Raw genomic sequence first — 114,401 nt, forward strand, 5'->3', positions numbered from 1 at the left:
CCGCACCGACACCCAGATCAAAATCCGCGGCTTCCGCATCGAACCCACCGAAATCGAAACCGTCCTCACCACCCACCCCCACCTCACCCAAGCCATCCTGACGACCCATCCCGACCACCACCGCACCCCGCAGCTGACGGCGTACGTGGTGTCGACGTCCCCCGAGCTGTCCCCCCAGGACGTCCGCCTATGGCTGCGCACGCTCCTGCCGGACCACATGGTCCCGGCCTTCGTGGTGATGCTGGACCGGCTGCCGCTGACCCCCAACGGGAAGATCGACAAGCGGGCCCTGCCCGCACCGCAGGCGGTGACCACGGTGGGCGGCCGGACCCCGCGGACCCCGCTCGAAGCGTCCGTGTGCGCCTTCTTCACCGAGGCGCTGAACACCCCCGCGCCGCTGTCCATCGACGACAGCTTCTTCGACCACGGCGGCCACTCCCTCCTCGCCGCCCGCCTCACCCACCGCATCACCACCACCCTCGGCGTCACCCTCACCCTCCGCGACGTCTTCCAGCACCCCACCCCCGCCACCCTCGCCCAGCACATCGAGTCCCAGCTGCGGTCCGACCGGCCCGCGCCCCGGCGGGCCAGGCCCGCCCTGCGCCGCCGCACCGACAAGGAACGGAGTTCCTCATGAGCAACGACCAGTACCCGGGGTCCGCCCCCGCCCCCGACGACGTCGTCTGGGACCTGCCGGGCGAAGGCCCGCAGCGCACCTCGCTGCTGGTCCTGCCGCACGCCGGCGGCAACGCCCACGCGTACTCCGACTGGCGCGCCCACCTCCCGGCCGACGTACGGCTCCTCATCGGCCAGTACCCGGGCCGCGGCGCCCGCTTCGCCGAGGACCTGCCCCGGGACATCGCCGACCTGGCCCGACCGGTGGTGGCGGCCCTGCCCGAAGGGAGCACCGACGACCTGGTGGTGCTGGGCCACAGCATGGGCTCGCTCGTCGCCTTCGAGGTGGTACGGGCCCTGGAGGCGGCCGGCCGCGCACCGCGGGCCCTGGTCGCCTCGGCCTGCCGGGCGCCGTTCCTCGCCAACCCGTGCGCCGTGCACCCGGAGCGGCTGAGCGACGACGAACTGGTCGCCGCCATCAAGGAGCGGGGCGGGACCGACGACGGCATCCTCGACGAGCCGGAGCTGCGGGAGATCATCCTCCCGTCCATCCGTGCCGACTTCGCCATCGACGACGTGTACCGCTGCCCGGAGTCCGAGGCCCGGGTGGCGTGCCCGGTGACGGTGATCGGCGGGGACGCCGACCCGGTCGCGCCGGCCGCCTCGCTGGACCGCTGGGCGCGGATCACCGACGCCCCGTTCGCCTCGTACGTCCTGCCGGGCGGGCACTTCTACTTCCAGGGTCAACTGCCCGTGTTCTTCTCGGTGGTGGATTCCGTGCTGGGTTCCGCGGTCGGCAGGCCCACGGCCGCCTCCGTCTGACCGGGCCCCGCCGGTGCTGCGGGCCCCGCGCCGCGGCCCAGCGCCCTGCCGCGCTCCCTTCCCTTCCCACCCCTTCCTTCCTTCCTTCCTGAGGACTGCCATGACCACCTTCGCTGAAGCCCCTGCCGGGACCGGGATCACCCCGCTCCGCGAGTCCGGCAAGCCCGTCGTCGTCCACACCCCGGCCGGAGCCGACCTGGAGACGGCCGTCGCCTGGCTCACCGCCCACCGCGCCGACATCCAGGCAGAGTTGCACCGCAGCGGCGCCGTCCTGCTGCGCGGGCTGCCGGTCGAGGACGCCGCCTCCTTCGCCGCGGCGCGTGACGCCCTGATCCAGCGGCGCGCCGGCTACAAGGAGAAGGCGACGCCCCGTACCGACTTCGGTGAGGGCGTGTTCTCCTCCACCGACCTCCCGGCCGTCCAGCCGATCCGGCTGCACAACGAGAACAGCTACACCCTGGACTTCCCCGGGGTGCTGCTCTTCGGCTGCGTGACCGCTCCCGCCGAGGGAGGCGCCACCACCGTCGGCGACATGCGCGAGGCGCTGCGCCTGCTGCCGCCGGAGCTGGTGGAACGGTTCGCGCGGGCCGGCTGGCTGCTCGTACGGAACTACTCGGAACTGGCCGGGCTGCCCTGGTACAAGACCTTCGCGACCGACGACAAGGCGGTGGCGCAGGCGTACTGCGAGGAGAACACCGTCGGCTACGAGTGGGTCGAGGAGGACGATTCGATGATCACCCGACAGCGCCGGTCCGCGATCGTCACGCACCCGGTGACCGGGGAGAAGACCTGGTTCAACCACTTCGCCTTCTGGAACAGCCGCACCCTGGACCCGGACGTCCGTGAGGTCCTTATCGACACCTACGGGGAGGACGGACTGCCCTTCAACACCTACCTGGGCGACGGCACCCGGCTCACGGACGCCGAGGTCGACGCGATCAACGACGTGTACGACCGGGTCACCGTACGGGAGACCTGGCAGCAGGGCGATCTGATGCTCGTCGACAACATCCTGTGCGCCCACGGCCGCGAGGCCTACAAGGGCGACCGCAAGATCCTCGTCGCCATGGGCGAGCCGGTGGCGCTGGCCGACTGCTCCCCCGCGACCCGGCCGTCCACCACCGTCTTCACCGGGGAGTGACCACCATGACCGCAGTCCTCCCCGAGCGCCCCCGCACCACTTCCGCCCCGGGCGCCGCCACCGACCTGCTGGCGCGACTGGCCCTCGTCCCCGCCTCCCGCACCGCCGTCGTCGCGGCCGACCGCGAGCTGAGCTTCGGCGCGCTGCGCGCCGAGGCGATGCGGATCGCGGAGGGGCTCGCCGCGCGGGGCATCGGTCCCGAGAGCGTGGTCGCGCTGTGCCTGCCGCGCGGTGCGGACCTCGTCGCCGCGCTGATCGGGACCCTCACCGCCGGCGCCGCCTACCTGCCCGTGGACCCGAAGCTGCCCGCCGAGCGGCGCCGGTACCTCGTCGAGGACGCGGCCGCCGACCTGGTCGTGACCACCGCCGCGACGGCTGCACCCCTGGCTCCCGGCGTGGAGCACCTGGCGGTGGCCGAACTGACCGCGCCGGAGCCCGGGTCCCGCTCCGGCCCGGACGCCGGCGAGCGCGCGTACGCCCCGGTTCCCGTGGCGGGCGACGAGCTGGCGTACGTCATCTACACCTCCGGCTCCACCGGCCGCCCCAAGGGCGTGGAGATCGGCCGCGCGGCGGCTTCGGCGCTGCTCGCCGAGCTGGAGGGCGCGGGCATCGCGGTCACCGAGGGCGGGCGGGTCGGCTGGAACGCCTCTCCGTCCTTCGACGCGTCGGTGCAGCAGTGGGTACGGATCTGCCGCGGCGACACCCTGGTGATGATCGGGGAGGAGACCCGCGCGGACCCGGCACTCCTGGCCCGGCTGGTCGACGAGCAGGCCCTGACGGACCTGGACATCACCCCCTCGCACGCGGAGCCGCTCCTGGAGCTGCTCACGGCGGACGGCGGCCCGCGCCCGCTGACCCTGCTGATCGGTGGCGAGGCGATCGGCCCCGCCCTGTGGCGGCGGCTCGGGGAACTCGGTGCGCAGGGCGTCCTGCGCACGGTCAACCTGTACGGGCCGACCGAGTGCACCGTGGACTCCACGGCGGGCTGGGTCTCCCCGGACGAGGCCCCGCACATCGGCGGGGTACTGCCGGGGCTGCGGATGCGGGTCCTGGACGAGAAGCTGAACCCGGTCGAGGCCGGCGGGAGCGGCGAGCTGTATCTGGCGGGCCCGCGCGTGGGCCGCGGCTACCGGCGGCGGCCGGGCCTGACGGCGGAGCGGTTCGTCGCCGACACCGGGCAGGCTCCGGGCGGGTCCGGCACCTGGGCCGGCGCACGGATGTACCGTACGGGCGACCTGGTGCGGCTCCTGCCGAGCGGCCGGCTGGAGTACCTGGGCCGGGCCGACGGGCAGGTCAAGCTGCGCGGGTTCCGCATCGAACTGCCGGAGATCGAAGCCGCGCTGACGGCGCTGCCGGGGGTCGCCGAGGCCGCCGTGGTCCTGCGCGACGAGGTGCACGGGGCGCCGGGGCTGGTGGCCTACCACCGGCCGGCGGAGCCCTCCTCCGCGGAGGCGGTGCCCGCGGCCGTGCTGCGGGACGCGCTCGCCGCCGTCCTGCCCGCCTACATGGTCCCGGCGGCCTTCGTCGCCCTGGACCGCTTCCCGACCACCACGAACGGCAAGCTGGACCATGCGGCCCTGCCGGCCCCGGCCCCGGCCGCCGACGCCGACGCAGGCTCCGGCTCCGGCTCCGCCGGCATGACCCCGTCGCAGCGGCTGATCGCAGGGGTCTGGGCCGCCGTCCTGGGGGCCGAGGGGGTCGGTCCCGAGGACAACTTCTTCAAGCTGGGCGGACATTCACTGCTCGCGATCAAGCTCGTGTCCCGGGTCCGCACCGAACTGGGCGTCGCCCTCCCGGTGAAGGCCGTCTACGCCCACCCGCGCCTGCGCGACCTCGCCGCCCACCTCGACACGCTCGTCGCCGCCGCGGCGAGCCAGGACCGCTAAGGACATGACCGTGACCCCGTTGTCGTTCGCCCAGCGCCGGCTGTGGTTCCTGAGCCGTCTGCAGGGGCCGTCCGCCGCCTACAACGCCCCCGTCGTCCTGCACCTCGACGCGGAGCCCGACGCCGGGGCCCTCGGCGCGGCGCTGGGGGACGTGGTGGGGCGCCACGAGGTGCTGCGCACCGTGCTGAAGGCCGGCGCCGACGGGGAGCCGTACCAGCACGTACTGGACGCGTCGGCCGCCCCGCGCCTCGGTACGGCCCGGTGCGCACCGGGTGAACTCGACGCGGCCGTCGCCGCGTTCGTCCGGCGGGCGATCGACGTCACCACCGAACCGCCGCTGCGCGCCCGGCTGCTGCTGCCCGGCGACGGGACCGCGGTCCTGGTCCTGCTGATCCACCACGCGGCCACCGACGGGTGGTCCACCGGCCCCCTGCTGCGCGATCTGGGGCGGGCGTACGAGGCCCGGCTGGCGGGCGGCGCCCCGCAGTGGGATCCGCTGCCCGTGCAGTACACCGACTACAGCCTGTGGCAGCACGAGCTGCTCGGGGATCCCGCCGATCCGGACAGCCTGGCCCGGGAGCAGCTGGAACACTGGCGGACCACCCTCGCCGGGGCTCCGGCGGTGATCGCCCTGCCCGCCGACCGGCCGCGCCCCGCGGAGCCCTCGGGGCGCGGGGCGACGGTGACCGCCCCGCTGGACGCGGCGGTGCACGGCGGCCTGCTCGCGCTGGCCCGCGCCCACCGGGCGAGCCTGACCATGGTGGCCCGTGCGGCGCTGGCGGTGGCGCTGAAGGCCGTGGGGGCCGGGGAGGACGTGGTGATCGGCGCACCGGTCGCCGGGCGGCCCGACGAGGACCTGTACGACCTCGTCGGCTTCTTCGTCAACTCCCTTGCCCTGCGCACCGATCTGTCGGGGGACCCGGCCGTCGGGGAGCTGCTGCGGCGGGTCCGGGAGGCGGACCTGACGGCCTACGAACACGCGGAGCTCCCCTTCGACCTGCTCGTGGAGCACCTCAGCCCCGAACGGGCACTCGGCCACCATCCGTTCTTCCAGGTGATGCTGACCGTGGACGCGGGGGACGGGGCGGCGGGAACCGTGTCGCCGGGCGGGCGCCTCGGCGGACGGCTCGCCGAAGTGGACCTGGACGCGGCGAAGTTCGACCTGACGTGGTACTGCGCGCAGCGGCACGCGGCGGACGGGCGGCCGGACGGCATGGAGATCGCGCTGCAGTACGCGGTGGACCTCTTCGACGAGGCGACGGCCCGGCTGCTGCTGGACGTCTACGTGCGGGCCCTCACGGCCTTCGCCCGGGACCCCGGCCGGCGGATCGGGGAGCTGGCCCTGCTGACGCCCGAGGACGAGCAGGGCGTGGCCGCGCGGCGGGAGCGGCTCGCCGCCGGGCCCGCGCACGACGCCGCCCCGGCCGGGCCGGTGCGGCGGGACGTGCTGTCGCCGCGGGAGGAGATCCTGTGCGGGCTGTTCGCGGAGGTGCTGGGCCGCGAGGACGTCGCCTCGGACGCCAACTTCTTCCGCAGCGGCGGCCATTCGCTGCTGGCGAGCAGGCTCGTCAACCGGATCCGCGGCGCCCTCGGCCTGGAACTCGGCATCAAGGACCTGTTCCTGGCACCGACCCCGGCCGCCCTGCACCGGCGCCTCACGGAAACCGGCGGCGCGGCCCCGGCCCGGCCCGCACTGGTGGCCGCAGCGCCCGGCGCACGCCCGGAGCGGATCCCGCTGTCCGCCGCGCAGCGGGCCCTGTGGCTGGTGGGCCGGATCGAGGGCCCCTCGGCCGCCTACAACGCGCCGCTGGTGCTGCGCCTGGAGGAGGTCCCCGACCGGGCGGCGCTGGCGGCCGCACTGGCCGACCTGCTGGACCGGCACGAGGTGCTGCGGACGGTGTACGGGGCGGAGGGCGGGGAGCCGTACCAGCGGGTGGTGCCGGTGCCCGCGGACCTGCTGGAGGTGACCGCGTGCGCTCCGGCCGCGCTGGAGGAACTGATCGCGGGCCTCGGGCGGGAGACCTTCGACCTGGCGGCGGCGCCGCCGTTCCGGGCCCGGCTGCTGCTGCCGGGCGACGGCACCTCGGTCCTGGTCCTGCTCGTCCACCACATCGCCACGGACGGCTGGTCGCTGGCTCCGCTGCTGCGGGATCTCGGCGAGGCGTACGCGGCCCGGTGCGCGGGCCGGGCCCCGCGGTGGCGGCCGCTTCCCGTGCAGTACGCCGACTACGCGCTGTGGCAGCGTGAGCTGCTGGCCGACCCCGCCCCGCTGCTGGACCACTGGCGGGCGGCGCTGGAGGGGATGCCCGCCCGGACCGTGCTGCCCGCCGACCGGCCGCGGCCCGCCGAGCCCTCGGGCCGGGCCGCCACGCAGGGCGCGGAGCTCGGGGCGGGGACGCACCGGGCCCTGGTGGCGCTGGCCCGCGAGCGCCGGGCCAGCTTCTTCATGGTGGCCCGTTCGGCGCTGGCGGCGGCTCTGTCGGCAACCGGTTCGGGAACGGACCTGGCGATCGGCACCCCCGTCGCGGGCCGCCCCGACCAGGACCTGCACGAGCTGGTCGGCTGCTTCGTCAACTCGCTGGTCCTGCGCACCGACCTGACCGGGGACCCGGCGGTGGGTGAGCTGGTGGACCGGGTGCGGGACGCGGACCTGGCCGCCTTCGACCACCAGGACCTGCCGTTCGGGCTGCTGGTGGAACGGCTCGCGGAGCCCGGGCGGGCGCTGGGCGAGCACCCCTTCTTCCAGGTGATGCTGACGGTGCAGGAGGCCGGGCAGGACCGGTTCCGCCTCGGTGGCATCGCCGGCCGCGCAGGCAGCACGGACCTGGGCGCCGCCAGGTTCGACCTCGGCTTCCACTGCGTGGAGCGCCGGACCGCGGACGGCTCCCCGGCCGGACTGGACCTGCACCTGCAGTACGCGCGGGACCTGTTCGACGCGGACACCGCGCGGCTGCTGCTGGAGGTGTACGTGCGGGCCCTGGAGGCGTTCGCGGCCTCGGCGGACGCCCGGCTCGGCGAGCTGGCTCTGGTCCGGGCCGAGGAGGCGGACCTCCTGGCGCTCAAGCGGTCCGCGCTCGCCTCGGCGGCCGGACCGGACCGGGCGGCCGCAGGGGACCGGGCGGCGAACTCCGGGGCCGGGCCGGTGCCCCTGTCCCCGCGGGAGGAGATCCTGTGCGGGCTCTTCGCCGAGCTGCTGGGCCGCGAGGACGTCGCCTCGGACGCCAACTTCTTCCGCAACGGCGGCCATTCGCTGCTCGCCAGCAAGCTCGTCAACCGGATCCGGGCCGTCCTGGGCATCGAGGCGGGCATCCGGGACCTGTTCCTGGCGCCGACCCCGGCCGCCCTGCACCGGCGCCTGGCCGCACGCGACGGCGCGGCCGCGGCCGCCGCCCGGCCCGCGCTGGTGACCGTACCGCCGCGGGCCAGACCGGAGCGGATCCCGCTGTCCGCGGCGCAGCGCCGGCTGTGGTTCGTGGACCAGCTGGAGGGCCCGTCGCCGGCCTACAACATCGCGCTGGTGCGGCGGCTGGAGCGGCCGCTGGATCCGGCCGCGCTCACCGCGGCGCTGGCGGACGTCGCCGAGCGGCACGAGGTGCTGCGCACGGTGTACGGGACGGAGGGCGGGGAGCCGTACCAGCGGGTCCTGTCCGGGGCCCGGCCGCAGCTGGAGCTGGCCCGGCCGGCGGACGTGTCGGCCGCCGTGGACGAGGCGGCCGGGCACGTCTTCGACCTGACGCGGGACCTGCCCTTCCGCGCCTGGCTGTTCCTGCCGGAGGACAAGGGCCCGCAGACGCTGGTGGTCCTCCTCCACCACATCGCGTCGGACGGCTGGTCCACGGGCCCGCTGCTCGCCGACCTGGCGACGGCGTACGAGGCGCGGCTCGCCGGCCGGGGACCGGGCTGGTCGCCGCTGCCCGTGCAGTACGCCGACCACACCCTGTGGCAGCGGGAGCTGCTCGCCGGCGCGGAGTCCGAACTGGCCTACTGGCAGGAGGCGCTGGCCGGTCTGGCCCCGCTGACGGACCTGCCGACGGACCGGCACCGGCCCGCGGAGCCCTCGGGGCGGGGCGCGGTCACCGGCTTCTCGGTGGACGCGGCGACCCGCCGGCGGCTGACCCGCATCGCGCACGCGCACGGGGCCACGCTGTTCATGGTCGTCCAGGCCGCCCTCGCCGCCTCCCTGACGCGGCTGGGCGCGGGCACCGACATCGCACTCGGCACCACGGTCGCGGGCCGCTCGGACGACGCGCTGTCCCCGCTGGTCGGCTTCTTCGTCAACACCCTCGTGCTGCGGACGGACACGTCCGGGGACCCGGCCTTCGGGGAGTTGCTGGACCGGGTGCGGGAGGCGGACCTGGCCGCGTACGCGCACCAGGACCTGCCCTTCGACCGGCTCGTGGAACACCTCAACCCGCACCGTTCCTCGGCCCACCACCCCCTGGTCCAGGTGATGCTCCAGGTCGGTGCGGAGCCGACCCCCGCGGACCCGGACGGGCCGCTGGCCGGTACGGAGCTGCCGTACGGGTCGCACAGCGCCAAGTCGGACCTGACCTTCGCGCTGACCGAGGTCCCGGGCGGCGGACTGGACGGGGTGCTGGAGTACGCCACGGACCTGTACGGGCCGGCGGGTGCCGGGCGGCTGGCGGCCCTGCTGGTGGCGGCCCTGGAACTGTTCGCGGCCGACCCCTCGCGCCGCCTCTCGGAGCTGCCCGCGCCGGCCGGCACCCGGGCCGGGCGGCCGCTGGCCGGCGGTTACCCGATCGACCTGGATCACGTCTCCGCGGTGCTGTCCTCCCATCCGGCGGTGGTCCGGGCGCGGGCCCGGGTGTCGGAGGGCCGCCTGACCGCGCACGCGGAGGGCGCGGTCACGGAGGCGGAGCTCCAGGCCTGGGCCGCCGAACGCCTGCCCGAGTACGAGGTGCCCTCGGCGGTGCACTTCCCGCAGGCGGCTCCGGAGGGCCCGGAGGGCCGGGAAGGCAGGGAGGGGCACGAAGGCAGGGAGGACGGGGAAGGCCGCGAGGACGGGCTGGCGGCCACCGTGCTGCGGCTGTTCGCGGAGGTCCTGGAGAGCGGCGGGATCGGCCCCGACGACAACTTCTTCAGGACCGGGGGCCATTCGCTGCTGGCGGTGCGCCTGGTCAACCGGGTCCGGGCGGAGCTGGGCCGCGAGCTGACCCTCCGCGAGGTCTTCCGCCACCCGACCCCGGCGAAGCTGGCGGCCCTGCTCTCGGCCGCCCCGGCCCCCGCCGCCCCGGCCGCGCCCCCGGCCCTGCGCCGCCGCACCCGCGCGGGGGCCCGCGTACGGTCCACGTAGGGAGCGCCCGGCGCGGGGAGTCCGGGGCGGGGTGCTGCACCGGACCGGCCCGGAACTGCCGCCGAGGCGGCGGCCGGCGGCGGCAGTCGGAGGGGGCAGGACGGGGGTGCTGAGCTGCCGGGGGGACTGCCCGCCGGGGGCGGAGGGCGAACTTAGCGTGGAGGCCACGGAGTCCGCTCCGCACCCCGACCCTCGCCTGGAGGCCCCGCGATGCCCTCGACCGCCCCCACCGCCGCCGCCGTCCTGGACGGCGGCCCGGCGATCAGTCCGGCGCCGCGCGTGCTCGACCGGTTCGACGCCCAGGTCGCCGCCGGCGCCGAGCGGATCGCGCTGGTGCACGGGGAGCACCGGATGACGTACGGGCAGCTCGCCCTCGCGGTGGCCCTGCGCGCCGACGAGCTGGCGCGGGAGGGGGCCGGACCCGGGCGGCTGGTCGCGGTCAGCAGGCCGCGCGGCACCGATGCCGTCGTGGGCCTGCTCGCCGCCCTGCGGACCGGGGCGGCCTACCTGCCGCTGGACCCCGCGGCGCCGCCCGCCCGGAACGCCTCGATCCTCGCCGACTGCGCGGGCACCGCCGTCGCACCGGCCGAAGGCGAGTCCGTACTCCCCGGCGACGGCGTCCCCGAGGACGCCGCCTACGTCATCTACACCTCCGGCTCCACCGGCACCCCGAACGGGGTGGTCGTCGGCCAGGAGGCGCTGGCGCAGTTCGCCGCCGGTGCGGGCGCACGGTACGGGATCACGCACACGGACCGGGTCCTGCAGTTCGCGCCCCTGCACTTCGACGCCAGTGTCGAGGAGATCTTCCTGACCCTCGGCGCGGGGGCGCGGCTCGTGCTGCGCGACGAGGAGATGCTGGACGTGCCGGGTCTGCTCGCCGGGTGCGAGGAGCACGGCGTCACCGTGCTCGACCTGCCGACCGCCTACTGGCACGAGCTGGCGCACGCCCTCGCCGCGGGGATCGCCGCGCTGCCGCCGTCGATCCGTACGGTCGTCATCGGCGGGGAGGCCGCACTGCCCGAGCGCGTCGCGCAGTGGTGCCGGGCGGTGGACGGGGAACGGGTGCGCCTGTTCAACACGTACGGGCCGACGGAGGCCACCGTCGTGGCCACGGTGGCCGACCTCTCCCGGTACGAGGGCGGGCCGGTGCCCATCGGTGAACCGCTGCCGGGTGTCCGGGCCGCCGTCGTCGACGGGGAACTGTGGCTGCTGGGCGGGGCGTTGGCGCACGGTTACCTGGGCCGGCCCGAGCTGACCGGGCGCCGCTTCGCCGCGCTGGGCGGGGAGCGCGCGTACCGCACCGGCGACCTGGTCCGCGTACGGCCCGACGGGCAGCTCGGCTTCCGCGGCCGGGCCGACGACGAGGTGAAGATCAACGGGCACCGGGTGGACCCCGCGTCCGTGGAGTCGGTGCTGACCTCGCACCCCGGGGTGCGCGAGGCGGCCGTCGTACCGCAGGAGACCCCGGACGGGGTGAAGCGGCTGGCGGCCTTCGTGGTCGCCGGCGAGGAGGTGTCCGCGGAGGGGCTGCGGGTGCTGCTGCGGGCCGAGCTGCCCGCGGCCGCCGTACCGGGCACGCTGACGCTGCGCACGGACCCGCTGCCCCGGACCTCGTCGGGGAAGATCGACCGGAAGTCCCTGCGGGCCGGGGACGGCCCGGGCGCGCAGGACCCGTACGCCGTCTTCGCCGGGCCGGTGCTGCCCGCCGAGGACCGGGTGCCGCTGTCCTTCGCCCAGCGGCGGCTGTGGTTCCTGGCCGGGCTGGAGGGGCCGTCGGCCACCTACAACCTGCCCGTGGTGGTGCGTCTGGACGGCGTCCCGGACCCGGCCGTCCTGGAGGCCGCGCTCGCCGACGTGGTGGAGCGGCACGAGGTGCTGCGGACGGTGTACCCGGCCGTGGACTCCGAGCCGTACCAGCACGTGCTCGAAGCGCCGCCCGTGCCGCTGGAGGTACGGGAGTGCGCGCCGGAGGAGGTGGCGGGGCTGGTGGCCGCCTTCAACGGGGCCGCCTTCGACCTGGGCACCCACCTCCCCCTCCGGGCCCGGCTGTTCCTGCCCGGCGACGGCTCGGCCACGCTCGCCCTGCTGACCCACCACATCGCCACCGACGGCTGGTCCGTCACCCCGCTGCTGCGCGACCTCGGGGAGGCGTACGCGGCCCGGCTGGGGGGCGGCGCGCCCGGGTGGGAGCCGCTGCCGGTGCAGTACGCCGACTACACGCTGTGGCAGCAGGAGCTCCTCGCGGACCCGGCGGCGCTGCTCGGCCACTGGCGGAGCGCCCTCGACGGGATGCCGACCGTGCTCGACCTGCCGGCGGACCGGCCGCGGCCCGCGGAGCCGACCGGGCAGGGCGCGACCCTCGTCGCCCGTCTCGGCGCGGACGCCCACCGCAGGCTCGGCGCCCTCGGCGAGGAGCGCGGCGCGAGCCTGCTGATGGTGCTCCGGCCCGCGCTGGCGCTGGCCCTGGCCGCCGTCGGCGCGGGTTCCGACGTGGCGGTCGGCACGCCCGTCGCCGGGCGCGGGGACGAGGCCCTGGACGCCCTGGTCGGTTTCTTCGTGAACACCCTGGTCCTGCGCACCGACGTGTCCGGGGACGTACCGTACGCGGAGCTGGTGGACCGGGCCCGGGACGCGGACCTGGCCGCCTACGCCCACCAGGAACTCCCCTTCGACCTGCTGGTGGAGCACCTGGGCCCGGAACGCGCCCTGGCCGTCAACCCGTTCTTCCAGGTGATGCTGACGGCGCAGGAGCAGGGCGACCCCGCGTTCTCGCTGGGCGGCGGTGCGCTGACCGGCCGGTTCGCCGAACCGGGCCTGGAGGCAGCCAAGTTCGACCTCAGCGTCTCCTGCGTGGAGCTCCCCGGCGGCGGCCTGGAGGTGTGGTGGCAGTACGCGGTGGACCTGTTCGACGCGGGGACGGCGCAGCTGCTGCTGGACCTGTTCGTCCGGGCACTGGCCCGGGCGGCGGCGGACCCGTACGCGTCCGCCGGTGAACTGCCCCTGCTGACCCCGCAGGAGGGGCGGGAGGTCGCCCGGCTGCGGGCCGGACTGTCGGCCGCCCGGGAGGCGCAGGACGCGGCGGCGCGCGCCGCGGCCCGGGCGGGGGGTGCCGGCTGCTCCCCCGCCGCCCAGGAGGTCCTGTGCGGGCTGTTCGCCGAGGTCATCGGGCTGGACCGGGTGGAGCCGCACGAGAACTTCTTCTCGGTCGGCGGCCACTCGATGATGGGTGTGCGGCTGGTCAACCGGATCCGGGCGGTGCTCGGCGTCGAGGCTCGGATCCGGGACCTGTTCCTGGCTCCGACCCCCGCCGAACTGGCCCTGCGGCTGGTCCGGGACAGCGCCCCGGACGGCCGGCCCGCGCTGGTCCGCGTGGCGCCGCAGGCCCGGCCGGAGCGGATCCCGCTGTCGTACGCGCAGCGCAGGCTGTGGTTCGTGGACCAGCTGGAGGGGCCGAGCCGTTCCTACACCATCCCCTTCGCCCTGCGGCTGGAGCGGCCGCTGGACCCCGCCGTGCTGGCCGAGGCCCTCGCGGACGTGGCCGAGCGGCACGAGGTGCTGCGGACGGTGTACCCGACGGTGGACGGGCAGCCGTACCAGCAGGTCGTGGAAGGGGCCCGGCCGGTGCTGGAGCGGATCGGCGCGGCGCCGGGCGGGCTGGAGGCGGCGGTCGACGCGGCCGCCGGGCACGTCTTCGACCTGGCGGGCGAACTGCCGCTGCGGGCCTCGCTGATCGACACCGCCGGGGACGGCGGGCAGGTCCTGGTCCTGCTCGTGCACCACATCGCCGCCGACGGCTGGTCCGCCGGACCGCTGGTCCGCGACCTGGCGGCCGCCTACGAGGCCCGCCTGGCGGGATCGGCGCCCGGCTGGCAGCCGCTGCTGGTGCAGTACACCGACTACACGCTGTGGGAGCGCGAGGTCCTGGAGGGGGAGGCGGCCGCCGCGCACATCGCATACTGGAAGGACGCCCTGGCGGACGCGCCGCCCGCGCTGGAGCTGACCGGTGCCCGTACCCGGCCCGCCGAGGCCTCGCACCGGGGCGCCGCGGTGCCGCTGGAGCTGGATGCCGGCACGCACGCCCGGCTGGAGGCACTGGCACTGGAGCACGGGGCCACGCTGTTCATGGTGGTCCAGGCCGCGTTCGCGGCGATCCTCACCCGGCACGGCGCGGGCACGGACCTCCCGCTCGGCACGGTGACCGCGGGCCGGGACGACGAGGCCCTCGACGACCTGGTCGGGTTCTTCGTCAACACCCTCGTGCTGCGCTGCGACACCTCCGGCGACCCGTGCTTCACGGAGCTGCTCGCCCGCGTCCGGGCGACCGACCTCGCGGCCTACGCCCATCAGGACCTGCCCTTCGACCTGGTCGTCGAGCAGCTGAACCCGGTGCGTTCCACCGCCCACCACCCGCTGGTCCAGGCGATGGTCCAGGTCCAGCCGGCCGAACCGCAGGTGCCGGCGGGAACGGCCCTGGCCGGGACGCCGCTCGGGGCGGCCTCCGGGTACACCAAGTTCGACCTGACCGTGTCCCTGACGGAGACGCGGGCCGCGGACGGGACGCCGGGCGGGCTGGCCGGCGTACTCGAATACGCGACGGACCTGTACGACGGGCCGACGGCGGCGGTGCTCGCCGGGCATCTGGCGCGCGTCCTGCGGGCGGTGGCCGCGGATCCGCGGCAGCGGATCGGCGACCTGCCGCTCCTGTCGCCCGAGGAGGAGTTCCGGCTCGTCACGCAGTACAACGACACGGCGGTGCCGCGGACCTCCTGCGGACCGGTGCACGAGCGGTTCGCGGCGCAGGCCCGCCGGACGCCGCTGCGCACCGCGCTGTCGTACGGGGAGGAGACCCTCGGCTACGCCGCGCTGGACGCCCGCGCCAACGTCCTGGCGCACCGGCTGATCGAGGCGGGGGTGGGCCGGGGCGGTGCGGTGGGGGTGCTGCTGGACCGCAGCCCGCACCTGCCCGTGGCCGCGCTGGCGGTGCTCAAGTGCGGGGCGGCGTACGTACCGCTGGACCCGCGGCTGCCGGACGCCCGGGTGGCCATGATCATGGAGGACGTGGGTGCGCGGGTCCTCCTGACGCAGGAGGCGCACGCCGGCTCCGCGGCCGTGCGGCGCCAGCTCGACGCGGGAGCCCGCGTGCTGTCCGTCGACACGCCGGTGACGGGCTTCCCGGAGAGCGATCCGGGGGTGGCCGTCGGCGAGGACGAGCTGATGTACGTCATGTTCACCTCGGGTTCGACCGGCCGCCCCAAGGGCGTCGGCGTCACCCACCGCAACGTGGTGGAGCTGATCACCGACCGCTGCTGGGACCTGGCCAACCACCGCCGGATGCTGGTCCATTCGGCGATCGGCTTCGACGCCTCGACGTACGAGCTGTGGGTGCCGCTGCTGAACGGCGGGCAGCTGGTCATCGCCCCGGGCGACGGCACGGACGTCGCCGGGCTCGACCACACCATCCGCACCTACGACGTCACCGCCGCCTACTTCACCATGGGTCTCTTCCACATCATGGCGGACGAGGGCCTGGACACCCTCAAGCTCCTCGACGAGGTGTGGACCGGCGGTGACGTGGCCTCGCCGAGCGCCCTCCAGCGGGTCCTGGACCACTGCCCCGACACGGTCCTCGTCCACTCGTACGGCCCCACCGAGACGACCTTCGCCTCCCACCAGCAGCGCTTCCCGCTCGACCTGCGGGTCGTCCACGGCGTCCACCTCGGCGCTGCCCTCGACAACATGCGCGTCCACGTCCTGGACGAGCGTCTGCGCCCGGTCCCGGTGGGGGTCGCCGGCGAGATGTACCTCGCCGGTACGCAGGTGGCCCGCGGCTACGTCGGGCGGCCAGGGCTGACGGCGGAGCGGTTCGTCGCCGACCCGTTCGGGGCGGACGGCGGCCGGATGTACCGCACCGGCGACCTGGTCCACTGGACGCCGGCCGGGGAACTGCGGTTCATCGGGCGGGCCGACGGACAGGTCAAGCTGCGCGGCTTCCGCATCGAGCCGGGCGAGATCGAGGAGACCCTCGCCCGCCACCCGGGCGTGGGCCAGGCCGCCGTCGTCGTCCGCGAGGACGGCCCGGGCGGCAAGCGGCTCGTGGCGTACGCCGTCCCGCGCGCCGGCCACGCGCCCGAGGAGGCCGCGCTGCTGCGGTGGCTGGCGGACGAGCTGCCCGAGCACATGGTCCCCTCGGCCCTCGTCCTCCTCGACGGCATCCCGCTGACCGTCAACGGCAAACCGGACCGGGCCGCCCTGCCCGCGCCCGCACCGGCGGCCGGTGCCCCGGGGCGCCGGGCGCGCACCCCGCGCGAGGAGGTCCTGTGCGGGCTGTTCGCCGAGGTGCTCGGGGTGGAGGGGGTCGGCATCGACGACAACTTCTTCGCCCTGGGCGGGCATTCACTGCTCGGGGTGCGCCTGGTGAGCCGGATGCGGACGGTCCTGGGGCTGGAGCGCGGCGTACGGGACCTGTTCCGCACCCCGACGGTGGCGGGGCTCCTCGGCGACGAGCCCAGCGGCTTCGACCCGATGGGGGTGCTCCTCCCCCTCCAGACACGGGGTGCGCGGCAGCCGCTCTTCTGCATCCACCCCGGCACCGGGGTGGGCTGGCCGTACGCCGGGCTGGCCCGTCATCTCGGGCCGGACCAGCCGCTGTACGCGATCCAGGCGCGGGCCCTGAGCGAGCTCGGCCATTCCCCGGAGACGGTCGAGGAGATGGTGGAGGACTACCTGCCGCTGATCCGCGAGGTCCAGCCGCACGGCCCGTACCGCTTCCTCGGCTGGTCCTTCGGCGGCACGGTCGCCCACGCCCTGGCCGTCCGGCTGGCGGAACTGGGGGAACGCACCGACCTGCTGGCCATGATGGACGTCCACCTTCTGCCGACCGAGCCGCAGCGGCGCCGGATGACCCCCGCGCAGAAGCGGGACATGCTGGTCGGGGACGCCTCCGACGAGCCCGAGGACGCGCCCTTCGACGTGGACGCGCTCATCGGACTGGTCCGGCTGAAGGACCCGGTCCTCGGAGCCTTCTCGGACGAGGAGATCCGGTCCGTCATCGGCGCCTCCGTCGACCACGCCGAGATCATGAACCTGTACACCCCGCGCCCCGTCGCCACCGACCTGCTTTTCCTGGCGGCGATCGAGGACGGGGAGACGGAGAACACGCTCGCGCAGCACTGGATTCCCTATGTCGAGGGCAGCGTCGAGAACCACGTCATCGGGGTCCCGCACACAAGAATGGGTGAGCCGGAACCCCTCGCCCTGATCGGCCGTATCCTTTCCGAGAAATTGAGGAGTCTGTCATGACCAATCCTTTCGACGACACCGAGGGCACCTTCCACGTCGTGGTGAACGAGGAGGGACAGCACGCCCTGTGGCCCACGTTCGCTGACGTTCCCGCAGGCTGGGACGTGGTGTGGGGGGCAGGGAGCCGAGCCGGCGCGCTCGCCTACGTGGAGGAGAACTGGACGGACATCCGCCCCAAGAGCCTGATCGCCCAGTACTCCTGAATGCTGCTCCCGGCCTGTGAAGTCGTGTCCCGCACCCGCGGGGCACGACTTCTTTTTTCCCTCCCACAGGCCCCCGGCCGAGGCTGCATGATTCCGCCATACTGCCGCCTCGACTTCCCCTCGGGGGTCCCGCTGCTTTCTATATTCTGGGTATGCGACGACGGAATGTGAACATCCTGCTCACCGGCACGGAATCGGATTCCCACACCTGGAATCTCGTCTACCTCCAGCTCCTGCTGGAGGAACTCGGACACCGGGTCCACAACCTGGGGCCCTGTGTGACGGACGACCTGCTGACCGCCGCCTGCACGGCCGGCGAGCCCGGCCTCGTGGTCATCAGCAGCGTGAACGGGCACGGCTACCGGGACGGCCTGAACGCGGTCCGCGCCCTGCGCCGGGACGGTTTCACCGGTCCCGTCGTCATCGGCGGCCAGCTGGGCGTCGCGGGCACCGCCGACCCGGAGCAGCGCGGCCGCCTCCTCGCCGCGGGCTGCGACGCGGTGTTCGACGACGGCGACGTCAACGCCTTCCTGGAGCACCTGGGTTCGCTCGCCGGGCGGCACGGTACCCGGGCCGTGGCATGACCGCCGCGACGCTCCGCGCCGCACCGGCCGCCGTCGCCGCGGGGGACGGAGCGGCCGCTGCCGCCCCCTCGTTCGGCGGCTTCGTCGCCCGCGCGGCGGCGGCCGGCCGGCTCGTCGTCCAGCCCCGCATGGGCTTCAGCGACCCGCGCCGGATGCGGGAGGGCCTGGAGCGCACCAGGTCCGCGGTCGCCACCACCGTCGGCACCCTCACCATCGACAGCTACACCCGGGTCGGCGCCCTCGCCGCCGCCCGCGCCGCCGTCGACGAGGGCGCCCCGCTCAACGGCTACCCGATCGCCACCCACCCGGCCTCCCGCACCCGGCGCCTGCTCGCCGGGGTCCTGGACGCCGGTTTCCCGGTCCAGGTCCGGCACGGCTCCTCCCGCCCCGAGGCCATCGTCCGGGCGCTCACCGCGGCCGGGCTCGACGCCACCGAGGGCGGACCCGTCTCGTACTGCCTCCCCTACGGCCGCACCCCGCTCGCCGAGTCGGTCGACAACTGGGCCCGCTGCTGCGAACTGCTGGCCGAGCTGGCGCCGCCGCCCCGCACACCCCACCTGGAGAGCTTCGGCGGCTGCATGCTCGGCCAGCTCTGCCCGCCCGGGCTGCTGGTCGCGCTCAGCCTGCTGGAGGGGATGTTCTTCGCCCGGCACGGCATCCGCAGCGTCTCCCTCAGCTACGCCCAGCAGACCGACGCGGCCCAGGACACGGAGGCGGTGCGGGCCCTGCGCCGGCTCGCCGGGGAGTTCCTGCCGGCCTCCGTGGACCGGCACGTCGTCCTCTACACGTACATGGGGGTCTTCCCGTCCACCGCGCGCGGGGCGACCCGGCTGCTGGAGGCCTCCGCACGGCTGGCGGTGCGGGCCGGGGCGCAGCGGCTGATCGTGAAGACCTCCGCCGAGGCGCACCGGATCCCGACCGTACGGGAGAACGTACGGGCCCTGGAGACGGCGGCGGCCACGGCTGCGCTGACCGAGCGGCTGCCCGAACCCCGCGAGCCGGCCGACAGCGAGGTGTACCGGGAGGCGCGGGCCTTCGTGGAGGCCGTGCTGGACCTCGGGGACGACCTCGGCCGGGCCCTGCGCACCGCCTTCGCCCGGGGCGTCCTGGACGTCCCGTACTGCCTGCACCCGGACAACGCCGGCCGCTCACGGAGCTTCGTGGACGGGTCCGGACGGCTGCGCTGGTCGGAGGTCGGCGCGATGCCGGTGACCGCGCACCTCGCCCGGGGCGCGCGCGCGCCGATGACCGCCGACGGGCTGCTCGCGGCCGTGCACGGGGTGGCCCGGCGCTACGACGCCCCGGGACCCGACGACTGAACGGGCGCGCACGCGCCCGGAGCCCGCACCGCACCGCACCGCACCGCACACCGATACGAACAGGCCGATACGAACAGGAGCCGACATGGAGACGCAGAACGACACCGGGACCGGGGTGGCGGGCCCGCCCCCGCTGGCCGAGCACCTGCGCTCGCCGCAGCTGCGGTCCGCGATGCTGGTCCAGCAGGAAGTCCTGCACGCCGCACGGGAGTTCCTGCGCGGCCAGGGATGCGTGGAACTGCTGCCGCCGCTGGTCGGGCCGGTCACCGACCCCGGCGGGCGCGGCGCGAAGGCGCTGGACGTCGACTACTACGGGCAGCCGTACAAGCTGATGACGAGCGCGATCCTCTACAAGCAGGCCTCGCTGAAGGGCTTCCCGCGGCTCTTCTACATCGCGCCGAACGTGCGGGTCGAGCCGCCGGAGACGGCGTCCACGGGACGGCACCTGGTGGAGTTCCACCAGATCGACGTGGAGCTGGCGGGCGGGACCCGGCAGGACGCCCAGGAGACGGCCGCCGGGCTGCTGACGCACGTGGTGGAACACGTGTGGACGGCGGTACCGGAGGTCCTGCGCGGACTGGGCCGCGACGAGATGGACTTCGCCGAGCTGCGGTCCGGGAAGTTCGACGCCTGCACCCACGAGGAGGCCGTGGCGCGCCTGCTGGGGCGGGGCCACCCGCAGAGCCCGGACGCCGAGATCGACTGGGCGGGCGAGAAGGTCCTCTCCCTGGAGTCCGACCGGCCGTTCTTCATCAACGACTATCCCAAGGGCTCGCGCGGCTTCTACGACCGCGAGGACCCCGAACGTCCCGGTGTGCTGCGCAACTTCGACCTGATCGCGCACGGCGGGTACGGGGAGCTGGTCAGCGGCAGCGAGCGGGAGTCCGACTACGCGACGCTCGTCACCCGGATGCGGGAGAGCGGCGAGAACCCCGCCAAGTACGCCTGGTACCTGGATCTGGCCCGCGAGGGCATCGAGGCCAGCGCCGGCTTCGGCATGGGCCTCCAGCGCCTCGTCCGGTTCCTGACCGGGCTGGACGCACTGTGGCAGGTCAGCGCCTACCCGAAGCTGCCGGGGGTGGTCGCGCCGTGAGCGGGATGCGGGCGGCGGGCTTCCCGGAGGAGGCCGTACGGGCCCGGGCGCGGGCGGGAACGGCCGAGGTGTTCCCGGCGCCGGACGGCTACGGGACCGAGCTGTACGGGGCCGGGCGGGCGGGGGCCGGCCCGTCGGGGGCGGACCGGCTGGACGGGCTGCGCATCGCGCCGCCGGTGTTCATGCCGCGCCGCCTGGAGAAGCTGATCGAGCTGGGCCGGGAGCCCTCGTACGAGGACGTGGACCTGCGCACCACGGTCGGCGGATTCCCGGCCGAACTCCCCGTCTACCTCTCCGCGTTCGGCTCCACCCGGGCGGGCAGCGGCGACCTCGGCACGGCCGCCGCCCGGCAGGCGGCACGGCTGGGCATCCCGATGGTGATCGGCGAGAACATGGTGCCGGTGCACGGCTACCGGCGCGCCGACGACGGCACCCGGCCGGCACTCCTGGCGCGGGTGGCCGCGTACGCGGAGGCCGTCGCGGACGGGGTCGGCGGCGTGGTGGTGCAGCAGTCCACCGAGGACGCCGACTCCGAGGTGTGGAACCTGCTCTACAGCGACCCGGGCACCCGCCCCCTGCGGGACTCCGGGCGGCTCGGCTTCGAGCTGAAGGTGGGGCAGGGCGCGAAGCCCGGGCTCGGCGGGATGACGGTGGTGGGCGCGGCCGAAGCAGAACGGCTCGCCGGACAGTTCACCGTACGGGACCTGCTGGACGACCCCGGCCTGAGGCTGCGGTGCGCGACGCCCGGAACCTTCACCGAGGAGATCGTGCGGCAGCAGCTGCGGTTCATGCGGAACAACTTCCCGCTGGCGCGCACCTGGGTGAAGTTCCACCCCGGCCGGGACATCGCGCGGGCCGCCGCGACGGCCTGGGCCGCGGGCGCCGACGCCGTCACCGTGGACGGCGCGGAGGGCGGCACCGGCTGGGCCCCGCGGGTGTTCCTGGACCAGGTGGGGCTCCCGCTCGGGGAGTGCCTGCGCCGGATCGGCCGGCCGGGCGGGGACCTGCTCGCCGCGGGCCGGATCTGGGAGGGCGGGCGGGCCGTCCGGGCCCTGGCCCTGGGCGCCACGGCGGTGGGCCTGGGGAGGGCCGCCCTGCTCGCCGTCGACGAGGACCCGCGGGCCGGGCTGGTCCGGCTGGTGGAGGCCCTGGCGCTGGAGACCCGGCTGCTGGTCAGCGCGGTGGGCAAGTACCGCGCGGCGGACCTGGATCCCGAGGACGTGTGGTCCCCGGACGAACCGGTGGCCCCGCCTGCCGTCGCGGTCGGAGGCCGCCCGTGACCGCCCGCGGGCCGCGCGCCGCGGCCCGGCCCCGGCGGGCGGGCCGGCCAGGCGGCCGCGCCCGGCCCGGAACGGGGCCTGGCCCGGTCCCGGCGGGGCGGGGCGGGCGGAGCCGCGGGCCCGGCCGGCGGCCCGGGCCGGGCCCCGGCACGGTGCGGGCGCGGTTCCGGCTCGCCGGGACCCCGGGGGTCACCGCGACCCCGGTGCGCGGCGCGGGACCCGCCCCGGCCGCCGCGCACCGGGTCCTCGTCCAGGCCGGGCTCGGCCACCTCGGCGGGCACCTCCGCCTGTACGCGTACGGCCCGGCACCCCGGGGCCGGGACCTCGCGCGGGCCGCCCGGCGAGCGGTGACTGCCGCGCTGGCGGCCCGGCCCCGCCCGGGCGACCCGTACGGGGGCTGAGACGGGAGCAGCGCCCCGGCCCGCCCTCCCTCGCCGTCCCCTTCCGCTCGCTCCCTCCCCACCACTCCCCTTCCTTCCGCTCCCTTCCCTCCGCTCCCTTCCTTCCGCTCCCCTTCCTTCCGCTCCCCTTCCTTCCGCTCCCCTTCCTTCCTCGACTCACAGAGAACAGGTGCCCCATGGACACCCCCCAGCCATCCGCCGCCGGCGACGCCGGGACTCCGTCACCGGAACAGGTCCCGTGGGGCCGCGTCAGTTCCCTCGTCGGAGGCCAGGCCGCCGTCCAGCTCGGCAGCTTCGCGCTGCTCATCGCCATGAACTGGACGGCCGTGCAGATCGGCGGCACCCGTGCGGTGACCCTGCTGATGCTCGCCGCCACCGTCCCGCGCGCCCTGATGCTGATCTTCGGCGGGGCGGTGGCCGACACCCTCGGGCCGCGCTTCGTCCTGCTGCGCACCACCGCCGCGCGGGTCGTCCTGCTCGCCGGTGGAGCCCTCGTCACCGCCACCACCCGGGAACTCTGGCCGCTGGTGGTGATCGCGCTGGTCGAGGGGATCCTGCTCGGCCTGGCCGGACCCGCCTCCGGGGTCCTGCTCCCGATGTTCGCCCGGGGCGACCAGCTGGCCCGCGCCAACTCCCTGTACGCGATGGTGCTCCGCGTCGCACCCATCCTCGGAGCGCCCGCCGGAGCCTTCCTGATCACCGTCGGCGAGCTGTGGCTGGCCATGCTGGCCGGCGCGGTCACCGGCGCGATCTGGCTCGGCTGCCTGCTGCACGTCACCCACGGGTTCGTCCGGCCGGAGCCGGAGCCCGGGGTCTCGCTGGTCAAACGGTCCGGCGACGGATTCAAGCTGCTGGCCCGGCACCCGCGCCTGCGCTGGATGTTCGTCGCCGCCCTGTGCCTGGACATGGCGTTCAGCTGGCCCGCGGAGGTCGCGCTGCCGCTGCTGGTCTCCGAGCGCGGCTGGGGGGTCGGCGCGGTGGGTGTGGTGCTGGCCGCGTTCAGCGTGGGGGCGCTCGGCTCCAGTGCGGTCGGGGCGGCGCTCGCCCACCGGATCCCCATGTTCGTACGGCTCGTGGTCACCGGGGCGGGCCTCGCGGCCGGAATCCTGGTCATGGCGCTGATGCCGTCCGTGGTCTCCCTCACCGCCGTCGCCGCCGGGGTCGGCCTGCTCTCCGGTCTCAACGGCCCGGCCATCGTGACCCTCTACCAGCAGTCGGCCCCCGAGGACCGGATGGGGGCGGCCATGTCGACCCTCTCCCTCGCGGGCATCGGCACCGCACCGATCTCGATCGCCGTCTTCAGCTCCCTGTCGCTGGTCCTCGGTGTCCAGACGACCTGGCTGCTGTGCGGGGCCATCGCGTTCGTCTCCCCGGTGGCGGCCGTCATGGCGCTGCGCCACCCCGCGAAGGCGGAGGAGCAGGCGCCCGTGGACCTGCCGGTTCCGGCCGGCGTGTGAGGAGGCCCCGATGACGCTCGCCACCACGACGGCCACCGTCCCCGCCCCGGCCGTCTCCCCGGCCGCCCGCCCGCTCCTGGTCCCCGAACGGCTGTCGGACGACGGGCCCGGCGGTGCGGTGCTGGTGGCCGCGAGCCCGCAGCTGTGGCTCGTGGACACCACCGGCTACCGGGCCCACGCGGCACGGCACGCCCCGGGCACCCTGGACGCCCAGGAGCTGGCCCGTGCCGCCGAGTTCGTCCGCGCGGCCGACCGTGACGCGTACGTCTGCGCGCACGTGGCGCTGCGCCGGCTGCTCGGGGCGTACCTGGGCACTCCCCCGCGCGAGGTGACCGTGGAACGGGCCCCCTGCGCGCACTGCGACGAGCCGCACGGGCGGCCCGTCCTGCCGGGCGGCGCCCTGCACTTCTCCCTCTCGCACTGCACCGGGATCAGCCTGCTGGCCTTCGCGACCGCGCCGGTCGGGGTGGACGTGGAGGAGATCGTGCAGCCGCGGACCATCGCGGAGACCGCCGACGTGCTGCACCCGCGGGAGGCGGCCGAGCTGGCGCTGCTGCCGGCCGCGGAACGGCCGGTGGCCTTCACCCGGGTGTGGACGCGCAAGGAGGCGTACCTGAAGGGCCTCGGGGTCGGGCTCTCGGCGGATCCCGCGTCCGACTACGTGGGGGCGGGATCGGCTCCGGCGCGGGTGCCGGGCTGGAGCCTGACGGACGTCCTGGTCCCCGAGGGCCATTGCGGGGCGGTCGCGCTCCGGGGGCGGTGACCCCGCCCGCCGCCCGTCCCGGGGTCACGCCCGCCGCCCGCGGGGTGGGCGAGGCGTGCTCCAGCGGCGCCGACGGGTCGGTCGTCACGTCCAGGGGCGCCGGCTGGGCGCCCGCGCGGACCAGCAGGTCGCCGAGGGCCGCGATCATCGCGGCGTTGTCGGTGCACAGGGTCATCGGCGGCACCCGCAGCTCGAGCCCGGCCGAGGCGCACCGCCGCTCGGCCGGCGTCCGCACCCGGGAGTCGGCCGCCACCCCGCCGGCCACCACCGGCGTCCGCACCCCGTGGGCGGTGCAGGCCGCGACCGCCTTGCGGGTGCGGACGCCGGCCACCGTCTCCCGGAGCGCGGCCGCGCCGTCGGCGACCGGCGGCTCCTCGCCGCGCAGCCGGTACCCCTCGGCCTCCGAATGACCGGCAGCGGTAGGCGACATGACACAGGAGCGGCTGTGAGAACGGACACGTGCCCCGTTCGGAACCCCGGCCGCCGCTCCCCCATCGAACGAGGAGCCGGGTGCGTCAGCGGGGTGGGAGTCACACAATGTCCAGCAAGGTTCGCGGGGGGTCCGCAGGGGTCGCCCTGTTCGTCGGCGTCCTCGGCGCGCTGCTCGTCGGGGGCCTGTGGTTCGCCTGGGAGCTGCGCGGGATCACCGCCCACCTCGAGGACGGGGACCCCGCGCAGGGCACCTACCAGCAGGACCCCCAGCGCGCCGACCGGACGGCGGCCGCCGTGCTCGACGGCATAGCCAAGGAGGCCCCGGAACAGCCCACCGACGCCCAGGCCTTCGGCGGGGACGCCCCGGTGGACTGGCGGAAGACCGGATGGCAGCCCTCCGAGCCGCTGGTGGCCCGCACGGCGGCCGCCGAGCCCGCGATCGGCGCCCTGTTCTCCCCCGGCACCGACGGCGACGGCGACCACCACTGCTCGGCGGGTGTGGTCCACTCCCCCGCCGGTGACCTCGTCGTCACCGCCGCCCACTGCGTGTACCAGGGTGGCTTCCGCAGCAACCTCGCCTTCGCCCCCGGATACCGCGACGGAGTCGCGCCGTACGGGGTCTGGGTGCCCACCCGGATCGACGTGGACCCCCGCTGGGCCGAGGACGAGGACCCGGACCACGACGTGGCCTTCCTGCGGCTGCGCCGCCCCGGGCATCCCGGCCAGCGGCTGGAGGACGTCACCGGCTCCCTGACGATCCGCTTCCAGGCCGAACTGCCCGCACCCGCCCGGCTCGTGGGCTACCCGAACGGCGACGAGCTGCCGCTGGACTGCCGGACCACCGCACGCGCGGCCGGGCCGACGCAGCTGCGCCTGGACTGCGCGGACGTCCCCAACGGCACCAGCGGCGGCCCGGTGCTGACGGACGGGCACCTCCTGATCGGGGTGATCGGCGGCCGTGACGGGGGCGGCGACGACGAGACCTCGTACAGCGTCCACTTCGGCGACGCCGTCCGGGCCCTGTACGAACGGTCCTCCGCCCCCTAGGGATCGGGGGACGGGTCCGCGGGCCGGTGGTGGGGCGGGTAGGGGGTCGTCTCCGGTGCGCTCGGCAGGCGCCATCCGGACAGGACGCGGATCACCGTGGCCGGGCCGAGCAGGGCGCTCGGCGGGGTGGAGAGGGACAGCACCCCGAAGAACCGCCCCGAGACGGCGGGATCCCTGTTGGCGCCCACCATCACCCGTGACATGTACCGCTGGAGGATCCGGGTGGCCCGGTCCGGCGGCGGCCCCTGCGTGCCCGGGTACCGCATGTCCTCGCTGGTGGCGATCTGCCAGGCCGTCCGGGCGGCGGCCACCGTCCGGCGCTGGATCCGGCGGGCGGCCCCCGGGACGCTCCCCGAGTCCAGGCCGCGGATCTCCCGGCGCAGGGCGTCGGCCGCCAGCGCGGCCACGGTCATCCCGTGCCCGTACACCGGGTTGAACCGGCAGGCCGCGTCACCGAGCACGACGAAGCCCGCCGGCCAGCGGTCCAGGCGCTCGTAGTGCAGCCATTCGTTCGCCGTCGCGCGGAACCCGGTGGCCGCGGACAGCGGCTTCGCCTCCCGCAGGGCCTCGTAGAGCGCCGGGCTGCGCAGGCTGCGGGTGAAGCCGAGGAACTCCTCGTCCCCGGTGGGCGGGGCGTGCTCGCCGTTGCCGATGAGCGTCACCAGCCAGCGGGTGCGGTCCAGCGGGACGAGCACGGCCCCGCGCGGGCTGTCCGGGCGGCCCTGCACGTACATGCCGTGCCAGCGCCGCGCGGGATCCGGCGGTATCTCGAAGTAGCGGCTGGAATAGGCGAGTCCGGAGTCGTACCGGGTGACTTCGGCCGCCGGGAAGCCGCGGGCGGCGAGCCAGGCCGGGGCCTTGGAGGTGCGCCCCGTCGCGTCGACCACGAACCCGGCGGCGAGCGGCTCACCGTGGCGGAACTCCACCCCGGTCACCGAGCGCCCGTCCGCCGAGCCGACGAGCCCGGTGGCCCGGCTGCCGGCCCGCAGCCGGATCCGGTCGTGCCGCAGGACCTCCCGGCGGACCGTCCAGTCGATCAGCTCCCGGTCCGCCAGCAGGACTTCGGTTCCGGGGACCGGCCGGAACCAGTCGGCCGGGCTCAGCCAGAGGAAGTCCCCCGGGGACTCCAGCAGGGAGGCTCCCCCGCCCAGCAGCCGGTCCGTGACCCCCGGCAGCAGTTCTTCGATCAGCTCCACGCCCCGCGACCACAGCACGTGCACGTGCCGGGACTGCGGGACGCCCGGCCGGAACGCCGGGCCGTCCTCGGGCAGCTCGTCCCGCTCGACCAGGGTCACCCGCGCGAACCGGTCCGCGAGCACCCGCGCCGCCAGCATCCCGGCCAGGCCCGCCCCGAGGACCACCGCATGGTCGCGGGCTGGTGGGTGGTTGTCCGTATCGTCGTCGTCCATGCCCCGAGTGTCCGGCCCGCGGGCCCGCACGGGTCAGGTCCCGGCCGGGGCGGACGGAGGCACCCGGGGGCGGACGGGCTCACACCGGGGCGCCCGGCCGGGGCGTCTCCGCGGACGTCGGGGCTCTTCCCGGAGCGGCGGCTCCACGACCTCGAGCGCCGGTGGGCAGCACGCCGGCCCCCCGCAGAGCGGCGCGGCAGGAATGCCTACGGGACTCCGGTCCGCTTCTGCGGGACCGCCCAGAGCAGTTCGCCCCCGTGTCGTCGAGGGGGCCGCCGGCGTCCGCCGGAGTGTGACCAGGGGCGGGAGGGGGCGCCGGTCGCACCGGCCAGTAGGCTGCGGGTCCGCCTTCCTTCCGCTTCCGCTCCCCCGAGGTACCGCGCCGTGAGCTCCGCACCGCCCCCCATGCCCGTGACGGTCGTCGGCCTCGGCGCCGACGGCTGGGCCGGGCTCACCGCTGCAGCGCGGTCCGCGCTGACGTCCGCCGAGGTGCTGATCGGCGGGCCGCGCCAGCTCGCCCTGCTGCCGCCCGCCGAATGCGCGGGCGAGCGGGTGGCGTGGCCGAGCCCGCTGCGTCCCGCCGTCGCCGGGCTGACCGCCCGGCACGCCGGCCGGCGCATCGCGGTGCTCGCCAGTGGCGACCCCATGTTCTACGGGATCGGCCGCGCCCTCGCCGAGGAGCTGGGGCCCGGAGCGCTGCGGGTCCACCCGCACCCCTCCTCGGTGTCGTACGCCTGCGCCCGCCTGGGCTGGCCGGTGGAGGACACCGAGGTCGTCACCGTGGTCGGCCGCCCGGTGGCCCGGCTGGCCGCCGCCCTGTACGAGGGACGGCGGGTCCTGGTGCTGAGCGCGGGCGCGGGTTCCCCGGCGGAGATCGCGGCCCTGCTCCGGGAGCGCGGCTTCGGCCCGAGCCGGATGCGGGTGCTGGAGCAGTTGGGGTCGGAGCGCGAGGACGCGTACGAGGGCCGGGCGGACGCCTGGGACCACGCGCCGGGCGATCCGCTGAACGTGGTGGCCGTGGACTGCCGCCGGGACCCGGCGGCGGCCACCCCCCGCCTCGGAGCCACCCCCGGGTTGCCGGACACCGCCTACGAGCACGACGGGCAGCTCACCAAGCGCCGCGTCCGGGCCGCGACCCTGTGCGCGCTGGCGCCCGCACCCGGTGAGCTGCTGTGGGACATCGGCGGCGGCTCGGGGTCGATCGGCATCGAGTGGATGCGCACGCACCCGTCCTGCCGGGCGGTGGCCGTGGAGCGCGTCCCGGAACGGGCCGCGCGGATCACCCGTAACGCGGCGGCGCTCGGCGTGCCCGGCCTGCGCGTGGTGACCGGCGCCGCCCCGGACGCCCTCGCCGGTCTTCCCGCCCCCGACGCGGTGTTCGTCGGCGGCGGGCTCACCGCCCCGGGCCTGCTGGACGCGGTGTGGGACGTGCTGGCCCCGGGCGGCCGGCTCGTGGTCAACGCCGTCACCCTGGAGTCGGAGGCGGTCCTCACCGACCGCTACCGGCGCCACGGCGGCGAACTGGTGAAGCTGTCCGTGGCGCAGGCCGTGCCGGTCGGGGGTTTCACGGGCTGGCGGCAGGCGATGCCGGTCACGCAGTGGTCAGTGACAAAGGAGATGGATCGGACATGACCGTGTACTTCATCGGTGCGGGCCCCGGCGCCGCCGACCTGATCACGGTGCGCGGCGCGCGGACCCTGGCCGCCGCCCCCGTCTGCCTGTACGCGGGCAGCCTCGTGCCGCGCGAACTGCTCGCCGAGTGCCCGCCCGACGCGCGCCTGGTCGACACCTCGCAGCTGAACCTGGACCAGATCGTCGCCGAGCTCGTACGCGCCCACGCGGCGGGCCAGGACGTGGCGCGGCTGCACTCGGGCGACCCGTCGGTCTTCAGCGCCGTCGCCGAGCAGATGCGGCGGCTCGACGCCGAAGGCATCCCCTACGAGGTCGTCCCGGGCGTGCCAGCCTTCGCCGCGGCGGCCGCCGCGCTGAAGCGGGAGCTGACGGTGCCGACGGTCGGCCAGACCGTGATCCTGACCCGGATCGCCCAGCAGGCCACCCCGATGCCGCCCGGCGAGGACCTGGCCACGCTGGGCCGCAGCGGCGCCCTGCTGGTGCTGCACCTGGCCACCCGGTACGTCGACCGGGTCGTCGACGAGCTGCTGCCGCACTACGGGGCCCAGTGCCCGGCGGCGGTGGTGGCGATGGCCAGCCGTCCCGACGAGCTGATCCTGCGCGGCACCCTGGCCGACATCGCCGGCCAGGTGAAGGCGGCGGGCCTGGTCCGCACGGCCGTCATCCTCGTGGGCCGCACCCTGGGGGCCGAGCAGTTCCGCGACAGCCACCTCTACTCCGCCGAGCGGGACCGGCATGTCTGTTGAACCGGCCCGCCACGTACTGGTCCTGGGGGGTACGACGGAGGCCCGGCAGCTCGCGGAGGCACTGGCCCGGGAGTCCTCGTACCGGGTGACGACCTCGCTCGCGGGCCGGGTCGCCCGGCCCGTGCTGCCGCCCGGCGAGGTCCGGATCGGGGGCTTCGGCGGGATCACGGGGCTCGCGGGCTGGATCGTCGGCCACGACGTCACGCACGTCGTCGACGCCACCCACCCCTTCGCGGAGCAGATGAGCCGCCACGCCCGCGAGGCGGAGGCGCTCACGGGCGTGCCGCTGCTGGCCCTGCGCCGCTCCGGCTGGGCGGCCGGGCCCGGTGACGCCTGGACCTTCACGGACTCCCTCGCCGGGGCGGCGGCGTTGCTGCCCCCGCTCGGCAGCCGGGCCTTCCTGACCACGGGCCGGATGGGGCTGCACTCCTTCGCCCACCTCACCGACACCTGGTTCCTGGTGCGCTCGGTGGACCCTCCGGCGCAGCCTGCGCCGCCACGTCTCGAAGTCCTCCTGGACCGGGGCCCGTTCACCCTCGAAGGCGAGCGGGAACTGCTGGCCCGCCACAGGATCGACGTCCTGGTGACCAAGGACAGCGGAGGCTCCGCCACCGCGCCGAAGCTCACCGCGGCCCGCGAGGCCGGCATCCCGGTCCTCGTCGTACGCCGGCCCCCGGCCCCCGGGGACGTCCGGGAGGCGTCCTCGGTGGCCGCGGCCCTGGACTGGCTGGGCTGCGCCCACCCGCGCTGATCGTCCCCGCGTACCTGCTGGCGGCCGGGTGTTCGGGCGGCGGCCGGGGCGGCGCACCAGGAGTGGACGCCGACCCCGTTCGACCCGAAGGACCCGTCGATCCCGAAGTACACGGTGCCGCCCCCGAGGCAGGGGCGCGCCCCTCACCCGTAGCGGCGCGGCGTCCAGGTGAGGCGCGACCCGTCGGCCCGTTCGGTGACCTGGGTCTGTGAGGAGCCGACGAGCAGGATCGTGCGCATGTCCACCTCGGACGGCTCCAGCTCGGCGAGCGGGACGATCCGCACCGACTGCTCCGGGCCGCCGACGTCGCGCGCGACGACCACCGGGGTCTGCGGCGAGCGCAGCTCCAGCAGCAGTTCCCGGGCCTGGGCCACCTGCCAGGTACGGCTGCGGGAGCCGGGGTTGTACAGGGCGAGGACCAGATCGGCGGCGGCTGCCGTGCGCAGCCGCTCCGCGATGACCTCCCACGGCTTGAGCCGGTCGGACAGGGAGATCGTGGCGTAGTCGTGGCCGAGGGGGGCGCCCGCCGCGGCGGCCGCCGCGTTGGCGGCCGTCACCCCCGGCAGGACCCGTACGGGCACGTCCTTGTACTCGGCCTGCCCGGCGACCTCCAGGACGGCCGTGGCCATGGCGAAGACGCCGGGGTCGCCACCGGAGACCACCGCGACCCGCCGGCCGCGGCGGGCCAGGTCGAGGGCGAACTCGGCCCGCTCCGACTCCACCTTGTTGTCGGAGCCGTGCCGGATCTGGCCCGGCTTCACGGGGACCCGGTCCAGGTACGTGGTGTAGCCGACCAGCACCTCGGCGTCGGCCAGGGCCCGCCGGGTCTGCGGGGTGAGCCACAGCGGGCCGGCCGGACCCGTGCCGACGACCACGACCTCGCCGGGGCCCGACGGCACCTGTCCCGGGTTCCCGATCCGGCTGGGGACGACGGCGACGGCGAAGTACGGGACGCTCTCCGGGTCGGTGTCGGCGAGACGGCCGGTCCGCTCGCCCTCCATGGTGGCGCGCTCGACGTAACGGGCTTCGGCGAGCCGGCCGCTGTTCTCCATCGCGCCGCGCACGGCGGGGAAGGTGCGGCCGAGCTTCATCACGACCGCCGAGTCGGTGGCGGCGAGGCGGGCGGTGAGTTCCTCCTCGGGCAGGGTGCCGGGCAGGATGGTCAGGACCTCCTCGCCCTCCACGAGCGGGGTGCCCAGGCGGGCGGCGGCGGCGCTGACGGAGGTGACGCCGGGGACGACCTCGGTCTCGTACCGGTCCGCGAGCCGCTTGTGCATGTGCATGTACGAGCTGTAGAAGAGCGGGTCGCCCTCCGCCAGCACGGCCACGGTCCGGCCGGCGTCCAGGTGGACGGCCAGACGGGCCGCGGCGGACTCGTAGAACTCCTCCATCGCGCCCTGGTAGCCGCCCGGATGGTCGGTGGTCTCGGTGGTGACCGGGTAGACCAGCGGCTCCTCGATGTGGTCCGCGCGCAGATGGCCGGCGGCGATCGAGCGGGCGATGGACCGGCCGTGGCGGGCGCTGTGATAGGCGACGACGTCGGCCTCCGCGATCACCTGCACGGCGCGCAGGGTCATCAGGTTCGGGTCGCCGGGCCCCAGCCCGACCCCGTACAGCCGTCCGGCGCTCATTCGGCCACGCTCGCGATGGCGTTGACGGCGGCGGCCGCGATGGCGCTGCCGCCGCGCCGGCCGCGCACGACCAGGTGGTCGAGGCCCGACGGGTGCGCGGCGAGGGCGTCCTTGGACTCGGCGGCGCCGATGAAGCCGACGGGGACGCCGATGACGGCGGCCGGGCGCGGGGCGCCCTCCTCGATCATCTCCAGCAGCCGGAACAGGGCGGTCGGCGCGTTGCCGACGGCGATCACGGAACCCTCCAACAGGCCCCGGTCCCGCCACACCTCGAGGGCGGCGGCACTGCGGGTGGTGCCCATCTTCGCCGCGAGTTCCGGGACGGCGGGGTCGGAGAGCGTGCAGATCACGTCGTTGTCCGCGGGCAGCCGCTTGCGGGTGACGCCGCTCGCGACCATCTGCACGTCGCACAGGATCGGCGCGCCGGCCTCCAGGGCCGCGCGGGCCCGCAGCACCACCTCCGGGGTGTACCCCAGGTCCTGCGGGAGGTCGGTCATGCCGCAGGCGTGAATCATGCGCACCGCGACCTGGGCGACCGAGGCGGGCAGCCCCGAGAGGTCCGCCTCGGCGCGGATCGTGGCAAAGGACTGCCGGTAGATCGCGGCGCCGTCCTTCTCGTACTCGAACACGGTGTACTCGCTCATCTCTTCACTGCGTTGCGGACGGTGCTTCTGCTTCTTCGGAAGGTGTGCTGCGCGCGGCCGCGAGGGCGGCCGTCAGGTCGGGGTGGTCCGGTACGGGTCGGCCGTGGACGGAGAGCGCGTAGCCGGGCCCGGTGGCCACGACGTCCACCCAGGCCCTTCCCTGCGGGTGCCCGCAGCGGCGTTCGCAGCCGGACCAGTGCACGGGCAGCGGCCCGCGCGCCCGCTCCGCCGCGGCCGCCGCGTCGGCGCGTACGTCGGCCAGCGCCTTGGCGCAACCGGGGCGCCCGGTACAGGCGGTGACGTTCTCCCAGCGGCTGCCGGGGGTCACGGCCAGTCCGGCGGCCGCGAGGCGGGCCGGGCCGTCGGACGGCGCTCCGGGGACGACGACGGTGCGCCACGGGGTGATCCGCATCCCGGAACCCCCCCGTGCGGCGACCTCCGACAGCGCCCGCCACTGGCCGGCGTCCAGCCGGCCCAGCGGGGGCAGCACGCACAGGGCGCCGCCGGTCCATCCGGGCGACGGCGGCGCGGAGTACGGCCGGTGCGCCGCGGCGACCGGTGCGGCCGCGATCCCGGCCGCGGCCAGCCGTACGGCGAACTCGGCCTCGTCCAGGGCGTGTCCGGCGGGCAGCTCGCGCACCCGCCAGGCCCGGGTGCCGGCCGCATCGGCGGCGTCGAGGAAGTACTCGGCGGCGGCCAGCGCCGCCCTCGGGGCGTCGTCCCCGGCCACGGCCACGGCGCCGTCGGCGGGGCCGAGCCGCAGGAGCGCCCGGCCGTCCGGCCGTCCGAGCACGGTGACGTCCGGGCCCAGCGCGGCCACGTCGCCGCGCCCGTCGTCGAAGGCGAAGAGGAAGCGGCCGGACAGGGCGGTGACCCGTGCGTTCGCGCAGAGCAGCCGGTCCAGCTCCCGGACCCAGGGCAGCACGTCGGGCCGCCCCGGCTGTCCCTGGCCCGACAACGGCGTGGCCACGACGTTGCGCACCCGCTCGTGTCCCGGCGCGGGCAACAGCCCGGCGGAGTCCAGCAGCTGGGCCAGCCCGGCACCGCACCCTTCGCTCAGGCCGCGCACCTGCACGTTGCCGCGGGAGGTGAGCTCCAGGTGCCCGTCCCCGAACCGTTCGGCGGCGAGCCCGAGGGCGGAGGCCTGCGGGGCGGTGAGCAGCCCGCCGGGGATCCGGACCCGCGCGAGGAACCCGTCGTCCGCCGCGTGCAGGCGCAGCGCGCCGGGGCAGGCGTCACCACGGTCCCGTATGACGGGTTCGTCCCGCGTTACGGCGGAGGGCGGCTGGGGCATGGCGGCGAGCATACCCACGATTCCCACCCCTCGACCTGTGTCCACCACCACCCCGACCAGCCACCCCGCCCCGATCCCCCTCCACCGCCAGGCCCCGCCCATCCGGCCTCCGCCACCGGGCCGCGCCGAATACAGCCCTCGAACTCCGGCCCCAGCCAGATCCAGCCCACCGACACCGGCCCCGCCGAATCCAGCCCCGCCGGCATCCGAAGCGCGGGTTCCGCCGACGCCGCCCCCACCCGTCCAGCCCTCGAACGCCCGGCCCGCCGAACAGCCCGGTCGGCGCCGACCCCACCGCATCCAGCCCCGTCGGCATCCCAAGCGCGGGTTCCGCCGACGCCGCCCCCACCCGTCCAGCCCTCGAACGCCCGGCCCAGCCAAGTCCAGCCCACCGCCGCCGCCCCCGCCACATCCAGCCCCGCCGGCGTTTGAGGCGCGGGGTCCGGGGCAGAGCCCCGGCAACGGCGCCGCACCTACCGAGCACGGGCAACGGCCCGCCACGGCCAGGAACCGCCCGAGCCGGCGCAGCCCACCCGCACACCCGGCCTGGGAAAAGGCCACCTAAGATGACCTCCCGACGGACCACACGGCCCGTCGTCGCCGAGGACGGCGACAAGGGAGGAAGCCCGGTGAGATTCCGGCGCGGTCCCGCCACTGTGAACCCCGCGGAGCGATCCGCGGGGTGAGTCAGGAACTCCCGCTGTCCTCACTGCCCGGGGCGCGGAAACCCCGAGGAAGGCCGCCGCATGATCCTGCTGCTGTCGACGTCCGACACCGATCTGCTCAGCGCCCGCGCCGCGAACACGGCGGACGGCCCCGTGCCGTACCGGTTCGCGAACCCCTCCCGCCTTCCCCTGGACGACCTGCCCGGCCTCCTCGACGGCGTCGGCCTGGTCGTCGTACGCCTCCTCGGCGGCCTGCGCGCCTGGCAGGACGGCCTCGACCTGCTCCTCGCCCCCGGGCAGACCCGCCCGGTCGTGGTCCTGACCGGCGAACAGGCCCCGGACGCCCAGCTGATGGAGGCCTCGACGGTCCCGATCGGCATCGCGGCCGAAGCCCACGGCTACCTCGCGCACGGCGGCCCCGCCAACCTGGACCAGCTGGCCCGGTTCCTCTCCGACACGGTGCTCCTCACGGGCCACGGCTTCGAGCCGCCCGCCGCCTCCCCCACCTGGGGCCCGCTGGAGCGCACCCCGCAGCGGACCGAGGGCCCCCGGGTCGCCGTGCTGTACTACCGCGCCCACCAGATGAGCGGCAACACCGCCTTCGTGCACACCCTGTGCGAGGCCGTCGAGGCGAAGGGCGCGCAGGCGCTCCCCCTCTACGTCTCCTCGCTGCGCACCCCGGAGCCGGAACTGCTGACCGCGCTGGAGGGTGTCGACGCGGTCGTCACCACCGTGCTCGCGGCCGGCGGCACCCGCCCCGCCACCGCCTCGGCGGGCGGGGACGACGAGTCCTGGGACGCGGGCGCGCTCGCCTCCCTCGGCGTGCCGATCCTGCAGGCGCTGTGCCTGACGGGCTCGCGCAGCAACTGGGAGGAGAACGACGAGGGGCTGTCCCCCCTCGACGCCGCCACCCAGGTGGCCGTGCCCGAGTTCGACGGCCGCCTGATCACCGTCCCGTTCTCCTTCAAGGAGCTCGACGAGGACGGCCTGCCCGCGTACGTGGCCGACCCCGAGCGGGCCGCCCGGGTCGCGGGGATCGCCGTACGCCACGCCCGGCTGCGGCACATCGACCGCCGCGACAAGAAGGTCGCGCTGGTCCTCTCCGCCTACCCCACCAAGCACTCCCGCATCGGCAACGCCGTGGGTCTCGACACCCCGGCGAGCGCCGTCGAGCTGCTGCGGACGCTGATCTCCGGCGGCTACGACTTCGGTCCCGTCGAGGACGTCCCCGGCCTCGTCTCCGGTGACGGCGACGAGCTGATCCGCGCCCTGATCGAGGCCGGCGGCCACGACCAGGAGTGGCTCACGCAGGAGCAGCTGGCCCGCAACCCGGTCCGTATCCCGGCCGCCGACTACCGGCGCTGGTTCGCCGAGCTCCCGGCCGACCTGCGCGAGAGCGTCGAGGAGCACTGGGGGGAGGCCCCCGGTTCCATGTTCGTGGACCACTCGGCCAACCCGGAGGGCGACATCGTCCTGGCGGCCCTGCGCCGCGGGAACCTGCTGGTCCTGATCCAGCCGCCGCGCGGCTTCGGCGAGAACCCGATCGCGATCTACCACGACCCGGACCTGCCGCCCTCGCACCACTACCTGGCCGCGTACCGGTGGATCCAGGCGCGTGCGGAGGACGGCGGCTTCGGCGCCGACGCGATGATCCACCTGGGCAAGCACGGCAACCTGGAGTGGCTGCCCGGCAAGAACGCGGGGCTGTCCGCTTCCTGCGCCCCGGACGCCGCCCTCGGTGACCTGCCCCTCATCTACCCGTTCCTGGTCAACGACCCGGGCGAGGGCACCCAGGCCAAGCGGCGCGTGCACGCCACCCTGGTCGACCACCTCGTTCCCCCCATGGCCCGGGCCGAGTCGTACGGCGACATCGCCCGCCTGGAGCAGCACCTGGACGAGTACGCGCAGATCTCCGCGATGGACCCGGCGAAGCTCCCCGCGATCCGGGCGCAGATCTGGACCCTGATCCAGGCCGCGAAGCTGGACCACGACCTGGGGCTGGAGGAGCGCCCGGACGACGAGGGCTTCGACGACTTCCTGCTGCACGTCGACGGCTGGCTGTGCGAGGTCAAGGACGCCCAGATCCGCGACGGGCTGCACGTCCTGGGCGGCGCCCCGACCGGCCCCGCCCGCGTCAACCTGGTGCTCGCCATCCTGCGCGCCCGCCAGATCTGGGGCGGTACGACGGCCCTGCCCGGCCTGCGCGAGGCCCTCGGACTGGACGAGTCCGCGGCCACCCGTACCTCGGCGGACGCCGTCGAGGAGGCGGCCCGTGCGCTGGTGCAGGCGATGGAGGACGCGGACTGGTCGCCGGACGCGGTGCCCTCGGTCGCGGCGGGCCACCCGGCCCCGGTCGCGGACGTCCTGTCCTTCGCGGCCCGCGAGGTGGTCCCGCGGCTGGCGGGCACGGTGGACGAGATCGCCCACGTGGTCGCCGCCCTGGACGGCGGGTTCGTCCCGGCGGGCCCCTCGGGCTCCCCGCTGCGCGGTCTCGTCAACGTGCTCCCCACCGGCCGGAACTTCTACTCGGTGGACCCGAAAGCCGTCCCCTCCCGCCTCGCGTGGGAGACCGGCCAGGCGCTCGCCGAGTCCCTGCTGACCCGCTACCGCACGGACAACGGCGAGTGGCCGGCCTCCGTCGGCCTGTCCCTGTGGGGCACCAGCGCGATGCGCACCTCGGGCGACGACGTGGCGGAGGCCCTGTCGCTGCTGGGGATCCGTCCCGTCTGGGACGAGGCCTCGCGCCGTGTGACCGGCCTGGAGCCGGTCCCGCTGGAGGAGCTGGGCCGGCCGCGCATCGACGTCACCCTGCGCATCTCGGGGTTCTTCCGCGACGCGTTCCCGCACGTGATCGGCCTGCTGGACGACGCGGTACGGCTCGCGGCCTCCCTGGACGAGCCCGCGGAGCAGAACTTCGTCCGGGCCCACGCCCAGGCGGACCTGGCCGAGCACGGTGACGAGCGGCGCGCGACGACCCGTATCTTCGGCTCGCGGCCGGGTACGTACGGTGCGGGCATCCTGCAGCTGATCGACTCCCGGGACTGGCGCACGGACGCGGACCTCGCGGAGGTCTACACGGTGTGGGGCGGGTACGCGTACGGCCGCGGTCTCGAAGGGCGCCCCGCCCGGGAGGAGATGGAGACGGCCTACCGGCGCATCACGGTCGCGGCGAAGAACACCGACACCCGCGAGCACGACATCGCGGACTCGGACGACTACTTCCAGTACCACGGCGGCATGGTGGCCACCGTCCGCGCGCTGCGCGGCACGGCTCCGGAGGCGTACATCGGAGACTCCACCCGCCCGGAGACGGTCAAGACCCGCACCCTGGTCGAGGAGACCAGCCGGGTCTTCCGCGCCCGCGTCGTGAACCCGAAGTGGATCGAGGCGATGCGCCGCCACGGCTACAAGGGCGCCTTCGAGCTCGCGGCGACCGTGGACTACCTGTTCGGCTACGACGCCACGACGGGCGTGGTCGCGGACTGGATGTACGACAAGCTCACCGAGACGTACGTGCTCGACCCGGAGAACCGCGCCTTCCTGGAGGAGGCGAACCCCTGGGCCCTGCACGGGATCGCGGAGCGCCTGCTGGAGGCCGAGTCCCGCGGCATGTGGGAGAAGCCCGACGCCCAGGTCCTCGAAGCCCTGCGCCAGGTCTACCTGGACACCGAGGGCAACCTGGAGGGCGAAGCGGAGTGACGGGGACCCGTCCCGTGGCAGCTGCCGCTCCCGCGGCTGCCGCCGGACGGGTCGTCCCGGCCCCGGCCGGGTGCACGGCGGAGCCGCCGCCGTGTCGGCCGGGCCGCCGTCGCCGATGAGGACGCGGCCGGCCGGCTCCGTCCCGGGGAGCGCGGGGCCGGCCGGTCCCGGTGGCAGGTCGGCCCGCGGGGCGGAGGGGTGCCGTCGGCGCGACTGCTGCGGTCGTCCGGGGCGGTGTGCCCGTACCTCCAGTCGGTGAGCGGGCGGGTCTCGGCCGGTTCCCCGGCCGTCGCCTGCTACACCCGTGCAGGGCGTGGCGGGATCGCACCGGGTACCGACGACCGGGACGGGGCCCGAGGCGGGTCCGTTCCACGGGCCGCCACGTGGTCGGCGGCACGGCCGGTGCGTCCGTTCGCGGCGGAGCACCCGGCGGCCGCGCAGGCCCCTCCTATCCCGTGCGGGACCCCCACGGCGCGGAACGGTCCTGGCGTCACCTGAAGCAGTGAACTCCCCCTTATCCCAGGGGCGCCAGGGGTAGGGCACTGCTGATCTCGTGCGGGGGGCCGGGCCACCGGACTCCCGCACCCATGGACGAAAGGCCCACCCAGCCGTGACGCAGCCGTTTCAACTGCCGGATTTCTATGTGCCTTATCCGGCGCGCCTGAACCCCCACCTGGAGGACGCGCGGGTCCACACCAAGCAATGGGCGCGCGCCCTGGGGATGCTGGAGGGCTCCGGTGTGTGGGAGGAGAGCGACCTCGACTCGCACGACTACGCGCTGCTCTGCGCCTACACCCATCCGGACTGCGACAGCGAGGCGTTGTCGCTCGTCACCGACTGGTACGTGTGGGTCTTCTTCTTCGACGACCACTTCCTGGAGATGTACAAGCGCTCCCAGGACCGCGAGGGCGCCCGCGACTACCTCGACAAGCTCGCCGCCTTCATGCCGATGGACCTGGCCGACGGCTTCCCGCAGGCCACCAACCCGGTGGAGGCCGGTCTCGCCGACCTGTGGGAACGCACCGTACCGGCGATGTCCATGGACTGGAGGGAACGGTTCTCCGAGAGCACGAAGAACCTGCTCAACGAGTCCATGTGGGAGCTCGCCAACATCAACATCGGGCGCGTGGCGAACCCGCTCGAATACATCGAGATGCGCCGCAAGGTCGGCGGGGCCCCCTGGTCGGCCGGCCTGATCGAGTACGTCTCCGCCGAGGTCCCGGCCCGGATCGCGCACGCCCGCCCGCTGGCCGTGCTGCGCGACGCCTTCTCCGACGCCGTGCACATCAGGAACGACATCTTCTCCTACCAGCGCGAGGTCGCGGACGAGGGCGAACTCTCCAACGCCGTCCTGGTCCTGGAGACCTTCCTCGACTGCACCACCCAGGAGGCCGCCGACGCCTCCAACGACCTGCTGACCTCCCGGCTCCAGCAGTTCGAGCACACCGCGCTCTCCGAGATCCCGCAGCTGATCGCCGACCACGGGCTGGATCCGGCCGAGACCGCCGCGATCCTGGCCTACGCCAAGGGGCTCCAGGACTGGCAGTCCGGCGGCCACGAATGGCACATGGTCTCCAGCCGCTACATGAACAAGGAGGCCCGGTCCACCACGGCGGTCACGCTGCCCTTCCTGCCGGCCGGCCCGGGCACCGCGGCGCTGGACCTCCGCTCGGTGTTCGCGGCCCGCGCGATGGAGCTGCGCCGCCGCTCCTTCACGCACGTCCCGTTCGAGAAGACCGGTCCGTCCGTGATCCCGGACATCTACATGCCGTTCCCCCTGACCCTCAGCCCGCACCACGGCCACGCCCTGGAGGAATCGGTCGCCTGGGCCCGGCGGATGGGCCTGCTGGACGCCCAGCCCGGCGACCCGGCCTCCGCGATCTGGGACGAACAGCGGGTGCGCGGCTTCGACTTCGCGCTGTGCTCAGCCGGTCTCGACCCGGACGCCACCCCGGAGCAGCTGGCCCTGAACGCGTGCTGGCTGACCTGGGGCACGTACGGGGACGACTACTACCCGGTGGCGTTCGCCCAGAGGAAGGACCTCCCCGCGGCCAAGGCGGCCACCGCCCGGCTGATCACCATGATCCCGGTGGACCATTCCGAGCAGCCGGAGCCGCTCACCGCGATGGAACGGGCGCTCGCCGACCTGTGGGTGCGCACGACCACGGCGATGGCCGCCGAGCACCGGGAGGAGTTCCGCACCTGTCTGGTCACCATGCTGCAGAGCTGGGTGTGGGAGGTGGACAACTCGATCGCCAACCGGATCCCGGACCCGGTGGACTACGCGGAGATGCGGCGCCACACCTTCGGCAGCGAACTCACCATGTACCTGTGCCGGCTGGGCCTGTCCGGCCGGGGCATCCCGGAGGAGATCTACGCCTCGGGGGTGATCCGCTCCCTGGAGAACGCGGCGATGGACACCGCCTGCCTGATCAACGACGTCTTCTCCTACCAGAAGGAGATCGAGGTGGAGGGCGAGGTGCACAACCACGTGCTCGTCACCCGGAACTTCTTCGACATCGGCTACCCCGAGGCGCTGCGCATCTGCCATGCCCTGATGACCCAGCGCACCGAGGAGTTCGAGCACATCGTGGCCACCCAGCTGCCGGTGCTGTACGACGACTGGCAGCTGGACCGGGAGGCCCGGGCCGGGCTCGACGCCTATGTGCGGGAACTCCAGGACTGGCTGGCCGGGATCCTCAACTGGCATCAGAAGTGCCGCCGTTACCGCGAGGAGGACCTGCACCGCCTGCCCACGGGCCCGGCACTGGCCGGCCGGTCCCCGGGGTTCGGGATGGCGGCGGCGAGGATCTCCTACGCCGGCCGGGGCCTTTAGCCGGGCCGGACGGGCCGCACCGGGGCCGGACGGGCCCCGGTGCGTCCGGCCCCCGGCGCCCTACTTCCCCGGCCAGGCGGCGGGGACGTGGCCGAGCCGGATGCGCTGCGGGTGGTCGCCGACGGGGACGGACACGCGGGCGGTGCCCGTGGCGAAGTCGATGGCGGTGACGCGGTCGGATCCGCTCTCGGAGATCACGCAGGCGGTTCCGTCGCCGTTCACGGTCGCCCAGTACGGCTTGGCGGCGGGCACGAGGGGTCCCTCGGTGAGCGTGGCGCGGTCCACCACGGTGGCGTAGTCGTCCATGGTGCCCGCCACGCAGAGCTTGGTCCCGTCCGGGCTCATGGACAGGCCGTGGTGGCGGGAGTCGTTGACCCAGGTGGTGCGGTCGGTGCTGGTGGCCGGGTTCGCGGGGAGGTCCTTGATCCGGGTGATCCGGTCGGTGGCGACGTCGTACTCCAGGAAGCCGGTGAAGAACGACACCTGGAAGTAGAGCTTCGACTCGTCGGGGCTGAAGGAGACGGGCCGCACCGCGTCGGACAGGTCGGGGCGGCCGAAGGCGTCGAGCCGTTCCCGCATGTCGATCACCCGGACGGTGCGGAAGGTCCGCGCGTCGACCACGGTGATCTTCCGGTCGCCCTTCGTCCAGTCCAGCCAGGGTGCGTCGAGGGCGGTGTTCACCTCGCCGATCGAGCTGTTCCACAGGAACCTGCCGTCACGGGTGAAGGTGTTCTCGTGGGGCTTGTCGCCGGTCCTGAAGGAACCGAGCTGGCGGCCGTCGGCGATGTCCAGGACGTGCACGGTGTTGGAGGTGGAGGCCGAGACCGCGACGCGCGTGCCGTCCGGGGAGACCGCCATGTGGTCGGAGCGGTATCCGGACACAGGGAAACGCCAGTTGATCCGGCCGGAGGCCACGTCGATCGATACGACGTCGGCGAAGCTGGGGCGGGAGACGACGACCGCGGAGCCGTCCGGGGTGGAGTACATGTCGTCCACGAACTGGTCGTGCCCCTCGCCGGCGGACTCCCGGATGCCCAGGAAGTACGCGAGTTTCACCGGGTTGAGGTGGATCTCCCACAGGCGCTCCGCCTTGTCGGGGACGACATCGATGCGGCCGACCCGGGCGAGGTCGCCGGTCGAGGCGAGGACGTCGGCGGTCCCCTCCCAGTTGTTCCCGACGAACAGCACCTCGCGCAGTCCGCCCCCGGGAGCGGAGGCGGCAGCGGGAGCCGGCGCGGTGGCGGCGGCTGCGGCGGTCAGCAGGGTGGCCGCGACCAGCGCGCCCAGGGTGCGGAGGGTACGTGACATCCGTTCAACTCCGGTGTGAGGGAGGGAGGGAGAGGGTGCCTCCTGTTACCGGCCGGTAAAATAGGCGGAACGCCGAAAGGGCGCAACCCCCAGGGGGGTGGCGCCCTCGCGTGTCACGTCCCGCCGTCAGCGGGTTCCGCTCTTCAAGCGACCGAGCCTATGCGGCTGATCACCCTCTTGTGGGAGACGTCGGGGTGGATCGGTATGTGCGCGCCGGTGAGGGCCGCCCCGGTGCCGCCGCGGCGGTTGGCCACGATCTCCGCGGCGATGGACAGCGCGGTCTCCTCCGGGGAGCGGGCGCCGAGGTCCAGGCCGATCGGGGAGCGCAGCCGGGCCAGTTCCAGCTCGCTCACCCCGACCTCGCGGAGCCGCTTGTTGCGGTCCTCGTGGGTGCGCCGGGAGCCCATGGCGCCCACGTAGGCGACGGGAAGCCTGAGGGCCAGTTCGAGGAGCGGGACGTCGAACTTGGCGTCGTGGGTGAGCACGCACAGGACGGTCCGGCCGTCCACGTCGGTGCGCTCCAGGTAACGGTGCGGCCAGTCGACGACGATCTCGTCCGCCTCGGGGAAACGGTTCTTCGTCGCGAACACGGGCCGCGCGTCGCACACCGTCACCCGGTAGCCGAGGAACTTGCCGATCCGCACGAGGGCGGACGCGAAGTCGATGGCGCCGAAGACGATCATCCGCGGGGGCGGGACGCTGGACTCGACCAGGACCTTCAGCGGCTCTCCGCAGAGCCTGCCGTCGGCGCCGATCTCCAGCAGGCCGGTCCTGCCCGCGTCGAGCATGGCGCGGGCCTCCTCGGCGATGGTGCGGTCCAGCTCGGGGTGTCCGCCGAAACCGCCCTCGGGGGCGCCTTCGGTACGGACGAGCACGGCGCGGCCCATCAGCTCGGCCGGGCCTTCGGCGATCCGGGCGACCGCCGCCGCCTCCCCCCGGGCGGCGGCGGCCAGGCCGGCCGCGAGCACCTCCCGTACGGGAGAACCCACGGGGACCGGGGTCACGAGGATGTCGATGATCCCGCCGCAGGTCAGACCGACGGCGAAGGCGTCGTCGTCGCTGTACCCGAAGCGCTCGGTGACGGTCTCGCCGTCCTCCAGCGCCTGCCGGCACAGCTCGTACACCGCACCCTCCACGCATCCACCGGATACCGAACCGATGGCCGTGCCCTCGCTGTCGACGGCGAGCGCGGCCCCGGGCTGCCTGGGCGCGCTCCCGCCGACCGCCACCACCGTGGCGACGGCGAAGTCACGTCCCTGCTCGACCCACCGGTTCAGTTCTTCGGCGATGTCCAGCATGGGGGCCTCCTCGGAGAGGTTCGGTTTCCAGTATCGGATACGTGGAGGGTGCGTTTTCGTACGGTTCACGACCGGCCGGGTCAGTGGACCCCGAGCCAGCCCTCGATCGGGTTGAGGGCGAAGAAGACCACGAAGATCGCGGTCAGCGCCCACATGAAGGCGCCGATCTCGCGGGCCTTGCCCTGGGCGACCTTGATGGCCACGTAGGAGATGACACCGGCGGCGACACCAGCGGTGATCTGGTAGGTGAACGGCATGATCACGACGGTCAGGAAGACCGGGATCGCGGTCGCGCTGTCGGACCAGTCCACGTGGCGGGCGTTCTGCATCATCATCGCGCCGATGACGACCAGGGCCGCGGAGGCGACCTCACCCGGGACCACCTGGGTGATCGGGGTGAAGAAGAGGCAGGCGGCGAAGAACAGGCCGGTGACGACGGAGGCGAGACCTGTGCGGGCACCCTCACCGACGCCGGTGGCGGACTCGACGAACACGGTCTGGCCGGAGCCGCCCGCGACACCACCGATGGCGCCACCGGCGCCGTCGATGAACAGGGCCTTGGACAGGCCCGGCATGCGGCCCTTGTCGTCGGCCAGCTTGGCCTCGGTGCCGACGCCGATGATGGTGGCCATCGCGTCGAAGAAGCCGGCGAGCACGAGGGTGAAGACGATCATGCCGATCGTCATGGCGCTGACGTCGCCCCAGCCGCCGAAGGAGACGTCACCGAAGAGCGAGAAGTCGGGCATCGAGACCGCGGACCCCGAGAGCTCCGGCGGGCCGTTCCTCCAGGCCTTCGGGTCGATGTCCACGATGACGTTGAGGATGGCGGCGAGGATGGTGCCGCCGACGATGCCGATCAGGATCGCGCCGGGAACCTTGCGGGCCTGCAGCATGAAGATGGCGAGCAGGGTGACGCAGAAGAGCAGGACGGGCCAGCCGGCGAGCTCGCCGCCCGGACCGAGGGTGACGGGGCCGCCCACCTGCGAGGGGTGGACGAAGCCGGCCTTGACGAGGCCGATGAGGGCAACGAACAGACCGATGCCCATGGTGATCGCGTGCTTGAGCGCGAGCGGGATCGCGTTCATGATCATCTCTCGGAGGCCGGTGACGACCAGGAGACAGATCACGACGCCGTACATCACGCACATGCCCATGGCCTGCGGCCAGGTCATCTGGGGGGCGACCTGCGAGGCGAGCACGCCGGAGACGGAGAGCCCGGCGGCCAGGGCCAGGGGCACCTTGCCGACGAATCCCATGAGCAGCGTGGTCAGGGCCGCCGCGAAGGCGGTGGCCGTGATCAGAGCGGCGGGGCTCATGGTGTTTCCGGCGACGTCCTTGCCGGAGAGGATCAGGGGGTTGAGCAGAAGGATGTACGCCATCGCCATGAAGGTCGTGATACCGCCACGAACCTCGTTGCCGACGTTGGATCCTCTGTGGGTGATGTGAAAGTACCGGTCGAGCCAAGAACGTCCGGCGGGGTTGCGAGAGCCGTCGCCGGCCTCTTCCGCGGTGGTCTTGGGCTCCACTGACGATTGGGTCATGGTGCCTAACTCCCAAGGTTCAAAGGGGCACCCGCGTGGGGATTGGAGACTGCGGGATTTGGGATGCTGCGTTTGGCTGCACGACCCGGGGTGACGGCCCGAGGCGACGCGAAATGTGCACTGCGTGTACTGCGGGTACTGCGGGGGTTACCGCTTGGTACTCATGGCGGGGGGGTTTCTGCAGGGGTACTGCCAGGTGAAGGGACCGCGAGCGGTGCGGTGCTTCGTATGTACTCCGGGCGGTGCGCAGTGAAGTGTGACGTTCCCATGTCGCACCGCCCGGAGAGTCTGAGGGGGTCCGGAGGCCTCGCGGCCCCCGGACCACGCCGTCCTAGAGGGTCCCGGTGAGGGCTTCCGGACGGATCGGCGTCTTGTTGAGCTCGAGACCGGTCGCCTGCCGGATCGCCGCGAGGACGGCCGGGGTGGACGAGAGGGTCGGGGCCTCGCCCATACCGCGCAGGCCGTACGGCGCGTTCGGGTCGGCGAGCTCCAGGACGTCGACCGGGATGGTCGGGGTGTCCAGGATGGTCGGGATCAGGTAGTCCGTGAAGGAGGGGTTGCGCACCTTCGCGGTCTTCGGGTCCACGATGATCTCTTCCATGATCGCGACGCCGAGGCCCTGGGTGGTACCACCCTGGATCTGGCCGACCACGGAGAGCATGTTCAGGGCCTTGCCGACGTCCTGGGCGGTCGCCAGCTCGACGACCTTGACCAGGCCCAGCTCGGTGTCCACCTCCACGACCGCGCGGTGCGCGGCGAAGGTGTACTGGACGTGACCGTCGCCCTGGCCGGTCTTCAGGTCGAAGGGGACCGTCGGACGGTGGCGGAACTCGAGTTCGAGGTCGATCGCGTCCTCGCCCTCGAGGACGTCGGCCAGGTCCGCGAGGACCTCGCCGCCGTCGGTGACGACCTTGCCGCCTTCGAGCAGCAGCTCGGCGGTGGCCCACGCGGGGTGGTAGGAGCCGTTCTTGCGGCGCCCGATCTCCAGGACGGCCTCGCGCACGGCCTCACAGGTGTTCTTCACCGCGCCACCGGTCATGTACGTCTGCCGCGAGGCGGACGTGGAACCGGCGGAGCCGACCTGGGTGTCGGCCGGGTGGATGGTCACCTGCGTGACGCCCAGCTCCGTACGGGCGATCTGCGCGTGGACGGTGACACCGCCCTGGCCGACCTCCGCCATGGCCGTGTGGACCATCGCGACGGGCTCGCCGTTGATGACCTCCAGGCGCACGCGGGCGGTGGAGTAGTCGTCGAAGCCCTCGGAGAAGCCGACGTTCTTGATGCCGACCGCGTAGCCGACGCCGCGGACGACGCCCTCGCCGTGGGTGGTGTTGGAGAGGCCACCCGGCAGCGCGCGGACGTCCGCACCCTCGCCGGCGCTCTCCCACTGGCGCTCCGGCGGCAGCGGGCGGGACTTGACCCGGCGCAGCAGCTCGGCGACGGGCGCCGGGGAGTCCACGACCTGGCCGGTGGGCATGATCGTGCCCATCTCCATGGCGTTCAGCTGGCGGAACTCGACCGGGTCCATGCCCAGCTTCGCCGCGAGCTTGTCCATCTGGGCCTCGTACGCGAAGCAGGCCTGGACGGCGCCGAAGCCGCGCATCGCGCCGCAGGGCGGGTTGTTCGTGTAGAGGGCGATCGCCTCGATGTCGACGTCTTCGATGACGTACGGGCCGACCGACAGCGAGGAGGCGTTGCCCACGACCGCCGGGGAAGCGGACGCGTACGCGCCGCCGTCCAGGACGATCTTGCACTTCATGTGCGTGAGCTTGCCGTCCTTGGTGGCGCCGTGCTCGTAGTAGAGCTTCGCCGGGTGGCGGTGCACGTGGCCGAAGAAGGACTCGAACCGGTTGTAGACGATCTTGACCGGCTTGTTCGTGGCCAGGGCGAGGAGGCAGGCGTGGATCTGCATCGAGATGTCCTCGCGACCACCGAAGGCACCGCCGACGCCGGAGAGCGTCATGCGCACCTTCTCCTCGGGGAGACCGAGGACGGGGGCGATCTGCTTGAGGTCCGAGTGCAGCCACTGGGTGGCGACGTAGAGGTCGACACCGCCGTCCTCGGACGGCACGGCCATGCCGGACTCCGGGCCGAGGAAGGCCTGGTCCTGCATGCCGAAGGTGTACTCGCCCTCGACGATCACGTCGGCGCGCTTGCGGGCCTCTTCCACGTTGCCGCGGATGATCGGCTGGCGGTGCACGATGTTCGGGTGCGGGACGTGACCGGAGTGGTGGTCGTCGCGGCCCTCGTGGATCAGCGGCGCGTCGGGGGCCAGGGCGGAGGCCTCGTCCGTGACGAGCGGCAGCTCGCGGTAGTCGATCTTGATCTTGGCGGCCGCGCGGCGGGCGGTCTCCGGGTGGTCGGCGGCCACGAGGGCGACCGGCTCACCGTGGTGGCGTACCCGGCCGTTGGCCAGCACCGGGGTGTCCTGGATCTCCAGGCCGTAGTTCTTCATCTCGGCCGGCAGGTCGTCGTACGTCAGCACCGAGTAGACGCCGGGCATCGCCAGGGCCTCGGAGATGTCGATCGAGGCGATCTCGGCGTGCGCGACGGTGCTGCGCAGGGTCTGGCCCCACAGCATGTCCTCGTGCCACAGGTCCGAGGAGTACGCGAACTCACCGGTGACCTTGAGGGTGCCGTCCGGGCGCAGCGTGGACTCGCCGATGCCGCCCTTGTTGTGCTTCTGCGTGACGTTGGTCGGCGTACCCGCCGGAACGGTGCGCGTGTTCTGAGCCATGGTCAGACCGCCTCTGCCTGACGGGCGGCCGCGAGGCGGACCGCGTCGAGGATCTTCTCGTAGCCGGTGCAGCGGCACAGGTTGCCGGACAGGGCCTCACGGATGTCCTGGTCGGACGGGGAGGAGTTCTCCTCCAGCAGCGCGTCGGCCTGGACCAGGAGGCCCGGGGTGCAGAAACCGCACTGGACGGCGCCGGCGTCGATGAACGCCTGCTGGATGTTGGAGAGCTCGACGCCCTCGCCGGTCTGCGAGTCGCCGGACCCGTGCGCCTGCCACTGCTTGGCCGCGTCCAGGGAGACGCCGCCCTTGCTGCCGCAGCCGCCGCCGGTGCCGCAGGCACCGCCGTGGCCGTGCTCCTCGCGCTGCTTGGCGAACTCCGCGAGGCCCTCGACGGTCACGACGTCGCGACCCTCGACCTGGCCGGCCGCCACCAGGCAGGAACAGACCGGCACGCCGTCGAGACGGACGGTGCAGGAACCGCACTCGCCCTGCTCGCAGGCGTTCTTCGAACCGGGCAGGCCCAGACGCTCACGCAGGACGTAGAGAAGGGACTCGCCCTCCCACACGTCGTCGGCTTCCTGCTGACGACCGTTGACAGTGAAATTGACGCGCATGGTTACGCAGCCCCTTCAAGCGAGCGGCCGTTGCCGGTACCGCGGTACTGCTCCCACGTCCAGACCAGCTGGCGGCGAGCCATGATGCCGACCGCGTGACGGCGGTACTTCGCCGTGCCGCGGACGTCGTCGATCGGGTTGGCCGCGCCGGAGGCGAGGTCACCGAACTGCTTGGCGATCGACGGGGTGATGACCTTGCCGGACTCCCAGAAGCCGCCCTCTTCGAGCGCGGCGTTCAGGAACTCCTCCGCGGCCTTCGCCCGGATCGGGGTCGGCGCGGCCGAACCGATTCCGGTGCGGACCGTACGGGTCTCCGGGTGCAGCGCCAGACCGAAGGCGCAGACCGCGATGACCATCGCGTTGCGGGATCCGACCTTGGAGTACTGCTGCGGACCGTCGGCCTTCTTGATGTGGACGGTCTTGATGAGCTCGTCGGCGGCCAGCGCGTTGCGCTTGACGCCGGTGTAGAACTCGTCGATCGGGATCAGGCGGGAGCCGCGTACGGACTCCACCTCGACCTCGGCGCCCGCTGCGAGCAGCGCCGGGTGGGAGTCACCGGCCGGCGAGGCGCAACCGAGGTTGCCGCCGACGCCGCCGCGGTTACGGATCTGGGGGGACGCGACCGTGTGCGAGGCGAGCGCGAGTCCCGGAAGCTCCGTGCGGAGGTTCTCCATGATCTGGGTGTACGGGACGGAGGCGCCCAGGCGCACCACGTCCTCACCGACCTCCCACTCCCGCAGGAGACCGATGCGGTTCAGGTCCAGGAGGTACTCCGGCCGACGGTGGTCGAAGTTGATCTCGACCATCACATCGGTGCCACCCGCAATCGGCACAGCTGTGGGGAACTCGGCCTTAGCGGCGAGCGCCTCCTCCCAGCTGGCGGGGCGAAGGAAGTCCATGTACGGCTCTCTTCTTCTTCATCGGGTCGTTCACTTCAAGCCAGGAGGCCTAAGGACCCTCGACTGGTCGTTCACGTGCTGTTAACGCGGTGTGGACTCAGTACACCGGCCGCCTGTCCCCCGGGTGCAGTCACCGAAACCATGAAGGAGTTGGCTGGCGACCTCCCTCGTCTTGTAGATTCGTATGAAAGGCAGGATGCGACGACCTGCCCGATTTCCAACGGCAACATTCGAGACAGATCGGCGGCGACATCATGCGGCTGCGCGCACTGCTGGAAACCGAGGCGCTGGGGCTGCGGCTGCTCGGCGGCGAGGAAGAACTCGACCGGACCGTCCGCGGGGTCATGACGACCGACCTGCGTGATCCCAGCCGGTACCTGTCCGGGGGCGAACTCGTCCTCACTGGCCTGGCCTGGCGTAGAAATTCAGCCGACTCCGAGCCGTTCGTACGAATCCTCGCGAGCGCGGGGGTCGCGGGGCTCGCCGCGGGCGAGGCGGAGCTGGGGGCGATCCCGGACGATCTGGTATCGGCCTGTGTGCGCAACCGGCTGCCGTTGTTCGCTGTGAACGAAGACGTTGCATTCGCCACGATCACCGAGTACGTGGTGCGGCAGGTCTCCGGCGAGCGCGCCGGTGACCTGGCGGCGGTCGTGGACCGCCACCGTCGCCTGATGACCTCGGGCCCGGCCGGCGGCGGCCCCGACGTGGTGCTGGATCTGCTCACCACCGACCTCGACCTCCGGGCCTGGGTGCTGTCCCCCACGGGCCGGCAGATCGCCGGGGCGGGCGAGCCGCTGGCGCCGGGCGCGTGCGCAGCCCTGGCGAGCGAGCACCTCGCGGCGGTCCGGACCGGCCGCAGGGGGCCGCACCGGATCTCCATCCAGGGTATTACCTACTCCCTGTTCCCGATCAGAGGACACGGCCGGGGCGCCGCCGGCACGGTCACCCGGGACGTGCGCGAGAGCGTGCTGTCGGACTGGCTGCTGGCGGTCGAGGCGGACGCGGGCGACTGGCCCGCCGAGCGCCTGGACCTGCTCCAGGGCGTGACCCAGCTGATCGCCGTGGAGCGCGACCGGCGCGACGCGGCCCGCACGGTACGCCGCCGCCTGGCCCAGGAGATCCTGGAACTGGTCCAGACGGGCGCGCCGCCCGCCGAGATCGCCGCCCGCCTGCGGGTGGCCGCCCCGGTGCTGCTGCCCGGGCTGGGCGCCGCACCGCACTGGCAGGTCGTCGTGGCCCGGGTGGACTGGGACAACGGGGACATCCCGGGCGGTCCGGTGGCCCAGTCGCTGCTGGAGGAGATCCTCGTCGACCCGTCCGTCCCGGGGCCCGAGCCCTCGGACCGGATCGCGGTGGCCCATGCGGGTGACGAGGCCATCGCCCTCGTGCCGCTGCCCGCGCTCTCCGGGGAGGCCGGGGAGGACAAGGGCCCGGACGCGGCTCTCCACGCCGACGTGCTCCTGACGTCCGTACGGGACCCCCTGGCGGCCGGTCTGGCCGACGACGGCCGGCTCACCCTGGGCGTCAGCGCGGCCGTGCACTCGGCGGAGGGGCTGCGCGGGGCGCTGGAGGAGGCCCGGCACGCCCGCCGGGTCGCCGCGGCCCGCCCGGGCCGGGTCTGCGCCGCCGGCCACCACGAGCTGGCGTCGCACGTGCTGCTGCTGCCGTTCGTGCCGGACGACGTGCGCCGCGCCTTCACGGCCCGGCTGCTGGACCCGCTGCGGGACTACGACCGGCGCCACCGGGCGGAGCTCATCCCGACCCTGGAGGCCTTCCTGGACTGCGACGGCTCCTGGACCCGCTGTGCGACCCGGCTGCACCTGCACGTCAACACGCTGCGGTACCGCGTCGGTCGAATCGAGCAGTTGACGTCCCGGGACCTGTCCCGGCTGGAGGACAAGCTCGACTTCTTCCTCGCACTGCGGATGAGCTGAGCAGATCCGCCCGGCTGCCGTCCCGCCCGGCCCGGGGGCGGCTGATGATCCGTCCGGACTTTGTGAAAGAGTTCACCCGACCCCTTGGCCGGAGCCGCCGATCCGTGCTCTCATTTCGCCCCAGGGCCCAATGATGTGCGGCTTGATTGCTTTGGGGAGGGCAATGTGGCGGACACCGCCATGTCCGGTGCCGGATCTACCGGGGGAGAAGATCCCCTCCAGCGGGCGATATGGCGGCTGCGTTCGCGCGGCTGTTGGACCGACGCCGCGGCGCTGCTGACGCCACACGCCGCCAACGCCGGGGCGGCCGTGCAGCGGACCGCGCTGCTGGTCGAGCGGTGCCTGTTCACCGGCCAGGGCTGGTCCGAGGCGGAGGACGCGCTGCGGATCGCGGAGGCGGTGGCGCAGGACGACGACGACCGGGGGGCGGCCGCGTGCGAGCGGGGCCAGCTGGCGTACGCCGCGACCGTGCTCGGTGTGCGGGACCGGGCCGACGAGGCCCGGTCGGCGCTGGGCCGGGCGGCGGCCCTGCTGTCCCCCGGGTCCCGGACCCGGCCGCTGCTGGACTTCCGGCGGGGGCTGGTGGCCGAGCACCTGGCGGACGCCCCGCAGTCTGCGCGGCCCGCGTACCGCCGGGCCCATGCGGGGGCGCTGGCGCACGGGGACACCCTGCTGCTGTCGTTCACCTGGCGGCACCTGGCCGCGCTGGCGCTGCGGGACGGTGAAGTGGCCGAAGCCCGCAAGGGCTTCGCCGAGTCCCTGCGGATCCGCGAGGAGCTCGGCTTCCTGGTCGGCACGGCCCCCGCGCTGGCCGCGCTGGCCGAGGCCGAACCGGAACCGGAAGCCGCCCGCCTCCGCGCGGAGGCCCGCCGCCTGTTCCACCTCCTGGGCGGCATCCCCACCTGGCTGGCGGACCAACTCCAGCCGTCCGCACCCCCCGCGCCGTCACCTGCGGCATGACCCCACGGCGCTCCGCGCCCGCGCCTCGAACGCCGGCGGGGCTGGATGTGGCGGCGCGGGACGCAAACGCGTCCCCGCCCGGCGCCGAAGGGCGAGCGAAGCCAAACTCAGCCCCGCCGGCGCTTGAGGCGCGGGGCCCGGGGAGGAGCCCCGGCAGACAGCCCGCGCGGGGGCAACCCGGCCCAGCCGTAGCCCCGCCCACGAGGGAGACCCGGCTCAGCCAAACTCAGCCCCGCCGGCGCTTGAGGCGCGGGGCCCGGGGCGGAGCCCCGGCAGACGGCCCGCGCAGGGGCACGGGGTCAGGCGGTGGTGGAGCCGGCGAAGTGTTCGCGGACCAGGGTCTCGATCACGGGGAGGTCCCGCGCGGCCAGCGCCTCCAGCAGAGCGGCGTGCTCCGCCGCATCGGCGACGAGATCGGCCCGTCGCACCCGCGGAGCACCCGGCAGGGGCCACTGCGCCCGCCGGTGGAGCTCCTCCGCGACCTGGACCAGCTGGTCGTTGCCCGCCAGCGCGAGCACCTGGCGGTGGAAGGCCCGGTCCGCCTCCGCATAGCCCGGCAGGTCCCCCGCGGCAGCGGCCTCGGCCGTGGCGACGGCGGCGGGCCGCAGCTCGGCCCAGGCGGCCGCGGGCACGGTGCGGGCCAGCCGCAGCATGACGGGGACCTCCAGCAGGGCCCGTACCTCGGCCAGCTCGGCCAGCTCCCCCGGCGTCCGGGACACCACGCGGAACCCCCGGTTGGGCAGGCATTCCACCGCCCCTTCCAGGGCCAGCTGCTGCATCGCCTCGCGCACGGGGGTCGCCGAGACACCGAACCGCTCGCCCAGCGCGGGGCCGGAGTAGATCTCCCCCGGCGCCAGCTCGCCTTCGATCAGCGCCGCGCGCAGGGCGTCGAGGACCTGCCCGCGCACCGAATGGCGCAACACCTTCCGCCCCTGTTCCGGCACCCGGGCTCGGGCCGTGTCGTGCACTCGGTCCTCCTCCAAGGGTGTCGGCCTGCCCCGAGGATACGGCCTCACCCGGATCGGGTAAGGTAAGGCTAACCTGTTAACGATCGCACGATTCGGTGGTCCTTCCATGGCCGTCACTGTCGTATCCCCTGCTTTGGACGCCCCTTCCGCCCCGGCCGGCTCTCCGGTGGCGGAGGCGTACGCCCGCCTGACCGGGGTCTACGGCGGACTGCGGGTCATCGAGCGAGCCGCGCACGAACAAGCCCCTCGCGGTGCGGGGTGGACCGGCGCGGACGAGCTCGCCGCGGGCGGGCCCGCCCTCGACGCCTTCCTCGCCTGGGACGACGCCCAGGTGCTGAGGGACTACGGGACCCAGGCCCGACCCGACGTGGCCGCGAGCTTCGGCCTGCACCGGTACGCGTGGCCGGCCTGCCTGTTGATCACCCTGCCCTGGCTGCTGCTGCGGCGGGTCCCCCGGCTCCCCGTCACCCAGGTGGCCTACCACCGGACCCTGGGCCGGATGAGCGTGCACGTCGAGGAGTTCGCCTGCCTGCCGCACGACCCGGCGGCCGCCCTCCCCGGCGCCCGGGTCGTACCGGACGAGGAGGCGCTGCGCGCCGAGGTGCGGGTCGCGGTGGCCCAGCACCTCGAACCACTGCTGAAAGGTTTCGGCCCGCGGATGCGGCGCGGCCGCCGGGCCCTGTGGGGCATGGTGACCGACGACGTCGTCGAGGGCCTCTGGTACCTCGGCCAGCTGCTCGGCGAGGAGCAGCGGGTCATGGCCGAACTGGCGGCGCTGCTGCCGGGCTCCACGGCCCCGTACACCGGAGGCGCGGGGTTCCGTACGCTCACGGGTCCCGACGGCGGGGAACTGACCACCCGGGACCGGGCCAGCTGCTGCTTCTTCTACACGATCCGCCCGGACGACGCCTGCGACACCTGCCCCCGGACCTGCGACGCGGAGCGCGTGGCCCGCCTCACCGCGGCCGCCACCGCCTGAACCCACCCGCACGGGTGACCGTAATCGAACGCAACTCGTCCTGCACGGGCGCCCGTTCGACCTACAACACCCTATCCGGCGGGCCGCGCCCCCCGATGGCGTCCACTTGCCCCGAAACCCGCGTGCACGGCGGACCGGCTGCGCCACTATGGCGCCCGGAACGCCGCATACGCGAGGCAAGGGACATCCGCATGAGACTGACCGACATATCGCTGGACTGGCTGCTGCCCGGCAGCCTGCTGATCCTGGGCGTGCTTGCGGCAGTTGCGGTACTGGCCCGGGGCAAGCGCGAGAGCGAGAAGGCCGCGGCCGAGGACAGCTGGGAGCGCAGCGAGGAGCGCCGCAGGCGCAAGGAGGCCGTCTACGGGACCGCCTCGTACGTCCTGCTGTTCTGCTGCGCGGCGGTCGCCGCAGCCCTCTCCTTCCACGGGCTCGTCGGCTTCGGCCGGCAGAACCTGAGCCTGTCCGGGGGCTGGGAGTACCTGGTCCCCTTCGGCCTCGACGGCGCCGCCATGTTCTGCTCGGTGCTCGCCGTCCGCGAGGCCAGCCACGGCGACGCGGCCCTGGGCTCGCGCATGCTGGTCTGGCTGTTCGCGGGCGCGGCCGCCTGGTTCAACTGGGTGCACGCGCCCAGGGGGCTCGGCCACGACGGCGCGCCGCAGTTCTTCGCCGGGATGTCGCTCTCGGCGGCCGTGCTCTTCGACCGCGCCCTCAAGCAGACCCGCCGGGCGGCGCTGCGCGAACAGGGCCTGATCCCGCGGCCGTTGCCCCAGATCCGGATGGTCCGCTGGCTGCGGGCCCCCCGGGAGACCTTCGGCGCGTGGTCGCTCATGCTGCTGGAGGGCGTACGCACCCTCGACGAGGCCGTGGACGAGGTGCGCGAGGACAAGAAGGAGAAGGAGGCGGACCGGCACCGCAGGCGGGAACAGCACCGCCTGGACCGCGCCCACATCCGGGCGCTGGGCCGGCAGAACAGGGCGTTCGGGCGGGCACGCGCCCGCGAGGGCGACATGCCGGGGCTGGCCCCCGGATCGGGCTCCGCGCCGGTCGGCGCGGAGCCGGCCATAGCGGAACCAGGACTCCTGCCACCCCTGCGCCGCCGGCCCTCGCTCCAGGCCGTCAGTGGAACCGAATCCGCTGACCTGGCCGTGACCGGTCCCCGGACGGTGGACCTCACCGCCGAGGACGACACCCAGACCATTCCCCGACTCGACTCACTGGAGCGCAAACTGAAGGATCTGGAGCAGCAGTTCGGCTGACCGCGACGCGCGGGCCCGCCCGTTCAGGCGGGCCTTCCGTCCAGTTCGAACCACACCACTTTTCCGCTGCCGGGCGCCAGTGCGTCCACGCCCCAGGTGTCGGCGAGCGTCTCCACCAGCATCAGGCCCCGTCCGTGCGTACCGTCGTCGGCGGTCGGTACGTACGGCCGGGGCCGGCCGGCGGCGTAGTCCCGGACCTCCACCCGCAGCCGGGCGGCGGCGAGGGTCGCGGACACCTCGGCCCCCCGGTCGGTGTGGACGAGGGCGTTGGTCACGAGTTCGGTGATCAACAGCTCCGCCACGTCCGCGGTGTCGCCCTCGCACCGGTGGCGCATCAACTCCCTCAAGGCTCTGCGGACGTCACCCACCGCTTTCAGGTCCGCCCGGCGCACGCTCCGGCTGATCCGCAGCATGTCCGCCGTCCCCCCGTCCGCACCGGCGGACGGTTCACGCGGTACGGGCCTGCCTCTCTTCCACTGCTTCCCGGTCTTCGCCCCCACCCGCACGGCGATGCCCCTCCCCCGTGTCATTGCTCTCGAACAGCTCTACGGGATGCATGCCCCCCGAGCCGGTCCGCACTCCTCCGGGCTCAGGGGCGTGGCACGTTGCGGAGGTTGGATCGAGCCATCTGGATCATCCGGCCCACACCCCCGTTCAACACGATCTTGCTGGCCGAAAGTGCGAATCCGGTCACCATTTCGGCGTTGATCCTCGGCGGAATGGACAAGGCGTTGGGGTCGGTGACCACGTCCACCAGAGCGGGTCCCCGGTGCCGGAACGCATCCTTCAGAGCCCCGGTGAGCTGCTTGGGCTTCTCCACGCGGACCCCGTAGGCGCCTGCCGCGCGGGCGATCGCCGCGAAGTCGGGGTTGGTGTTCGCCGTGCCGTACGACGGGAGGCCGGAAACCAGCATCTCCAACTCGACCATTCCGAGGGAGGAGTTGTTGAACAGGACCACTTTGACGGGCAGGTCGTACTGCACCAGGGTGAGGAAATCTCCCATCAGCATCGAGAATCCGCCGTCACCCGACATCGACACCACTTGACGGCTGCGGTCGGTGAACTGTGCGCCGATGGCCTGCGGGAGTGCGTTGGCCATGGAGCCGTGGCTGAAGGAGCCGATGATGCGGCGTTTGCCGTTCGGGGAAAGATAGCGCGCCGCCCACACATTGCACATGCCCGTGTCGACGGTGAACACGGCGTCCTCGTCGGCGAGTTCGTCGAGGACGGAGGCCACGTACTCGGGGTGGATCGGCGTGTGCTTCTCGACCTTGCGCGTGTACGCCTTCACCACCCCCTCCAGGGCGTCCGCGTGCTTCTTGAGCATCCGGTCCAGGAAGCGCCGGTCCGTCTTGACCTTCACGCGGGCGTTCAGGGCCCGCAGGGTCTCCCGTGCGTCGCCCCAGACGGCGAGGTCCAGCTGGGAGCGGCGCCCGAGGTGTTCGGGCCGGATGTCCACCTGGACGATCTTCACGTCGTCGGGGAGGAAGGCGTTGTAGGGGAAGTCCGTGCCGAGGAGGATGAGGAGGTCGCACTCGTGGGTGGCCTCGTAGGCGGCGCCGTAGCCGAGCAGGCCGCTCATGCCGACGTCGTACGGATTGTCGTACTGGATCCATTCCTTGCCGCGCAGCGCGTGCCCGACCGGGGCCTTCACCCGGCCCGCGAACTCCATGACCTCGGCGTGCGCCCCGGCGGTGCCGCTGCCGCAGAAGAGGGTGACCCGCTCCGCCTCGTCGACGAGGCGGACCAGCTTCTCGATCTCGCCGTCGCCGGGCCGCACCGAGGGCCGGGCGGTGACGAGGGCGTGCTCCACCGTCTTCTCCGGCGCCGGCTCGGCGGCGATGTCTCCGGGCAGGGCGACCACGCCGACGCCGCTGCGTCCGATCGCGTGCTGGATGGCGCTCTGGAGCACGCGGGGCATCTGCCGGGGGTTGGAGATCAGTTCGCTGTAGTGGCTGCACTCGCTGAACAGCCGGTCGGGGTGGGTCTCCTGGAAGTAGCCGAGGCCGATCTCCGAGGAGGGGATGTGGGAGGCGAGCGCGAGGACCGGGGCCATCGAGCGGTGCGCGTCGTACAGGCCGTTGATCAGGTGCAGGTTCCCCGGGCCGCAGGAGCCCGCGCAGGCCGCGAGCCGTCCCGTGATCTGGGCCTCCGCGCCCGCCGCGAAGGCCGCCGTCTCCTCGTGGCGGACCTGGATCCACTCGATGTCGTCCGTCCGGCGGATCGCGTCCACGACGGGGTTGAGGCTGTCGCCGACGACTCCGTACATCCGGCGCACGCCTGCGCGCACGAGGATGTCGACGAACTGCTCCGCCACGTTCTGCTTGGCCATGAGGGGCTGAGTCCTTCCCGGTCGCCGGTCCGGTCCCGTCCGGTTCTCCGTTGCGTGTGCCTCCCATCCAGCCACGTGTACGCCGTTTACGCCTCCCAGACGGCGGCGGCCGTGCGGTCGTCCGCGTACCCCTTGAGGCGGAGCTGGGTGTCCGCGAGGAAGGCGGCCAGGCCAGGCGGCTCCGGCTCGGACCAGCGCGCCGCGAGTTCCGCGGGCAGGCTCGCCTCCTCCCGCATCGGCTCGGCCAGTCCGCCGGAGCACAGCAGCAGGGTGTCGCCGGGCCGGGCCACGGAAGCGCGGAAGCGGAAGCCGCTCTCGGCGGGCTTTCCCGCGGCCTCCTCGACCGGTTCCAGGTCCTGCCACGCCCCGGACCGCAGCCGGAACAGCCCGCCCGCGCCCGCACCGAAGCACACCCGGGTCCGGCAGGCGGGGTCGACCGGGAGCAGCAGCCCGCGCAGCCCCGCGGTGTACTCCTCCTCCGCCAGCCCCAGCTCGGCGGCGCGGGCCCGCAGCCGCCCGTACCCCCGGTCGGTGAGCCGCTGGAGGCCGGAGCGCAGGGCGTCGCGGCGTCCGGCCCCGATGTCCTCGGTCAGCCGCTGCCGGCTGCGCCCGACGGCCGCGGCGACGGTGCGGCACAGCTCGGCGGCGGCCTCGGCGGCCCCGGGGGCGGCCCGGTCCCCGCCGGCCAGGACGACGAGGACCAGGGCTTCGTCGCCGCCGCCGAAGCGGGCGGTGAGCAGGAAGTCCCGGCGGGTCTCGCCGCGGAAGCGGGCCGAGTCCCCGCGCAGGGAGGCGGCGCGCAGGGTGTAGGTGCCGTAGCGGGCCCCCTCCAGGACGGTGTCGGGGGTCAGTGCGTCGAGGGCGGCGGGGTCGGCGGCGGGCAGCGCGCCCGGCTCGGGCGCGTAGGTGGGGGCGCGGTCGCCGAGGTGGTGCACCTCGGGCCGGTCTGCCGCGGGGGCCGCGGGCGGCGGCGCGGGGGCGGGGGGCGGTTCCGGGGCGGCCTCGGGGCCGGTGTCCTCGCGCGGCGCCTCCCCGCGCCGCGCGGGCAGTTCCTGCGGCGGCACCGGCGGCACGTCCAGACCCCCGAGCGCGTACCCGGTGACCCCGCCCTCCCGCGGATCCCGGGGCGGGGGCAGCGGCCGCCCGGCCGGGAACGCCCGAGGCGGGGGCGGCGGGGCGGCAGGCGGCACGGCCTCCCGCGGGGACACCGGAGCCGCTGCCGCCGGGGGTGGTGGGACCGGCGGCCGGGGCCCGGCCGGAGCCGGGGGCAGCGGCGTGGCGGCGGCATGCGGGGGCGGCGAAGGTGCCGGGGCAGGGGGTGCCGGAGGCGGGGCGGAAGCCCCCGGAGATGGCATAGGCCCCGCGGGCGTCCGGGCCGCCGGAGGCGGCACTGCCCCCGGCGGGAGCGGCGGAGCCACGGGCCGGGCGGGCGCCGCCGGGGCCGGGCGTGGCTGAGGTGGCTGAGGTGCCGGGGCCGGGAATGGCGGGGCCGGGGGCGCCGGGACGGCCGCCTCCGGGAGCAGGACAGGCGGCGGGGGCGGCACGGCCCCTGCCCGGGGCTGCCCGCCCGGGGCCGGAGGCACGTCCGCCCGCGGGGCTTCCGCGGCGCCCGGCCCGGTAGGGGGCGGCGCGGAGCGGCGGGGGCCCGGGAGGAGCCCGCCGGGGGAACGCGGGGGTTCCGGCGGCGGGCCGGGCGGGGCCGCCGCCGCCACCGTCCCCGGCGGGCTCCCGGCCTGCGGCTCGGTGTCCGTTCCCGGCTCGGGCACCTCCGCCCGCGCCTGCGGGTCCGTCACCAGGACCGCGGCCGAACGGAACCGGTGGTCCAGGGTGTCCCCCGGATCCGGCTCCGGTCCCGCGTCCGGGTCCTCGTAGAGCTTCTGCCACCAGTCGTCCGCGCCCTGCTGACTCATGCCCTCATTGTCGGCCTCCGGCAGGGGCGGAGAACGCGGAACGCACGAAAAGGGTCCACCGGGCCGCCGCCCGGTGGACCCTCCCCGTTCCACCCGTACGGTCTGGCGGACGTCGTACGCCCGCGCGACCGTCTGGGTGACGGAGGCGCCGTTCGCGTCGGTCAGCTCGACCTGCAGCGAAACCGGCTGGCCGGAGGCGCGGGCGTGGTGCACGGTCGCGGTCCGGGCACCGCCGCGCTCGCTCACCTCCGCCGCCGTCCGGTGTTCGCCCTCGTAGGAGTACGACAGCTTCGCGGACTTCAGCGCGCCGGGGGCGTAGCCGGCGTGACCGGTGACGCCGAGCCCGACGGTCTGCCCGTCGGCGGCCGGTACGGTCTTCAGTCCGTCCAGCGGCGCCGCAGTACGCCGAGGCATCGCGCTTCGAGGTGAAGCCCCAGCCCGTCCGCACCTGGGTGGACCGCTGCCAGGTGCGGGCCGGCGGGCCGATCTCCTCGATGTGCTGGGTCAGTTCGTACCGGCCCTCCTCGGCCGGGACCTCGAAGACCCCGAACGGGTACCCGCTCTCGCCGACGACCTCGCCGTCGCGCTTGAGCTGCGGGTTGCCGATGTCCCCGAAGGAGCCGGGCTGCGCGAAGTGGCTGCTGTCGCCCTGCTGCGTGGAATGCTCCAGGTTCGCCCGGACCTTGCCGTCCAGCCACAGCTTCTTCAGCCGCCCGCCGGACACGGAGCGGGCGCGGGCGTCCGTACCGGTGACGTCGGCCCAGAAGGCGGCGGCCTGCCGCTTGTCCGCGGCGAGCGCGACACCGCCGAGGGAGTTCGGGACCAGGGAACGCTCGGCTCCGCGCGGTGCGGGCGGGGCGCTGCGCGCCACGTCCACGGATCCGTCGTAGACCGCGATCAGCGGCAGCTTCTTGGCGTGCGCGTCGTCGTAGCCCTGCCGGACGAGGCCGGTGACGTTGAAGAGCCCTCGTCGGCCCTGCCCGTGGCGAGGGCCTCGACCGCGCCCTCGGGGCAGACGTACAGGTCCTTGCCGGACCGGCGGGTCTGCACGAGCGGCTGGGAGCCGTCCGCGCGCGGCAGGGCGGTGGCTGCGGTGCGGCCGGCCGCGTCGGTGGAGAGAAGGATCCGGTCGCCGGTGACCAGGGGCACGGTGACGGGGCCCTGGGCCGCTGCGCGGCCTCCCCGCTCCCGACGAGGGGTCTGCTGCCCGGCCTTCCGTCGCTCGGCTGTGCCGTGGACGGTCCCGCGGCGGTGACGGCCAGGACGGCCGCGGTGACCGCTCCCGGCGCCGTACGCGGTATCGGGCGCATCGCTCTCCCCAGGTGGATTCCGGCCAACCACTGCATTGCACGGCAAAGCCGCCGCCTGAGTGGCTTCCGACCGGCGGATGTTGGTGCTGCGGTGGCATGACCTTGGCAGAGCGGCGGGTGGTGCGGCGATGATGTCCGCGGCGGGTTTGCGCCGTGGCCGCTTCCCGCCAGCGGGTGGTGGGCGGGAGTACTGGGAGCGGGGTGGACGGGTTGCTGAACGCGATAGGCCTGGACGAGGGCCAGGAGTCCGCCTACCGCGCGCTGGTGGCGCTGGGAGCGGCGGAGGTGCCGGACCTCGCCCACCGTCTGGCCCTGCCGGAGCCGCAGACCGAACGGGCGCTGCGGCACCTGGAGCGGCAGGGCCTCGCGGCGCAGTCCTCGGCCCGGCCGGGACGCTGGGTGGCGGCCCCGCCGGGAGTGGCGCTCGGCGCCCTGCTCACCCGGCAGCGGCACGAGCTGGAGCAGGCGGAGCTGGCGGCGAAGCTGCTGGCCGAGGAGTACCGGGCGGAGGCGGCCGAGCCCGCCGTGCACGACCTGGTGGAGGTGGTGCAGGGCGCGAGGGCGGTGGCCCACCGGTTCCACCAGCTCCAGATGGGCGCGGCGGAGGAGGTGTGCGCGCTGTTCACGGGAAGGCCGCAGGTGGTGACGGGCACCGACAACGAGGCCGAGGAGCGGGCCTCCGTACGGGGCGTCGAGTACCGGGTGGTCATCGAGCGGGAGGTACTGGCCCTGCCGAGCGGGATCCGGGAGGCGTCGACCGCCCTGGCGCGCGGCGAACGGGTCCGGGTGACGGGGCAGGTCCCCACGAAGCTGGTGATCGCGGACCGGACCCTCGCCATGGTCCCGCTGACGGCCCGCGGCGCGGAGCCGTCGGCGCTGGTGGTGCACGCGTCGGGGCTGCTGGAGTCGCTGATGGGCCTGTTCGAGGCGGTGTGGCGGGAGTCGCTGCCGCTGCGGCTGGGCTCGACCGGCTCGGCGGAGGTGTCGGGGGGCAGCCCCGACACCACGGATCTGGAGATCCTTTCCCTGCTCCTGGCGGGCATGACGGACGCCAGCGTGGCCAAGCACCTGGAGCTGGGGCTGCGGACGGTGCAGCGGCGGGTCAAGGGCCTGATGGAGCTGTCCGGGGTGACGACGCGGCTCCAGCTGGGCTGGCACGCGTACGAACGGGGCTGGGTGGCCCGATAGCCCCTGGTCGGTCAGGCTGAGCAGATGGACGGGCCTCAGCTGTTTCTGGTGGGGCTGGTGTTGCTGCTCGGGGCGCTGGGGGTGCTGGTCCCGGGCGTGCCGGGCACCTGGCTGGTGTGGGCGGCGCTGATGTGGTGGACGCTGCTCGAACGCTCGGCGCTGGCGTGGTACCTGCTCGTCGCGGCGACGGCCCTGCTGCTGGTGGTCCAGGTCGTGATGTGGCAGCTGCCGCCCCGGCAGCTGCGGGGCGTGGCGGTCACGCCCCGGACGGCGGCGTACGCGGGCGCCGGGGCGGTACTGGGCTTCGTGCTGATCCCCGTGCTGGGCGCGGTCCCGGGCTTCGTGGGCGGCATCTACCTGTGCGAACGCCTCCGCCTGGGCACCCACGGCGAGGCCTGGACCTCGATGCGGGCGGTGATGCGGGCGGTGGGCACGAGCGTGCTGGTGGAACTTTTCGCCTGCCTGCTGGTGCTCGGCGCCTGGGCGGGCGCGGTAGCAGCCGGAGCCTGACTCCGGCCCCGGCGTCCGGAGCCGCCCCCGACGACCCCCCGGCCCGACCGGACCGGGCGGCGCCCCGCCGGGCCTCCGCCCTGCCCTGCCCGGTCGGGAGCACCGGCCCGGCGCCACACAGCGGAGCCGGCACGACCGGCCGGGGCGGAACGGTCCACCACGGCGGTAGCCGGGCGGCCGGGTCAGCCCCGCGGGGAGGGTCCGGGCGGGCCCGCACCCCGCGGGCCCGCCCGGGTGATGCCCCGCGGGGCATCACCTCCGCGGGGTGCGGGGCGGCTGGCGGGCCGCCCCGTCCGGGTGCGGGCCCGGTCCGCGCGGCGTCCAGCAGGGCTCAGGCTCGGCCGGTGCGCTTCGCCGCGTAGTTGGCGCGGCCTTCCGCCGACTTCAGGCGCCAGTCCCGGCGGATCTCCGACCGCACCCGTGCGTCCGTCTTCGCCACGATGCGCTGGTTCTCCCGGAGCAGCTTGCGGTAGCTCTCCAGGCGGCGTTCCGCCAGCTCCCCGGAGTCCACGGCGGCCAGCACCGCGCACCCCGGCTCCGCGACGTGCGCGCAGTCGTGGAAGCGGCACTGCGCCGCGTACTCCTCGATCTCCGAGAAGACCTGGCCCACGCCGGTCTCGGCGTCCCACAGGCCCACGCCGCGCAGTCCGGGCGTGTCGATGAGTACGCCGCCGCCCGGCAGGGCGAGCAGGTTGCGCGTGGTCGTCGTGTGGCGGCCCTTGCCGTCGACCTCGCGGGCCTCCTGGACCTCCATGACCTCCTCACCGAGGAGCGCGTTGGCCAGCGTGGACTTGCCGGCGCCGGAGATGCCGAGGAGCACGCTGGTACCGTCGCCGACGACGGCGCCGAGGACGTCCGTGCCCTCCCCGGTCAGGGAGGAGACGGTGAGCACCTGGACGCCCGGAGCGGTGTTCTCCACGTCCTGGACGAGGTGGGCGAGCGTCGCCGGGTCCGGGACCAGGTCGGCCTTGGTGAGGACGACCAGCGGCTGCGCCCCCGACTCCCACGCCAGGGCCAGGAAGCGCTCGATGCGTCCCAGGTCCAGTTCGAGGGCGAGGGAGACGGCGATGATCGCGTGGTCGACGTTGGCGGCGAGGATCTGCCCCTCGGAGCGCTGCGAGGAGGTGGACCGCACGAAGGCGGTCCGGCGCGGCAGGTACGCCTTGACGTACCGGGGGCTGCCGGCCGCCTCGACGGCGGCCCAGTCCCCGGTGCAGATGACCCGGAGCGGGTCGTGCGGGGTGACGAAGGCGGTGTCGGCGCGGACGATGCCGTCGGCGGTCATCACGTCGCACTGGCCGCGGTCGACGCGTACGACCCGGCCGGGCAGGAGACCCTGCGCGGCGTACGGGGCGAACTCGGCCGCCCATGCGTCGTCCCACCCGAAGGGGGTGAGGGCGTGCGAGGAGGAGGCCTGCGGGAAAGCGGAGAAAGACAAGGGGAACCCTTCACAGGGTGGCCCCGGCCGTCCGGACGCCGGCTCAGCGGCGCGTGGAAGAGTGTGAGGTCAGCCGGAGACCACGGAAGTGACATCGATGGTCTTCTGAGTGCGGGCAGCGCCCTGCGCGACGACAGTCATCAACGAACTCACCTCCGGGTCATGCACGTGCTGGTGGTTCCCCACCGGTCGGCGGGAACGGACCCACCGTAACAAGCCTCTTCGCGTGGACGCCACTTCTTTTTTCGATGAAGTCGGAGCCCGGCCTGTGGACTTCTGCCCCTCGGTGATCGGCCCGCCTCGCAGGACGGTGCCGGGCGTCGCCGGGCGCCGGGCGCCAGGCGTCAGGAACTCCTCGGTCGCGGAGGCCCGGAGGCCGCGGCGGACGGCGCGCACGGAGGAGGCCTTCGTCCGCCGGCGGATGTCCGTTTCCTTCAAGACGCCGGCGCCGGGGCGTGCCTAGCCTGAGCCCATGACTCCCCGACTCGACGTGATCGGCCTCGTCGTCTCCGACATGGCCGCCTCCCTCGCGTTCTACCGCCGCCTCGGGCTGGACGTGCCGGCCGGGTCCGACGACCAGCCGCACGTGGAGGCCACCCTGCCCGGCGGGCTGCGGGTCTCCTGGGACACGGAGGAGACCATCCGTTCCTTCGACCCGTCCTTCACACCACCCGCCGGCGACGGCGGCCGCCTCGGGCTGGCGTTCCTGTGCGACTCGCCCGCCGAGGTGGACGCGCTGTACGCCGAGCTGACCGAGGCCGGGCACCCCGGGCACCTGAAGCCCTGGGACGCCTTCTGGGGGCAGCGCTACGCCGTGCTCCTCGACCCCGACGGCTGGGAGGTCTCCCTCTTCGCCCCGGCCGGGGGCGCCGCGTAGGCCCCGAGCGTGGTCCCCGCCAGCGAGCGGACCTCGCGCGCCAGGTGCGCCTGGTCGGCGTACCCGGTGCGGGCGGCGACCTCGGCGTACGGCGTCCCGGACCGGGCCAGCGCCAGGGCCCGGCGCAGCCTCAGGATCCGGCCGAGCGTCCGCGCCCCGTAGCCGAAGGCGTCCAGTGAGCGCCGGCGCAGCTGTCGCTCGCCGAGCCCGACCGCCGCGGCGATCCCGGCCACGCCCTCCCCCGCCTCCAGCCGGGCCACGACCTCGGCAGGCAGCCGGTCCGGCGGCCCGGTGTCTGCGGCGCGGCGGGCGGCCAGCGCCTCCAGTCCCGTGCGGGGGTCCCCGTACGCCGCCACCCGTCCGGCGAGGCGGCGCACCTCCCCGGCCGGCCAGAGGTCGGCCAGCTCGACGCGCCGGTCCCGCAGCAGGTGGGCCGGTACGCGGAGCAGCGCGGGCGCGACGCCTGGTGCGAGGCGGACACCGCTGAAGGCCGCGCCCGGGACCTCGCCGGCGGGATGCGGCCCGGTGTCGGGGCCGGCGACCAGCAGCCGCCCCTCGACCCACAGCAGGTCCATGCACCCGTCGGGCAGCACGACCCCGCCGCCGCCCCCGGCTCGCCAGAGCACGGCGCCGGGTACGGCTGACGACGGCCTTTCCTCGTACATCCCTCCAGGCTAAGGGCCGGTCCCGTACCTCCGGCGGCCGGAACCGGCTGGGGGCGAAGACCGCCGGAACCCGCCGCGGCACCGCCGGTGGGGGCGGTGCGGCCAGGGCGCCGGCCGAGGAGCCGGGCGTGGACACGGCTGTCGGCCGTCGGCGGCGGGCTCGTGACGCGGTCCAGGGGCTGAGCGACGGGTTCAGTGCTTGCGCAGGCGGGAGGAGTAGTCCTCGGGCGGGAGGAACCTGGACCAGCGCTCGGGGAACTCCGACGGCATGTCGTCGTCCTCGTCGTCCTCCGACTCGCCCTCCGCCATCGCCCGCCATGCGGCGGCCCGCGCGATCAGCTGCGCGGCCTCCGCCTCACGGGCCCGCTCGTTCGCCTCGCGCGCCGCCGCCGTGGCCACGGAGGGCCAGACGCGGTCGATGGCGGCGTTGACGGCCGCGCCGACGAGCACCGCGAAGGCCGAGATCCCGATCCACAGCAGGACCGCCACGGGGGCGGCCAGGGAGCCGTAGATCGTCGGCCCCTCCACGGTGTTGGTCAGGTAGATGCGCAGCACGAACGAGCCGAGCACCCACATGGCGAGGGCGATCAGCGCGCCCGGCACGTCCTCGATCCACGGTGAGCGCACGGGTACGGACACGTGGTAGAGCGTGGTCAGGAAGGCGATGGACAGCAGGGTGACGGTCGGCCAGTACAGCACCGCGATCACTTCCGTGCCCCAGGGCACCAGCCGTACCACCGCATCCGGCCCCACCACCATCAGCGGCAGCACGATCGCGCCGATCAGCAGGGCGATCACGTACAGCAGGAAGGCCAGCAGCCGGGTCTTGACGATCCCGCGGTGCCCGTCGAGCCCGTACATCACGGTGATGGTGTCGATGAAGACGTTCACCGCCCGGGACCCCGACCACAGGGCGAAGGCGAAGCCGAGGGAGATCAGGTCCGGGCGTCCGCGGCCGGTCACGTCGTCCAGCAGGGGGCGGGCGATCTCGTTGACGCCGCGGTCGGAGAGGACCGTGCCGACCGCACGCAGGATGTTCTCCTCGATGCTGGCGACGGTCTGGGTGTCCGTCCAGCCGTCCACGTAGCCCAGCAGGCCGAGCAGGCCGAGGAAGAGCGGGGGCAGCGAGAGCAGCGTGAAGAAGGCCGCCTCGGCCGCGAGCCCGAGGATGCGGTACTCGATGCACGAGTTGACGGTGTCCTTCAGCAGCAGCCAGGCCATCTTCCGCTTCGATACGTTGCGATAGAGGGCGCGGGCCCGATGGAGCCGCCCGGGGATCCACTCGGGTGTTTCTTTTGCTGGCTGCACGTCCTTACGGTATCCGCATGGCAGCCACCACCCACACAGTCAGCAATCAGCCTCCGCCTCTCGTGGGCCACGACGTCTACGGCGGCGACCGGGCCCTGAGCGAGGGCGTGGAGCGGCATCTCGCCCAGGCGGAGCCCGAACTCCTCGCCGAGGTACGGGAGGAACTGACCGGCCTCGGGCTCGCCGCGGGCTCCGCGCAGGCCCAGGAATGGGGTACGCAGGCGAACGGGTGTCCGCCCGAACTGCGGACGCACGACCGGTACGGCAACCGGATCGACGAGGTGGAGTTCCACCCGGCCTGGCACCGGCTGCTCGGGCACGCCGTGACCAGCGGGCTCACCGACGCCTGGGGGCGGCCGGCCGGGCACCTGCGCCGGGCCGCCGGTTTCTTCGTGTGGTCGCAGGCCGAGGCGGGGCACGGCTGCCCGGTCTCGATGACGCACGCCGCCGTGCCCGCGCTGCGCACCGATCCGGCGCTGGCCGCGGAATGGGAGCCGCGGCTCACCTCGCACGTGTACGAGGAGGGGCTGCGGCCGGCTGCGCAGAAGGCCGGTGTCCTCTTCGGCATGGGGATGACGGAGAAGCAGGGCGGCAGCGACGTCCGGGCGAACACGACGGCCGCGGTGCCGCTGGACGCGGACGGCGAGTACCTGCTGACCGGGCACAAGTGGTTCTGCTCGGCGCCGATGAGCGACGGGTTCCTGGTGCTGGCGCAGGCGCCGGGAGGGCTGACCTGCTTCCTGGTGCCGCGGGTGCTGCCGGACGGCACCCGCAACGTCTTCGCGATCCAGCGGCTGAAGGACAAGCTGGGCAACAAGTCGAACGCGTCGAGCGAGGTGGAGTTCGACGGGACGTGGGCGCGCCGGGTCGGCGAGGAGGGCCGGGGGGTGCGGACCATCATCGAGATGGTCGCGGCGACCCGCGTGGACTGCGTGATCGGATCGTCCGCCCTGATGCGGCAGGCGCTGACCCAGGCGGTCCACCATGCGGAGCACCGCTCGGCTTTCGGAGCACCGCTCATCGACCAGCCGCTGATGCGCAACGTGCTCGCCGACCTGGCCCTGGAATCGGAGGCGGCCACCACCCTGGCGCTGCGTCTGGCGGCCGCCCAGGACGCGGGCACGGAGCAGGAGAAGGCCTTCCTGCGCCTCGCGGTGCCCGCGGCGAAGTACTGGGTGACCAAACGGTGTACGCCGATGGTCGCCGAGGCCCTGGAGTGTCTGGGCGGCAACGGCTACGTCGAGGAGTCGGGGATGCCGAGACTGCTGCGCGAGTCCCCGCTGAACTCGATCTGGGAGGGCTCGGGCAATGTGCAGGCGCTGGACGTACTGCGCGCCCTGCAGCGCGAGCCGCAGGCGCTGGGCGCCTTCCTGCAGGAGGTCGGCCAGGCCCGGGGCGCCGACCACCGGCTGGATTCGGCCATCAAGCACCTGCTGACGGAGCTCGCCGACCTGGAGGGCATCGAGGCCCGGGCGCGCCGCGTCGTGGAGCGCATGACGCTGGTGCTGCAGGGGTCGCTGCTGGTGCGGTGGGCCCCGTCCGAGGTCGCGGACGCCTTCTGCGCCTCGCGGCTCGGGGGCGACTGGGGTGCGGCCTTCGGCACGCTGCCGCACAGCCTCGGTCTGGGGGCGGTCGTGGAACGGGCGCGGATCCCGGTCCCGGACGCCCCGTAGAACTCGTCCGGGTGCTCCCCGGGCGGTCCCCAAACCGCTCGGGGCCGGGATCCGGGCCCGTTGACCTGGAGCAGGAGTGGCGCCGCGCCGACTCGGCACCACCCCTGATCCGAGAAGCCCCGAGGAGGAGCTGCCACGCCGCCGTGCGGCGTCCGGACAGTTTCGGTCGGGCGACCGGGACTTGGCGAGAGTTGCATACCGTTGCAACCTTTGAGTCGACGGCCGCCCGCCGGGGGTGGCGGTCGAACGGCGTCTCCGGGACCGCGCGGGCGGCCCCGGTCGTACGTCCTGTTCGCACGGGGAGGTTCCGGTGGCCGACACCGCTGGCAGCATGGTCGATGTGGCTCGCCTCTCGGCCATGGACGCACGGGACGCCGCGCGTCTGCTCAAGGGGGTCCGGGCGGCCGCCCTGGCCGGGGACCGGCCGCCGGCCGCCCCGCGTCCGGAGATCGCCGAGTCCTGGCGCCGGATGCTGGCCGGCGGGGTGCACCCGGACCGGGACGCCCGCTCGCGCATGCTGTCGGCGGCGGAGACCGAGGAGCGGCGGCACGTGTCACCGCTGCGCGAGGTCCTGCCGGTCCTGCGGGAGGGGCTGCTGCCGGCGCTGGACGAGGCCCTGCACATCATGGTCGTCGCCGACGCGGAGGGGCGGCTGCTGTGGCGGGAGGGCCACCGTTCCATCCTGCGCAAGGCGGACCGGCTCGGCTTCTCGGTGGGGGCGGACTGGGACGAGGCCGTGGTCGGCACGAACGGGGTGGGCACGGCCCTGGTGGCGCGGCGGCCGGTGCAGGTGTTCTCGGCGGAGCACTTCGTCTCCAGCCACCACGACTGGACCTGTGCGGGGGCGCCCGTACGGGATCCCCGGGACGGGCGGTTGCTGGGCGTCGTCGATGTCAGCGGGCCGCTCGCCACCATGCATCCGGCGACGCTGGCCTGGGTCAGCTCGGTGGCCCGGCTCGCGGAGCGCGAGCTGCGGGTGCGGCACCTGGAGTCGCTGGAGCGGCTGCGGGCGGTGGCCGCCCCGCTGCTGGCGCGGCTGCCGGGACGGGCCCTGGCCGTCGACCCCCAGGGGTGGACGGCGGCGGTGACGGGGCTGGCCCCGACGGACCGCGTGCCGCTGCCGAAGGGCTTCGGGCCGGGCCGGGTGTGGGTGCCGCAGCTCGGGGACTGCGTGGTGGAGCCGCTGCCCGGCGGCTGGCTGCTGCGGATCGCGGAGGACCGCAAGGACGCGGCCGTGACCCGCTTCGTCCTGGACCTCAGCCGGCCGGGCTCCTGGTCGGCGACGGTGCACGGGGCCGCCGGGAGCTGGTCGCAGGAGCTGAGCCCGCGCCATGCGGAGCTCCTGTTCCTGCTCGCGGAGAGTCCGCGGGGGCGGTCGGCGGCTGAGCTTTCGGCGGAGGTGTTCGGGGACCCGACCCGCACGGTGACCGTCCGCGCGGAGATCTCCCGGGTACGGCGCCACCTCGCGGGGGTCCTGACCCACCGCCCGTACCGCTTCGCGCAGGACGTGGAGGTGGAGCTGATCCGCCCGCAGGACCCGGCCGCGCTGCTCCCGCACTCCACGGCCCCGGCGGTGGTCAGGGCCCGCCTGGGCCTGCGGGGGCCCGGCATGGTTCCCTGACGTGCATGAGCACCATCACCCTCACCACCTGGTCCCTGGAGATGACCTCCGCGTCCGACCTCGTCCCGGCCACCGTCCCGGGACCGGAGGTCACGATCGTCCGCGCCGAGGTCCCCTCCCCCGAGTTCAGCCGATTCCTGTACGCCTCGGTGGGCGGCGACATCCACTGGACGGACCGGCTGTCGCTGAGCCGCGCGCAGTGGATGGAGCAGCTGGACCGGCCGGGCGTGGAGACCTGGGTCGCCTACGACCGGGGCACCCCGGCGGGATACGTGGAACTCGACCCGCAGGACGACGGTGTGGTGGAGATCATGTACTTCGGCCTCCTCCCGGACTTCCGGGGCCGCCGCATCGGCGGGCACCTGCTGTCGGTGGGCGTCGCACGCGCCTGGTCCCTCGCGGACCGCTGGCCGGACCGGGAGCCGACCCGCCGCGTCTGGCTCCACACGTGCAGCCTGGACGGGCCGACGGCGATGGACAACTACCTGCGGCGCGGGTTCAAGCTCTTCAAGACGGAGACGGAACCCAAGGAGGAGACCCCGACGCCCGGCCCCTGGCCCGGCGCGTAGCCCTCGCGAGCGGGCCCCGGCCCGCCGGGGAGGGGCCGGCGGGCCGGCGGGCCGCAAACCGCAGGTGCGCCGTCCGCTGCACCCGGCCTCGCCGCCGTGCGGGGAGCGGGGACGGAAGCCGCGAGGGTGCGCAAAACGCGTGAGCCCCGTCACGCAGTCCCACGATCCGGGACGACTTGGTCCGCATAGTGGACAGTAGTGGACTCCTCCAATCGGCACATGACACGCTTCCGCCATGAATGGAGCTGGAATTGCCTTGGTGAGTCGGCGGCACGTCGACCTCGGCCGCATGTCCAGCGCCATGTGTCCGGCCTGCTGACGGAACCAGCCACAGCCGTAGACACCCCCCAAGCCCCCTGAGGCCGAATCCGCCGCGCCCACCGGCAGCATGGCGGCACTCAGCCGCACCCGCCTGCAGCGTCGCAGGTCACCGCAGTACCAGGGGTCCGCCGCCGCTCCCCCTGCCCTGCCTTGAGCCGTTGAAGAAGGACGTACCGTCATGGCCGCCACCCCCGAAACGCCCGCTGCCGCACCCGCAGCCGCTGTGCGCCGCAAGACCGGCCGTCACCGCGGTGAGGGTCAGTGGGCCGTCGGACACCACACGCCCCTCAACGGCAACGAGCAGTTCAAGAAGGACGACGACGGTCTCAACGTGCGGACGCGCATTGAGACGATCTACTCCAAGGCGGGTTTCGACTCGATCGACCCCAACGACCTGCGCGGCCGCATGCGCTGGTGGGGCCTCTACACCCAGCGCAAGCCCGGGATCGACGGCGGCAAGACCGCGATCCTGGAGCCGGAGGAGCTGGACGACAAGTACTTCATGCTGCGCGTGCGCATCGACGGCGGCCGGCTGACCACCGAGCAGCTGCGCGTCATCGGTGAGATCTCCGAGGAGTTCGCGCGCGGCACGGCCGACCTCACCGACCGCCAGAACGTGCAGTACCACTGGATCCGGATCGAGGACGTGCCGGAGATCTGGCGCCGCCTGGAGGCCGTCGGCCTGTCCACGACCGAGGCCTGCGGTGACACCCCCCGCGTCATCCTCGGCTCTCCCGTCGCCGGCATCGCCCAGGACGAGATCATCGACGGCACGCCCGCCATCGACGAGATCTACCGCCGCATCGTCGGCAACCCGGACTTCTCGAACCTGCCCCGCAAGTTCAAGTCCGCGGTCTCCGGCTCGCCTCTGCTCGACGTGGCGCACGAGATCAACGACGTCGCCTTCGTCGGCGTGACCCACCCCGAGCACGGCCCCGGCTTCGACGTCTGGGTCGGCGGCGGCCTCTCCACCAACCCCAAGCTCGGCGTGCGCCTGGGGACCTGGGTCTCGCTGGACGAGGTCCCGGACGTCTACGAGGGCGTCATCTCGATCTTCCGCGACTACGGCTACCGCCGCCTGCGCACCCGCGCCCGGCTGAAGTTCCTCGTCGCCGACTGGGGCCCGGCCAAGTTCCGCCAGGTCCTGGAGGACGAGTACCTCCAGCGCAAGCTCACCGACGGCCCCGCGCCCGAGCAGCCCTCCGGCCGGTGGCGCGACCACGTGGGCGTCCACCAGCAGCAGGACGGCCGCTTCTACGTCGGCTTCGCGCCGCGCGTCGGCCGCGTCGACGGCGCCACCCTGACCAAGATCGCGGACGTGGCCGAGCAGCACGGCTCCGGCCGCCTGCGCACGACCGCCGAGCAGAAGATGATCGTGCTCGACATCGAGGCCGACCAGGTCGACTCGGTGGTCGCCTCGCTGGAGGCGCTGGACCTGCGGGTCCAGCCGTCCCCGTTCCGCCGCGGCACCATGGCCTGCACCGGCATCGAGTTCTGCAAGCTGGCGATCGTCGAGACCAAGGCGCGCGGCGCCTCGCTGATCGACGAGCTGGAGCGCCGCCTGCCGGACTTCGCCGAGCCGCTGACCATCAACATCAACGGCTGCCCGAACGCCTGCGCCCGCATCCAGGTGGCGGACATCGGTCTCAAGGGCCAGCTGGTCCTGGACGACGACGGCAACCAGGTGGAGGGCTACCAGGTCCACCTGGGCGGCGCCCTCGGCCTGGAGGCCGGCTTCGGCCGCAAGGTCCGCGGCCTCAAGGTCACCTCGGAGGACCTGCCCGACTACGTCGAGCGGGTCGTCAAGCAGTACGAGGAGCAGCGCGAGGACGGCGAGCGGTTCGCTGCGTGGGTCGCCCGCGCGGACGAGAAGAGCCTGTCGTGAGCGAGCGCGCCGCACCGTTCCACTGCCCGTACTGCGGCGACGAGGACCTGTTTCCGAACGAGACCGGTCACGGCGCGTGGGAATGCCGGGCCTGCAACCGGGCCTTCCAGCTGAAGTACCTCGGGCTGCTGTCCCGGGGTGTCCGGTCCGACGCCGCTGGAGGGGACGAGATATGACGACGGTTCAGGAGACCAGGAACCTCAGGGAACTGGCCGAGCAGGCGGGCCGCGACCTGGAGGACGCCTCCGCACTGGAGATCCTCACCTGGGCGGCCGAGACCTTCGGCAAGAAGTTCGCCGTGACCTCCTCCATGGAGGACGCGGTGGTCGCCCATCTCGCCTCGCGCGTCCTTCCCGGCGTGGACGTGGTCTTCCTCGACACGGGCTACCACTTCGAGGAGACCATCGGCACCCGCGACGCGGTCGAGGCCGTGATGGACGTCAACGTCATCACGCTCACCCCGCGCCGGAGCGTCGCCGAACAGGACGCCGAGTACGGGCCGAAGCTGCACGACCGGGACCCCGACCTGTGCTGCGCGCTGCGCAAGGTCAAGCCGCTGGAAGAGGGCCTGACCGCGTACGAGGCGTGGGCGACGGGCCTGCGCCGCGACGAGTCCCCCACCCGGGCGAACACCCCGGTCGTGGGCTGGGACGAGAAGCGGCAGAAGGTCAAGGTGTCGCCGATCGCCCGCTGGACCCAGGACGACGTGGACGCCTACGTCGCCGAGCACGGCGTACTCACCAACCCCCTGCTGATGGACGGTTACGCCTCCGTCGGCTGCGCCCCGTGCACCCGCCGGGTCGAGGAGGGCGAGGACGCCCGGGCCGGCCGCTGGGCCGGGCGGGGCAAGACCGAGTGCGGGCTGCACGGCTGATGACGAGCGCACGGCTGATGACGAACACCACGGAACCGACGGAGAAGAAGCAGATGAGCGTGAGCGACCAGGGCGCCACCGTGTGGCTGACCGGGCTGCCGAGCGCGGGCAAGACCACCATCGCCTACGCGCTGGCCGAACGGCTGCGCGCCGAGGGCCACCGGGTGGAGGTCCTCGACGGCGACGAGATCCGCGAGTTCCTCTCCGCAGGCCTGGGCTTCTCCCGGGAGGACCGGCACACCAACGTGCAGCGGATCGGCTTCGTCGCCGAGCTCCTCGCGAGCAACGGCGTCAAGGCGCTGGTACCGGTGATCGCGCCGTTCGCGGACAGCCGTGAGGCCGTCCGCAAGCGGCACGCCGCCGAGGGCACCTCGTACCTGGAGGTCCACGTGGCCACCCCGGTGGAGGTCTGCTCGGAGCGTGACGTGAAGGGCCTGTACGCCAAGCAGGCGGCGGGCGAGATCTCCGGTCTGACCGGGGTCGACGACCCGTACGAGGCGCCGGAGTCCCCGGACCTCCGTATCGAGTCGCACACGCAGTCCGTGCAGGAGTCGGCTTCGGCCCTGCACGCGCTGCTCACCGAGAGGGGTCTGGCATGACGACGACCGTCGCACACGTCCACGACGCTGCGAACAATTCTTCCGGGTCCGTGCCCTACGCGCTGTCGCACCTGGACGCCCTCGAGTCGGAGGCCGTGCACATCTTCCGCGAGGTGGCGGGCGAGTTCGAGAAGCCGGTGGTCCTGTTCTCCGGCGGGAAGGACTCCATCGTCATGCTGCACCTGGCGCTGAAGGCGTTCGCGCCGGCGCCGGTGCCGTTCACCCTGCTGCACGTCGACACGGGCCACAACTTCCCCGAGGTGCTGGAGTACCGCGACCGTACGGTCGAGAAGCACGGCCTGCGCCTGCACGTGGCGTCCGTCCAGGACTACATCGACGCGGGGAAGCTGCGCGAGCGTCCGGACGGCACCCGCAACCCGCTGCAGACCGTGCCGCTGACCGAGGCGATCCAGCAGCTGAAGTTCGACGCCGTCTTCGGCGGCGGCCGCCGCGACGAGGAGAAGGCCCGCGCCAAGGAGCGGGTGTTCAGCCTCCGCGACGAGTTCTCGCAGTGGGACCCGCGCCGTCAGCGCCCCGAGCTGTGGCAGCTCTACAACGGCCGCCACGCACCGGGCGAGCACGTGCGCGTCTTCCCGCTCTCCAACTGGACCGAGCTGGACGTGTGGCAGTACGTCGCCCGCGAGGGCATCGAGCTGCCGGAGATCTACTTCGCCCACGAGCGCGAGGTCTTCCAGCGCAACGGCATGTGGCTGACGGCCGGCGAGTGGGGCGGTCCGAAGGAGGGCGAGACGCCCGAGACGCGTCTCATCCGCTACCGCACCGTCGGCGACATGTCCTGCACCGGCGCCGTCGACTCCGACGCCGCCTCGCTGGACGCCGTGATCGCCGAGATCGCCGTCTCGCGCCTCACCGAGCGGGGCGCGACCCGCGCCGACGACAAGATGTCCGAGGCCGCGATGGAAGACCGCAAGCGCGAAGGGTACTTCTAGAAATGTCCAGCACCACAGAGCAGTTCGCCGACCTCTCGGCGACCACGCTGCTGCGCTTCGCGACCGCCGGCTCCGTCGACGACGGCAAGTCCACCCTGGTGGGCCGGCTGCTGCACGACTCCAAGTCGGTCCTGACGGACCAGATGGAGGCCGTCGAGGCCGTCTCCGCCCAGCGCGGCCAGGAGGCGCCCGACCTCGCGCTGCTCACCGACGGCCTGCGGGCCGAGCGGGAGCAGGGCATCACCATCGACGTCGCGTACCGCTACTTCGCCACCGCGCGCCGCCGGTTCATCCTCGCGGACACCCCGGGGCACGTGCAGTACACCCGGAACATGGTCACCGGTGCCTCCACGGCCGACCTGGCCGTGGTCCTGGTCGACGCCCGCAACGGCGTGATCGAGCAGACCCGCCGGCACGCCGCCGTCGCGGCCCTGCTGCGGGTGCCGCACGTGGTCCTCGCCGTGAACAAGATGGACCTGGTGGGCTACGAGGAGTCGGTCTTCGCCGCGATCGCCGAGGAGTTCACCGCGTACGCCTCGGACCTGGGCGTGCCGGAGATCACCGCGATCCCGATCTCGGCCCTGGCCGGGGACAACGTGGTCGAGCCCTCCGCGAACATGGACTGGTACGGCGGCCCGACGGTCCTGGAGCACCTGGAGACCGTGCCGGTCAGCCACGACCTGACCGCCTGCCCGGCACGCTTCCCCGTGCAGTACGTGATCCGTCCGCAGTCCGCCGAGCACCCCGACTACCGCGGCTACGCGGGCCAGATCGCCTCCGGCGTGCTGCGCGTCGGCGAGGCCGTGACGGTCCTGCCCTCGGGCCGTACCAGCACCGTCGTGGGGATCGACGCGCTCGGCGAGAGCGTGGACATCGCCTGGGCCCCGCAGTCGGTGACGCTGCGGCTGGCGGACGACATCGACATCTCGCGCGGCGACCTGATCGCGCCGTCCGCGAGCGCCCCGGCGACCACGCAGGACGTCGAGGCCACGGTCTGCCACGTGGCGGACCAGCCCCTCTCGGTCGGCGCACGGGTGCTGATCAAGCACACGACGCGCACGGTCAAGGCGATCGTCAAGGAGATCCCCTCGCGGCTGACCCTGGACGACCTGTCCCAGCATCCGGACCCCGGTCAGCTGGTGGCCAACGACATCGGCCGCGTGGTCGTCCGTACCGCCGAGCCGCTCGCGCTCGACGCCTACGCCGACTCGCGCCGCACCGGTTCCTTCCTGCTGATCGACCCGGCGGACGGGACCACCCTGGCGGCCGGCATGGCGGGCGAGTCCTTCGCCTCCCAGGCCGAGACGACCGTCCAGGCGGATGAAGAAGGGTGGGACTTCTAGATCATGTTCGCCGACATCTTCTCCACCTTCGCCAAGGAGGGCGGCCGCGTAGGCAGCGGCCACCTCGGCAGCGGCCAGGGAGGGGTGGCGCGATGTGCGCGATGACTGCATCGCCGACGGCATCCCGCAGTCGCGCCCTCACCCTCCACCAGCTGTACCCGGCCCTGCTCCACAGACGAAGACGTGCGTCATGAGATGACGACGTCACGAGAGGAAGACCTCCCGTGCCTGCCACCCGCACCACCCGCACCACCCTGCGCCGCGGCCTCGTCGCCGCGGCCGCCCTGCCGCTGCTGATCGGCGCACTCGCCTCCTGCGGCTACGGCTCCGAGGCCAAGAAGGACGCGCCCGAGGACAAGGCCGCCAGCGTGGCCGACGCGGGCAGGAAGCTCTCCGCATCCGAGGTCCGCATCGGGTACTTCCCGAACCTGACGCACGCCACCGCTCTGGTCGGCCTCCAGGAAGGCCTGATCGAGAAGGAACTGAACGGCACCAAGATCAAGGCGCAGGCGTTCAACGCGGGCCCGTCGGAGATCGAGGCCCTCAACGGCGGCTCCCTCGACATCGGTTTCATCGGCCCCTCGCCCTCGATCAACGGTTACGTGAAGTCCAAGGGCTCCAACCTGCGGATCGTCTCCGGCTCCGCCTCCGGCGGCGTGAAGCTCGTCGTGAACCCGGACAAGATCAAGACCCTGGACGACGTCAAGGGCAAGAAGATCGCCACCCCGCAGAAGGGGAACACGCAGGACGTCGCGTTCCTCAACTGGATCTCCGAGAAGGGCTGGAAGGTCGACCCGGAGTCCGGCAAGGGTGACGTCTCCGTCGTCCGCACGGACAACAAGGTGACCCCGGACGCCTTCAAGTCGGGCTCGATCGACGGCGCCTGGGTGCCGGAGCCCACGGCCTCCAAGCTCGTCTCCGACGGCGGCTCGGTCCTCCTCGACGAGACCGCCCTGTGGCCCGACAAGAAGTTCGTGATCACGAACGTCATCGTGTCGCAGAAGTTCCTCAAGGAGCACCCGGACGTGGTGGAGGCCGTGCTGACGGGCACGGTGAAGACCAACGAGTGGATCAACGCCAACCCGGACAAGGCGAAGGCCTCGGCGAACGCGAAGCTGGAGGCGGAAGGCGGCAAGCCGCTCGACGCCAAGATCATCGACCCGGCGTGGCCGAGCATCGCGATCACCGACGACCCGCTGGCCGCGACGCTGAAGACGCAGGCCGACTGGGCCGTCAAGGCCAATCTCATCGAGCAGCCCGAGCTGGCCGGCATCTACGACCTGACGCTCCTGAACAAGGTCCTGAAGGCTGCCGGCAAGCCCGAGGTCTCCGACGCCGGTCTCGGCGCCAAGTAACCCGCAAGTCCAGCAATCCCCAGGAGGTGACGACCATGGCCACCACGCTTGCCAAGGCTGCCGAGGGCACCGTAGCGGAGCAGACGCACGCCGCCCGTATCGCGCACGTCTCGAAGTCCTTCTCCGGCCGGGCCGGATCGCAGCTCGTCCTGGACGACATCAGCCTCGATGTCGCTCCCGGAGAGTTCGTCACCATCCTGGGGGCCTCAGGGTGTGGCAAGTCCACCCTGCTGAACCTGGTCGCGGGCCTGGACAAGCCGTCCGTGGGGTCCATCGAGACCCCCGGCGGCCGCCCGGCGCTCATGTTCCAGGAGCACGCCCTCTTCCCGTGGCTGACCGCGGGCAAGAACATCGAACTCGCCCTGCGGCTGCGCGGGGTGCCCAAGGCCGAGCGCCGTCCGGAGGCCGAGCGGCTGCTGGAGCTGGTCCGCCTCGGCGGCGCGTACGGCAAGCGCGTCCACGAACTGTCGGGCGGCATGCGCCAGCGCGTGGCCCTGGCCCGCGCCCTCGCCCAGGACAGCCGGCTCCTCCTCATGGACGAGCCCTTCGCCGCCCTCGACGCCATCACGCGCGACGTGCTGCACGGCGAACTCACCCGCATCTGGGCCGAGACGGGCCTGTCCGTCCTCTTCGTCACCCACAACGTGCGCGAGGCCGTCCGCCTCGCCCAGCGCGTGGTCCTGCTCTCCTCGCGGCCCGGCCGGATCGCGAAGGAATGGACCGTGGACATCCCGCAGCCGCGCCGCATCGAGGACGCGGACGTCGCGGAGCTGTCCCTGGAGATCACTGAACACCTGCGTGGGGAGATCCGCCGCCATGGCCAGCACTGACACCACCCCGAAGGTCCCGGCCAAGGGCGACGACCTGGCCGGCCTGGAGGCCGGCCTGGACGCCCTCGACGCCGTCGAGACCCACCGCACCCCGGTCCGCGAGGTCCTCACCAAGAAGGTCCTGCCGCCGCTCCTGGCCGTCGGACTCGTCCTGGTGGTCTGGCAGATCCTCGTCGCGGCGAAGGTCACCGACGAGACCAAGCTGCCCGCCCTGTCCTCCGTGTGGGACAGCCTGTCCGACATGTGGCTCAAGGGCACCCTGCTGGAGGTCATCTGGACCAGCGTCTCCCGCGGTCTGCTCGGCTTCCTGCTGGCCCTGGCCATCGGCACCCCGCTCGGCCTGATCGTCGCCCGGGTGAAGTTCGTCCGCGCCGCGATCGGCCCGATCCTGCAGGGCCTCCAGTCGCTGCCGTCGGTCGCCTGGGTGCCCCCGGCGGTGCTCTGGTTCGGTCTCAACGACGCCATGATGTACACGGTCATCCTGCTCGGCGCGGTCCCCTCCATCGCCAACGGCCTCGTCTCCGGCATCGACCAGGTCCCGCCGCTGTTCCTGCGGGCCGGGCGCACCCTGGGCGCCACCGGCCTGCGCGGCGCGCGGCACATCGTCATGCCGGCCGCGCTCCCCGGCTACCTGGCCGGTCTGAAGCAGGGCTGGGCCTTCTCCTGGCGGTCCCTGATGGCCGCCGAGATCATCGCCAGCTCCCCCGACCTGGGTCTGGGACTGGGGCAGCTGCTGGAGAACGGCCGCAACAACATCGACCTGCCGGGCGTGTTCCTCGCGATCATCCTGATCCTGGTCGTCGGCATCGCCATCGACCTGCTGATCTTCAGCCCGGTCGAGCGGTGGGTGCTGCGCAGCCGCGGCCTGCTGGCCAGGAGCTGAGTCCCGTGTCCAGCGCACCCGCCCTGCTCGTCATCGCCCACGGCAGCCGCGACCCGCGGCACGCGGAGACCGTGCACGCCCTCACCGGGCGGGCGCGGGAACTGCGGCCCGGGCTGCGGGTGGAGACGGCCTTCCTCGACTTCAACACGCCGTCGGTCGGGCAGGCCCTGTCCGCCCTCTACCTGTCCGGCGTACGGGAGGTCGTGGCGCTGCCGCTGCTGCTGACCCGCGCCTTCCACGCGAAGTCCGACATCCCGGCCGCACTGGCCGAGTCGGCCTCGCGCCTGCCGGGGCTGTCGGTACGGGTGGCGGACGTGCTCGGGCCGTCCCCGCTCCTGCTGGGCGCCCTCGACAGCCGGCTCACCGAAGCCGGCCTCACCCCGGCGGACCGCTCCACCACCGCGGTGGTGCTCGCGTCCGCCGGTTCCACGGACCCGGAGGCGATCGCAGTGATCGCTGAAACCGCGCGGGAGTGGCGGCACACCGGTTGGTGCGCCGTGCGGCCTGCGTTCGCCTCCGCTGCTCTGCCCCGTACGGAGGACGCCGTACGGGCCCTGCGCGCCGAGGGGTTCGAGCGGGTGGCGGTGGCTCCGTACGTCATCGCGCCCGGCCGTCTCCCGGACCGCATCGCCGCCGGCGCCGAGGCCGCCGGCGCGGACGTCCTCGCGGGCGTCCTGGGTGCGGCCCCGGAACTGGCCACGCTGCTGCTGCGCCGCTACGACGCGGCCGCGTCCGCGCCGGCGAGGCTCCCGGCCCTGACCGCGTAGCCCGTGACACGGGTACCGGCCCCCGCAAGCTGCCGACCGGGGGCCCGGCGGTCACGGCCGGCCTCAGGCGCGGGCCGCGGCCTCGTCGGCCAGGGCGGTCAGGTCCTCGACGGACATCGCACCCGGGGGCAGGCCTTCGCGCGCGAAGATGTTCGCCGCGTGCCGCAGGACGTCGTTGACCGGGGTCGGCACCCCGTGCAGGCGGCCCAGCAGGCAGATCTCCCCGTTCAGGTAGTCCGCCTCCACCGTTCCCGTCCCCCGGGCCAGGCTCTGCCAGGAGGATCCGCCCCGGACGCCCGCCGGCTGGTCCACCTTGCCGTCGCGCGCGGCGGCCTGCTCCGCCTCGGAGGCGTAGGCGATGCCCGCGGCTGCGAAGGCGGCCTTCGCCTCGCGGACGGCCCGCAGCAGCAGCGCCCCCTTCGCCGGATCCGGCTCCGGGCCGGTCGTCGCCTGGACGGCGTTGCCCAGGTTGCCGAGCAGCTTGGCGTACTTCCAGCGCATCACGTCCTCGGTCACGGGCGCCTCGAAGCCGGCCTTCTCCAGGTCGGCGGCGATCCGCCGGGCCCGGTCGTCCGCGCCGCCGGCCGCCAGGCCCAGGTGCAGGATGCCGGTCCGGGGCGTGCACAGCGCCGAGACCACACCCGGTTCCAGGAAGGTGGCGGGCAGCCATACGCACACCCCGTACACCCGGGCGAAGCGGCGCAGGGCCAGCCGCTCGCTCTCCACGCCGTTCTGCGCGCACAGCAGCGGCAGCCGCTGCGCCGCCGTGCCGCCGCCCGCGACCTCCGCGTCGCCCCACGCGTCGAGCGCGGCGAGGGCGTCCTGGGTCTTCACCGCGAGGAGCAGCACGTCGTCGGAGCGCAGCTCGCCCAGTCCGGCCGGTTCCGAGACGACGGGCAGCCGGTGCACCCGCGTCCCGTCGGCCGTGGTGAGGCGGAGTCCGTCCGCCCGCAGGGCTTCGGCGTGCGCGCCGCGCGCGACGAGGACGACCTCGCCGCCCGCCCCCGCGAGCCGTCCGCCGATGGTGGCGCCTACCGCGCCCGCGCCGATGATGATGTACCGCATGCGCACGAGCCTGGCACATCCCGCGCCCTGCGCTACCGTCGGGGCATGGCGCACACGACGTTCGCTCTCGGCGGGGACCTTCCGGTACGGCGGCTCGGGCTCGGTACGGGGGGCCTGGTCGGCCCCGGCTACTGGGGCCCGCGCGGGGGCCGGTCCGAAGCCATGGAGCTGCTGCGTACGGCGGTGGAGCGGGGGGTCACCCTCATCGACACCGCGGACAACTACGGGCCGGACCTCGCCGAGGAGCTGATCGCCGACGCCCTGCACCCGTACGGGGAGCAGCTGGTCGTCGCCACCAAGGGCGGGGTGGTGCGGACCGGGCCCGACGAGTGGCACCTCGCGGGCCGCCCGGAGCAGTTGCGGGCGATGTGCGAGGCGAGCCTGCGCAGGCTGCGGGTGGAGCGGATCGACCTCTACCAGTTGCACCGCTTCGACCCGGCGGTGCCGATGGCGGAACAGCTCGGCACGCTGGCCCGGTTGCGGGCGGAGGGGAAGATCCGGCACATCGGCCTGGACACGGTGACCGCCGAAGAACTGCGGCTGGCACGGGAGTCGGTCCCGGTGGCCTCCGTGCAGAACCCGTACAACCTGATGGACCGCGGCTCGGCGGAGGTGCTCGCGCTGTGCGAGGCGCACGGGATCGCCTTCCTCCCGTACTACCCCCTGGGCGGCGGCGCCCTGACCCGGGAGGGCGCTGCGGCCGTCACCGCGGTGGCCGCCGCCCACGGCGCGGGCCCGGGCCAGATCGCCCTGGCGTGGCTGCTGCACCACTCCCCCGTGCTGTGCCCCACCCCGGGCACGGGCTCCCCGGCGCACCTGGCGGAGAACCTCGACGCGGCCACCGTCCGCCTCACCGCCCGCGAAGTGGCGCTGCTGGACGCGCTGGCCTGAGTCCAGGTGCGGCGGTGGGCGGGCGCACACGGCAGCGCCCTCCCGCGGCCGGGGGCGGTGCTCCTGCCGGGCGGCCAGGTCCCGGTGCGGGCGCCGGCCGGGCGGTGGGCGGTCAGTCCTGCGTCAGCTCCACGAGCTTGGTGACGGTGTTCCAGTTGCGCGTCGTCGCGTCGAGGTCCTTGACGACGGTGCGCCGGGCGAGGGCCTCGGCCAGCTTGGAGCGGCCCAGGCCGTCCGGGGCGTAGAGGTAGAGGACGCGGTCGCCGATCCGGTACTCCTCGGGGAGGAACGCCGCCGCGTCGACGGCGGCGAACCGTTCCCCGCCGGGCTGTTCGGAGAAGAAGGTGGCGTGGAGCTGCTTGCCCTCCAGCTCGGCGGCCGGGAAGGGGCAGGCCTCCGCGACGGCGCGCAGGTACTCCCCGTCCACCACCAGGCAGGCCACCCGGAAGCCGAAGTGGGCCTCGACGGCCGCCTCCAGCTCCCGGGCGAGCGCCGCCGGGTCCCCGCCCGCGCTGCTGAAGACGGCGTTGCCGCTCTGGAGGTACGTCCGCACCTCGCCGTGGCCGAGCCCCTCCAGCACGGTGCGCAGCTCCGCCATGGGGACCTTCCTGCTCCCGCCGACGTTGATCCCGCGCAGCAGTGCCGCGTACTTCTTCGTCCCGGTCCTCTTCGTCATGGGGGCACCCTAGGCCGCCCCTACGACAGTTCGGCCTCGATCAGGTCGGTGGCCTGCCGGGTTCCGCCTTCGGCAGCCGTCCGGGCCCGGACGGCCTGGCAGCGGGCGGCGACCGCCGGGTCGCCGGCCAGGGCGAGGACGGCCTCGCGGAGGGTCGCGGCGTCCGCCCGGTCCATCGGGACGTGCCGGGCGACTCCGAGCGAGACCAGCATGTCGGCGTTGCCGAACTGGTCCACGGCCTGGGGGACGGCGACCATCGGGGTGCCGGTGGCGAGGCCCTCCTGGCTGCCGCCGGCACCCGCGTGGGTGATGAAGGCATCGGCCTGGCGCAGGATGTCCAGCTGGGGAACCCAGCGGTGGACCTCCACGTTGGCGGGGACCGGGCCGAGTTCGGCCTCGTCGGTGAACTTGCCGATCTGCAGGACGACGTGCCAGTCCGGGAGGTCCGCGAAGGCGTCCGTGCAGGCCCGGTAGAAGGCGGGCTGCCTGGTGAAGGCGGAGCCGAGCGAGACCAGCACGACCCGCTTGCCCTCGGCGCTGTCGGGACGCTGCCAGGTGCCCTGCTCGGCGCGCTCGCCCTGGCAGGCCCCGACGAAGGTGTACACGGACCTGTCGACCCGGTCGGCGTGGGGCTGGAGCGCCTCGGGGATCAGGACGAGGCTGCGGCGCGGGCGGCCCTGGAACCGGTCGACCTGGTCGCCGAGGCCGTTCTCCGTGAGCCAGGCGGCGAACTTCGCGTAGTACGCCTGCCCGCGCTCGGAGGCCTTCAGCTCGGCGAACATCGGCTCGGCCACCTCCTCCTCGTACCCCTCCCAGGCGACCAGGTTCGGGGAGAGGGAGACCGCGGGCACGCCCCAGCGGTGGGCGAGGACGGGCGCCGGGTAGGAGGTGATGTCGTGCAGGACGAGATCCGGTTCGTCGCCCTCGAAGGCGGCGGCGAGCTGGGGCAGCGCCTGGACGGCGTCGTTCAGGAAGGGTTCCAGATGGTCGATCAGCTCGGTGCCCCAGGCCTCCGGGTCGTCGTCGGTGGGCAGGACGGAACGGTAGATCACCGGCGTGGCGCCGGTCCCCGCGACCTTCTGCGCGAAGGCGGCGGGGATGGCGTAGCTCACCCGGTGGCCGCGGGCGACGAGTTCCCGGATCACTTCGATGCTCGGGTTCACGTGCCCGTGGGCGGCGATGGAGAACATGGCGATGTGTGCGGGCTTGGCTGAAGTCATGCCCCGACCATAACGAGACGAGACGTCTCGTGCAATCCGATTCCGCGCCGCCCACTCAGCGCTGGTACCGGGCCAGGACCCGATTTCCGTCCCTGACCAGGCGTTTCTCCAGTTCATCGAGGTCGATCGCACCGCTGTAGAACTCCTGCAGCGCGGGAGTCGCCACCTTGTCCTTCCACTCCGGATATCCCCGTACCGCCTGTGCGGGCGCCGGGCGCAGCCCCGGGGCGAGCGCCGCGCCCGTGGCCCAGCCGTACTCGGGGGTGCGCAGGGCGGGATCGGCCAGCGCCCGGGTGCCCGTCGGCAGCATCCAGTCGCCGCGGGCGAGGCGGACCATGTTGGCCGGGCTCAGCAGGAAGTCGATGAAGGCGGCCGCCTCCTTCTTGTACGGGCTGTCCCGGGCGATCGACAGGGTCTGCGGGCTCACCCCCTGGAGCAGCCCGTGGTGGCCGTCCGCCCCGGCCGGCGGCGGCAGCACCTGCCACTCGAACCCGGCCGGGGCCTGCTGGACGATCTGCTGGCGGTACGAGAATCCGAGCGGGACCATGGCGTACTTGCCGCCGAAGAATCCGGGCAGGGTGTCGGAGCCGCCCATCCCGAGGGTGGTCCGGGCCGCGCTGTGGTCGGTGTGGATCTGGGCCCGGACGGTGGCGGGCACGACGGAGTCGCCCTCGTCCCAGCGGATGACGGCCCGGCCGTCGGCCGCACGGTGGAAGAGCCTTCCCCCCGCGGACAGGCCGAGGTTGAGGGTCGCGGAGACGGGGTCCTTGAGCGGCCAGGCCACCCCGTACCGCCCGTCGGCAGTGAGCCGCTGGGCCGCGGTACGGAACTCCGCCCAGCTCCAGGGGGCTTCGGGGGTGGGAATGCGGATGCCGGAGGCGCGCAGCAGTGCGGTGTTGGCCATCAGCACCCTGGGCTCCTGGAGGAAGGGGACCCCGTACACCCCGCCGTCCGCGCCGAAGGTGGTGGCCTCCCAGCTGCGGGCCGGGATGTCGGTCTTGAGCCGCTCGGAGAGCAGCGGCCTCAGGTCGGCCAGGAAGCCGCCGTACGCGAAGTCGGCGAGGTCGTCGGAGGCGTCGTGGATGACGTCGGGGGCCTCACCGCCCTCGAAGGAGGTCAGCAGCTGGTCGTGGACGCTGCTCCAGGAACCCTGGACGTACTGGACCTGGATGCCGGGGTGGGTGGCGTTCCACTCGGCGACCAGGGCCTTGTTGGCGTCGACGGACTCCTTCTGCCAGGCGAGCGACTGGAAGCGCAGCCGCACCGGCCGGTCCGGCCCCGCGGGGCCGGAGGCGCCCCCGGAGCATCCGCAGAGCGCGAGCAGCAGGACGAGGGCGGTGAGGAGCGCGCTGCCGCGGGCGGGCCCGCGAACGATGCGCCGCGCCGGGCGTTCCTGCGCCATCAGCTCTTCACCGCCCCGGCCGACAGGCCGCCGGTGATCCGCTTCTGGATGACCGAGAAGACCACCAGGGACGGCAGGGTGGCCAGGAACGCCGCTGCGGCGAGCGGGCCGAGGTCGGCCGCCCCTTCGGCTCCCAGGAAATGGGTCAGGACGACGGGCAAGGTCTGCTGCTCCGGGCTCTTGAGGAGGACCAGGGCGAAGAAGAACTCGTTCCAGGCGGTGACGAAGGCGAAGAGCGCGGTGGCCACGATCCCCGGCGCCAGCAGGGGCGCGACCACCGAGACGAGGGTGCGCAGCCGCCCGGCCCCGTCCACCGCGGCCGCCTCCTCCAACTCCGGCGGCACGGCCCTGACGTACCCGACCAGCATCCACAGCGCGAACGGGAGCGACCACACGACGTAGACGAGGACCAGGCCCGGCACGGAGTCGACCAGCCGCAGGTTCCTCAGCAGCAGGAAGAGCGGGATGATCACCAGGACGAAGGGGAAGGCCTGGCTGACCACGACCCAGCCGGTGACGGCGGTGGCCGTCCTTCCGCGGCGGCGGGCGAGGACGAAGGCCAGCGGGGTGGCGAGCACGACCGCGACGACGGCGGCGCACAGGGCGGCGGTCAGGCTGTTGAACGCGGCGTGCAGCAGCGGCTGTTCGGCGAAGGCCTGGCGGAAGTTGCCGAGGGTGGGGTCGCGCGGGATCCAGGCGGGGTCCAGGCTGCCGAGTTCGCGCGGGGGCTTCAGGGCGGTGGAGAGCAGCCACAGGAAGGGGAAGGCGAGGAAGACCAGGTAGGCGCCGAGCGCGGCGTACTGCGCGGCGCGGACCCGGCCCCGGCCGGGGCGACCACCGCGGCGGTGGTCCGGGCCCCGGACGGGACCGGGACTGCGGGTGCGGCTGCGGGTGCGGCTGTCAGGTGAACCCATCAGGTGTCTCCTCCCCGGAGCCGTCCGGCCAGGTACACGGCGAGCAGGACCGAGACCACCGCGACCATCACGCATCCCATGGCGGCCGCGTACCCGAACTGGCCGTACCGGAAGGCCTCCTCGTACGCGAAGAGCATGGGCAGCCGGGTGCGGCCGCCGGGCCCGCCGCTGGTCAGTACGTAGACCAGGGCGAAGGAGTTGAAGTTCCAGATGAAGTTGAGCGCGGTGATCGACAGCGCCACCGGCTTGAGCGCCGGCCAGGTCACGGTCAGGAACCGGCGCCAGGCCCCGGCCCCGTCGAGCGCGGCGGCCTCGTGGAGTTCGTGCGGGGTGTTCTGCAGGCCCGCGAGGAGGGCGACGGTGGTCTGCGGCATGCCCGCCCAGATGCCGACCACGACGACCGCGGGCAGGGCGGTGGCCAGGCCGCTGAGCCAGTCGGTGTCCCCGGCGAGGCCGAGGCCGGCCAGGGTGTCGTTGAGCACCCCCGCGTCGGGGTGGTAGACCAGCCGCCACATGACGGCGACGACCACCTCGGGCATGGCCCAGGGGATGATCGCCAGCGCCCTGGCCAGCCACCGGAAGCGGAGCTTCTGGTCGAGCAGCAGGGCGAGACCGAGGGCCAGCAGGAACTGCGGGACGGTGACCCCCACCGCCCACACCAGGCCGATACGGAACGACTCCAGGAAGAGCCGGTCGTGCAGCAGGTCCTGGAAGTTGAGGAGCCCCACCCACTGGGTGGGGGAGGTCCGGCCGGACTGTGCGTCGGTGAAGGCGAGGGCGACGCCGTACACCAGCGGCCCGACGCTGAGCAGCAGGATCGGCAGGAGCGCGGGCAGGACCAGGAACCAGGCCCCGTGGCCGCTTCGGCGGCGCGGCGGGGAGGTGATGGCCGAGGTCACGTGTACCCGCCTTCCGGGTGGACCGTCAGGATCCTCCTCGGCCATCGTGCGCACGCCCTGATGGCGCGTCAAGGGACCGCACGCCGGGGTGCGAGACTTGGCGGATTCACGACGATCCGGCGAAGGACGAGACGAACGCCATGGACGAGGCGCAGGCCAGGGACGTACTGAAGACAGCGGGCCTGACCGCGGGGGCGGGCCGGGAGCCGGAGCTGCTCGCGTTCGGCGAGAACGCCGTGTTCGCCGTCGGCGAGCTGGTGGTGAAGGTGGGCCGGGAGAAGGCGCTGCTGGCGCGGGCGGCCCGGGAGCTCGGGGTGGCGGGCTGGCTCGCGGAGTCCGGCATCCCCGCGGTCCGCGCGGCCGAGACGACCCCGCGGCTGGTGGACGGGCACCCGGTGACGCTCTGGCACCGGCTCCCGGGCGCGGTCCGCCCGGCGGGCCCCGCCGATCTGGCGTCGCTGCTCCGCCGTCTCCACGCCCTGCCCGCGCCGCCCGTCGCCCTGCCCGCGCGGGACCTGCTGGGCGGGGTGGAGCGCTGGCTGCGGCTGGCCGGTGACGCCGTGGACCCGGCGGACGCGGACTACCTGCGGGCCCGCCGCGACGCCTACGCCGCCGAGGTGGCGGCCCTGACCCCGCACCTGCCCCCGGGCGTCGTCCACGGCGACGCCCTGCCCCGCAACGTCCACGTGGGCCCGGACGGCCCGGTCCTGGTGGACCTGGAGACGGTGTCGGCCGATCTGCGCGAACACGACCTGGTGGTCATGGCCCTCTCCCGCGACCGGTACGGCCTGCCCGCCGCGGACTACGGCTCCTTCGTCACGGCGTACGGCTGGGACGTCCGCGACTGGGCCGGCTGCACGGTCCTGCGCGGCGCCCGCGAAACGGCCAGCTGCGCCTGGGTCTCCCAGCACGCACGGGCCGACCCGAAGGCCCTCGCCGAGTTCCGCCGCCGCGTCGCCTCCCTCCGGGACGGCGACCGGAAAATGCGCTGGCACCCCTTCTGACCGGACCGTGGCGTCCGCACGCGGCACCGGGCCGGAGCAGGACCGGGCCGGGTGGTCCCGCCGGCGCGGCCCGGCGGTCAGCGCGGGCGGGGAATGAGCGGCCAGGCGGGTTCGACGACCGCGGCGGGATCCGCGGTGCGCCGCAGGTAGCCCTGGAGGGAGACCGACTGCTCGGCCGCCGCCCGCACCTGGAGCTGCTGGAGATCGGCCAGGGCCATCACCCCGACCGGCCGGTGCCGCTCGCCCATGCTCCGCACCACCCGGGCCGCGGCCACGGCGTCGGCCCGCGCGTCGTGCGCGTCCTCCAGGGACACCCCGTAGTGCGCGCACAGCGCGTGGAGGGCCCGCTTGCCCTTGCGGTACTTGTCCACGTGCTTGTCGATCACCAGCGGATCGATGACCGGCGAGGGCACGCCGCCCAGCCGCTCGCTGACCGACGCCACCCCGTACCTGCGGCACTCGCGGTCCAGCAGGGACAGGTCGTACCGGGCGTTCATCACCACCAGGGGCGTCCCGGAGCCCAGTCCTTCGGCGACGGCCCGGGCGATCTCCTCGACCGCCGCGGCGGCCGGCACCCCGTGCGCGCGGGCGTGTTCCGTCGAGATGCCGTGGATGGCCGACGCCTGCTCGGGTATCGCCACTCCGGGATCGAGCAGCCAGGTCCGCTCCTGCGCGACCGTCCCGTCCGGGTCCAGCCGTACGACGGCCGCCGTCACGATGCGGTCGGTCTCCACGTCGGTTCCGGTGGTCTCCAGGTCGAAGGCGGCCAGCGGTCCGCTGATCCAGCTCATCGCCGGACCCCCCGCCGGCCGTGTCCGGTCACGGCTCGCGCCGCCCCGCCCACGGCGCCGTACGCCTCACCGCCGTGCCAGTCCCCCATGCCGCGCCCTTCCCCCCGTACCGATCGGTCAACGGCTTTCAGCCTGACACGGGGCACTGACAAGCAGGCCGCCGGGTCCGCCGAACCCGCCGGGTCCCCCGGGCCCGCGCCGCCCCGGCCGTGGGCCCCGGTCCGTTCCCCGCGGGTCAGGACACCGGCCGGGAGTCCTCCCACACCGACTCGAACTCCTCGCGGTAGGTCGTGAACAGACCGTGCTCCGCGTCCTGCGGTACGCCGCGCCCGCCGCCGCGCAGGACCAGCACCGGCGCCTCCATGCCGCGGGCCCGGCGCAGGTACGACTGCACGACCGCGATGCCGGAGGACTCGCCCTCCACCAGGTAGGCGGTGAAGCGCGGGGTCTCGTCGAAGACGTGGATGTCGAAGCGGGAGGGGTCCCGCAGCCCCGCCCGCACCCGTCGCACGTGCAGGATGTTCATCTCGACCGAGCGGCTCAGCTCGCCCTTGCGCAGCCGCAGCTCCCGCTCGCGCCGCTTCACGGCGCTGCTCGCCGGGTTCAGGAACAGCAGCCGGACCCGGCAGCCGGCCTCCGAGAGCCGGACGAGTCTTCGGCCCGAGAAGTTCTGCACCAGCAGGTTGAGGCCTATGCCGATGGCGTCGAGCCGGCGCGCGCCGCCGAAGAGGTCCTCGGCGGGGAGCTGCCGCTGGAGGCGCACCCGGTCGGGGTGGACCGAGATGACGTCCGCGTACCGGTCGCCCACCAGGTCCTCGACGGCGTCGATGGGCAGCCGGTCCGCCGACGGGCTGCCCGCGCCCCCGCCCAGCACCTCCAGCAGCCGCGCCGAGGCCCGCTCCGCCTGCTCCAGGACGGCGCGCGACAGCGCACGGTTGCGGGAGACGACGTTGCGGGTGACCTCCAGCTCGTCGAGGGCCTGCTCGATCTCGCGCCGGTCGTCGAAGTACGGTTCGAAGCAGGGCCAGTGCTGGACCATCAGCTCCCTCAGCTGCGGGAGCGTCAGGAAGCTCAGCACGTTGTCGTCGGCCGAGTCGAGCAGGTAGCCCTTGCGCCGGCTGACCTCGCGCACGGCCACGGCCCGCTGCACCCACTCCTGCCCGGCGGGGCCGGCGGCGGCGACCACCCAGTCGTCCCCGCCGTGCACCGGCTCGTAGATCGGACGCAGTACCGCGCCGACCACCGACCGCAGGCGCTGTTCGATGAGGTTGAGCCAGATGTAGGCCCGGCCCGCCCGCTGCGCCCGGGTCCGGACCTCGCTCCAGGCGTCCGCTCCCCAGTCCAGCTCGGCCCCGGTCCGTGCGCCCGCGGCGCCTCCGCCCGCCGCCGGCCCGCCCGCCAGGGAGACCGCTCCGGCCGGAACGCCCCCGGAGACACCTCCTGGGGCGTCCGCCGGGCCGCCCTCGTGACCGCTGTCACCAGGGGGCAGCTCCAGACCTCCCGAGCTCACCCGTGCACCGCCTTCTGCGTCTGGACGCCCGTCTCCAGTGATCACGGAAGGGTACTCCGCGCGCGCGTCCCGGTGCAGCCCGATGGCCCGCACACCGGCTGTCCGTTGACCCATTATCCGATGCCCGGACAGTCCACTGACCCGCATATCAGCTCTCCGGGTCACCCGGCAGGAGCATTGCAAGTCCACGCGTGGGGCCCCTCTTTCGGGGAAGATCTGGCAGGGACGTGGTCCACGCCGGGTCAGCCGGGACCTCCGACACCGAGGGAAGAGTCGTTGTCTATGCAGGTCTGGCCGGGACAGGCGTATCCGCTCGGCGCCACTTACGACGGCGCGGGCACCAATTTCGCGGTCTACTCCGAGGCCGCCCGACGCATCGAGCTGTGCCTCCTGCACGACGACGGCTCGGAGACGGCCGTCGAGCTGCGCGAGACGGACGCCTTCGTGCGGCACGCCTACCTTCCCGGCATCATGCCGGGCCAGCGCTACGGCTTCCGGGTCCACGGGCCGTACGAGCCCGAGCGCGGCATGCGGTGCAACGCGGCGAAGCTGCTGCTGGACCCGTACGCGCGGGCCGTCAGCGGCAGCGTCGACTGGAGCGAGGCGGTCTACGGCTACCACTTCGGACGGCCCGACTCCCGCAACGACCTGGACTCGGCCCCGCACACCATGAGCTCGGTGGTGGTGAACCCGTACTTCGACTGGGCCAACGACCGGCCACCGCGCCACGAGTACCACCACACGGTGCTCTACGAGGCCCACGTGAAGGGCCTCACCATGCGCCATCCGGACCTTCCGGAGGAGCTGCGCGGCACGTACGGGGCGCTCGCGCACCCGGCGGTCATCGGGCACCTCACCAAGCTCGGGGTGACGGCGCTGGAGCTGATGCCCGTACACCAGTTCGTCCACGACCACCGTCTGGTCGACGACGGGCTGAGCAACTACTGGGGCTACAACACGATCGGTTTCTTCGCCCCCCACAACGGCTACGCCTCGGGGGACCGGGGCCAGCAGGTGCTGGAGTTCAAGTCCGCGGTGCGGGCGCTGCACGAGGCGGGCATCGAGGTGATCCTGGACGTGGTCTACAACCACACGGCCGAGGGCAACCACCTGGGGCCGACGCTGTCCTTCCGCGGGCTGGACAACGCCTCGTACTACCGGCTGTCGGACAACATGCGGCACTACACCGACACCACCGGCACCGGGAACTCGCTCCTGATGCGCTCCCCCCACGTGCTCCAGCTGATCATGGACTCGCTGCGCTACTGGGTCACGGAGATGCACGTGGACGGCTTCCGCTTCGATCTGGCGGCAACGCTGGCCCGCCAGTTCCACGAGGTGGACCGGCTGTCCTCGTTCTTCGACCTGGTGCAGCAGGATCCGGTGGTGAGCCAGGTGAAGCTGATCGCCGAGCCCTGGGACCTGGGCGAGGGCGGCTACCAGGTGGGCAACTTCCCGCCGCTGTGGACCGAGTGGAACGGCAAGTACCGGGACACCGTACGGGACCTGTGGCGGGGGCAGCCGCGCACGCTCGCGGAGTTCGCGGGGCGGCTCACCGGCTCGTCGGACCTGTACCAGGACGACGGGCGGCGCCCGCTGGCGTCCATCAACTTCACGACCTGTCACGACGGTTTCACCCTGCACGACCTCGTCTCCTACGACGAGAAGCACAACGAGGCCAACCGCGAGGGCAACCGGGACGGCGAGAGCCACAACCGGTCCTGGAACTGCGGGGCCGAGGGTCCGACGGAGGACCCGGAGATCCTGGAGCTGCGGGCCCGCCAGATGCGCAACTTCATCGCGACGCTGATGCTGTCGCAGGGCGTGCCGATGCTGAGCCACGGCGACGAGTTCGCCCGTACCCAGGACGGCAACAACAACGCGTACTGCCAGGACAACGAACTGTCCTGGGTGCGCTGGCCCGAGCCGGGCAAACCGGCGCCGTCGCTGCTGGAGTTCACCCGGCAGATGGTGTGGCTGCGGCGGGACCATCCGGTCTTCCGGCGGCGCCGCTTCTTCCACGGGCGGCCGGTGGAGGGCACGCACGACGAGCTCTCGGACATCGCCTGGTTCACCCCGCACGGCGAGGAGATGCGGGCGCGGGACTGGCAGGCGCAGCACGCGCGGGCCCTGACGGTGTTCCTCAACGGGGAGGCGATCTCGGAGCCGGGGACCCGGGGGGAGCGGATCACGGACGACTCGTTCCTGCTGATGTTCAACGCGGGATCCGATCCGCAGGACTTCACGGTCCCGGCCGGGCACGGGGCCGAGTGGCGCCTGGTCGTGGACACGGCCCGGGCCGACGTCCTGCCACCCGGCACCGGGCCGCAGTACGCGGCCGGGGACCGGGTGGCCCTGACGGGACGGTGCCTGGTGGTGCTTCAGCGGCCGGCGTAGGCGGAGTTCCCGCCCGCGCCCGGGAAGGCCGCCTTCGGCGCGGGGACGAAGGGCGTGCCGTGCGTACGGTCGGCGGGCACCCGGGTGGCGAGGGCGAGGATCAGGCTCAGCGCGGCGGCGCCGACGGCCACCGCGAAGGCCCCGGGCGGCCCGTACCACTCGGCGAGCCGTCCGGAGACGGCCAGGGCGACGGCCTGCCCGGCGACCAGGGAACTGGCGGCGAGGGCCATCGACTCGGCGAGCCGGGCCGGTTCCACGGCCCGCTCGGTGAGGGCGAAGGCGGTGATCAGGTGCGGGGCGTAGGCGGCCCCGAGGACGGTGACGACGGCGTACAGCGGCCACAGGGCCTCGGTGAAGAGCAGGGGCACCGAGAGGACGAGGGCGGCTCCCGTGGCCGCCCGCCAGCGCAGGCGCAGCCCGTAGCGTGCGGGCAGCGCCCCGAGGGCGAGTCCCACGGCGGCGCTGACCACGCCCATCGCGGCGTAGACGATCCCGGCCTGTCCGGGTACGCCCAACTGGGCGGTCAGGGCGGCGATCCCGGCCTGGCAGCCGCCGAACATGGCGCCCTGGAGGGCGAGCGAGCCGCGGACGGCGTGGACCACCCCGGGCGGGCGGGGACGGCCCTTCCCGGCCCGGGCCGCCCCGCCCCGCGGCTGCGCCGGGGACCCGGCCGTGACGGCGGCGGTCGGGTGCAGGGCGTAGGCGCTGGCGAAGACGGCGACGAGGGCGGCCGCGCCGGCGAGGGCGACGGCCGGGTGGGCGACGAGCGCGGCGAGGCCGACGAGCGCGGGTCCGAAGACGAACGACACCTCGTCCAGGGTGCCTTCGAGCGAGTGGACGGCGCCGACGACGCTCTCATCGGCGCCCTGGCGGTGCGCCAGGGCGACGGAGCGGGTCCGGGCGAGGGGCCCGATCAGCGGGACGGAGGCGCCGGTGACGGCTCCGATCGCGGCGAGCGGGACGGTGCCGAGGCCGCCGAGGGCTCCGGCGACGAGGGCGGCGGTGGCGACGGCGTTGACCGCGGCGGCGGTCAGCACGACGGGCCGCTGGCCGTGGCGGTCGGCGAGCCTGCCGAGGACGGGTCCGAAGACCACCTGGCCGGCGGAGAGGATGCCGCCGACTGTGCCGGCGGTGGCGAGGGAGCCACTGGTCTGGGCGACCAGGAGCACGCTCCCGAACTGGGACATCGCGACGGGCAGTCGGGCGAGGAACGAGATGAGGGGGAGTAGGGGCCCGGTCAGGGCGATGACTCTTCGATAGGTGTTGACGGTTCCAACCACCTGCGGCACGTTAACCCGGTGCAGTCACCCGGATGCATTGGGTAATGGCACGGAATCCGGCAGGCTGGGTACGTACGTTCTCATGAGCCAGCCGCTGTCACGCATGCACACGGAATCCGATGTTCCGAAACCTGTCACCCCGGCCTCGACCTACCGCCTCCAGCTGGGCCCCCGGTTCACCTTCGCGGCGGCCGGGGCCGCCGTCCCGTACCTGGCCTCCCTCGGCGTGTCCCACCTGCACCTCTCCCCCGTCCTGGAGGCGGTGCCCGGCTCGGCGCACGGGTACGACGTCACCGACCACACGCAGGTGCGCGCCGAGCTGGGCGGGGAGGCGGGCCTGCGGGAGCTGGCCGGCCTCGCCCGGGAGCACGGGCTCGGCGTCGTGCTCGACATCGTGCCGAACCACATGGCGGTCCCGACGCCCCTGCGGCTGAACCGGCCGCTGTGGGAGGTGCTGCGGAACGGGCCGGACTCCCCGTACGCCCGGTGGTTCGACATCGACTGGGAGGCGGGCGGCGGGCAGCTGCTGCTGCCGGTGCTCGCCGGCCCGGTGGAGTCCTGCGCCCTGGAGGCCGACGGGGAGGTGCTGCGCTACGGGGAGCAGGAGTTCCCGCTCCGGGAGGGGACCGGCGGGTTGGACCTGCCCGAGCTGCTGGCGGCGCAGTGGTACCGCCCGGCCTGGTGGCGGGAGGCCCGCACCTCACTCAACTACCGCCGCTTCTTCACCATTTCGGAACTGATCGGGGTGCGGGTCGAGGACCCGGAGGTGTTCACGGCCACCCACGCGAAGGTGCTGGAGCTGGTCCGGGACGGGGTCGTGGAAGGGCTGCGGATCGACCACGTGGACGGTCTCGCCGATCCGCAGGAGTACCTGCGGCGGCTGCGGTCGGCTGTGGGCGGGCGCTGCTGGGTGGTGGTGGAGAAGATCCTGGCCCGCCAGGAACGGCTCCCGCCGAACTGGCCGGTGGCGGGAACCACCGGGTACGACGCGCTGCACCGGGTGGACGGGGTGTTCACCGACCCGGACGGCTCGGCCGAACTGGCGCAGCGCTACGCGGAGAAGACCGGGGTCCCGCCCTGGGAACGGACGGCCGCGGCCAGCGCCCGCGAGGTGCTGACCGGCGACCTGGCCGCCGAACTGGCCGCACTGGAGCGGCTGGCCGGCCCGGAGCTGAAGGAGGCCGTGACGGAGCTGCTGATCGCCTATCCCGTCTACCGGCCCTACCCCGGCGACCCGGAACCCGCCCCGCAGGCCCTGGAGCGGGCCGCCGCCACGGCCGGTGCCGCCGCCGTCGCGGGCGTACGGGACCTGCTGCTGCGGGACCCCGCCTTCGCCGCCCGCTTCGCCCAGACCTCCGCGGCGCTGCGCGCCAAGTCCCTGGAGGACCGGGCCTTCTACCGGTACGCACCCCTGCTGTCGGCCACCGAGGTCGGCGGGGACCCCGGCCGCCCGGCCGTGCCGGTGCAGGAGTTCCACAGCTACTGCGCGGCGCTCGAACGGAACTGGCCCGCCTCCGGGACGGTGCTCTCGACGCACGACACCAAACGCAGCGCGGACGTCCGGGCCCGCATCGCGGTGCTGTCCCAGGCCCCGCACCTGATGGACGGCGCCGCCGGCCCCGATCCCCAGCTCGCCTGGGTGGCCCGGCAGACCGCGCTGGGCCTCGGGGAGGTTCCGCAGGCCGCGCCCCGGCTGGCCGAAGCCCTGCTCAAGGCGGTCCGCGAGGCGGGCCTGCGCACCAGCTGGACCGACCGCGACGAGGCCTACGAGGCGGGCGTCGCCGGATATGCCCCGCAGCCCCTGGACCTGCCGCCCGCCCTCGCCGGGGCGGCCCGCGCCAACCTCCTCGGCATGGCGCTGCTGCACCTGGCGATGCCCGGGGTCCCCGAGGTGTACCAGGGCTCCGAGACCGAGTACCGGGCCCTGGTCGACCCCGACAACCGCCGCCCGGCCGAGTTCCCGCACCGGGCGCTGGCCCGGCTGGACGCGGGGGGCGCTCCCCGGGACCCCGCCGAGGAGAAGCTGGCCCTGACCGCCGCCCTGCTGCGGCTGCGCCGCGACAGGGCGGACCTGTTCACCGGCTACGCCCCGCTGTCCGCCCGGGGGCCGGGCGCGGAGCACTGCCTGGCCTTCGCCCGCCCGCGGGGGCTGGTCGCGGTGGCCACCCGCCTGTCGCACCGGCTGGCCGGGGCGGGGGGCTGGCGGGACACCGTCCTGCCGCTGCCGCCCGGGCGGTGGGCCCCGCTGACGCCGGCCGCGGGGGCAAACGGGCCGGGCGGGGACGCGTACGAGGGCGAGGTCCGGCTGGCGGGCCTGCTCGGCGCGCTGCCCGTGGGGGTGCTGCTCCGCACCGGATAGCGGCGTGGAGGCCGCCGAGGGTGTGCTCCGCACGGATCACCGTGTGCGGGGTGCACCTGGCCTGCCCCCGGCGAGGCCTTCCCCGGCCTGGCGGGCCGGGGCCTGCACCGGCGCGGGACGAGCGGCTCCGGAGCGACCGTACGGCCCGGGTCCTGCCGGGGCCGTACGGCTGCGGCGCCCTGGTCCGTGACGGGCAGGATGACCTCGTCCCCAGGGCGGCGGGGCGGGAGCGCACGAGGCCCGGACGGACTGCGGGCAAGGCGTTGGCCAGGGGATTCCGTCGCCGTCGCGGGAACTGCGGGGTCCGCGGAGCAGTAGGCGGCGTGCGCGGGGGGCATGGCATCCCTTGTGACTCTCCTCCGCGACATGTCCTATCCCACCCCACGTGAACTCGCTCTGGCCGCCCGCGCCCTGGCGGACGAACACCCGGGACCGGTCCGGCTCCGGCAGGCCGGGACCTCCCGGGCCGGGCAGCCCCTCTGGGTGCTGTCCGTCGCCGCGGCCGGCGGGGCGGCCACCGGCCTGCCCGGGCACGGGCACGGGTCCGGACGCAACGTCCTGGTGGTCGCCGGGGCCCACGCGAACGAGCCCGTCGGCGGGGCCACCGCGCTGTCCCTGGCCCGCCGCGTCCTCCACGACCCGGCCCCGCGCGCCGGCTGCGGCTGGCACTTCCTGCTGTGTGCCGACCCGGACGGCGCGGACCTGCACCGCACGCCCCGCCCCCGCTCGCTGCTCGACTACCACCGGAACTTCTACCGGCCGCCCGGCCCCGAACAGCCCGAGTGGGCCCCGTCCTTACTGCCCCCGGACCGGCTGCCGCCCGAGACCCTCGCCCTCACCGCCCTCATCGACGAACTCCGGCCCGTCCTCCAGGTCTCCCTGCACGCGACGGACCTCGGCGGTTCCTGGGTGCAGCTCACCCGGGACATACCCGGCCTCGCCCAGCCCTTCGCGGAATCGGCCGCGGAACTGCGCATCCCCGTGGAGACCGGCGCCTCGGACGCGGCCGGCTGGCCCTCCCCCGGCCCCGGGATCTACGTGATCCCGGAGCCGGGCAGCGAGGCCGCCGGAGCCTTCCACCCGGAGGACATCCGGCTCAGCACCTGGTACCACGCCCACCGGTACGACGGCACCACCGCCATCGTCGAAGTCCCCATGTGGGCCTCCGATCTGGTGGACGACCCGGCCCCGCACCCCGACCCGCGCGGCGCCCTGCGGGTGCTGGCCCGGCGGCTCACCGCGGACGCGGCGCTCGTGGCCGGGGCCCGGGAGCTCACCGGGGCCGCCGGGGGGCCGCTCCACCGGGACCCGGACGCGGCGCCGCTGCTGCGCGCGGTGGACTGGACGCTCGCGCTGATCCCCCGGGTCGCCCTGGAGTGGACCGGCCGCGGGGCGCCCGTGGAGGCCACGGCCGCGTACATCGCCGGGATCGACGCCTTCGGGCGCCGTCTGTCGCTGCGCGCCGCCGCGATGCTGTTGCGGGTGCTGCGTACGCGGAGCCATCCGGCGGCGCCCGCGCTCGACCGGCTCGTGACCGGCTGGTGCGAGGAGTTCGCGGCCCGGTTCCAGGCCCGCTGGGTGCCGGTGGCCACCCAGGTGGAACACCAGTCCCGGGCGGCGCTGGCCGCGTACGCACACCTCGTGGAGGCCGGACCCGGCGGCCGGGCCCCGGCCCCCGCGGCCGTTCAGGACGCGGCGGGGTCCACGGGCAGACCGTAACGGCGCTTGGGGCGGCCGGTGGCGCCGAGGCGGTCGTAGAAGCGGATCGCGCCCTCGTTCCAGTCGGGGGTCTGCCACTGGACCTCGGTGAGGCCGAGGTCACGGGCCAGCTCCCGCACGCCCTCCATCAGGGCGGCGCCGAGGCCGTGGCCGCGCGCGTCCTCGGCGAGGTAGAGGCAGTCCATGTGGAGGTAGTGGCGGGCGTCCCAGAAGGCGAACTCGGTGGAGCAGGCCGCGTAGCCCGCCACCGTCCCGTCCGGGGTCTGCGCGAGCAGCACCCACAGCGGGGCCCCCTCGGCGAAGAGCTGCGGGCCGAGCCGGTCGGCGAGGCCCGGCGGGCGGGGGGCGGACTTCTCGTACGCGACGTGCTGCTGGACGAGTTCGACGAGCCGGGGCAGGTCCTCGGGGCGCGCGCGGCGCACGACAGGCGGCGTGTGTTCCATGAGCACCATCTTGGGCCCCCGCCCCGGGCGGGCCGCACCCGCCCGGCCCCCGCCCGCCCGCTTCCGTACCCGCCCGCTCCCGGGCGCGCGGGCGCGGGTCGGGCGTCCGGCGGGGCCGTCAGTTCGCCGAGAGCCGGAAGGCGATCTTCCCGAAGCTGACCTGGTCCCCGTCCCGCACCACGGCCGAGCCCGTCACCCGGCGGCCGTTGACCGTGGTGCCGTTGGTGGATCCCAGGTCCTTGACCACCCAGAGGCCGTCCCGCATCCGCAGCTCCGCGTGCATCCGCGAGACGGTCTCGTGGGTGAGCCGCAGTCCGTTGCCCGGGTCGCGGCCGATCCGCAGGGCTCCCGTGCTCGGGTGCGGGAGGAGCAGCTTGGGCAGTCTCTCCGCGGTCCAGGCGCGCCGGACACCGGCGCTGACGGCGGAGGCCCGGCCGACCCAGCCGAACAGCCGGCGGGTCCAGGGGCTTTCGGCGCCCTCCCGTTCCTGGAGGTCGGCGGTGAGGACCGCGAGGTCCTCGGAGCGCCTGGCGACCAGGGCGAGTTCCATCCGGCGCAGGAAGGTGTCGTGCGACAGCCTGCCCAGGGCCGCGCCCTCCCTGAGCTGGCCCAACGCCCGCTCGCGCTCCGCATCGGAGAGCCGCGGCACGGGATAGGAGGCAAACTCGAAACTCGACGTCACAGGGTGATTGTCGGCCCGTCGGGGCCGGAGTGTCCAGAACTCCCCCGCCGAGCCCGGAATGATGGGCAGGATACGCATGCTGGACACCGCCGGAGACGAGGGGACCGTCCGTGCAGTTCGAGGTGTGGGCACCGCTGACAGGTCATGTCGCCATGCGACTGGACGACGCGACGTACGACATGGCACGTGATCCGGACCGGGACGGCTGGTGGACCGTCGAGGCCCCCGCCGCCGACGGGAGCCGGTACGGGTTCCTGCTGGACGGCGAGTCGAGTGCCGGGACCGTGGTCCGGCCCGACCCGCGCGGCCGGCGGCTGCCGACCGGCCCTGACGGGCCGTCCGCCGTGGTCGACGTGGCGGCCCTGTTCGCGGACCCGACGCCGGGGCCCCGCACCCCGCTCCAGGACGCGGTCCTGTACGAGCTGCACATCGGCACCTTCACCCCCGAGGGCACCTTCGACGCCGCGGCCGCCCGCCTCGGTCACCTCGTCTCCCTCGGCGTCACGCACGTGGAGCTGCTGCCCGTCTGCCCCTTCCCGGGCCGGCACGGCTGGGGGTACGACGGGGTCGCACCCTGGGCGGTGCACGAGCCGTACGGCGGCCCGGCCGGCCTCGCCCGCTTCGTGGAGGCCGCGCACGCCGCGGGGCTCGGCGTGGTCCTGGACGTGGTCCACAACCACCTCGGCCCCTCGGGCAACCACCTCCCGGCCTTCGGCCCGTACTTCACGGACACCCACCACACCCCGTGGGGGGCGGCGGTGAACCTGGACGCGCCCGGCTCCGACGAGGTCCGCGCCTACCTCGTCGGCAGCGCCCTGGCCTGGCTGCGCGACTACCGGATCGACGGCCTCCGCCTCGATGCCGTGCACGCGCTGGTCGACGGGCGGGCGCTGACCTTCCTGGAGGAACTCGCCGCGGCCGTGGACGAACTGGCCGCGGAGACCGGCCGGTCCCTCTTCCTGATCGCCGAGTCGGACCAGTGCGACCCGCGCACCACCACACCGCGCGCCGGCGGCGGCCTCGGCCTGCACGCCCAGTGGAACGACGACTTCCACCACGCCCTGCACTGCGCGCTCACCGGCGAGTCCCAGGCCTACTACGCGGACTTCGCCGAGGCCCCGCTGGCGGCCCTCGCCAAGACGATGACCCGCGCCTTCTTCCACGACGGCACCTGGTCCTCCTTCCGGGGCCGCACCCACGGCCGTCCCCTGGACCGACGCCGGACGTCGGCCCACCGCTTCCTGGGCTACACCCAGACCCACGACCAGATCGGCAACCGGGCGCTGGGCGACCGGCTCGCGGCCTCCCTCTCCCCCGGTCTGCTGGCGTGCGCCGCGACCGTGGCCCTGACCGGCCCGTTCGTACCGATGCTGTTCATGGGTGAGGAGTGGGGCGCGGGCACCCCGTGGCAGTACTTCACCGACCACCAGGACCCGGAGCTGGCCGAGGCGGTGCGGACGGGCCGCCGCCGGGAGTTCGCGGCCCACGGCTGGAAGGCCGAGGAGATCCCCGACCCGCAGGACCCCGCCACCCGCGACCGCTCCTGCCTGGACTGGGCCGAGCCCGAACAGCCCGGCCACGCGCGCCTGCTGGCCTGGTACCGCACCCTCGTCGCGCTCCGCCGCTCGCACCCGGACCTGCGCGACCCGGACCTCGCGGCGGTCCGGGTCGCCCACGACGAGGAACGGCGCTGGCTGACCTTCCGACGCGGCGACGTACGGGTGGTGGTGAACCTCTCCCCGGACCCGGCGACGATCGCGCTGGGCCGCAACGGCGTGCGGGTCCTGGCCTCCTGGGAGCCCGTCCACCACCCGGGCCCGGACGGGCGGATCCACGTACCGGGCGAGTCCCCGGTGGTCCTGGGCCCTTAGCCCTGACACCGGACGGCGGGCCGTACGACCTGTTCGCCGAGGTCCTCGGGGTCCTGGCCGAGGACCGGCCTGCCCGTCACCCCGGCGGGACCCGCGCGGGCCCCCGGCCGGCCGCTCCTCCCGCCGGCTACTCGACGACCGCGAGTTCGCGGGGGGCGTTGTTGAGGCGGCGCACCCCGTCCTGCGTGACGGTCACGATGTCCTCGATGCGGACGCCGAACCGGCCCGGCAGGTAGACCCCCGGCTCCACGGAGAAGCACATGCCGGGGACCAGGGGCCGTTCCTCGCCCTCGACCATGTACGGCGGCTCGTGGGTGGTGACGCCGATGCCGTGCCCGGTGCGGTGGATGAAACGGTCCCCGTAGCCGAACTCGGTGATCACCGCACGCGCCACCCGGTCCACCTCCTGGCAGGCGATGCCCGGCCGCACGGCGGCGGTGGCCGCCTGCTGGGCCTCGCGGACGATGTCGTGGACGCGCTGCTCCTCGGCGCTCGGCTCCCCCACGTGCACCGTGCGGGAGATGTCGGAGCCGTAGCCGTCGCGCAGTCCGCCGAAGTCGAGCACCACCATGTCGCCCTGTCCGATGACCCGGTCGCCGGCCTCGTGGTGCGGGTTCGCCCCGTTGGGGCCGGAGCCGACGACCGTGAAGTCGACCTGGGAGTGGCCGTGCACGCGCAGCAGGGCGGCCAGGTCGGCGGCGACGTCGCTCTCCCGGCGTCCGGCGAAGGGCAGGTGGAGGATCTGCGCGTAGGCGGCGTCCGCGGCCTCGCCGGCCGCGGCGAGGCGTTCCAGCTCCCGTTCGTCCTTCACGGCGCGCAGCATGGGCAGCGAATCGGTCAGGGACACGTACGAGGTGGCGGGCAGCTCCCGCTGGAGGCCGAGGAGGTGCAGGGCCCAGGTGTTGTCGCTGACGCCGAAGCGCCCGGTGACGTCGAGCAGGGGTGAGGCCACCTCGTACGGGTTCCTGCCGTCGGCCCAGTCCCGCAGGGTCAGGGCGGAGGCGCCCGGGGCCCTGGCCGCGTCGGGGGCCTCCAGTGCGGGCACGACGAGCACCGGCTCCTGCCCGGCGGCGAGCACGAGCAGGGTCAGCCGCTCGGTCTCGGCGGTGACGCGGTAGCCGGTGAGGTGGGCGAGGTCGGGCCCGGGGGCGATCAGCAGGCCGGCCAGTCCCGCGTCGGCGGCGCTCTGCGCGGCGGCGGCCATCCGGGCGGCGTAGTCGGCCGCGGTGAAGGGGGCGGGGTCAGTGGTCATACGGGGATCCTGCCGTGAGCCGTGCCACGAGGGCAGCGGCCGCGCCGGTCGGGGCGCCCGGCACGAGCAGTTCCGTACGGTGCACCAGGCGGGGTGCGGACAGCGGTACGGCGGCCCCGGCCCCGGCGGCCCCGGCCCCGGCCGCCGCCCCCGCGGCGGCCTCCTCGGCCACGCGGCGCGGCAGCAGCACGAGACCGTGGCCGGCGAGGGCCAGGGCGCACAGGCCGTGCACGTCGGTGCCGTCGTAGCGCACGCCGGTACGGGCCGACGGGCGGCCGGTGGCCGCGGCGGCGAGCGGCAGGCCCACACCGGGCGCGTCGAGCCACCGTGCGTCGGCGAGGTCCTCCAGCCGCAGCGCGGCCCGCCCGGCGAAGGGGTGCCCGGCGGGCAGCAGGACGGCCAGTTCCTCCTCGCCCACTCCGGTCACGGTGAGCGGCGCCACGTCGGGCAGCCGCAGCGGGTCGCTGGGTGCGGCCGGACCGTCGGCCAGGCCGAGGTCGCAGCCGCCGGTGGCGACGGCGGCGGGCACCTCGGCGGGCGGCAGCACCCGCAGCGTGACCCCGGTCGCGGGGAGGGCCGCCAGCAGTCGGGGCCCCACGGCGAGCGGGGACACCGCGAGGGTGACCCGGCCGGGCGGGGCGGCGGCCAGCCGCAGTACGTCGGCGCGCGCGGCGTCGAGCCGCAGCAGCAGCGGCCCTGCGTGTTCCAGCAGCCGCTCCCCGGCCGGGGTGGGCGCCACCGGCCGCCGGGTGAGCAGCTCGGTCCGCAGGTCCCCTTCCAGGGCGGCGACGTGCTGGGAGACCGCGGACTGGGTGTAGCCGAGCTCCCGGGCCGCCCCGGAGAAGGAGGCCAGGCGGGCGACGGCGACGAAGGTGCGGAGCAGGTGCGGATCCATGGACATCAGCATTGCTTATGGACCATGCAGCAACAATCGTTGGCGCTGAAGTGGGAGCCGGCCACAGGATGATCCGCATGACCACCGCACCCCTCGCACGGATCGCCCTCGTCGGCGACCGCTCCCCCCATGTGACCTCCCACACCCGGATCCCGCTCCTCCTCGACGCCCTGGCCGCGCGCGACGGTCTCGTCCTCGACGCGTACTGGATCCCGACCGGCGACGCCGCGGCCGAGGCCGCCTCCGGTGCCCTGGCCCGCTTCGACGCGGTGTGGGTGCTGCCAGGGAGCCCGTACGCCAGCGAGGCGGGGGCGCTGGCCGCGATCCGGACGGCCCGGGAGGAGGGCATCCCCTTCCTGGGGACCTGCGGCGGCTTCCAGCACGCGCTGCTGGAGTACGCCCGTACCGTCTGCGGCCTGGCGCAGGCCTCGCACGCCGAGCAGGACCCGGGAGCCGAGGACCTGCTGATCGCACCGCTCGCCTGCTCGCTGGTGGGGCACTCCGGCCTGGTCCGGGCGGAGGCCGGGTCGCTGGCGGAGTCCGCGCTCGGCGCGGAGCGCTCCGTGGAGAACTACCACTGCTCCTACGGGCCCGCGCCCCGGCACCTGCCGACGCTCGCCGCCCGCGGGCTGCGGATGTCGGGGCACGACGAGCAGGGGCAGGTGCGCATGGTGGAGCTGCCCGGTCACCCCTTCTTCCTCGCCACCCTGTTCCAGCCCGAGCTGTCCGGGGACGGGACCCGGCCGCACCCGGTGGTCCGGGCCCTCGCCGCGGCGGCCGTCGCCCGCGCCGCCCGCCGCCGGGAGGGGGTCACCGCCCGGCTCGCCGCCGCCCTGGCCGGGAGCCGGTCCGCCGGATAAGGCGTCGCGGGACCACCCGTCTGATCGGCTATGCTGTGCTTGCACGTCGAACGGGTGGTCCGCCGCCCTTCGTGGTGGGTGTAGCTCAGTTGGTAGAGCACCTGGTTGTGGTCCAGGTGGCCGCGGGTTCAAGTCCCGTCACTCACCCTGCAGATCCCCTGGGGCCGCGAGACATCTCGCGTCCCCAGGGGATCTTTTTTCGTGCCCTAGGCCCGCAGGAAGGCCTCGACCTCGGTGGCGAAGGCGACCGGTGCCTCGTGCGGCAGGTAGTGGCCGGCGCCGGGGAGGGTCTTGATCCGGCAGTTCGGGTACCAGGTCCGCCAGGTGGCGTGCATCACGTCGGCGGTGAGTGCGAGGTCGTACTCGCCGACCAGGACCAGCACCGGGACCGTGCTGCCCTTCACCGCCGGCGAGAGGTCCAGGGACTGCCAGCTCGCCAGGTACCCGGCGAAGGCCTCGGGGCGGGACACCTCCAGGGAGTGGGCGACCATCCGGGACAGCCAGTGGCGGCTGACCCGGTTGCCGGTGACCAGGTCGAGGATGGTCCGGCGCTTCTCCGGATCCCCGGCGGCGCCGTGGAAGAGGGCGTGGGCCGCGTCGTCCAGCTCGTAGGGCCCGGCCGGGACGGGGGCGATGCCGACCAGCTTCTCGACGCGCTCGGGAGCCCGGACGAGGACCTGCTGCACCGCCTTGCCGCCCATGGAGTGGCCCAGCAGGGAGAAGGTGTCCCAGCCCAGCTCGTCGGCGAGTTCGAGGACGTCGTCGGCGATCTCGGGAACGCTGTAGCGGCCGGCGACGTCCCGGCGCCCGCCGTAGCCGCGGTAGTCGAGGAAGACGTACGAGAAGCCCTCGGGGTCGAGGTGGTCCACTGCGGAACCCCAGTTGGCGGAGGTCCCGAACCAGTCGTGCAGCACGATGACGCGAACGGGTCCGGAGCCGATCCTGCGATGGGCGATGGCCATGCGTTCTCCCTCGGTGACGGGCGGAGCATCCGACGACGTACGTTCTGCCCACCGGCCCTACCATCACACCGTGAAACCGACACCGCGCCACGGGCCCGTGACCCTGGGGGACTTCTCGCGCGCCGACGGCGTCCGGCACCCGCACCACCCGCGCTCCTACGAGCTCAGCGATCCGGAGGAGATCCGCGAGTACCGGGCGGCCCACCCGCCCCACGCCGACGACCGCGACACGGACGGCTTCGACTGCATGTGCGACGAGGGCTGGGGCAGCCCCGCCCCGACCGCCGAGGCCGTGCGGCTGCTCGACCCGTTCTCTCCGGACGGGTTCCCGGCGCGGCACCGGTCCCGGTGGACGGCCGCGGCGCCCCGCGAACTGCGGGCGTACGCCCGGGCGCTGGCCGACGGCCAAGAGGAACCCCCCGGGCCGCGCGGAGTGCCACTTTCCGTGCTGTTCCGCTGGCTGGGCACCGTACGGGAACAGCCGCGGGACGCGGCGCGGCTGCTCGCGGACCGCGCCCCGGGTCTGCTGCTGGCCCGGGCGGCCACGGCGGACCTGGCGTGGGCGGTGCGGGAGACGGACCGGGTCGGGCTGGAGGGCGCTGTGCGGTTCTTTGCGGGCGAGGGGTTCACCACCCGTCACCCGAAGCGGCGCCGGGTCCCGGACACCGCCCGCGACCTGCTGCTCCGGCACGCACGCAGCCACCGGCCCAGTGACCTCCCGGTCCTGGAACGGCGGCTGCTGCGCGACCCCGAGGACCGGCTCAGACGGTCTTGATCGCGGGGTCGGAGACGCCCGGGGCGCCCGTCTCCACGTGGCCGGCGAAGCGGCGCAGGAAGGTGGCGTCGGCGTCGGAGACGACCTTGACGTCGTACCAGCGGGCGGTGGTCCGCAGGTCGACCGTGTGGGAGACCGTCGCGCCGGCGAGGACCTTGAAGGTCTGGGCCGCGCCGCCGTAGGCGTTGGTCACCGTCAGGTTGACCGCGGCCGTGCCGGAGTTGGTCAGGGTGAGGGCCAGGTTGCCGGTGGCCGCCACGTGGCGGGCGGTGACCTCCGGGCCCGCCTTCTTCGCCGGGCCCTTCCAGGTGCGCAGGAAGCCGTTGGGGCCCCAGACCGTCAGGTCGATCCGGTTGCCGGTGGAGCTGCTGGTGCTCCAGGTGTCGGAGAGGGTCTTGCCGGCTTCGACGGTGTAGGGCCAGGGGCCGTCCGTGCGGTTGCCGGAGGTGCTGTGGAAGTGGGCGCCCAGGGCGGGGCCGGCGGCGAAGGTCAGGGTGAACTTGCCGGTGGACACGGTGGCCCTGCCGTCCACGTACGGGCTGTAGCCCAGGGCGCGGGTCGGCTTGGAGCCGGCCTCCTGCTTCGGGAGGGTGCCGGTGGCCGGCACGGCCGGGTAGTACGACGGGTGACGGTTCTTGTCCGGGGGGACGTAGCCGGCCGTGGACGGGAGCGCGGCGGGGGCCGCGTCCGCCCGGGTGAAGTCGAAGGCCGAGGTCAGGTCACCGCACACGGCGCGGCGCCACGGCGAGATGTTGGGCTCCTGCACCCCGAAGCGCTTCTCCAGGAAGCGGATCACCGACGTGTGGTCGAAGGTCTCGGAGCAGACGTACCCGCCCTTGCTCCACGGGGAGACCACGATCATCGGCACGCGCGGCCCCAGCCCGTACGGGCCGGCCGCGTAGCCTCCGCCGCCCGCGTACAGGTCGCCCTTGACGTCGGCCGTGGACAGGCCCCACGCGGAGGACGCGGGCGGGTACGGCGGGACCACGTGGTCGAAGAACCCGTCGTTCTCGTCGTAGGTGATGAACAGGGCGGTCTTCGCCCAGACGGCCGGGTTCGCGGTGAGGGCGTCCAGGACCTGCGAGATGTACCAGGCGCCGAAGTTCGTCGGCCAGTTCGAGTGCTCGCTGAAGGCCTCGGGTGCGGCGATCCAGGAGACCTGCGGCAGGGTGCCGTTCACCACGTCCGCGCGCAGCCGGTCGAAGTAGCCCTCGCCGGCCTTGGCGTTCGTGCCCGTACGGGCCTTCTCGTACAGGGGGCTGCCGGGCTGGGCGTTGCGGTAGGTGTTGAAGTACAGCAGCGAGTTGTCGCCGTAGTTGCCGCGGAAGGCGTCGTTGATCCAGCCCCAGTGACCGGCCGCGTTCAGGCCGTCGCCGATGTCCTGGTAGACCTTCCAGGAGACCCCCGCGGACTCCAGCCGCTCGGGGTAGGTCTTCCAGCCGTAGCCCAGCTCCTCGTTGCCGAGGACCGGGCCGCCGCCGGTGCCGTCGTTGCCCGTGCAACCGCTCCACAGGTAGTAGCGGTTGGGGTCGGTGGCTCCGATGAAGGAGCAGTGGTAGGCGTCGCAGACGGTGAAGGCGTCGGCGAGGGCGTAGTGGAACGGGATGTCGTTCCGGGTCATGTACGACATGGTGGTGGCCGTCTTCGCCGGGACCCACTTGTCGTACTTACCGTTGTTGTAGGCCTGCTGGCCGCCGGCCCAGTCGTGGTTGAGGCCCGTGAGGAACTGCATCCCGAGGTCTTCCACCTGCGGGTTGAAGGGCAGGATGTCCTTCGTCCCGTTGGACTGGTGGAAGACGGACTTTCCGTTGTCCTGGACTACGGGCCGGGGGTCGCCGAAGCCGCGTACGCCCTTCATCGCCCCGAAGTAGTGGTCGAAGGAACGGTTCTCCTGCATGAGGACGACCACGTGCTCGATGTCCTGGATCGTTCCGGTGCTGCCCTGCGCCTCGATGGCGGCGGCCCGCGCGATGCTCTCGTTCAGCATCGCGACGGCCGCGGTGCCTCCGGCGATCTGCAGGAACCTGCGACGGTTCAGCTCTGTCATGGGTGACGACCTCTGGGGGTGAGGGAGGGGGAGTCGGGGGCGCCCCAAGGACAGCGGCTCCGGGGTACCGGACGGGGATCAGCTCGTGACGCCCCGCCGTACACCTGGAGAACGAAAGCCCTCCGGAGCGGCCCGGACCTGCCGCCGGCGCCGGCTGGAGGGAGGGTACGGGCCAGGAGTCCCCGCACAACAGACCCGGGCGGCAGGCTTCTTGGGCCGGCAGCGGTTCCCGCCCGGGGTACTCAACCGGTCCGCGCCACGAGATGAGCATCCGTACTCAGGACCCCTGGACGCCGCATTGCCATCGTGTGGACATGCTCATTCAGCCATCTGACCCGCCGCCGCGTGCCGGGATAACCGCCGTCGGCAGCCTGCTGCCCGAACAGGCCCTGTCCTCGGAGGACCTCCAGCGGGAGGTGGCCGGGCGCAGTGGCCTGACCCTGCCGCCGACCCTGCTGGAACAAGCCACCGGGATCCTCTCCCGCCGGGTCGCGCCGGAGGGCGTGTACGCCTCCACGCTCGCCGTGGGCGCCGCCCGCCGGGCCCTGGAGTCCGCCGGGCTGGACCCCCTCGACATCGACCTGCTGGTCTTCGCCTCGGCCTCCCGGGACATGGTCGAACCCGCCACCGCGCACATCGTCCAGGCGGAACTGGGTTCCCGGGCCCACGCCCTGGACGTCACCAACGCCTGCAACAGCTTCGTCAACGGGATCGACCTCGCCCGGTCCATGGTCCTGGCCGGGCGGGCCCGCCGGGCCCTGGTGGTCACCGGCGAGACCCCGAGCCGGGCGGTGCGCAAGGACCCCGCGGACTTCGCGGAGTTCCGGCGCGGTTTCGCGGGCTACACCTTCGGGGACGCGGGGGCGGCCGTCGTCGTGGAGGCCGTGGAACGGGGCGGGATCCTGCACGTGGACTCCGAGACGCACTCGGAGCACTGGGAGGTCGGGGGCATCCCGGGCGGCGGGTCGCGGCACCCGCGCGGCGACGACCACACCTATTTCCGCGGCGACGGCCACGAGCTGCGGGGCGTCTTCGAGAAGGCCGGCACCGCCGTCATCGACCGGACCCTGCACCGGACCGGTACGGACTGGGACGGCTTCGCCAGGGTGCTCGTGCACCAGGTGACCGTGCCGTACCTGGAGCGGTTCGCGGAACTGACCGGGGTGCCCGACGGAAAGCTGGTGGTGACGGTGCCCGAGCTCGGCAACGTCGCGAGCGCGAGCCTCGGGGTGCAACTGGACCGGGTGTACGGGGAACTGGCCCCGGGCGAGCGGGTGCTGTTCGTGGGGCTCGGCGGCGGGATCAGCATCATGACCATGGTCTGGGAGAAGTCGTGAGCCCCCGCCTGTGGGTGGTCGTACCCGCGCACGAGGAGGAGGCCCGGCTCGCGGACACCCTGCGGGCCCTCGCCGCGCAGCGGGACCGCGACTTCACCCTGCTGGTCGTCGACAACGCCTCGCGGGACGGCACGGGCGCCGTCGCCCGCACCTTCGCGCGGCAGGCGCCGTTCCCCGTGGAGGTGATCGAGGAGCCGCACAAGGGCGTCGGCTCCGCCGTGGACACCGGCTTCCGGTACGCGATCGGCCGGGGCGCGTCCCTGCTCGCCCGCACCGACGCCGACTGCCTGCCCCGGCCCGGCTGGACCCGCGCGGCGCGGGCCGCCCTCATCCGGCATCCCGGGCTGGTCTGCGGACGCATCACCGCCCGCCGCGACGAGCACGGCCCCCTCGGCCGGGCCGGGTTCGGCGCGCTGGTCGCCCTCGCCGCGCTCTTCGGACGGCTGCGGCCCGAGCACGCCCGCCGCAACGGCTACCGGGCCCCGTACCGCATGCACGCCGGGAACAACATGGCCATCACCGCCGAGCTGTACCTGGCCGTGGGAGGCATGCCCCGGCGCCCCTCCCCCACCGACCGGCTCTTCCTCAACGCCGTACGCCGCCACACCGACCGGATCACGCACTGCCGGGAGATGGTCGTGGAGAACTCGACGCGGCGCCTGCGGGCCTACGGCATCGCGGGCACCGCCCGCTGGTACCTGGACCAGGGCAGCGGCCGCCACGGAACGGACCCCCGCTGATGCTCGACCGTCTCGACCACGCGCTGCGCGGCCGCCCCGAGCGGCCCGCCGTCCTCACCACCGCCCGCAGCGGCGCGCCCCGGGTGCGCGCCACCCGCGGTGAACTCGCCGAGCTGGCGGACGCGTTCGCCGCCGCCCTGCACGCGCGCGGGCTGCGCGCCGGGGACACCGTCGGCGTCGCCGTGCGCCCCGGGCCCCGGGCGCTGGCCGTCCTGCTCGCCCTGTGGCGGCTCGGGCTGCGCGGGGCCGTGCTCGACCCCGGTGCCGGGCCCGACGTCCTGCGTGCCCGGCTCGCCCTGGCCCGGCCCGCGCTGGTCCTCGCCGATGCGAGCGCCCAGGCGGTGGCGGGCTGGGCCCGGCCGCTGGCCCGGCGGGCCCGGCTCGCGCTGCCCGACCTGGCGGAACTGGGGCCGGTGGCGACCGTGGGGCCGCGGCTGCCCGGCTGCGCGCCCGCACTGGACCTGACGGCACCGCGGACCGGGGTGCCCGTGCACGGGGACCACGACGGGGACGCGGTGATCGTCTTCACCTCCGGCACCACCTCCCGGCCGCGGGCCGTGGTCCACACCCGGGCCGGCCTGGCCGCCGGGATGGCCACCGTCTCCTCCCTGTTCGACGCCCGGCCGGACCGCCCGGTGCTCGGCGGCACCTTCTTCGTCCTCGTCCCCGCGCTCACCGGCGGCGCCCCCGTCGCCCTCCCGGCCCGCAGCCCCCGGGTGCTGGCCCGGCAGCTGCACCGGCTGCGCCCCCAGGACACCTACCTGACCCCGCCCCGGCTGCGGGACGCCCTCGGCGCCGGCGCCCGCTTCCACGGCCGGGTGTGGACGGGCTCGGCCCCCGCCGGCGCCGCACTGCTGGAACGGGTGCGGGCCGCGGGCGCGGACGAGGCCTGGGGGGTGTACGCGCTCACCGAGCTGTTCCCGGCCGCCGCCGTCGAAGCCCGCGAGAAGGCCGCCTTCGAGGGCGCCGGGGACCTGGTCGGCGCCCCGCTGGCCGGTGTCCTCGCCCGCCCCGACACGGACGGCCAGCTGCTGCTCGCCGGGGCCGCCGCCCGTCACCGCTACCTGGGGGAGGAGCCCGACCCGTGGGTGCGTACGGGCGACCGGGCGCGGCTGGACCCGGCGGGCCGGATCGTCCTGGAAGGCCGCTGCAAGGACATGGTGCTGCGCCGCGCCGAGAACATCTACCCGGGCCTCTACGAACCCGCCCTGCACGTCCCGGGCGTGGAGCTGGCCCTGCTCGTCGGCGTGCCGACGGGTGAGGGCGACGAACGGCTGGTGGCCGTCGTGCAGCCGCGCCGCGGCTCCGCCGAAGGCGCCCTGCGCGCCGCCCTGGCGGAGCCGATCCGGCGGATGGGCACCGCCCGGCCCGACGCGCTGCTGTTCGCGGACGTCCCGCTGTCGGGGCGCTCCCGCAAGCCGGACCGGGCGGCGACGGCCGCGCTCGCGGCGCGGCGCCTGGGCGCGGGGGCCGGCCGGTGACCGCCGCGGGGCAGGTGCGGGCCCGCCGCCGTGACCGCCGCGTCTACCTGCGCAGCCACCCGCTGCTGTTCGCGCTGCTGGCGGCCACGCGCGGGCGGCCCGTCCGGAGGCTGGGCCGGGCCGTGCTCGTGCACGACGCGGCGGCGTACCGCGAGGCGCTGACCCGGCTGCCGCTGGACCGTACGGCCGCCGGCACGACGGGCGGCGCCGCGCGCGCCGCGCTCTCCGGGCCGACCGGGGTGCTCTTCGACCAGGAGGGGGCCGGGCACCGGGCCGACCGGCGCGCCCTCGCGGTCGGACTGGGCGCGGCCGGGGTGGAGGAACTGCGGTCCGTGTGGCGGCCGTTGCTGGCAGGGGGCCTCGCGCCGCTGGGCCGGGGCGGGGAGGTGGACCTGGTGGATCTCGCGCGTGGACTCGCCGGATCGGTGGTGTGCGCGCTGCTGGACCGGCCCGCCGAGCCACGGGCCGTCGCGGCGGCGGCCGCCGAGGCCGCAGCCGCTTCCGTACGCAGTCATCTGCCGGGCCCGCGCCGCCCGGGTGCCGAGGCCGGGGCCGCACGGGCCGCGGACCGGCTCCGGCGGCTGCTGGGCGGCCCTCAGGGCGCGGAGCAGCCGGCCGGCGGGGCGGACGCGCTGTCCGCGATGGTGGCGGTGGCCGCAGTCAACACCACCGTCGCCGCGCTGCCCCGGGCCGTGGCCTGGTGCGCCGACGCGGGCCTGTGGGACCAGGCCGCCGACGAGGCGCTGCTGCCGGTGCTGGCCGACGAACTGCTGCGGGTCACCGCGGCCTCGCCGCTGCTGCCCCGGGTGGCCGCCGGGGCGGGGAGCGTCGGCGGCTGCCCGGTGCGCGGCGGGGACCGGCTGCTGCTGGTGGCCCGGCACGCGGCCGAAGCGCACCGCCGGGATCCGGACGCCCGGGCACCGGCCGGCCCGGACCTCGCCCGCCTGGTGTTCGGCGCCGGGCCGCACAGCTGTCCGGGGGCCCGGCTGGCCCGCGTACAGCTGGCCGACGTACTGGCGGCGCTGGCCCCGTACCGGCCGGTCGTGACGCGGGCCCGGGTGGACCGGGGCTCCGCCCTGCCCGGCTGGCGCTCGCTGACGGTGAGGGCCGGGGCGTGAGCGCGCGCACGCGGGTCGCGGTCACCGGCGCCAGCGGGTTCTGCGGCGGCCACGTGGCGCGGACGGCCGCCGCCCGCGGGGCGGAGGTGGTGTGCGTGGGCCGGCGGCCCGGCCCGGTGGGGGAACACCGCTTCTGGGATGCGGCCCGGGGCGGTCCGGACCTGGCCGGGGTGGACCTCGTCGTGCACTGCGCGGCGGCCGTCGGCGACCCGGCGCCCGGCTCGGCGGCCGGGGCGCGGATGCGCGCGGTCAACGTGGACGGCACCCGGCGGCTGCTCGACGCGGCGGGCGGCGCCGGCGGCCTGCCGGTGGTCTGGGTGAGCAGCGCGAGCGTGTACGACCCGCGCCGGGACCGGAGCCTGGTCGGCGAGGACCACCCCCGCACCGGCCACCTCAACGCCTACGGGCGGACCAAGGCCGAGGGCGAGGCGCTGGCCCTGGCCGGTGGTGCGGTGGTGCTGCGGCCGCGCGCGGTCTACGGGCCGGGCGACACGCAGCTGCTGCCCCGGCTGCTCTCCCGGGTCCGGGCCGGGGTGCTGGCGCTGCCGGGGCCCGACGTCCGGCTCAGCCTCACGGCGGTGGAGAACCTCGCCGACGCCTGTCTCGCGGCGGCCGGCTGGCCCCCGGGCGCGTACAACGTGGCCGACGCCGAGCCGTACGCCCGCGACGCGGCCGTGAAGCAGGTCCTGCGCGCCCACGGGGTCCGGGCCCGGATCCGCCACCTGCCGCTGCCGCTGGCCGGTACGGTCGCCCGCGCGGCGGAGGCCCTGGCCCGCCTCACCGGTTCCGAACCCGCCCTCAGCCGCTACGCGGTGGACCAGCTCGCCCACCCGGTCGTGCTCGACCTGAGCCGGGCCCGGGGCCGGTCCTGGGTCCCCCGCCGGACCCTGTCGGACTACCTGGCGTCGCTGCGGTGACCCCGCCGCTGCGCGGGGGCGGGCGAGCGGGCGTGGCGCTCCGCCTCGGCGTGCCACCACCCCGGCGGGGCGGGGCCGGTGACCTCGGCAGTGGGTCGGCCGGGATGCAGCCCGAGCGGGCGGAGGGCCTCGGACTGCAGGTGGACGGCGAACCAGCCGCGCCGGCGGCCGTCGGGGCCGGGGCCGCAGGCGTGATCCCAGCGGATCTCGTCCTCGGCGAACGGCA

Annotated in this window: 88 protein-coding genes, 1 tRNA gene, 2 pseudogenes and 1 riboswitch (1 of these 92 running past the window's edge); of the genes and pseudogenes, 56 read left to right on the forward strand and 35 right to left on the reverse strand. The window is 74.3% G+C overall.

The window, feature by feature from the left end; translation table 11 throughout:
* The 14 genes from ACFWUZ_RS09325 to ACFWUZ_RS09390 all read left to right on the forward strand — a co-directional run.
* Nucleotides 1-637, forward strand: a 637-nt coding sequence (locus tag ACFWUZ_RS09325; RefSeq protein ID WP_384369697.1) for a phosphopantetheine-binding protein, incomplete at its 5' end; no start/stop codon positions are given.
* Nucleotides 634-1,437, forward strand: a complete 804-nt coding sequence (locus ACFWUZ_RS09330; RefSeq protein WP_384369701.1) for a thioesterase II family protein — start codon at nucleotides 634-636, stop codon at nucleotides 1,435-1,437. The genes ACFWUZ_RS09325 and ACFWUZ_RS09330, both read left to right, overlap by 4 nt.
* 100 nt (nucleotides 1,438-1,537) lie before the next feature.
* Nucleotides 1,538-2,578 (forward strand): TauD/TfdA family dioxygenase, encoded by a 1,041-nt coding sequence (locus ACFWUZ_RS09335; RefSeq protein ID WP_384369704.1) that lies wholly within the window; start codon nucleotides 1,538-1,540, stop codon nucleotides 2,576-2,578.
* A gap of 5 nt (nucleotides 2,579-2,583) precedes the next feature.
* Nucleotides 2,584-4,464, forward strand: a complete 1,881-nt coding sequence (locus ACFWUZ_RS09340; RefSeq protein ID WP_384369707.1) for an amino acid adenylation domain-containing protein — start codon at nucleotides 2,584-2,586, stop codon at nucleotides 4,462-4,464.
* 10 nt (nucleotides 4,465-4,474) lie between these two features.
* On the forward strand, nucleotides 4,475-9,778 hold the full coding sequence (locus ACFWUZ_RS09345; RefSeq protein ID WP_384369710.1) for a condensation domain-containing protein: 5,304 nt from the start codon (nucleotides 4,475-4,477) through the stop codon (nucleotides 9,776-9,778).
* A 210-nt stretch (nucleotides 9,779-9,988) separates the two neighbouring features.
* Entirely contained in the window at nucleotides 9,989-17,077 is a 7,089-nt protein-coding gene (locus ACFWUZ_RS09350) for an amino acid adenylation domain-containing protein (RefSeq protein WP_384369713.1), read from the forward strand.
* On the forward strand, nucleotides 17,074-17,280 hold the full coding sequence (locus tag ACFWUZ_RS09355; protein WP_384369716.1) for an MbtH family protein: 207 nt from the start codon (nucleotides 17,074-17,076) through the stop codon (nucleotides 17,278-17,280). Before ACFWUZ_RS09350 ends, ACFWUZ_RS09355 begins: the two co-directional genes overlap by 4 nt.
* Nucleotides 17,281-17,432: 152 nt before the next feature.
* The gene (locus ACFWUZ_RS09360) at nucleotides 17,433-17,864 is read left to right on the forward strand and encodes a cobalamin B12-binding domain-containing protein (RefSeq protein WP_384369719.1); all 432 of its coding nucleotides are present in this window, start codon (nucleotides 17,433-17,435) and stop codon (nucleotides 17,862-17,864) included.
* Nucleotides 17,861-19,183 carry a methylaspartate mutase gene (locus tag ACFWUZ_RS09365; RefSeq protein ID WP_384369722.1) on the forward strand — a complete coding sequence of 441 codons (1,323 nt, stop codon included), beginning with the start codon at nucleotides 17,861-17,863 and terminating at the stop codon, nucleotides 19,181-19,183. The genes ACFWUZ_RS09360 and ACFWUZ_RS09365 overlap by 4 nt, the downstream gene beginning before the upstream one ends.
* 85 nt (nucleotides 19,184-19,268) lie before the next feature.
* On the forward strand, nucleotides 19,269-20,276 hold the full coding sequence (locus ACFWUZ_RS09370) for an asparagine synthetase A (RefSeq protein WP_384369725.1): 1,008 nt from the start codon (nucleotides 19,269-19,271) through the stop codon (nucleotides 20,274-20,276).
* Between the two features lie 5 nt (nucleotides 20,277-20,281).
* Nucleotides 20,282-21,556: a glutamate synthase-related protein gene (locus ACFWUZ_RS09375; RefSeq protein WP_384370301.1), complete on the forward strand. Its 1,275-nt coding sequence runs from the start codon at nucleotides 20,282-20,284 to the stop codon at nucleotides 21,554-21,556.
* Between the two features lie 152 nt (nucleotides 21,557-21,708).
* Nucleotides 21,709-21,957, forward strand: coding sequence for a hypothetical protein (locus tag ACFWUZ_RS09380; protein ID WP_384369728.1), 249 nt, complete (start codon nucleotides 21,709-21,711; stop codon nucleotides 21,955-21,957).
* 176 nt (nucleotides 21,958-22,133) lie between these two features.
* Complete coding sequence (locus tag ACFWUZ_RS09385) at nucleotides 22,134-23,414, forward strand: MFS transporter (protein WP_384369731.1); 1,281 nt, start codon at nucleotides 22,134-22,136, stop codon at nucleotides 23,412-23,414.
* Between the two features lie 10 nt (nucleotides 23,415-23,424).
* Nucleotides 23,425-24,177: a 4'-phosphopantetheinyl transferase family protein gene (locus ACFWUZ_RS09390; RefSeq protein WP_384369734.1), complete on the forward strand. Its 753-nt coding sequence runs from the start codon at nucleotides 23,425-23,427 to the stop codon at nucleotides 24,175-24,177.
* Between the two features lie 31 nt (nucleotides 24,178-24,208).
* On the opposite strand, the pseudogene ACFWUZ_RS09395 reads toward ACFWUZ_RS09390, so the two are convergent.
* Nucleotides 24,209-24,577 (reverse strand): annotated as a pseudogene (locus tag ACFWUZ_RS09395) (tRNA (adenosine(37)-N6)-threonylcarbamoyltransferase complex transferase subunit TsaD); the annotation flags it as partial.
* A gap of 137 nt (nucleotides 24,578-24,714) precedes the next feature.
* Here ACFWUZ_RS09395 and ACFWUZ_RS09400 point away from each other — a divergent pair.
* Nucleotides 24,715-25,656, forward strand: a complete 942-nt coding sequence (locus tag ACFWUZ_RS09400; protein ID WP_384369737.1) for a trypsin-like serine peptidase — start codon at nucleotides 24,715-24,717, stop codon at nucleotides 25,654-25,656.
* Here ACFWUZ_RS09400 and ACFWUZ_RS09405 read toward each other — a convergent pair.
* The gene (locus tag ACFWUZ_RS09405; protein WP_384369740.1) at nucleotides 25,653-27,065 is read right to left on the reverse strand and encodes an FAD-dependent oxidoreductase; all 1,413 of its coding nucleotides are present in this window, start codon (nucleotides 27,063-27,065) and stop codon (nucleotides 25,653-25,655) included. The two genes, ACFWUZ_RS09400 and ACFWUZ_RS09405, sit on opposite strands and share 4 nt — an antisense overlap.
* Nucleotides 27,066-27,470: 405 nt before the next feature.
* Here ACFWUZ_RS09405 and cbiE point away from each other — a divergent pair, with 405 nt between their 5' ends.
* The 3 genes from cbiE to ACFWUZ_RS09420 are packed head-to-tail and all read left to right on the forward strand — an operon-like array spanning nucleotide 27,471 to nucleotide 30,194.
* Nucleotides 27,471-28,697, forward strand: coding sequence for a precorrin-6y C5,15-methyltransferase (decarboxylating) subunit CbiE (gene cbiE / locus ACFWUZ_RS09410; RefSeq protein WP_384370304.1), 1,227 nt, complete (start codon nucleotides 27,471-27,473; stop codon nucleotides 28,695-28,697).
* On the forward strand, nucleotides 28,694-29,443 hold the full coding sequence (cobM, locus tag ACFWUZ_RS09415; RefSeq protein WP_384369743.1) for a precorrin-4 C(11)-methyltransferase: 750 nt from the start codon (nucleotides 28,694-28,696) through the stop codon (nucleotides 29,441-29,443). Before cbiE ends, cobM begins: the two co-directional genes overlap by 4 nt.
* Nucleotides 29,433-30,194 (forward strand): cobalt-precorrin-6A reductase, encoded by a 762-nt coding sequence (locus ACFWUZ_RS09420; protein WP_384369746.1) that lies wholly within the window; start codon nucleotides 29,433-29,435, stop codon nucleotides 30,192-30,194. The genes cobM and ACFWUZ_RS09420 overlap by 11 nt, the downstream gene beginning before the upstream one ends.
* Nucleotides 30,195-30,337: 143 nt before the next feature.
* On the opposite strand, the gene ACFWUZ_RS09425 is transcribed toward ACFWUZ_RS09420, so the two are convergent.
* Genes ACFWUZ_RS09425 through cobG form a run of 3 tightly spaced genes read right to left on the reverse strand, consistent with a single transcriptional unit; the run spans nucleotide 30,338 to nucleotide 33,763 of the window.
* Nucleotides 30,338-31,825 carry a precorrin-2 C(20)-methyltransferase gene (locus ACFWUZ_RS09425; protein ID WP_384369749.1) on the reverse strand — a complete coding sequence of 496 codons (1,488 nt, stop codon included), beginning with the start codon at nucleotides 31,823-31,825 and terminating at the stop codon, nucleotides 30,338-30,340.
* Entirely contained in the window at nucleotides 31,822-32,469 is a 648-nt protein-coding gene (locus ACFWUZ_RS09430; protein ID WP_326587246.1) for a precorrin-8X methylmutase, read from the reverse strand. Before ACFWUZ_RS09430 ends, ACFWUZ_RS09425 begins: the two co-directional genes overlap by 4 nt.
* A gap of 4 nt (nucleotides 32,470-32,473) precedes the next feature.
* Complete coding sequence (cobG, locus tag ACFWUZ_RS09435) at nucleotides 32,474-33,763, reverse strand: precorrin-3B synthase (protein ID WP_384369752.1); 1,290 nt, start codon at nucleotides 33,761-33,763, stop codon at nucleotides 32,474-32,476.
* A 577-nt stretch (nucleotides 33,764-34,340) separates the two neighbouring features.
* Nucleotides 34,341-34,481, forward strand: a riboswitch (cobalamin riboswitch).
* Nucleotides 34,482-34,509: 28 nt separating this feature from the next.
* Here cobG and cobN point away from each other — a divergent pair.
* Nucleotides 34,510-38,127: a cobaltochelatase subunit CobN gene (gene cobN / locus ACFWUZ_RS09440; RefSeq protein WP_384369755.1), complete on the forward strand. Its 3,618-nt coding sequence runs from the start codon at nucleotides 34,510-34,512 to the stop codon at nucleotides 38,125-38,127.
* 610 nt (nucleotides 38,128-38,737) lie between these two features.
* A complete protein-coding gene (locus tag ACFWUZ_RS09445; protein WP_384369758.1) occupies nucleotides 38,738-40,963 on the forward strand; it encodes a germacradienol/geosmin synthase in 2,226 nt (741 codons plus the stop codon).
* 60 nt (nucleotides 40,964-41,023) lie between these two features.
* On the opposite strand, the gene ACFWUZ_RS09450 is transcribed toward ACFWUZ_RS09445, so the two are convergent.
* From ACFWUZ_RS09450 to ACFWUZ_RS09475, 6 genes are all read right to left on the reverse strand, one after another.
* The gene (locus tag ACFWUZ_RS09450) at nucleotides 41,024-42,271 is read right to left on the reverse strand and encodes a YncE family protein (RefSeq protein WP_384369761.1); all 1,248 of its coding nucleotides are present in this window, start codon (nucleotides 42,269-42,271) and stop codon (nucleotides 41,024-41,026) included.
* A 143-nt stretch (nucleotides 42,272-42,414) separates the two neighbouring features.
* Entirely contained in the window at nucleotides 42,415-43,569 is a 1,155-nt protein-coding gene (locus ACFWUZ_RS09455) for an XdhC family protein (protein ID WP_384369764.1), read from the reverse strand.
* 80 nt (nucleotides 43,570-43,649) lie between these two features.
* Nucleotides 43,650-45,110 (reverse strand): NCS2 family permease, encoded by a 1,461-nt coding sequence (locus tag ACFWUZ_RS09460; RefSeq protein ID WP_384369767.1) that lies wholly within the window; start codon nucleotides 45,108-45,110, stop codon nucleotides 43,650-43,652.
* A 331-nt stretch (nucleotides 45,111-45,441) separates the two neighbouring features.
* Nucleotides 45,442-47,847, reverse strand: a complete 2,406-nt coding sequence (gene pucD / locus ACFWUZ_RS09465) for a xanthine dehydrogenase subunit D (RefSeq protein ID WP_384369770.1) — start codon at nucleotides 47,845-47,847, stop codon at nucleotides 45,442-45,444.
* A 2-nt stretch (nucleotides 47,848-47,849) separates the two neighbouring features.
* Nucleotides 47,850-48,461 (reverse strand): (2Fe-2S)-binding protein, encoded by a 612-nt coding sequence (locus ACFWUZ_RS09470; protein WP_384369773.1) that lies wholly within the window; start codon nucleotides 48,459-48,461, stop codon nucleotides 47,850-47,852.
* A 2-nt stretch (nucleotides 48,462-48,463) separates the two neighbouring features.
* Complete coding sequence (locus ACFWUZ_RS09475; RefSeq protein ID WP_031151493.1) at nucleotides 48,464-49,360, reverse strand: xanthine dehydrogenase family protein subunit M; 897 nt, start codon at nucleotides 49,358-49,360, stop codon at nucleotides 48,464-48,466.
* 254 nt (nucleotides 49,361-49,614) lie between these two features.
* Between ACFWUZ_RS09475 and ACFWUZ_RS09480 the strand changes: the two genes are divergently transcribed.
* Together ACFWUZ_RS09480 and ACFWUZ_RS09485 are read left to right on the forward strand one after the other, a co-directional pair.
* Nucleotides 49,615-51,294, forward strand: a complete 1,680-nt coding sequence (locus tag ACFWUZ_RS09480) for a PucR family transcriptional regulator (protein ID WP_384369777.1) — start codon at nucleotides 49,615-49,617, stop codon at nucleotides 51,292-51,294.
* Nucleotides 51,295-51,459: 165 nt separating this feature from the next.
* Entirely contained in the window at nucleotides 51,460-52,254 is a 795-nt protein-coding gene (locus ACFWUZ_RS09485) for a hypothetical protein (protein ID WP_384369780.1), read from the forward strand.
* Nucleotides 52,255-52,553: 299 nt separating this feature from the next.
* On the opposite strand, the gene ACFWUZ_RS09490 is transcribed toward ACFWUZ_RS09485, so the two are convergent.
* Entirely contained in the window at nucleotides 52,554-53,330 is a 777-nt protein-coding gene (locus tag ACFWUZ_RS09490) for a GntR family transcriptional regulator (protein WP_384369783.1), read from the reverse strand.
* Here ACFWUZ_RS09490 and ACFWUZ_RS09495 point away from each other — a divergent pair.
* Both ACFWUZ_RS09495 and ACFWUZ_RS09500 read left to right on the forward strand, forming a co-directional pair.
* Nucleotides 53,329-54,201, forward strand: a complete 873-nt coding sequence (locus ACFWUZ_RS09495) for a (2Fe-2S)-binding protein (protein WP_384369786.1) — start codon at nucleotides 53,329-53,331, stop codon at nucleotides 54,199-54,201. The genes ACFWUZ_RS09490 and ACFWUZ_RS09495 overlap by 2 nt on opposite strands.
* A gap of 191 nt (nucleotides 54,202-54,392) precedes the next feature.
* Complete coding sequence (locus ACFWUZ_RS09500) at nucleotides 54,393-55,460, forward strand: DUF2637 domain-containing protein (protein ID WP_384369789.1); 1,068 nt, start codon at nucleotides 54,393-54,395, stop codon at nucleotides 55,458-55,460.
* 23 nt (nucleotides 55,461-55,483) lie between these two features.
* Here ACFWUZ_RS09500 and ACFWUZ_RS09505 read toward each other — a convergent pair whose 3' ends face one another.
* The 3 genes from ACFWUZ_RS09505 to ACFWUZ_RS09515 form a co-directional block, all read right to left on the reverse strand.
* On the reverse strand, nucleotides 55,484-55,873 hold the full coding sequence (locus ACFWUZ_RS09505; protein WP_384369792.1) for an ATP-binding protein: 390 nt from the start codon (nucleotides 55,871-55,873) through the stop codon (nucleotides 55,484-55,486).
* A 176-nt stretch (nucleotides 55,874-56,049) separates the two neighbouring features.
* Nucleotides 56,050-57,792 carry a pyruvate dehydrogenase gene (locus tag ACFWUZ_RS09510; protein WP_384369795.1) on the reverse strand — a complete coding sequence of 581 codons (1,743 nt, stop codon included), beginning with the start codon at nucleotides 57,790-57,792 and terminating at the stop codon, nucleotides 56,050-56,052.
* Nucleotides 57,793-57,878: 86 nt separating this feature from the next.
* Nucleotides 57,879-60,116, reverse strand: coding sequence for a protein phosphatase 2C domain-containing protein (locus ACFWUZ_RS09515; RefSeq protein ID WP_384369798.1), 2,238 nt, complete (start codon nucleotides 60,114-60,116; stop codon nucleotides 57,879-57,881).
* An 11-nt stretch (nucleotides 60,117-60,127) separates the two neighbouring features.
* On the opposite strand from ACFWUZ_RS09515, the gene ACFWUZ_RS09520 reads away from it, so the two are divergent.
* On the forward strand, nucleotides 60,128-60,592 hold the full coding sequence (locus tag ACFWUZ_RS09520; protein ID WP_384369801.1) for a hypothetical protein: 465 nt from the start codon (nucleotides 60,128-60,130) through the stop codon (nucleotides 60,590-60,592).
* A 7-nt stretch (nucleotides 60,593-60,599) separates the two neighbouring features.
* On the opposite strand, the gene ACFWUZ_RS09525 is transcribed toward ACFWUZ_RS09520, so the two are convergent.
* Entirely contained in the window at nucleotides 60,600-60,851 is a 252-nt protein-coding gene (locus tag ACFWUZ_RS09525; RefSeq protein ID WP_384369804.1) for a hypothetical protein, read from the reverse strand.
* A gap of 371 nt (nucleotides 60,852-61,222) precedes the next feature.
* Here ACFWUZ_RS09525 and ACFWUZ_RS09530 point away from each other — a divergent pair, with 371 nt between their 5' ends.
* Together ACFWUZ_RS09530 and ACFWUZ_RS09535 are read left to right on the forward strand one after the other, a co-directional pair.
* Nucleotides 61,223-62,200, forward strand: coding sequence for a helix-turn-helix domain-containing protein (locus tag ACFWUZ_RS09530; RefSeq protein WP_384369807.1), 978 nt, complete (start codon nucleotides 61,223-61,225; stop codon nucleotides 62,198-62,200).
* A 24-nt stretch (nucleotides 62,201-62,224) separates the two neighbouring features.
* On the forward strand, nucleotides 62,225-62,710 hold the full coding sequence (locus ACFWUZ_RS09535) for a DUF456 domain-containing protein (RefSeq protein ID WP_384369810.1): 486 nt from the start codon (nucleotides 62,225-62,227) through the stop codon (nucleotides 62,708-62,710).
* A 331-nt stretch (nucleotides 62,711-63,041) separates the two neighbouring features.
* Here ACFWUZ_RS09535 and rsgA read toward each other — a convergent pair whose 3' ends face one another.
* Complete coding sequence (gene rsgA / locus ACFWUZ_RS09540; protein WP_384369813.1) at nucleotides 63,042-64,148, reverse strand: ribosome small subunit-dependent GTPase A; 1,107 nt, start codon at nucleotides 64,146-64,148, stop codon at nucleotides 63,042-63,044.
* Between the two features lie 472 nt (nucleotides 64,149-64,620).
* Between rsgA and ACFWUZ_RS09545 the strand changes: the two genes are divergently transcribed.
* A complete protein-coding gene (locus tag ACFWUZ_RS09545; RefSeq protein ID WP_384369816.1) occupies nucleotides 64,621-65,025 on the forward strand; it encodes a VOC family protein in 405 nt (134 codons plus the stop codon).
* Here ACFWUZ_RS09545 and ACFWUZ_RS09550 read toward each other — a convergent pair.
* Nucleotides 64,956-65,690, reverse strand: coding sequence for a helix-turn-helix domain-containing protein (locus ACFWUZ_RS09550; RefSeq protein WP_384369819.1), 735 nt, complete (start codon nucleotides 65,688-65,690; stop codon nucleotides 64,956-64,958). The genes ACFWUZ_RS09545 and ACFWUZ_RS09550 overlap by 70 nt on opposite strands.
* A gap of 192 nt (nucleotides 65,691-65,882) precedes the next feature.
* Nucleotides 65,883-66,998 (reverse strand): YihY/virulence factor BrkB family protein, encoded by a 1,116-nt coding sequence (locus tag ACFWUZ_RS09555; RefSeq protein ID WP_384369822.1) that lies wholly within the window; start codon nucleotides 66,996-66,998, stop codon nucleotides 65,883-65,885.
* A 17-nt stretch (nucleotides 66,999-67,015) separates the two neighbouring features.
* Between ACFWUZ_RS09555 and ACFWUZ_RS09560 the strand changes: the two genes are divergently transcribed.
* The 14 genes from ACFWUZ_RS09560 (at nucleotide 67,016) to ACFWUZ_RS09625 (ending at nucleotide 80,668) form a co-directional block, all read left to right on the forward strand.
* The gene (locus ACFWUZ_RS09560) at nucleotides 67,016-68,671 is read left to right on the forward strand and encodes an acyl-CoA dehydrogenase family protein (protein ID WP_384369825.1); all 1,656 of its coding nucleotides are present in this window, start codon (nucleotides 67,016-67,018) and stop codon (nucleotides 68,669-68,671) included.
* 331 nt (nucleotides 68,672-69,002) lie between these two features.
* Complete coding sequence (locus ACFWUZ_RS09565) at nucleotides 69,003-70,292, forward strand: GAF domain-containing protein (RefSeq protein ID WP_384370307.1); 1,290 nt, start codon at nucleotides 69,003-69,005, stop codon at nucleotides 70,290-70,292.
* Between the two features lie 5 nt (nucleotides 70,293-70,297).
* Nucleotides 70,298-70,861: a GNAT family N-acetyltransferase gene (locus ACFWUZ_RS09570; protein ID WP_384369828.1), complete on the forward strand. Its 564-nt coding sequence runs from the start codon at nucleotides 70,298-70,300 to the stop codon at nucleotides 70,859-70,861.
* Nucleotides 70,862-71,096: 235 nt separating this feature from the next.
* A complete protein-coding gene (locus tag ACFWUZ_RS09575; RefSeq protein ID WP_323181889.1) occupies nucleotides 71,097-71,180 on the forward strand; it encodes a putative leader peptide in 84 nt (27 codons plus the stop codon).
* Nucleotides 71,181-71,360: 180 nt separating this feature from the next.
* The gene (locus ACFWUZ_RS09580) at nucleotides 71,361-73,067 is read left to right on the forward strand and encodes a nitrite/sulfite reductase (protein WP_384369831.1); all 1,707 of its coding nucleotides are present in this window, start codon (nucleotides 71,361-71,363) and stop codon (nucleotides 73,065-73,067) included.
* Nucleotides 73,064-73,243 carry a hypothetical protein gene (locus ACFWUZ_RS09585; protein ID WP_384369834.1) on the forward strand — a complete coding sequence of 60 codons (180 nt, stop codon included), beginning with the start codon at nucleotides 73,064-73,066 and terminating at the stop codon, nucleotides 73,241-73,243. Before ACFWUZ_RS09580 ends, ACFWUZ_RS09585 begins: the two co-directional genes overlap by 4 nt.
* On the forward strand, nucleotides 73,240-73,941 hold the full coding sequence (locus ACFWUZ_RS09590) for a phosphoadenylyl-sulfate reductase (protein WP_384369836.1): 702 nt from the start codon (nucleotides 73,240-73,242) through the stop codon (nucleotides 73,939-73,941). Before ACFWUZ_RS09585 ends, ACFWUZ_RS09590 begins: the two co-directional genes overlap by 4 nt.
* A gap of 53 nt (nucleotides 73,942-73,994) precedes the next feature.
* Nucleotides 73,995-74,540, forward strand: a complete 546-nt coding sequence (gene cysC / locus ACFWUZ_RS09595; protein ID WP_215148038.1) for an adenylyl-sulfate kinase — start codon at nucleotides 73,995-73,997, stop codon at nucleotides 74,538-74,540.
* On the forward strand, nucleotides 74,537-75,490 hold the full coding sequence (gene cysD / locus ACFWUZ_RS09600; protein WP_384369839.1) for a sulfate adenylyltransferase subunit CysD: 954 nt from the start codon (nucleotides 74,537-74,539) through the stop codon (nucleotides 75,488-75,490). The genes cysC and cysD overlap by 4 nt, the downstream gene beginning before the upstream one ends.
* A 2-nt stretch (nucleotides 75,491-75,492) precedes the next feature.
* A complete protein-coding gene (locus ACFWUZ_RS09605; RefSeq protein ID WP_384369842.1) occupies nucleotides 75,493-76,833 on the forward strand; it encodes a sulfate adenylyltransferase subunit 1 in 1,341 nt (446 codons plus the stop codon).
* A gap of 224 nt (nucleotides 76,834-77,057) precedes the next feature.
* On the forward strand, nucleotides 77,058-78,188 hold the full coding sequence (locus tag ACFWUZ_RS09610) for an aliphatic sulfonate ABC transporter substrate-binding protein (RefSeq protein ID WP_384369845.1): 1,131 nt from the start codon (nucleotides 77,058-77,060) through the stop codon (nucleotides 78,186-78,188).
* Nucleotides 78,189-78,223: 35 nt separating this feature from the next.
* A complete protein-coding gene (locus tag ACFWUZ_RS09615) occupies nucleotides 78,224-79,018 on the forward strand; it encodes an ABC transporter ATP-binding protein (protein WP_384369847.1) in 795 nt (264 codons plus the stop codon).
* The gene (locus tag ACFWUZ_RS09620; RefSeq protein WP_384369850.1) at nucleotides 79,005-79,901 is read left to right on the forward strand and encodes an ABC transporter permease; all 897 of its coding nucleotides are present in this window, start codon (nucleotides 79,005-79,007) and stop codon (nucleotides 79,899-79,901) included. The genes ACFWUZ_RS09615 and ACFWUZ_RS09620 overlap by 14 nt, the downstream gene beginning before the upstream one ends.
* 5 nt (nucleotides 79,902-79,906) lie before the next feature.
* The gene (locus tag ACFWUZ_RS09625) at nucleotides 79,907-80,668 is read left to right on the forward strand and encodes a sirohydrochlorin chelatase (protein WP_384369853.1); all 762 of its coding nucleotides are present in this window, start codon (nucleotides 79,907-79,909) and stop codon (nucleotides 80,666-80,668) included.
* A gap of 63 nt (nucleotides 80,669-80,731) precedes the next feature.
* On the opposite strand, the gene ACFWUZ_RS09630 is transcribed toward ACFWUZ_RS09625, so the two are convergent.
* Entirely contained in the window at nucleotides 80,732-81,733 is a 1,002-nt protein-coding gene (locus ACFWUZ_RS09630) for a ketopantoate reductase family protein (protein ID WP_384369856.1), read from the reverse strand.
* 45 nt (nucleotides 81,734-81,778) lie between these two features.
* Here ACFWUZ_RS09630 and ACFWUZ_RS09635 point away from each other — a divergent pair, with 45 nt between their 5' ends.
* Nucleotides 81,779-82,624 (forward strand): aldo/keto reductase, encoded by an 846-nt coding sequence (locus ACFWUZ_RS09635; protein ID WP_384369859.1) that lies wholly within the window; start codon nucleotides 81,779-81,781, stop codon nucleotides 82,622-82,624.
* A 112-nt stretch (nucleotides 82,625-82,736) separates the two neighbouring features.
* Here ACFWUZ_RS09635 and ACFWUZ_RS09640 read toward each other — a convergent pair whose 3' ends face one another.
* The 5 genes and pseudogenes from ACFWUZ_RS09640 to ACFWUZ_RS09660 form a co-directional block, all read right to left on the reverse strand.
* Nucleotides 82,737-83,300: a DUF1697 domain-containing protein gene (locus ACFWUZ_RS09640; RefSeq protein ID WP_384369862.1), complete on the reverse strand. Its 564-nt coding sequence runs from the start codon at nucleotides 83,298-83,300 to the stop codon at nucleotides 82,737-82,739.
* A gap of 20 nt (nucleotides 83,301-83,320) precedes the next feature.
* Nucleotides 83,321-84,561 (reverse strand): annotated as a pseudogene (gene mgt, locus ACFWUZ_RS09645) (macrolide-inactivating glycosyltransferase).
* Between the two features lie 14 nt (nucleotides 84,562-84,575).
* Nucleotides 84,576-85,922, reverse strand: coding sequence for an ABC transporter substrate-binding protein (locus ACFWUZ_RS09650; protein ID WP_384369865.1), 1,347 nt, complete (start codon nucleotides 85,920-85,922; stop codon nucleotides 84,576-84,578).
* On the reverse strand, nucleotides 85,922-86,836 hold the full coding sequence (locus tag ACFWUZ_RS09655) for a carbohydrate ABC transporter permease (protein ID WP_384369868.1): 915 nt from the start codon (nucleotides 86,834-86,836) through the stop codon (nucleotides 85,922-85,924). The genes ACFWUZ_RS09650 and ACFWUZ_RS09655 overlap by 1 nt, the downstream gene beginning before the upstream one ends.
* Nucleotides 86,836-87,780 carry a carbohydrate ABC transporter permease gene (locus ACFWUZ_RS09660; RefSeq protein WP_384370312.1) on the reverse strand — a complete coding sequence of 315 codons (945 nt, stop codon included), beginning with the start codon at nucleotides 87,778-87,780 and terminating at the stop codon, nucleotides 86,836-86,838. The genes ACFWUZ_RS09655 and ACFWUZ_RS09660 overlap by 1 nt, the downstream gene beginning before the upstream one ends.
* A 95-nt stretch (nucleotides 87,781-87,875) precedes the next feature.
* Between ACFWUZ_RS09660 and ACFWUZ_RS09665 the strand changes: the two genes are divergently transcribed.
* Complete coding sequence (locus tag ACFWUZ_RS09665; protein WP_384369871.1) at nucleotides 87,876-88,739, forward strand: phosphotransferase enzyme family protein; 864 nt, start codon at nucleotides 87,876-87,878, stop codon at nucleotides 88,737-88,739.
* Nucleotides 88,740-88,816: 77 nt separating this feature from the next.
* Here ACFWUZ_RS09665 and ACFWUZ_RS09670 read toward each other — a convergent pair whose 3' ends face one another.
* Both ACFWUZ_RS09670 and ACFWUZ_RS09675 read right to left on the reverse strand, forming a co-directional pair.
* The gene (locus ACFWUZ_RS09670) at nucleotides 88,817-89,530 is read right to left on the reverse strand and encodes a 3'-5' exonuclease (protein WP_384369874.1); all 714 of its coding nucleotides are present in this window, start codon (nucleotides 89,528-89,530) and stop codon (nucleotides 88,817-88,819) included.
* Between the two features lie 235 nt (nucleotides 89,531-89,765).
* On the reverse strand, nucleotides 89,766-91,040 hold the full coding sequence (locus ACFWUZ_RS09675) for an SAV2148 family HEPN domain-containing protein (RefSeq protein ID WP_384369877.1): 1,275 nt from the start codon (nucleotides 91,038-91,040) through the stop codon (nucleotides 89,766-89,768).
* A gap of 282 nt (nucleotides 91,041-91,322) precedes the next feature.
* Between ACFWUZ_RS09675 and glgX the strand changes: the two genes are divergently transcribed.
* Entirely contained in the window at nucleotides 91,323-93,437 is a 2,115-nt protein-coding gene (glgX, locus tag ACFWUZ_RS09680) for a glycogen debranching protein GlgX (protein ID WP_384370315.1), read from the forward strand.
* Here glgX and ACFWUZ_RS09685 read toward each other — a convergent pair.
* Entirely contained in the window at nucleotides 93,422-94,717 is a 1,296-nt protein-coding gene (locus tag ACFWUZ_RS09685) for an MFS transporter (RefSeq protein ID WP_384369880.1), read from the reverse strand. The genes glgX and ACFWUZ_RS09685 overlap by 16 nt on opposite strands.
* Nucleotides 94,718-94,820: 103 nt before the next feature.
* On the opposite strand from ACFWUZ_RS09685, the gene treY reads away from it, so the two are divergent.
* Both treY and ACFWUZ_RS09695 read left to right on the forward strand, forming a co-directional pair.
* On the forward strand, nucleotides 94,821-97,076 hold the full coding sequence (treY, locus tag ACFWUZ_RS09690; protein WP_384369883.1) for a malto-oligosyltrehalose synthase: 2,256 nt from the start codon (nucleotides 94,821-94,823) through the stop codon (nucleotides 97,074-97,076).
* Nucleotides 97,077-97,442: 366 nt separating this feature from the next.
* Nucleotides 97,443-98,795, forward strand: coding sequence for a M14 family zinc carboxypeptidase (locus ACFWUZ_RS09695; protein WP_384369886.1), 1,353 nt, complete (start codon nucleotides 97,443-97,445; stop codon nucleotides 98,793-98,795).
* Here the strand turns inward: ACFWUZ_RS09695 and ACFWUZ_RS09700 are convergent.
* Together ACFWUZ_RS09700 and ACFWUZ_RS09705 are read right to left on the reverse strand one after the other, a co-directional pair.
* The gene (locus ACFWUZ_RS09700) at nucleotides 98,762-99,238 is read right to left on the reverse strand and encodes a GNAT family N-acetyltransferase (RefSeq protein ID WP_384369889.1); all 477 of its coding nucleotides are present in this window, start codon (nucleotides 99,236-99,238) and stop codon (nucleotides 98,762-98,764) included. The two genes, ACFWUZ_RS09695 and ACFWUZ_RS09700, sit on opposite strands and share 34 nt — an antisense overlap.
* 118 nt (nucleotides 99,239-99,356) lie before the next feature.
* Complete coding sequence (locus ACFWUZ_RS09705) at nucleotides 99,357-99,920, reverse strand: FHA domain-containing protein (RefSeq protein ID WP_384369892.1); 564 nt, start codon at nucleotides 99,918-99,920, stop codon at nucleotides 99,357-99,359.
* A 110-nt stretch (nucleotides 99,921-100,030) separates the two neighbouring features.
* Here ACFWUZ_RS09705 and treZ point away from each other — a divergent pair, with 110 nt between their 5' ends.
* On the forward strand, nucleotides 100,031-101,791 hold the full coding sequence (gene treZ, locus ACFWUZ_RS09710) for a malto-oligosyltrehalose trehalohydrolase (protein ID WP_384369895.1): 1,761 nt from the start codon (nucleotides 100,031-100,033) through the stop codon (nucleotides 101,789-101,791).
* A gap of 127 nt (nucleotides 101,792-101,918) precedes the next feature.
* Here treZ and ACFWUZ_RS09715 read toward each other — a convergent pair whose 3' ends face one another.
* Together ACFWUZ_RS09715 and ACFWUZ_RS09720 are read right to left on the reverse strand one after the other, a co-directional pair.
* Nucleotides 101,919-103,043: a M24 family metallopeptidase gene (locus tag ACFWUZ_RS09715; protein ID WP_384369898.1), complete on the reverse strand. Its 1,125-nt coding sequence runs from the start codon at nucleotides 103,041-103,043 to the stop codon at nucleotides 101,919-101,921.
* A complete protein-coding gene (locus tag ACFWUZ_RS09720) occupies nucleotides 103,033-103,938 on the reverse strand; it encodes a LysR family transcriptional regulator (protein WP_384370318.1) in 906 nt (301 codons plus the stop codon). Before ACFWUZ_RS09720 ends, ACFWUZ_RS09715 begins: the two co-directional genes overlap by 11 nt.
* A gap of 77 nt (nucleotides 103,939-104,015) precedes the next feature.
* Between ACFWUZ_RS09720 and ACFWUZ_RS09725 the strand changes: the two genes are divergently transcribed.
* Both ACFWUZ_RS09725 and ACFWUZ_RS09730 read left to right on the forward strand, forming a co-directional pair.
* Nucleotides 104,016-104,798 carry a hypothetical protein gene (locus tag ACFWUZ_RS09725; RefSeq protein WP_384369901.1) on the forward strand — a complete coding sequence of 261 codons (783 nt, stop codon included), beginning with the start codon at nucleotides 104,016-104,018 and terminating at the stop codon, nucleotides 104,796-104,798.
* Between the two features lie 74 nt (nucleotides 104,799-104,872).
* Nucleotides 104,873-104,945, forward strand: a tRNA-His gene (locus ACFWUZ_RS09730).
* Between the two features lie 59 nt (nucleotides 104,946-105,004).
* Here ACFWUZ_RS09730 and ACFWUZ_RS09735 read toward each other — a convergent pair.
* Complete coding sequence (locus tag ACFWUZ_RS09735) at nucleotides 105,005-105,760, reverse strand: alpha/beta fold hydrolase (protein WP_384369904.1); 756 nt, start codon at nucleotides 105,758-105,760, stop codon at nucleotides 105,005-105,007.
* A 70-nt stretch (nucleotides 105,761-105,830) separates the two neighbouring features.
* On the opposite strand from ACFWUZ_RS09735, the gene ACFWUZ_RS09740 reads away from it, so the two are divergent.
* The gene (locus tag ACFWUZ_RS09740) at nucleotides 105,831-106,535 is read left to right on the forward strand and encodes a hypothetical protein (RefSeq protein WP_384369906.1); all 705 of its coding nucleotides are present in this window, start codon (nucleotides 105,831-105,833) and stop codon (nucleotides 106,533-106,535) included.
* Here the strand turns inward: ACFWUZ_RS09740 and ACFWUZ_RS09745 are convergent.
* Nucleotides 106,522-108,582 carry a phosphocholine-specific phospholipase C gene (locus ACFWUZ_RS09745; protein WP_384369909.1) on the reverse strand — a complete coding sequence of 687 codons (2,061 nt, stop codon included), beginning with the start codon at nucleotides 108,580-108,582 and terminating at the stop codon, nucleotides 106,522-106,524. The genes ACFWUZ_RS09740 and ACFWUZ_RS09745 overlap by 14 nt on opposite strands.
* A 314-nt stretch (nucleotides 108,583-108,896) precedes the next feature.
* On the opposite strand from ACFWUZ_RS09745, the gene ACFWUZ_RS09750 reads away from it, so the two are divergent.
* The 5 genes from ACFWUZ_RS09750 to ACFWUZ_RS09770 are packed head-to-tail and all read left to right on the forward strand — an operon-like array spanning nucleotide 108,897 to nucleotide 114,175.
* Complete coding sequence (locus ACFWUZ_RS09750; RefSeq protein ID WP_384369912.1) at nucleotides 108,897-109,919, forward strand: 3-oxoacyl-ACP synthase III family protein; 1,023 nt, start codon at nucleotides 108,897-108,899, stop codon at nucleotides 109,917-109,919.
* A complete protein-coding gene (locus ACFWUZ_RS09755; protein ID WP_384369915.1) occupies nucleotides 109,916-110,659 on the forward strand; it encodes a glycosyltransferase in 744 nt (247 codons plus the stop codon). The genes ACFWUZ_RS09750 and ACFWUZ_RS09755 overlap by 4 nt, the downstream gene beginning before the upstream one ends.
* The gene (locus tag ACFWUZ_RS09760) at nucleotides 110,659-112,140 is read left to right on the forward strand and encodes an AMP-binding protein (protein WP_384369918.1); all 1,482 of its coding nucleotides are present in this window, start codon (nucleotides 110,659-110,661) and stop codon (nucleotides 112,138-112,140) included. The genes ACFWUZ_RS09755 and ACFWUZ_RS09760 overlap by 1 nt, the downstream gene beginning before the upstream one ends.
* Nucleotides 112,137-113,258, forward strand: a complete 1,122-nt coding sequence (locus ACFWUZ_RS09765; RefSeq protein WP_384369920.1) for a cytochrome P450 — start codon at nucleotides 112,137-112,139, stop codon at nucleotides 113,256-113,258. The genes ACFWUZ_RS09760 and ACFWUZ_RS09765 overlap by 4 nt, the downstream gene beginning before the upstream one ends.
* Nucleotides 113,255-114,175, forward strand: coding sequence for an NAD-dependent epimerase/dehydratase family protein (locus tag ACFWUZ_RS09770; RefSeq protein ID WP_384369923.1), 921 nt, complete (start codon nucleotides 113,255-113,257; stop codon nucleotides 114,173-114,175). Before ACFWUZ_RS09765 ends, ACFWUZ_RS09770 begins: the two co-directional genes overlap by 4 nt.
* Here ACFWUZ_RS09770 and ACFWUZ_RS09775 read toward each other — a convergent pair.
* Nucleotides 114,154-114,401: the 3' portion of a hypothetical protein gene (locus ACFWUZ_RS09775; protein WP_384369926.1), read on the reverse strand. 1 nt of this gene lie beyond the right edge of the window; 248 of the gene's 249 nt are visible here — the last part of the coding sequence; only part of the start codon is in view: it crosses the right edge, with 2 bases visible at nucleotides 114,400-114,401; the stop codon is at nucleotides 114,154-114,156. The two genes, ACFWUZ_RS09770 and ACFWUZ_RS09775, sit on opposite strands and share 22 nt — an antisense overlap.

Source organism: Streptomyces sp. NPDC058646, from assembly GCF_042716875.1.
Lineage (GTDB): Bacteria > Actinomycetota > Actinomycetes > Streptomycetales > Streptomycetaceae > Streptomyces.

Bases quoted from the DNA above. Each gene is read 5' to 3' on its own strand.
- ACFWUZ_RS09510 (WP_384369795.1), bottom strand. From the start codon at position 57,792: ATGGCCAAGCAGAACGTGGCGGAGCAGTTCGTCGACATCCTCGTGCGC.
- ACFWUZ_RS09450 (WP_384369761.1), bottom strand. From the start codon at position 42,271: ATGTCACGTACCCTCCGCACCCTGGGCGCGCTGGTCGCGGCCACCCTG.
- ACFWUZ_RS09550 (WP_384369819.1), bottom strand. From the start codon at position 65,690: ATGTACGAGGAAAGGCCGTCGTCAGCCGTACCCGGCGCCGTGCTCTGG.
- ACFWUZ_RS09590 (WP_384369836.1), top strand. From the start codon at position 73,240: ATGACGACGGTTCAGGAGACCAGGAACCTCAGGGAACTGGCCGAGCAG.
- ACFWUZ_RS09565 (WP_384370307.1), top strand. From the start codon at position 69,003: ATGGTCGATGTGGCTCGCCTCTCGGCCATGGACGCACGGGACGCCGCG.
- ACFWUZ_RS09745 (WP_384369909.1), bottom strand. From the start codon at position 108,582: ATGACAGAGCTGAACCGTCGCAGGTTCCTGCAGATCGCCGGAGGCACC.
- ACFWUZ_RS09405 (WP_384369740.1), bottom strand. From the start codon at position 27,065: ATGGACGACGACGATACGGACAACCACCCACCAGCCCGCGACCATGCG.
- ACFWUZ_RS09580 (WP_384369831.1), top strand. From the start codon at position 71,361: ATGGCCGCCACCCCCGAAACGCCCGCTGCCGCACCCGCAGCCGCTGTG.
- ACFWUZ_RS09615 (WP_384369847.1), top strand. From the start codon at position 78,224: ATGGCCACCACGCTTGCCAAGGCTGCCGAGGGCACCGTAGCGGAGCAG.
- ACFWUZ_RS09355 (WP_384369716.1), top strand. From the start codon at position 17,074: ATGACCAATCCTTTCGACGACACCGAGGGCACCTTCCACGTCGTGGTG.
- ACFWUZ_RS09750 (WP_384369912.1), top strand. From the start codon at position 108,897: ATGCTCATTCAGCCATCTGACCCGCCGCCGCGTGCCGGGATAACCGCC.
- ACFWUZ_RS09500 (WP_384369789.1), top strand. From the start codon at position 54,393: ATGAGACTGACCGACATATCGCTGGACTGGCTGCTGCCCGGCAGCCTG.
- ACFWUZ_RS09365 (WP_384369722.1), top strand. From the start codon at position 17,861: ATGACCGCCGCGACGCTCCGCGCCGCACCGGCCGCCGTCGCCGCGGGG.
- cobN (WP_384369755.1), top strand. From the start codon at position 34,510: ATGATCCTGCTGCTGTCGACGTCCGACACCGATCTGCTCAGCGCCCGC.
- ACFWUZ_RS09360 (WP_384369719.1), top strand. From the start codon at position 17,433: ATGCGACGACGGAATGTGAACATCCTGCTCACCGGCACGGAATCGGAT.
- ACFWUZ_RS09635 (WP_384369859.1), top strand. From the start codon at position 81,779: ATGGCGCACACGACGTTCGCTCTCGGCGGGGACCTTCCGGTACGGCGG.
- ACFWUZ_RS09495 (WP_384369786.1), top strand. From the start codon at position 53,329: ATGGCCGTCACTGTCGTATCCCCTGCTTTGGACGCCCCTTCCGCCCCG.
- ACFWUZ_RS09370 (WP_384369725.1), top strand. From the start codon at position 19,269: ATGGAGACGCAGAACGACACCGGGACCGGGGTGGCGGGCCCGCCCCCG.
- ACFWUZ_RS09480 (WP_384369777.1), top strand. From the start codon at position 49,615: ATGCGGCTGCGCGCACTGCTGGAAACCGAGGCGCTGGGGCTGCGGCTG.
- ACFWUZ_RS09670 (WP_384369874.1), bottom strand. From the start codon at position 89,530: ATGAGCTGGATCAGCGGACCGCTGGCCGCCTTCGACCTGGAGACCACC.
- ACFWUZ_RS09560 (WP_384369825.1), top strand. From the start codon at position 67,016: ATGGCAGCCACCACCCACACAGTCAGCAATCAGCCTCCGCCTCTCGTG.
- cbiE (WP_384370304.1), top strand. From the start codon at position 27,471: ATGCCCGTGACGGTCGTCGGCCTCGGCGCCGACGGCTGGGCCGGGCTC.
- ACFWUZ_RS09700 (WP_384369889.1), bottom strand. From the start codon at position 99,238: ATGGAACACACGCCGCCTGTCGTGCGCCGCGCGCGCCCCGAGGACCTG.
- cysC (WP_215148038.1), top strand. From the start codon at position 73,995: ATGAGCGTGAGCGACCAGGGCGCCACCGTGTGGCTGACCGGGCTGCCG.
- ACFWUZ_RS09545 (WP_384369816.1), top strand. From the start codon at position 64,621: ATGACTCCCCGACTCGACGTGATCGGCCTCGTCGTCTCCGACATGGCC.
- glgX (WP_384370315.1), top strand. From the start codon at position 91,323: ATGCAGGTCTGGCCGGGACAGGCGTATCCGCTCGGCGCCACTTACGAC.
- cysD (WP_384369839.1), top strand. From the start codon at position 74,537: ATGACGACGACCGTCGCACACGTCCACGACGCTGCGAACAATTCTTCC.
- ACFWUZ_RS09425 (WP_384369749.1), bottom strand. From the start codon at position 31,825: ATGAGCGCCGGACGGCTGTACGGGGTCGGGCTGGGGCCCGGCGACCCG.
- ACFWUZ_RS09460 (WP_384369767.1), bottom strand. From the start codon at position 45,110: ATGACCCAATCGTCAGTGGAGCCCAAGACCACCGCGGAAGAGGCCGGC.
- ACFWUZ_RS09430 (WP_326587246.1), bottom strand. From the start codon at position 32,469: ATGAGCGAGTACACCGTGTTCGAGTACGAGAAGGACGGCGCCGCGATC.
- ACFWUZ_RS09490 (WP_384369783.1), bottom strand. From the start codon at position 53,330: ATGGAAGGACCACCGAATCGTGCGATCGTTAACAGGTTAGCCTTACCT.
- ACFWUZ_RS09385 (WP_384369731.1), top strand. From the start codon at position 22,134: ATGGACACCCCCCAGCCATCCGCCGCCGGCGACGCCGGGACTCCGTCA.
- ACFWUZ_RS09620 (WP_384369850.1), top strand. From the start codon at position 79,005: ATGGCCAGCACTGACACCACCCCGAAGGTCCCGGCCAAGGGCGACGAC.
- ACFWUZ_RS09375 (WP_384370301.1), top strand. From the start codon at position 20,282: ATGCGGGCGGCGGGCTTCCCGGAGGAGGCCGTACGGGCCCGGGCGCGG.
- pucD (WP_384369770.1), bottom strand. From the start codon at position 47,847: ATGGCTCAGAACACGCGCACCGTTCCGGCGGGTACGCCGACCAACGTC.
- ACFWUZ_RS09630 (WP_384369856.1), bottom strand. From the start codon at position 81,733: ATGCGGTACATCATCATCGGCGCGGGCGCGGTAGGCGCCACCATCGGC.
- ACFWUZ_RS09650 (WP_384369865.1), bottom strand. From the start codon at position 85,922: ATGGCGCAGGAACGCCCGGCGCGGCGCATCGTTCGCGGGCCCGCCCGC.
- ACFWUZ_RS09535 (WP_384369810.1), top strand. From the start codon at position 62,225: ATGGACGGGCCTCAGCTGTTTCTGGTGGGGCTGGTGTTGCTGCTCGGG.
- ACFWUZ_RS09575 (WP_323181889.1), top strand. From the start codon at position 71,097: ATGAATGGAGCTGGAATTGCCTTGGTGAGTCGGCGGCACGTCGACCTC.
- cobG (WP_384369752.1), bottom strand. From the start codon at position 33,763: ATGCCCCAGCCGCCCTCCGCCGTAACGCGGGACGAACCCGTCATACGG.
- ACFWUZ_RS09400 (WP_384369737.1), top strand. From the start codon at position 24,715: ATGTCCAGCAAGGTTCGCGGGGGGTCCGCAGGGGTCGCCCTGTTCGTC.
- ACFWUZ_RS09660 (WP_384370312.1), bottom strand. From the start codon at position 87,780: ATGGCCGAGGAGGATCCTGACGGTCCACCCGGAAGGCGGGTACACGTG.
- ACFWUZ_RS09720 (WP_384370318.1), bottom strand. From the start codon at position 103,938: ATGGATCCGCACCTGCTCCGCACCTTCGTCGCCGTCGCCCGCCTGGCC.
- ACFWUZ_RS09340 (WP_384369707.1), top strand. From the start codon at position 2,584: ATGACCGCAGTCCTCCCCGAGCGCCCCCGCACCACTTCCGCCCCGGGC.
- ACFWUZ_RS09735 (WP_384369904.1), bottom strand. From the start codon at position 105,760: ATGGCCATCGCCCATCGCAGGATCGGCTCCGGACCCGTTCGCGTCATC.
- ACFWUZ_RS09715 (WP_384369898.1), bottom strand. From the start codon at position 103,043: ATGACCACTGACCCCGCCCCCTTCACCGCGGCCGACTACGCCGCCCGG.
- ACFWUZ_RS09725 (WP_384369901.1), top strand. From the start codon at position 104,016: ATGACCACCGCACCCCTCGCACGGATCGCCCTCGTCGGCGACCGCTCC.
- ACFWUZ_RS09665 (WP_384369871.1), top strand. From the start codon at position 87,876: ATGGACGAGGCGCAGGCCAGGGACGTACTGAAGACAGCGGGCCTGACC.
- ACFWUZ_RS09655 (WP_384369868.1), bottom strand. From the start codon at position 86,836: ATGGGTTCACCTGACAGCCGCACCCGCAGCCGCACCCGCAGTCCCGGT.
- ACFWUZ_RS09515 (WP_384369798.1), bottom strand. From the start codon at position 60,116: ATGCCTCGGCGTACTGCGGCGCCGCTGGACGGACTGAAGACCGTACCG.
- ACFWUZ_RS09505 (WP_384369792.1), bottom strand. From the start codon at position 55,873: ATGCTGCGGATCAGCCGGAGCGTGCGCCGGGCGGACCTGAAAGCGGTG.
- ACFWUZ_RS09330 (WP_384369701.1), top strand. From the start codon at position 634: ATGAGCAACGACCAGTACCCGGGGTCCGCCCCCGCCCCCGACGACGTC.
- cobM (WP_384369743.1), top strand. From the start codon at position 28,694: ATGACCGTGTACTTCATCGGTGCGGGCCCCGGCGCCGCCGACCTGATC.
- ACFWUZ_RS09475 (WP_031151493.1), bottom strand. From the start codon at position 49,360: ATGGACTTCCTTCGCCCCGCCAGCTGGGAGGAGGCGCTCGCCGCTAAG.
- ACFWUZ_RS09640 (WP_384369862.1), bottom strand. From the start codon at position 83,300: ATGACGAAGAGGACCGGGACGAAGAAGTACGCGGCACTGCTGCGCGGG.
- ACFWUZ_RS09420 (WP_384369746.1), top strand. From the start codon at position 29,433: ATGTCTGTTGAACCGGCCCGCCACGTACTGGTCCTGGGGGGTACGACG.
- treY (WP_384369883.1), top strand. From the start codon at position 94,821: ATGCACACGGAATCCGATGTTCCGAAACCTGTCACCCCGGCCTCGACC.
- ACFWUZ_RS09570 (WP_384369828.1), top strand. From the start codon at position 70,298: ATGAGCACCATCACCCTCACCACCTGGTCCCTGGAGATGACCTCCGCG.
- ACFWUZ_RS09455 (WP_384369764.1), bottom strand. From the start codon at position 43,569: ATGCTGGACATCGCCGAAGAACTGAACCGGTGGGTCGAGCAGGGACGT.
- ACFWUZ_RS09350 (WP_384369713.1), top strand. From the start codon at position 9,989: ATGCCCTCGACCGCCCCCACCGCCGCCGCCGTCCTGGACGGCGGCCCG.
- ACFWUZ_RS09335 (WP_384369704.1), top strand. From the start codon at position 1,538: ATGACCACCTTCGCTGAAGCCCCTGCCGGGACCGGGATCACCCCGCTC.
- ACFWUZ_RS09760 (WP_384369918.1), top strand. From the start codon at position 110,659: ATGCTCGACCGTCTCGACCACGCGCTGCGCGGCCGCCCCGAGCGGCCC.
- ACFWUZ_RS09695 (WP_384369886.1), top strand. From the start codon at position 97,443: ATGTCCTATCCCACCCCACGTGAACTCGCTCTGGCCGCCCGCGCCCTG.
- ACFWUZ_RS09605 (WP_384369842.1), top strand. From the start codon at position 75,493: ATGTCCAGCACCACAGAGCAGTTCGCCGACCTCTCGGCGACCACGCTG.
- ACFWUZ_RS09390 (WP_384369734.1), top strand. From the start codon at position 23,425: ATGACGCTCGCCACCACGACGGCCACCGTCCCCGCCCCGGCCGTCTCC.
- ACFWUZ_RS09470 (WP_384369773.1), bottom strand. From the start codon at position 48,461: ATGCGCGTCAATTTCACTGTCAACGGTCGTCAGCAGGAAGCCGACGAC.